Raw genomic sequence first — 115,343 nt, forward strand, 5'->3', positions numbered from 1 at the left:
GATGATGACGAGGCTCCCGATCCAGCGCAGCGTCACCTCGTGGAAATGGCGCCAATCTCTACCGGCAGGCTGCTCGATCGTGCAGGCCTTCTGATCAGGTATGGTACAGCGACCAGAGATACGATTCTGCTCTTGAAATAGTTGACCTTCCTTCACTGCGTTCGCCTGAGGGTTGACCGACGTTGGTTGCTGTGCGCTCGCGGACTGCGCGCCGAAAGCCATTAGGAGGATTGCCAGCGCTCCAACGATGACGCGGAATTTGGTGGCAACAACCATCATCTCATATCCTCCTGTGAGGCTCGTCTCGAACGCAACCAAGTCGTGACCGCCGCCCTAGGATCAAGATGCGACGGTCTCGCGATACGCGGTCTTCCAGCCCCAGGCGCCAGAGCCGTAACCGCGTTTCATCACGCGTTCCTTGTAGATCTGCGCGATGATCTCGCCATCACCGGCGAGCAGCGATTTTGTCGAGCACATCTCCGCGCACAGCGGCAGTTTGCCTTCGGCCAGCCGATTGGCGCCGTACTTCGCATACTCTTCCTTCGAGCCATCCGCTTCAGGGCCTCCGGCGCAGTAGGTGCACTTGTCCATCTTTCCGCGCGAACCGAAGTTGCCGACGCGAGGATATTGCGGCGCGCCGAACGGACAGGCGTAGAAGCAATAGCCACAGCCGATGCAGAGGTCCTTGGAATGCAAGACGACGCCATCTGCAGTGGTGACAAAGCAGTTCACCGGGCATACCGCCTGGCATGGCGCATCCGTGCAATGCATGCAGGCCATCGAGACGGACCTCTCGCCCGGTTTGCCGTCGTTGATGGTTACGACGCGCCGGCGGTTAATGCCCCACGGAACATCGTGCTCGTTCTTGCAAGCGGTCACGCAGGCGTTGCACTCGATGCAACGGTCGGCGTCGCAGAGGAATTTCATACGAGCCATGGCATCGCCTCCTTAGGCCGCACTGATCTGACACAAACTGACCTTGGGCTCCTGCATGCCGGTTGCGGGGTCATAGCCGTAGGTCATTATCGTGTTGGCGCTTTCGCCGAGCACGATCGGATCGGAGCCCTGCGGGTATCTCGATCGCAGATCCTCGCCGGCGAACCAGCCACCAAAATGGAAGGGCATCCAGGTCACGCCTTTGCCGACACGCTCGGTCACCAGCGCTCTCATCTTCGCCTTGGCGCTGTTCTCGGCTCCCGTGACCCAGACCCAACCCCCATCCTTGATTCCCCGTTCGGCCGCATCCGCGGGACTGATCTCGATAAACATGTCCTGCTGCAACTCGGCGAGCCACCTGTTGGAGCGGGTCTCCTCGCCGCCGCCTTCGTACTCGACCAGGCGACCTGACGAAACGATCAACGGGAACGCCTTGGCAATGCCTCTGTCGACCGCGCTCTTTTGTACCGAGAAGCCGATATTCGGCAGTCTGAACTGCTTCGCGTCAGGCAACGTCGGATATTGCGCGATCAAATCGACGCGCGGCGAATAAATCGGCTCGCGGTGCACCGGGATCGGATCCGGCAAATTCCAGGCGACCGTCCGTGCCTTGGCGTTGCCGTAAGGCGAGCAACCGTGCTTGATCGCGACGCGCTGGATGCCGCCAGAAAGATCAGTCGACCATGACACCGAGTCAATATTGCCGGGGTTGCCTGCGACTTTTTCGATGGTCGCCAGTTCCGCGGCCGTAAGATCCTTGTCCCAGCCCAATTTCCTGAAAACACCCATCGTGAATTCCGGATAGCCGTCCTTAATCTCCGAACCCGGCAGATATGAACCTTCGGCAAGCAGCGTCTGGCCGTTGCGCTCCACTCCAAAACGCGCACGGAATCCATTTCCGCCGTCCATGACGGCAGCGTCGCTGTTGTAGAGGATGGGGGAGCCGGGATGCCTGAGCTCCGGCGTGCCCCAACATGGCCAGGGCAGACCGTAGAAGTCGCCGCCGACCTCCGGATCGTCCTTGGGCGCGCGCAGCGTCACCAGATCGAACTTGTGCTGGTTCCTCATGTGCGCCTTCAGCCGCTCCGGCGATTGGCCGGTGTAGCCCGTGCTCCAGCTTCCCCGATTCATTTCGCGCAGGACGTCCTCGGGGACCGGACGGTCGCCTTCGACCTTGATGTTCTTGAACATTTGGTCGGCGAAGCCGAGCTTCTTCGCTGTTAGATACAGAACCTGGTAATCGTCCTTGGACTCGAAGCTGGGTTTGACGATCGGTTCACCCCACTGCAGCGAGCGATTGGACGCAACGCGCGAGCCGGAGGTTTCGAACTGGGTGCAAATCGGCAGCAGGTACATGTTATCCTTGCGCCCCGCCCCCACGGCGAGCGAAGCCCAGGTGGTGGGGTGCGGATCGGCGACGACCAGTAGATCGAGCTGCGGCAACGCCTTCATTGATTCTGGGATACGCGTGATGCTGTTGCTCGCGTGTCCTTGCACGAACATGCCTCGCACGTTGTCCTTCTGATCAACCTGATCCCTGGGCAGAAGGACGGCATCAAACCAGCGCGTCAGGGGAATGCCCGCAGTCTCCATCATCTTTTTTGAATCGAAGCGGGATACCAAATAGTCGTAGTCGACCTCCCAGACACGGCTCCAATGTTTCCATGCGCCTTCGCTGAGACCGTAATAAAACGGCGTCGTTACGGTATCGACACCAATGTCGGTCGCGCCCTGCACATTGTCATGGCCGCGGATAATGTTGGCGCCGGTCCCCGGCTTGCCGACGTTACCGGTGGCCAACAATAACATGCAGCTGGCGCGAACGTTCGCGGTACCGACTGTGTGATGAGTCTGGCCCATGGACCAGAGCAGGGTCGACGGCTTTTCGGTCGCAAACAATTTTGCAACGCGCTCGAGCTGCGCGCCGGGCACCCCGCTGACGCGTTCGACTTCTTCCGGATTCCACTTTTCAATTTCCTTGCGTGCATCTTCGAAACCGTGGACACGCTGTTTGATGAATTCCTTGTCTTCCCAGCCGTTCTTGAAGATGTGCCACATCATTCCCATCAAAACGGGAATATCGGTGCCGGGACGAATGCGGACATACTCGTTCGCATGAGCGGCGGTGCGCGTCAGCCGAGGATCGATGACGATGAAGTTCGCCCTGTTGAGCTCCTTGCCTTCAAGCATGTGCTGCAGCGAGACCGGGTGTGCCTCCGCTGGATTGCAGCCCATGAAAATCATGGTCTTGGTGTTGCGGATGTCATTGAAGCTGTTGGTCATCGCTCCGTAGCCCCAGGTGTTGGCTACACCGGTGACGGTGGTCGAATGACAGATACGCGCTTGATGGTCGTTGTTGTTGGTGCCCCAGAACGCGGCGATCTTTCGGAAGAGATACGCGCCTTCGTTGGAGAATTTCGCCGAGCCCATCCAGTAGAGTGATTCCGGCCCGGATTTTCGACGAATTTCCAGCATCTTGTTGCCGATCTCATCAATGGCCTGATCCCATTTGATGCGAGTCCACTCACCATTGACGAGTTTCATCGGGTACTTCAGCCGGCGCTCGCTGTGCACCAACTCACGGACCGAAGCGCCTTTGGCGCAATGCGAACCTCTGTTGATCGGGCTGTCCCAACTCGGCTCCTGGCCGATCCATACGCCGTTGGATACTTCCGCAGTAACCGTGCAGCCAACGGCGCAATGCGTACAGATGTTCTTGTGGATGGTGACCGCAGCGCCCGGTGCGGCCGGCGGACCGGCTTTCGCTTCGCGCACGCTCGTGAGCGGCAAGGCGCCCAAGGCAGCGAGACCAGTAGCGGCTAGGCCCGAGCGGCGCAAGAATGTGCGACGATCCAGATGCTTGTTCGAGCCACGGGCGAAGCCGGCGAGCGAGGCGCGGCGCTTTTCGCGTTCGGTTCTCTTGATCAGCACGGTCGCCTCCCTTAGCCCGGATATCGGTTGACGCGGTAATAGGCCTTCACGTGATCGCTGTTCTTGTAGCGCGACTTCCGTTTCTCATCGTTGCTCTCGCTATCGGCCTTCGCCTCTAGAGCAAGTGGCGGCGCGGCGGCGACCGCAACTCCGGCGCCAAGCGCACGAAGGAATCGACGACGTCCGAGCGAAATTTTGTCAATCGTCCGCATCACCACGTCCTCCTTATTCGCACTTCCGATCACGCGAGCAGCGTGAACGCTTCTGCCTCAGTCTCCATGAAGAGCCGACCGAGCGCACCCAAATGACGGTAGAACTCAGCTGCCTCGGCGCGCTCCAAATCAGCGAAAAAGCGACCGATCCAGGGGCCGAGATGCTTCTCGAAGAATTGCTGTTGCATTCTATCGGTTACCGGGAATTGATAGCTGACCATCCCGGCCATGATCTCGCAAAGCGTGGCAGCGTGGTCTTCCGGCTCCGTCTGTCCTTCGGCGCGTTCGACACCGTACGCACGGAGATCCTCGCGCAGCCGAGCCAGCGGACGCTCGTTGAGAAAACCTGTGAGATAGTATGAGCCATAGGGGAGCAGTTCACCGCGTCCAACGCCGATGAAGAGAGCGAAGTATTCGCGCGCGATCCGCTCCGCACTTGCGTTGCTCGCCGCCTGCGCAAGCGCGAGATGCGCGAGGCCAAGCGAGGTGGTATCACCGCTGAGGCTGGAAATCCGGGCGAGCATGGGTTCGTCCGGCGGATGGCTCAGCAACGTGGCGAGGAGTAGATATTCTTGAGCGCGGCTCGCATCGACGTCGTCGATCTTGGCGGGTTGTTCGCTACCCGTTTCGGGCCACAATATCTCGCCTGCTAGATCCATCACGGACTCAACCGACAACGGACGCTTCCGAGCATGAGATGAATTCGGTGTGGGAGAATGAGGCGCCACGATCAGCTCTGAGGGTGCGAGAGCACCACCAACGGCTCCCACACCTCCCCGACGCCTCGGATCATCGCTTTCATTTTCCTTCGTCGGTGCGCCGGAGTGGGCATGTACGACCATCTCGTTAGCCTCTCATCAAATGCGCAGTGCGCCTGTCCTGCAGCTGGCTCTGCAAAGCATCTTGCATGCTTGGCATGCGTAGCAATTCGACGCCGACGAGCGTCTCATCAAGAAACACATCGGACAATCGAATTTTATTGAGAATTGAGTACAGTTTCCTTGTTGTTAGAGAAGAACCGAGCTCCAATGCTAGAGCCTGCGGCTGTTCACGCGCGTTGCCCGGCAGGGGAGTGCCGGCGAACTATCGAAGACGCTGAAGATGCTCGTGAGCTCTTGATCCGGATCCGCTGAAGCTCTCAGATGCGCGGCTTGCGATCGCGGCCTGGCGACTATTGCCGCTCGCTCGGGGAGTGCGGGTTCACTCGCTGTCGAGTGTGTCCGTCCGCTTCTTCCGCAGCTGCGGCAAAGCGCCGCCATGACCTCGGCGCGAGATTTGCGAAAGACCTTCTGATGGTGGCAGCTCCGCTTGGGGAGCAACGTCTCTGCCGGGACGAGCCGATTCGTTCGAGACATCGATCTTTTCGAAGTCCGACACCCGAGCTTTGGGCGAAACGGATGCCAACGCTTCCGCATTGGTTGCGTGACGCCCGGCCGGACTGGATACGTCTGCCGACTCCGGCAAATCATCCGTCGACGCCGAGGTGACAGGTGGATGCACCGAAACGATATCGGTATCGGGTTCTTTCAAGAGCCGAGACAAAAGCCGTCGCGCGTCCTTCCCGTCGATTGGTCCGAAGCCAGCCATCGCGCCAGGTGCGTTGAAGTCCTCCGAGTTCTCCGACAGGCCCACGAAGTCGCGGATCGTAGGTTCTAATGTCCACACGCGACGAAGCGCCGCACGTGCCATGTCGTCAGGCACCTTCGCTTCGAGAAACGGACGGATATCGGATTCGACACCAATGGATTGAATTGCGGGCACACTCGCAGGATCGAATGGCAATCTGTTTTCGCCCGACGCAACAGAGGCGGACGCGGCTTCGGACGTCACATCATCAGAGATATCGATCTGTTTTGATTGCTTGCCCTGGTCCGTAGCCACGCCCCGCTTGCGACGCGACCACCGCGCCAGAAAATTCTGATCGTTACTCATCGCCGCTCCCGGGTTGCGGCCCGGGTCGTGCCAGCGCTTCCGGATCCGGACGATTGCGCTTGCGTTTCACGAAGACCCGCTCCACATGATGCTCGGCGACAAACGAAGCAATGGCATCTCGCACCGAGCCGGGCATCGGTACGGCTTCCACGATCCCCTGGCCCGGCTCTGTCAAAGCCTCCCCCTCAGCGGGATCCGCCGTGACGACGGCAATCTCATACGGGGGGGCCCCGGCGGTTGAGAGCAGCGCAACCCATACTGAGGGAGACGAGGAGGCAAGATTATTGCGGTAGTTTTCCGTTTCAGTGCGGTAAAGCTCCATCTCGGCCGCACCGGCGTAGAGGGTGACGGTCTCCTCCGCGCTCCCAAGCTGCGTCCACGGATCTACGTCCGGGATGCCGCCAAGCACGGCAATCGGGCCCCAGATATATTCGCTCCACTGCGAATTTGCCTTGGATCGTTCGACAACGATGCCGACGGGGATCCGCAGGAGCGGCGGCAGCCCGTTGACGCGGCAGCTTCCAGATTCGGGAGCGGAGGCTCGACCAGGATACTGAGATTCCATATCGCCACCTTTCCAAGCGTGACCACCAAGACGAGAACGACATCGTCGATTTCTCGGTTACAACGTTCGCATCCTTGGAATGTCAATCAATGGGATCTTGCTGGAATCTCGTTGCGAGCAGAGCGGCGGTCGATCGGTGACATTCCGACGATCCAACTCCGCGCGCCACCTCAAACACCCGCTGCCGTCCCAGGTTTCTTGACCCGGCCCTCTTCATCTTTCATTTCCTCGATTGCCAGAACCGAGTGGGCGTAAGCCGCTCCCGCTCGCATTTCAGCGGCGACCCAGATTGCCTCCATCAATTCTTCTTGCGAGGCGCCGTGCCGTAGTGCCGCCTTCGTATGGCCCTTGATACAGTAGGGGCACTGCGTGACATGGGCCACTGCGACGGCGATGATCTGCTTGACCTTGGCAGACAGTGCGCCGTCCGCGAAAACGGTTTGGCTGAAATTTTGGAACGCCACTTCAGCGCTCGGTGATAAGTCCCTGCGTCTTTGTGCGAGTTCCCGCGTGCTCGACTGAGATGCGATGTCCGGCATGTTTGTCTCCTGTTCCGGAGCGAACTATCCCCAAATGGGGTGGGACAAGCAAATTTGCAAAGGTGGGCTAGAGACTCGCATCCGAACAGCTAACGGACGCCCGGCGTGTCACGGTCGAGCCCCTTCGCCGCAAGGTCATCCAGATACGCCTGGAATAGCCGACTGGCATCTCGCCCTAGTTCATGCAAGAATGTCCAAGCAAATATTCCCGTCGTGTGCATGTCGTCGAAGCCAAGGCGTATCGCATAGTTGCCGACCGGATCGACTGAAAGAATTCCAACGTTTCGCTTGCCGCCGATCGTCTTGCGCTCGGACTCTGAATGACCCTGGACTTCGGCAGAGGGACTTGTCACGCGCAACAATTCGGCGGAAAGCTCGAACGATGCACCATCGTCAAACACAACAATTAACGTTCGCCGATCCTTCGCAAGGCGTATTTCAACGGGTCTAGGCGGATCAGTAATCGTCTGGCTCATATCGCAGCTCCGGCAACAGTCAGGACGGGCGAGCTTTTCGTAGCAGGCAAGGATGACAATTAACCTCTCTTGCGTTGCATCCTGCTCGCACTACCTTGTTGAAGTATCATCTCTGGAGGTAGCGTCATGAAGGCTTTTATTGCGGCAGTGATTTGCACGGCAGCGATCGGAGTTGGAGCGTTCTATGTCCTCCATGCGGAGCAGAAGACGGTCGATGTCGCGTTCTCGACGAGCGGCGCACGGGTCGGCGACCCCGGATACAATCTCGTCGGGATGAACTAGTTCAAGGCAAGTATGGCGCCGGCGCGAGCGGTTCGATTGTTTGACGTGATGTTCACCGAGAACCCTCGGGAGCGTGAAAACGCTTGAGGTGTTTTACACCGTTGAAATCGGTGGCGCTTCTCACGTCCGATGGGTTTTCATCAAACCGACAAGATCAACTTGGTCGGCGGATACCTCTTCGTCTTCGATCTCCAGGAAAGTGAAGGGGCGCGTATACGCATGCAGCCGATCGGCTCCCGGCGCTGACTGCCGCGGCTTTAATGTGCGGAACCGCTCCCGCAGTTCGCCATTCTCGATGCTTCGCTGGACAGCGAGCAGCGTCTGCGGCGAATGATCGCAGAGCGACGCTGCAAACGCGACCTCCTCTTCGGCCGCAATGAGAGCTGCCGAAAGATCTGGCGCGCCGAATTGGACCAGGAGGTGCGTGGCGAGTCGGTCAACAGCATCTTGCATTTCCGCTTCGGTGGCCTCGGTTACGACGGCGAGCGTCGACCAGCCGAGGCTTTCGATACCAAGGAAGCCCGAGCGCAGAGCTACCCTTTGTTTCTGGCCGAGAGCGGTTGGATCGTCGCAGTCCCCGAATACGAAGGCGCCTGACACCGCCCACTCACCTGGGCCAGCTGCGCGTTCAAACACAAAGTCATCCGAAGGGTCGAGCCTGATGGTGCGCGGAAGCTTCAGCATTCTATTCTCAAGCAGCTTTGGGGCTGCGAAGGCCGGGATCATACCACGCTACGCGCGCGAGCCCGTCAAGAAGGCTGACCCGATCCGCGGCGCCCATATCGAGCGGTGCGTTAACGAGAAGGTCGCCATTGCGATCGATGCTTCGCCGCTCGCCGGGTTTGCTCTTGGATAGACGGGCAAGATAGGCCCTGGCGACAGAATCAAAGCCAGTTTCGGTCCATTGATCGAAGCCAATCAGTAAATGTCGCGCAAAACTTCCTACGATTGCATCGGTGTGAAGCATCTCGAAACCTTCTCCCATCAGCGACACTGTGCTTGGCATCGCTCCGGACTCGATACTGAGATCAACCACGCGCAGCATGACGCCTAGCACCAGCCAGGCCGGCACGTCGGTTTCGGCGCAGTCTTTGGGCCAACCGAGACGCAGTCCCCCCAACAGTCCCTCAGAGAAGAAAATTGAATCGGGCCAGGTAAAAGTGACCTCCCGCTGGGGCGGACAATACGCCGCGATGGCGTCCGCGATCGCATTCATTCCGACAAACAGCGCACGCCGCGCCGATAGGAGTGGTTCGGAAGGTTCCAGCACGACGCCAAGTTCAACGAGATCGTAGCGCCCGACCGAGATCAGCGTTCCAGCGCCGGCTTGGGCCGCAATCGCGAGGCCATGAGCAAAGGCGTCACCACTCTCACGCAACAAGACGGAATTAAAACCGGGAGGCAGGTCGAGCACCCGCTCGGCCTCGTTGACTCGCAACATCATGCGATCCATCCTACTTGGTGCAAATTGATCGATAGTCGCAAACGTCGCGGCTCCATTGCAAAACGTCCTGTGGAGGTTATCTGGGCAGGTAAGATACCGCCGTCAAGCGCGAGGAAATGATGAGTGATACCACACCTCATCTGATGATCTGCACCTGCGAGAAGTCCATGCCGCTCGACGCTCAGGCAATTGGCCGCGGCTGTGCGGGCCAGATTGCTCAGGCGAACCAACTCTGCGGCCTCGAGATCGACCGGTTCAAGGCGGCGATCATTGATGGTGCATCTGTTACCGTCGCCTGCACCCAGGAAGCATCGTTGTTCCGCGAGATTGCCGAACATCTAGCTCCCTCATCAGCGCTTACCTTCGTCAATATTCGAGAAACCGCGGGGTGGTCGAAGGATGCGGCCGCGGCTGGTCCGAAGACCGCAGCGTTGATTGCGGCGGCAGCCGAAGACTGGTCACCGGTCGCGGCGGTGACGCTCGAGAGCAACGGCATCGCCCTGATCTACGGACGCGACGAAGTGGCGATCGAGGTGGCGCGCCGGCTCGCCGACCGCCTCGACATCACAGTGGTCCTTATTGAGCCTGCGGACGCGCCCCCTCCCCCCTCAAACGAGTTTCCGATCGTGAGGGGAAGGGTGCGCAATGGGCGTGGGCATCTTGGTCGATTCGAGCTCACGATCGACGACTATGCATTCCCTGCGCCTTCGTCGCGCCGCCGGCTGAAGTTCGGAGTTCCGCGAGATGGCGCAGTTTCGACCTGCGACCTCGTGCTGGATCTGAGCGGCGACCCGCCGATGTTTCCCGCCCACGAATTGCGGCCGGGCTATTTGCGAGCCGATCCCCGTGATCGCGCCGCGGTCGAAAAAGTGATCGCGGACGCCGGCCATCTAGTCGGCAGTTTCGACAAGCCGCGCTTCATCGAGTTTGACGACTCGCTCTGTGCCCATTCTCGCTCCGGAATTACAGGTTGTACCCGCTGCCTCGACCTGTGCCCCACTGGCGCGATCACTGCAAACGGCAACGCGGTGGCAATCGACCCCGCCATCTGCGCAGGCTGTGGGTCCTGCGCCGCGGCGTGCCCAACCGGAGCGGCATCCTATGCACTGCCGGCCGCAGATGCGCTGATCCGACGATTACGCACGCTGGTGCAAGTCTACCGCAAGGCTGGCGGCGTCAATGCCGTCGTGCTGCTTCACGATGCTGATCACGGCGCGCCGCTCATCGACGCGCTGGCACGTTTTGGCGACGGCCTGCCGGCGAACGTGCTTCCACTCCGGGTCAACGAAGTCACGCAGGTCGGGCCCGAGACGATCGCGGCGTCGTTCGCTTACGGCGCAGCCGGCGTCGCGTTGCTGACACGTGCACGGCCTCGTCACGATTCTGTTGGCCTGCGGCGGGTTGTCGAGACGTCGGAGACTATCGTCGCAGCGCTCGGCTTCGGTGATGGTCTGGTGCGCGTCATCGAGACCGATGACCCCGATCAACTCCGATCGACGCTGGATGCAGCGCCGGTTGGTGTTGCAAGCCAAAAGCCTGCAAGCTTTATTCCGCGTGGCGCCAAGCGTAGCCTGATCGAGACGGTCTTTCGCGAGCTGTATCTCGCGGCACCAGTGCCGGTCGATACCGTGGCCCTTGCGCCCCTTGCCCCGTTCGGGAGCGTGCTGCTAAATGATGAGAGCTGCACACTCTGTCACTCCTGTGTGGCCGCTTGCCCGACCAGCGCACTGTCGGACAATCCAGACCGGGCAATGCTCCTTTTCACCGAGAGCATCTGCATTCAATGTGGGCTGTGTGAGGCGACATGTCCAGAGGACGCCATAACACTGCAACCGCAACTGGATTTCCGTGCCTGGAACGCTCCGAAGCGGGTGTTGAAGGAAGAGGATCCGTTCCAATGCATCGCTTGTGGCAAGCCCTTCGGCACGAAAAGCACAATCGAACGCGTGGTCGCCAAACTTGAGCAAACACATTGGATGTTTGCCGGCGTCAATGCACGGCGGATTGATGTCGTGAAGATGTGCGAGCACTGCCGCGTCGAAGCCGTCGTCAACGAAAGTTTCGACCCTCACGCGGCGCCGCGCCCGCCGACCGTGACCACCGATGATTATTTGTGTCCCGAGGCGGGGAAGGACAATCCGACCAACAAGGCCTTCAAATAGGCTGCCGGTCCGTCAGGAGATTGGTATGTCCGTTACCGAGACCCAAGCAAGGGGACGCGCGACTCCGAAGCCAATCGGTATTCCAGGTATCAAACATATTGTTGCAGTCGCTTCCGGTAAGGGCGGTGTCGGAAAGTCTACGACGTCGTGCAACCTCGCGCTTGGATTCGCCGCGCAGGGGCTGAAGGTCGGCATACTCGATGCGGACATCTACGGACCTTCGCAACCAAAACTATTCGGATTGCGTGGCAAGCCGCGGCTGATCGGGGCGCGCACACTGGAGCCGATGGAGAGGTTCGGCGTGAAAGTCATGTCGGTCGGCTTTCTCGTCGAGGAAGCCCTCGCAATGATCTGGCGTGGGCCGATGGTCATATCGGCCATCACCCAGATGCTGGGCGAAGTCGCATGGGGAGATCTAGATGTGCTCGTCATCGATCTGCCGCCCGGCACCGGCGATGCGTCACTCACGATCGCACAACAGACGCCGCTCGCAGGCGCGGTGATCGTTTCGACGCCGCAGGACATTGCGTTAATCGATACAAGGCGCAGCATCGCAATGTTTCGGAAGGTCAATGTGCCATTGCTCGGCACTATCGAGAACATGTCGAGCTTTTGCTGTCCCGATTGTGGCCACGTATCGCCGATCTTTGGCCATGGCGGCGCACGGATCGAGGCCGAACGGATCGGTGTGCCCTTCCTGGGAGAGATACCCCTGGACATTCGAATTCGTATGACGTCGGATGAGGGGCGCCCGATCGTTGCAACGGAACCCGAGAGCGTCCACGCCAAGCTCTACATCGGGATCGCCCGTCACGTCTGGCTGGCGCTGTCGACAGGACGGGCCAATAAGCCCGCACCGCGTATCGTCATCGAATGAATATTGCGTGAGTCCACCGCTGGTGCCTGGCCGACCGGGCTGGCAACGGCCCGAACCTCGTGGCCGGAAACCTCAAATCGGTTCAACTTGTCGGTTCTGGATGTCGGATCGGCAGGCCGACCAGCAGGTTCTGCGGTTTCATATAGAGCATTTTATCAGGTGTCATCGCCAGGATCAGATAAACGGGCTCCGACCCGATGTTTTCGACTAACATCGTGCGGTCGTGGAACGTCAGCCGGTAGAGGCCGACGATGCTCGCTTCGCTCCTCGGGTCAAGCGAACCGGCATTCCACAAGGTGTCGCCAACTTGCGTCCCCACCGCGTCAAGACCAATATACCAACTAAATCTGACGTCGTGCAGTTCCGTCAGCGGCTCGATATCGACGTCGATCGCGAGCATATGCTTGATCCAGCTCACCATCACCTCACCGAGTTTTGCCAATCCGGACCGACCAGCGGTAAGGTCGAGCGCCATGTCAAAAGCATCGCTACGCTCCCAGTAAGTATGCGCAGACTCCTCAACCATGACGTCGATCGACGATTCCGCAGCGGACTCGAGCATGGCTATCAGCGGCGACAACGGTGCGCTTTCGGTACTGGCGATGGTCTCCTCATCGGCGGCGATCAACGCACCTTCACGTACCGTCAGCCGTTGCCGACGAAACAACAATTCAGCGGCTCGAAGCACAAATGGATCATTGCAACCGTCGAGCGCGTTGCGGAGGATCAGCTGAACCAGCTGGTTTAAAAACAGGGGTGGCGTCTTGCCGACGTCGCGACGGACAAGATCCAAGTAGGCAGCTTCCAGCGTTCTCTGCTGCAGAAGACGATCGCGAAAGCCGATGATGAGGCTCCAGTTCTCACGCGCGTCGGCGTCGAGCAGCGCTGCAATTTCTTCGTCTCTGACGCGGCGGCGCGGATCGGAAAGTACCGCGGCATACAAGGTCTGTTCAGCCAGACATGCCTCGGGCGGCGGAATCAGTTCCGGTCGCGCCAGATAAGCCTTCAAAAGGTCATCAGTTATGAGCAAGGCGCCACCGGCGTCTCTATCCGTCAAGTGGTGACCGCAAGAAAGCCAAAAGTCTTTCATTCACCCTCACGCGAAGATTGCGAGATCTGATCTCAATCATCGCGCCTTTGAACCTCAAATGCAATAATCTGGCTCGATGCACGCGTGCTGCGAAATCTCTAAGGATAACGCAGCAACTTACGCTCGATAACAATGCACTGAACTGGCAGCAAAATTCGTTTGTCTAACGTCATTGTTTGTCTAACGTCATTGGAAGATTGATCGTCGTCGTTCGCGATCGAGGCGGACGCTGATCGGTCGACATCGGCTCAATGAAATGAAGGTGGGTCTTGCGGCGACGTCAAATTGGGCCAGGGAGAGGATCGTGGCGAATGTCTCTTGTGTGCTCGCTGCCGCCCTCACCGGTCCGTTCCGGATCTCCTTCATGTCACATCTCGCTGCCGAAGCAGGTGACGGGCGCGCTCTGCTATCGAACGACGATGGCTTGCCAGCGTACCGCCGAACCGGAGAAGGGCCATCCTTGGTTCAGGCGGCGCTCGCTGAGCTTCCAGATCACGCCCGATCCGACGCCGCGTGAATGCGAGATCAACTCACCATGTCCGGCCAAGAGAGTACGCCGCTTTCGATGGCGCTCCGCAACCATTGCGTCACTTCGATTGTCGTCGGTGTCGCAATCGAAATCGAGAATGAACCCACGCCAAGGCTCGCCACTGACCTCGCCACCATTCTGGTCGCCGGCGAGGATGTCTGCGGCGGCGAAAAACAGGGCGGAGCGGTGCAGTCCTTCGTCGAACCGCAACGATCCGCGGGAGATGCCGCATTTACCGGCGCAGACACGTTCTGCCAAGCATTGAAGCGCGAGGGATGAACGACTTCGCACGATCGATCCGCGCCGCCGCCTCGCTGATCGGCGAGACCGATCCTGAGCTTCTCGACATTGTCGCTCTGTCGGTGCGCGTCAGCCTAACGGCCAGCATCGTCGCGCTCGCGATCGGCGCTCCCGTCGGCGCCTGGCTTGCAATCGCCCGCTTCCCGGGCCGGCAGGTGCTCATCGTCTTTGCCAACGCGCTACTCGGTTTGCCTCCCGTCGTGGTGGGTCTCGGGCTCTACCTATTTCTTTCGCGCTCGGGGCCCTTGGGAACTGCGGGGCTACTATTCACGCCTACTGCCATGGTGATCGCCCAAACGCTGCTTGGCGCGCCGATCGTGGTCGCGCTCGTGCACCGATCGTCCACATTGCTCTGGGCGGAGTACCGCGACCTCGCGCGTACCGACGGCTTGTCGGTCCTGCGCAGCGTCGCCTTGCTATTCGCACTCGGAAGACCATCGCTGCTGACAGCCTTCCTAGCCGCATTTGGGCGTGCCATCGCCGAGGTCGGCGCCATCATCATCGTGGGCGGCAACATACACGGTTTCACTCGCACGATGACGACCGCGATAGTGCTCGAAACCAGCAAGGGCGACCTTCCGCTGGCGCTTGGGCTGGGGTTGATCCTGCTGATGCTGAGCGTGGCTGTCTCGACCGTCGCGCTTCTGGTGGTCGGTTGCGCCGAAGAAAAGTAGCTGCTCGCCGCCGACCTTGCACGCGGCGGTGAACCGCTGCTCCTTCGGCACGATGATCCCGCGCTAGGCACTTTCGCCAGCTTCGCCAATGCGAACGGTAACGATGGTCTTTGACATACGCCCATCCATTCAACCGAAAAACTGTATTTAGGTGTCAGCATAATTCATTTGTCTAACGTTCATGCAGAAGAGATCCTATAGCCCACCAAGGTGACGCGGGATGGCGATAAGCAGCGACCAGCGAGAATTGATCACCCGCGCAAACCTCAACGCTGACGGAGCCCGGTACCAAATGTTGTTCCAGAAGACCAAGCGACCCCCACTCGACCGATACGAGCGTCTAGAACTCAACGTCAAGCCATCGGAACAGATGTTGTGAACGGGCCGCGCGACATCCGTCTGCTGTTGGCCGACGTAGACGGGACACTGGTTACCCGCGACAAGAAGCTCACCGAAGCGACAAAAACAGCAGCTGCGGAGCTGCATGATGCCGGCCTTGTGCTTGCCATCACCAGCGGGCGCCCCCCACGCGGAATGAGCATGCTTGTCGAACCGCTCAATCTGCAGGGACCGATTGCGGACTTCAACGGTGGCGTGTTCGTTAACCCCGATCTCTCCCTCATCGAGAGCCACACGATCGGTGGCGCGACAGCGAGGCAGACTCTCCAATTGATGCTCGACCATCATCTCGATGCTTGGATTTTCACTGCTGATGGCTGGTTCATCCGCGACAAGAACGCTCCTCATGTTGCACGGGAGACATCGACGATACAATTTGATGCGACAGTCGTGGCATCCTTTAGCAACGAACATTTGGCTCGGGCTGTGAAGATAGTTGGCGTCTCCGATGATCTTAAACTGGTGGCCGATTGCGAAGAATTGGCTCAACGAGCTCTGAGCAAGACTGCAAGTGCCGCTCGTTCTCAGCCCTACTATCTTGATGTGACTCACCCGAAGGCCAACAAGGGAATGGTCGTGATTACCTTGTCAAAATTCTTCGATATTGAGCCTCGCCAGATTGCCGCGATCGGGGACATGCCGAATGATGTATTCATGTTTCGCGAGAGCGGATTTTCCATTGCGATGGGGAATTCCAGCGATGAGGTGAACTCTCAAGCAAACGCGGTTACGGATAGCAATGAGAATGATGGTTTCGCCAAGGCGGTGCGGAAGCTCATTTTGCGGCGGGGGGTCTTTTGAAATGGCGGTTGACATTGGCGCACAGCTATCAACGGCGATGCCGCAAAGCAGGCTTCGAGCTAACGGAAGGAATAGGCGGGGATGGGTGTGGTTGGGCTGCCTCGCAACGGCAAATGGCCGAGAGTGATGTGCGCAGGAAACGCCGTCCAGAATGTCTTCGCCTCGGAGGCCGACATCGCATGCCGAGCACTCGCGCAACCGTCGCCGTGGACTGGACGTAAAAGCCTCGGCCAACCGGCCCGTAGGCTTTTACGACTAGTTCAGCCTGACCGAGAGGCGGCTGCCGCCGCCATTACCCAACCGACTTGTGCGCTCTAGGCTCGCGCTGGCTTTGCGTACAAAGAAACGCGATTGATCCTGGTCCGTATTTCCCCCAGGTCGACAAACGAAGTCGCCTGCCGCCGCAGCTCGTCGGCGACAATGGACGGCTGAGTGCTAATAGTGGATGCTACCGTCACACGGATACCGCGACGCTGCATCGCTTGCACCAAGTAGCGAAAGTCGCCGTCGCCAGAGAAGAGGACCATCTCATCGATATGGGCAGAAAGCTCCATAGCGTCGACCGTCAACTCGACCGCCATGCTGCCCTTGACCCTGCGGCGGCCGGACGCGTCCACGAAATCCTTGGTCGGTTTGGTGACGACAGTGTAGCCATTATAGTCCAGCCAATCGATCAACTGGCGGATTGGAGAGGATTCATCCTGAGTAACCACTGTATAATAAAAAGCCCTAAGCAGCGTTCCGCGGCTCTGGAATTCACTGAGTAGACGCTTGTAGTCGATGTCGAACCCTAACGTTTTCGAGGTTAGGTGAAGGCTGGCACCATCAATGAAGAGTGCGATCGTGTCACGGGAAATGGACATCGAAAACTACCTCACGTTAGTATTCCAGCTTTCAACAAGAGTGCTCATTCGCCGAAATTGAACGGTGGCAAGCGCGGTTCATGTAACATCATCGGAGCGGCAGATCGGCCCAAATGCCGCAGGGTGCTTTCATCTGTTTGTACGAAAACGTACACTTGGGCGCACACAGATGAATCATGGCCATTAACGTACGCTCGATGCCAGACAAGATTCGCAACAGATTGCTGCGTTTACTTCCAGGTGACGAACTCGACCACGTTCTATCGCTGTCAGAAGAGGTGCCTCTCACGAAACGCCAAGTGCTCCACCGATACGGCGTTCGCATGCAGCACATCTATTTTGTGGAGACTGGGCTTGTCGCGGTCGGGGCCAAGGTGGGCCCTCAAAAATTCGTCGAGGTATGGCTGACCGGCTCAGAAGGATTCGTCGGAGCTCCCCTCGCATTGACGCGTAACGCGCAGCCGTTGCACCGCCGTAGTGTGCTTGTTTCAGGTGCAGCATATCGGTTGGGGGTGGACCAGTTCCGGCGTGCCCTTGCTGACTTGCCACACTTTCGCATTGTGGTGCACACCTATGTCGGGTCCGTGTTCGTTCAGACGGTTCAATCGGGCGCATGCAATAGCGCTCATCAGCTGAAACAGCGCCTCTCGCGATGGCTTCTGCTTGCACGTGATGCTCTTCAATCTGAGGACGTCCCGCTCACCCACCAGGTGTTGTCGCAGCTTCTCGGAGTTCGTCGTGCGGGAGTGACGGATTGCTTGGTTCTACTCAGGAGGGAGGGACTCATCGAAATGAAGCGGGCTCACATCCTCATTCGGGATGCACCCAGACTGGCACAGATCTCTTGTTCTTGCTGGCGCCTGATCAAACGGGAGTACGAGCGCCAACTTGGCGGCGGCGTCTTCTGTGCATAGATCCGATAGGTGTGCATAGATCCGATAGGAGGGCTTCGTTTAATATTCGGGAAGACCATCTCGATCGGCTCGCTATGGGAGACACGGTGAGCATGATGCGGAGCGACATCGACGGCACGATTAAGGGCGTCATCACCGAGCTGCGACCGCTTGGCGCCTTTGCCACCTGGTAGGCCCAGCGCGTAGTTGGTGACCATGTCGAATACCCTTCGGCTGTGTCTGGACATGGAGCAGCCGGCGGCAGACTTCGAGCCGGGCAAGATCGTGTGGATCATGGCCGCTTCGCGGCCGATCGTCGAGCTCGAGGAAGTGCCCTCTTCGCCAACGGAGCCAGCTCCCCTGGAGCATGAATCGCGCGAAGCGAAACGCGCGGAAATACCGAGTGGGGAAGCTGAAGCAACAACCAGCGAAAGCGAAACGCCGCCGGATCCGGCGAGCGACGACCGCCAAGAGACAGAGCCCGCTAAAGTTTACGCGCGTGGTCCATCCGGTGCGCAGCAAAGGATGCGGAGCCGAGGCCTTTGACGAGCAACGCAAAGGCCGACCCAAGCGCGGTGGGCTACCCCCGCTCGAGACCGATCCTACGATGTCGGCTACCGCGGAACCTTACGGAGCATGGTCGATCAGTCGTGGCGATCGAAGGTCCGATCTATCTTGACGTTCTCGTCGATCGGATCGCGCGGGCGCACGGTTTCATGAGATCGGGCGAGGTCCAGAAGATCGTGATGGCATCGCTAGGCCGGCGAACGGTTCCGACGAACGAAGGAGCCTGCCAGATCGTCTGGCCGCACGATGCCGTCGTCGGCGACAAAGCGCCCTACAGAGGACCGGAGGGACGCGACCATAGTGACATCCGCTCCCCGAACTGGCCGGCCTGGCCGCAGCGCTCCGAAACGGCGGATTGGATGATATCGAAGACGTCATCCGCGGAATGCAGGAGCCCTTCCGCCTCGGTCGCCTTGCCGCATCCACTCGGGATCGTTTCGAGGCAGCTGCGTCGGCGTGGACGTGTCCTGGCTGCGGGCGACAGCCGGGTCTCTGACATCGGCCTACCGCCGTCGGCCTTAGCGGCGATCTGCGAGGCGCGGATGCCGGGGGCGTCCCCCACCGACACTATCGGCCTTAGATAGGTCTGGAGACAGCCTTTTCTCCGACGGGATGGCCATCCGTTGGCTCGACGGGTACTGACTGTATAAGCGCCGAACTTTGACCCCCGTCGGCTTCCAACGTTGACCCCACACCTGATTAACATTCCGGTGATGGTTCAAGCGTTTCGGCAGTGTTGGCTGGGGTCAACCTTCGGCGCCGATCGGGGGTCAAACCGTGCGCCGAATAACACGCAAGCTCTTGATTTTAGGAACAATACCTTGATGGCGCGCTTGCCCGCGTGGAGGATTGCACTGGAATGGCGCGTTCGAGCCCAGTCATATTGATCGTCGAAGACGAATTCCTACTGCGGATGGATTCCGTCGAGGTGCTCGAACACGCAGGCTTTGAGGTCATTTCGGCGAATATTGCCGAGGACGCCATCGCCATTCTCTCGGCCCGCTCCGACATCCACGTTGTCTTCACCGATATTCAAATGCCGGGTTCGATGGACGGGTTGAAGCTTGCCCAGTTCGTCCGCGACCGTTGGCCGCCGATCAAGATCGTCGCGACCTCCGGTCACGTCCACATCCAAGATACCGATTTGCCGGCCGGCAGCGTGTTTCTGCATAAGCCGTACCGTGGCGCCCAAGTCGTCGCGGTTCTGCGGGAACTGACCGGAACTACCTGATCGATCACTCGTCAGGTAATCCGGCTCTTAATCGGGAAGAGCGTAGATTCGCCTTCACCCGTGAGGCAAGCCAGCTAAACGGCGCAAGGGAATACAAGGTGGTTCATGTCGAAAGTGCTTCAACGAAACAACGTGCATATTCAAGGTGCCGGCGCAAAAGCGATGATGTTTGCTCATGGCTTCGGCTGCGACCAGAACATGTGGCGCTTCGTGGCTCCGGCCTTCGAAGCCGACTTTCGGACAGTCCTGTTCGACCACGTCGGTGCCGGGGGTTCGGATCTAAGCGCGTACGACAGAGCCAAATATTCCAGCCTCGAAGGCTACGCGACCGACGTTGTGGAGATCGCCCGCGAGCTGGAGTTTTCGGACGCCGTGTTCGTCGGCCATTCCGTGAGCAGCATGATCGGCGTGATCGCCGCCGAAAAGGCGCCCGGAATGTTCGGGCCCCTCGCCCCGCTATATTGATGATGCAGGATACACCGGTGGTTTCAGCGCAAAGCAGATCGAAGAGCTGCTGGAATTTCTGGAGTCCAACCACATGGGCTGGTCCGCGCAGATGGCGCCAATGATCATGGGCAATCCGGACCGCCCCGAGCTGGGCAAGGAGCTGACCAACAGCTTCTGCCGAACCGATCCTGACATCGCCAAGGCATTCGCTCGCGTGACCTTCACTTCGGACAACCGCGAAGACCTTGCCCGTGTTGCCGTGCCAACCCTCGTTCTTCAGTGCAGCGAGGACATTATCGCCAGCCAGAATGTTGGCGACTTCGTCAACGCACCATCCCGAACAGCCGGATGATCGTTCTCAGGGCCACGGGGCATTGTCCGAACCTCAGCGCACCGGAAGAAGTGGTGTCCGCCATGCGAACCTTTGTGTGACCGGCATGGTCTCCCTCGACTTCACCGACATGGTCGAGAACGCCCCTTGCGGTTACGTTTCGCTGTCGCCTGACGGCCGGATGGAGTACGTGAATCGAACTTTGACCGGCTGGAGCGGTCATACCGCCGACCAAATGATCGGAAAGCGCTTCAGCGACTTTCTGACGATGGCTGGGCGCATCTACTATGAAACTCACATCGCGCCGCTCCTACGAATGCAGGGTTCGTTCGATGAATTTGCCGTCGACGTCATCAAGGCGGACGGGCAGCGGCTCCAGATGATCGCTAACGCAACTGAGCGTCGGGACACGGACGGCAAGCCTCTTTCGATCCGCCTAGCGCTCAGCAGAGCAACTGATCGTCGCCGCTATGAACAGGAGCTTCTTCGAGCCCGCGAGGCAGCCAGAACAGGCGAAAGATCTGCCGAGGTCAATTTGCAGCGAGAGCACGAAACGTCAGAGCTCCGAGAGCAGTTCATCGCGGTTCTCGGCCATGACCTGCGTAATCCCCTCGCTTCGATCAGTGCCGGGGTACGTATCCTCGACAGGACCGTCCAGACCGAGAAAGAGCGGCAGGTTATTGCCATGATGCAGACCACTGTCATGCGAATGGCAGGACTGATCGATGACGTGCTTGATTTGGCTCGTGGACGGCTTGGCGGTGGAATTCGGTTGAACCTCGATTTCGGAAAGCCGCTGGAGCCGGTGCTCATGGGCGTCGTGGACGAACTAAGACTGGCCTCGCCAGGTCGGATCATTCAGGCCGAATTCAATATCGAGCGGCCCGTGAACTGTGATGGCCAACGGCTTGGACAGATGCTGTCCAACCTCGTCGGGAACGCCCTCACGCACGGATCTTCGAGCAAGCCCGTGATTGTTCACGCAGAAACAAGGGAGCGCGTATTCGAGCTCTGGGTCTCCAACGCCGGCCAGCCGATCCCACAAGCCGCGATGGACAAGCTGTTCGAGCCCTTTTTCCGCGGGAATGCTCATGCCAGCCGCCAGGGGCTCGGACTGGGTCTCTACATCGCTTCGCAGATTGCAAAAGCTCACGGCGGCGAATTGACCGTCAGCTCGACGAGTGAAGAAACCAAGTTCACGTTCACTATGCCGCTTTCGGCGGAGGCGTGAACTACTTCTCTCGGGGAAGATAGCCGTTGGTGGGTAACTACCTATTTTGTGGAGGACGAGGTTCCTTTTCCGCTAGGTTTCCTGCATGGTCCGGCATGGCAAAAATAAAAGTGAACTTCAAACCGGTTCGCAAATCTGAGGGCGATTGGACTATCATCGCCGAGTATCCAGGCGCAGAGCCTCGAGAAATCACCGGCTTCACGAGCAAAGCCGATATTGATGGCTGGCTGAATGGAGAGCGTCGGATTGCCTGGCTCCGATCACAAGGCTACGCGAAGTAACTTGATGGCGCCTTCCTCAACGATCATGCCCGTGGCAGGATGCTGGCGCGCGTCGAATATCCAGCTAGTCAGCGTCGCGGTCATGCCGAGCGCGACCTTGTCGTCGGCCTCAGGCAGCGAGAATTTCGCAAGATAAGTGCGCGTGGCCGGATCGGCGGTCGGCGCGATCTCGCGCAGCTTCGCGACATACTTCTTGTCCGGCTCCGACCAAAGGGTGACGCTGGCGACGCCCGGCTTGGCACGTCCAACCAGCGTCTCAGGGATCGCGACGACCGCTTCCTTCTCGGCAAAGCGGGCGACACGGATCGAAGCCTGGCCCGCGGCGACCACCTGGCCGGGCTCGATCAGCGTTGCGGTGACGACGCCCCGGGCGTCGGCAACAAGCGTCGCGTAGGAAAGCGAATTCTTGGTCAGCTCGACCGAGCGCTCGGCCCGGTTCAGACGCGCCCTCGCCTCGTCGGCGGTGGCACGGCTCGAATCCGTCTCGGCATCGGTGGTCCACCCCTTGGCCTTCAGATCCTTGGCGCGCTGCTCGGCGGCGGCAGCCTGGGCCAGCACGCCGGTCGCAGCGGTCAGCTCGGCGACGGATTCTTCGGCCTGCAGCTTCAGATCGACCTCGTCGATGGTGGCGAGCGGCTGGCCGATTTCGACGGTCTGCCCGACCTCAACGAGGCGTTTTGCAACCTTGCCGGCAACGCGAAAGCCGAGGTCACTCTCGATCCGGGGCCTGATGGTGCCGAGGAAGCTACGCTCCGGCGTCTCGGCATCATAATGCGCGGTTGCGACCAGAACCGGCCGCGGTGGCTCGGCCTTCTCAGCGACGATGTCATTGCACCCGGCCAGCGAAGCCGCCATCAGGGCCAGCGACACGCCTGCCAACAGCCTGGAATAGGGAGCGGCCTCGATAAGCCGGTGACTCATATCAGCATCCATCTCTTCTGCGTACCCTAACCGACTGGCCAACTAACTAACTCTATGGCTAATCTTTGCCGCGTTTGTCCGACGGTATAAGCCGCACTTCGAAAAGCTGACGAGCGACTGAAAAGAAACGCGCGCGGAGTCATGCGCAATCAAGATCCTGGGCCCCGCGCGTACACGCCAAGAGCCAGCAGGGAAAACGCGCTCATCACGACGCCCAGCGCCAACATTGCTTCATGTGACACTGCGGCAGCAAGCCATACGCCGATCGCGGCGATCATCATCTGCAAGAAACCCAGCAGCGCCGAGGCGGCGCCGGCCTTCTCCCCGAATGGAGAAAGCGCCCGCGCAGTGGCCAGTGGAATGACAACACCCGCGCCGAGAAGAAAAACGCACATCGCACCCAGAAAAGGCAGGAAAGTCGCGCTGATTATCGAGATGAGCAGGATCGCAAGGTTGCTGGCGGCCGTCGCGCACAAACCGGCCCGGATCGGGCCATCGAGCCCGTAGCGTGGTGCCAATCTTGTTGCAAGCATACCCCCGGCGGACACGATGAAGACGGTGCCGACGAAAAAGAGGCCTAGCTGGATCGGCGTGAAGTGCAGCGCTTCGATGAATAGGCGCGGTGCCGCCGAAAACATTGAGAACATGCACCCTATGATGAGGCTCGAGGTGGTCGCGGGGATAGCGAAGCGACCGTCGCCAATCAGGCCGGCATAGGTCCTGCCGATGGCAACTGGGTTGAGCGGGGTGCGGATCGAATTGTGGGTTTCGCCGAGAACGATGCCGTAGGCAACGGCGCTGACGGCAGCAAAGGCCGCGACCAGCGCGAATTCTGCGCGCCAGCCCAGACTCTGGTCGAGTGCGCCGCCAAGCAGTGGCGAGAACCCGGCAGCAGCGGACATCACGATCATGATGAGCGCCATCGCGCGTGCCAGCGCTGCGCCGCTGAATATGTCGCGGGCGATGGCGCGAGACAGCACTGCCGTCGCGCAAGCACCTGTTGCCTGCACGACGCGGCCGACAAGGAGATTAGGCAGGTCGGTTGCCAGACCGCACCAGACGCTGCCCGCGAAGAACACGGCAAATCCGATCAGGACCGGCCAACGTCTTCCGTAGCGATCCGAAAGCGGTCCGACCAGGAGCTGGCCCAATCCGAACACCGCAAGATAGACGGTGATGGCGGACGTGACCGCCGCACTCGTGACATTCAATGAGATCGCAATGTGCGGCAGAGACGGCAGCAAGATGTTGGTCGCCAGCGTTCCCATCGCGGTTAGGACGGAAAGGACGGCGATGGGCAGGGGGCTGGAGGTGGGAATGTCCCGCGGCGCGGTGTTGATCAGGTCAGCCATGGGACCCTTCGCGTGTTAGGTTGATAGGTAGATCAAGGATTACGGTGACAGTGCACTTAACTGTCGTTGTGACTATCGTTCGACCCGTGAAGCGGGTGGCTGATCGATTGAGTGCACTGTCACCCGCCCCCTCGGGCAGCTCGGCGCTGCTGGCGTCGGCCACCCGGAACAGGACCGGCGTATCCTGTGGCGCAAGCGCGCGCGCTCGGGCGATCAGCGGTTCGGATATGTCCACGCCCAGCAGTTGGCCTCCCGCGCCGAAGCGGGCGGCCAGAGCGAGACTCGACGCGCCCGCGCCGCAGCCGACGTCCAGCACGCGCTCGTCCGTCGCGGGCGCCGAACACCGCCAGCCTGGCGTCGAGCCGGGCCTGGTGGGCTGGCCAGCGCTCCGCGCTTTGGCCATTCCAGTTGGTGACCTGATCCGCATTTCGCTCTGCCATGCCATATCCTTGTTCTGATACGTTCTTAACCAAGCGATCCGATGCCAAAGCGCGCATCGTCTCCAGCGATCCCGTCTCCACCAGCGAAAAGGCGCCAGACCTGCGTGTGATCGTCTCATGCGTTGAGATCGGTGCCGCCTGGCGCCGGACTTCGAAGGACAACCGCGCCCGCGGCAACCGGAGAAGGGAATCTGTGCTCCGATGGCGGCATCACACGAATGATCCGCGTTAACTCACGATTGGTCCCGCCGCAGCTTCATCCAAACCGGCACGAGCTTGGATAGCGAGGCTTCGTTCTGCAGCCTGCGAGTCGAAGTATTCCTCAATCGAATAAACCTTGCCCCATCGCAACTTGAAGACGTGGACGCCCCTGTTCACATACGAGCTTTGGCCGTCAAGTAGCCTCGCGTTGGCCCGCCACTTGACGAACACTGTGGTATTCCATGGCCAACCCGTCACCTCGACCTGCTCAATATCTATGTGAAGCTTCGGGAAAACACGGCCCATGCGCTCGAACCACTGCTTCACCGATCGCTTTCCATGTCGCTCACCCCCCAACGCATGATCTCCGGCAACCCAGTGATACGCGTTTGGTGTTAGGCCCTTTGCAGCATCATCCCAACGCTGGTTGTTGACATGATCGAAGCTCCTGCGGATCTCCTTTTTGACAATTAGACTGTAGACCATTGATGCACCCTGTTGTTGGATAGCCGACGGCTCTGCAAGACGGATGGATACTTTCCAGATACTGAAAGCTGCTCCGGGTAACGACGCGATCTGTTGGGAAAGCTGGCTGACGGGCGACCACGCAGACGGCAGCGGCGCAATAGTCAGAGCCGTCGGCCAACCTCGGCCTTGTGGCGGCGGTAGTCGTCGCCGAACTTCGCTTCGAGATAGCGCTCCTCGCGGGCGATCACCTGCGTCTGGATCGCGATCAGCACCAATGGGAGCAAGGCGAAGGCGATCGGCCGGTCGAAGCCAATCGCAAGGCCGGCATAGATAAGCGCCATTCCTAGATACATGGGATTGCGGGTCCACCGATAAGGACCGGTCGTTGCGATGAGGGTCGTTGGCTGCGACGGCGGGACGTTTGTGCCCAGCCGCCGGAACAGCCCCGCCGCAAAAGCCGGGGACGGCGACCTTTTGGAACAGGTGCGGGCTGGCTACGACCGATGACGGATATGCCGGAAGTTTCGCGAGGAACTCGGGATCAGTGAAGGCGGCGCGGACCGTCTCGGTGGATTCCCACACCACATAGTTCAGGTAAGTCGGGCTATCGCCGATCGCTCGGTGCAGTTGCATGGAAATGAAGCCCGGTTGCTTCGTTATGATCTCGGCAGCCGCCTTGAAAGCGTCCAGGAAGCCCGCTTCGTCGGCGGAATCGAGTGTGAAGAAGTTGATGAGCACGACAGGCGCGGCCGCGATACCGAGTACGGAAATTTCTCGTCTAGAGGTTTGAATGGTTTTATGGCGGCCAGCGATGGCGCCGGAGACACTTTCGGCCCGGGCATTGACCAGCTTGATCGTGGGATAGCGCGCCAGCTGCTGCCGCGCCTCGGCCAGGATGTCCAGCGGTGGTTTGTGATCGTGGCCGAGCAGGCCATGCGAGTGGCCGGCGAAGCGGATGCGTGGCAGGCCGGTATCGAGAACGGTGACCTTGCGGCGGGCACGGCCGAGCTGCAGGGCGCCGGCGAGACCGGCAAAGCTGCCGCCAATGATGATGACGTCATCCATGGGGATAAGCTCCGTGTTGGGGATGGAGGGGGACGCGTTAGGCTTGGCGGTGGCCTGAGCGCGCGCGAGGCCGATGGTGGAAAGCGCAGCCAACTTCAGTAGGGCTCGTCGTTGCATGGAAGTCACCGTGGGCTTGCACATTTCAGATACTCCATGGTATCGTAATGCAAGAATTAGGATACTGTCAAGGACTGTAATTGTCGTGCCCGAAAATATCCAGCGCCGGCGCGGCCGGCCCGCCAACGAGGCGCTTGGCCAAACGATCCTCGATGCCGCGAGCGAACTCTTTGTGGAATTGGGTTTTCAAGCGACGACCTTGGACAAGCTCACCCAGCGGGCGAAGATATCCAAGCTCAGCATCTACAGGCATTTCGAGAACAAGGAGGCGCTGTTCAGCGCGGCCATCGCGGCCGGCTGCCATCAATTGTTTGCACCACAGATCCTTCTTGAAGGCGTCGACGGTTCGGCCGAAGACCAGCTCATGGCGGTGGGATCATCCCTGCTTCGCACGCTGTTGAAGCCGGAGGTCCGCAATGTCGAAGCCATGATCATGGCCGACACGACAAATCAAAAGTCGTTAAGCAAGCTCCATTACGAAGCCCGCCCCGCCCATATCACCGCCCAAATCGAGGCCCTGTTGCGTCAGTTGCACGTAAAGGCGGTTCTGAACGTGCCCGATCCTCGCCGGTCCGCCCACTTTTTTGCCGCGCTTTTCAAAGGATCCGATCTCCTGATGATCGCACGCTTCGATCAGGCGAGAGCAGAGGACGACAACGAAATCGAATCCTATTGCCGGTCGGCCGTCGCCATGTTCATCGCTGCGCACCGTGGCAACGACCAATTGGCGGACATTCGCGTGGCCCAAGGTCAAAAGACAAAATTTGAATCGTGCGTGACCGATGTGGTCAACCGCGACCGGTTTGAAAATCATGGAGGCTGAAGAGCTTTCGATTGGTAGCAAGATCGCGGAAAAATACGCCGTTGAACTATCGGTTGCGATACCCGTCCGCACGATGATCCCCGCGCGCCGACCCGCTCGGGAAAATGGCTCCGCAAAATAATGTGTATGTGTGTGTGTCGCCGGCACACTCGGTCTGTCTTGATGCGCGGGACCGGTTTTCGGCATCGCACCGCCAAGCTGAACAGCCACCGGCTCGAGACGAAGCTTACGGAGGACGACGAGTAGGCGAGGAAGGGCCGGCCGCTCGGACTTGTACTCCGGGCAGGCCTCGCCCGGTCCGGAGAAGATCGAGGCCGGTGGCGTGGTGCGCGGCACCGGCAGCCGACGCTCGATCGAGCCCGCGGGACGCGAGCCGCCTCATTTCGCGTCGTACCGCTCGGCAAGCAGCAGCCGACGCCGTGTGAAGGGGTCTGCTTTCTCGGCAATGACCCGAACCCGCCGTGCGAGACTTGGTAGAATTCGAGCTCCATGACGCACCCCCGCAACATCACTGCGGCCCAGCGCTGTGACACTGCGGAAATAGTCATGGATCGCGGGCGTGTTCTTCAAGGTGCCCACTGCGAAATCCGTCTCGATCGCGCCGGGCGCGACAAGGGTCTCGTGTCAGGGAGCGTCGATTGACCGCAGCTGGAAGGTCGGCGTCTGGCCCTTCTTGGAAGGATCCATGAGATAGCCAATTTGGCCTTCCGCTACCCAAAGCTTGTCGCCGACGCGCGCGACGCCTGTTGGCCCAGCGAATTCCTTGATCGTTTCGATTTGGGCCCGATCCCCGACGATCGTGACCTTGGAAAGCGGACCGGCGCCTTCAACCATCACGAATCCGGTCTTGTCTGCCCTAAGACCGTCCGGGAACTTGATTGGGCGTGACGTCTCAAGCTTCGTGACTGCACCAGCGACTCCCGATTTGGATTCGATGCGGAAGAGCTCGCCGCTTTGGAAAGTGTTGACGTACAAAGCTCCATCTGGTCCGAACGCAATCCCATCAAGGCCGCCCTTCAGCTTGTCGTCCTGAACCCAGAGGTCCAGCTCGGAAGATTCCTTCTTCAAGCGGAGGATCTGTGGCTGCAGGGTATTCGTGACGTAGAGCGCGCCGTCCGGCCCAATCGCGAGATCGTTACAGATCGAGGGCCTCGCCGGCAGTTGGGCGCTGATTTTTCCCTCTCGGTTTTGAGGTCAAACCCCTTAACGAACGAGCCTTCGATCGTGTTTGGACCTTTGACGCCGAGTGGGGTGGCATCGTTCGAACATACCCAAAGAAGCCCTGACGTCTCGTCGGCGAGAACGCCGAACGTCGATCGCGTATCGAATGTCCCCGGCTTGATCCAGGCTTCGGCCTCGGAGGCGCCCGGCTTGACGCGCGCGATTCCGCCGTTCGTCAAGCTGCTGGCAAAGAGCGTTCCATCCGTTGTCGCTGCCAGACTTTCCGGGAACGGCGATCCCGATAGGATCACGGTCTGCGATCGGGCCTCACTCGCAACCGAGGCCGCGACTAGGCCTACCACCGCTGCGATGACCAGGTAGGACAGGTTTTGAAACAGGTCTGATTTGTTAGCGCACATGCGTTCCTCCAAGCTGATTATGTGGTCGACGTCACTTCTGAGGGATGTTGAGTCACTCAACCCAAGATTTTCGGCTTGCGTGAAGGGAAGACGGTGGTGCTCGGGCAAGCACCGCAAGTGGGCGATGGAGCTCAACCCATCAAGCGAAATTGATGCTCTTGTTGAGAGGCAATTCGCGTACCCGCTTCCCGGTGAGAGCAAAGATCGCATTGGCGAGAGCCGGGGCCGCCGGCGGGACGGGGGGTTCACCAATTCCTCGAACGTCCCCACCAAGCTCCAATCCTTTGACGATGATTTCGGGTGCCTGATGGAATCTCATGGCCTCGAACAGATGAAAATTGGTCTGGACCGGCGCAAAGTTTTCGTAGGTCAGCTCGCAGTTCATGGCATGGCCCAAGGCCCAGATGATGCCACCCCGCACCTGCGCTTCGAAATTGACGGGGTCTAGAATGCGCCCGACATCGCAAACGGCATAGACCTTGTCGATCTTGATACCTTGCGGCGCGTAGCTCACCTCGACGACTTGAGCCATTGGCACGCCGAAGGACAAAGTCAGTGCCACGCCGCGAGCTCGTCGATCATCGATTCGCGGGCCTTTCCAGGCGGAAATATCACGCAAAGTATGCAGCACCTTCTTGGACGGCTCATGATTGCAGAGACGAATGAGCTCTGTCATCGGATCCGCGCCCGCGGCATTGATCAACTCGTCCAGGAAGGAAGCATGGTGGAAGCCATTGGCGGACGCTCCAACCGATCGCCACGGGCTGACTGGCACCATTTCCTTCGCCTTGTAACCCGTCACGCGAAAGTTCGGTATGGCGAAAGGTTGGTCCCAAATACCGTTGACGCTTGAAACATCGGGGCCGGGAGGAACGGGCGCCTGCAACCGATTGAACCAGGAGGCGCCCATCGATTGTCCAGCCACATCGATGCTCATGCTCTCGACCATGCCATCGCGAACCGTTCCCTTGGCGCGTGAGAGCTGGATCGGGCGCGGATAGTCGTGCCCCATGTTCTCTTCACGGCTCCAGGTCATCTTGACCGGGACGCCTTCCATGGCCATTGCGAGTTCGATCGCCTGCAACGCATAGGTGTCGTCGAGTCGTGCCCCGAAGCTGCCGCCCATCGGTTGGGCGTGCACGTGGATCTTCTCCTCCGGTAGTTTAGTCAGCCTTGCCGCATGCCCCTGGAGGAAGACCGGGATCTGCGTTCCCGTCCAGATGTCGAGCCGCTCTTTCGTGTAGAGTACAACCGCATTCATAGGCTCCAGCGGCGCGTGGGCCAGATATGGAGTCCGATACTCCGCCTCGATCGGTTTGGATGAGCCGGCTAAAGCCTTCTCGACGTCTCCGTCATTGCGAAGCCGGCTGTCCTGCAGGTCTTTGGAGAATGAATTCTCCAGCACCTTCCACATTCCAGCCGAGTCGGCCGGATAGGGAGGATCGTTCCATTCGATCTTGACAGCAGCCGCAGCCTGAAAGGCTCTCCAGGTGTTATCGGCAATGACGCCCACACCGTCCCTGATCGGGACGATCTTTTTGACGCCTCTCATCTTCTCCGCGCCGGAGGCATCATATCGTTTGATTGTGCCTCCCATGCCGGGGTTGGCGCGGACGGTAGCGTACACGACCCGGTCCGGACGAATATCGATCCCATACTGTTGCGTACCGGTAGACTTGGCGACGATATCGATCCGGCGCATCTTCTTGCCGATGTAGCGCCACTCCTGTTCCGGCCGGAGCGTGACATCGGTCACCGGCGCAAGCTGCGCTGCCTCAGCCGCCAGCTCCGCATAAGTGAGGGACTTGCCATCGGGCAAGATGACCTGACCGTCCCTGGTCTTCAGTTGCGATCGGGGCACTCCGGACCTTCGCGCCGCCGCTTCCTTCAAAGTCTCGCGCGCGACGGCGCCGGCCATGCGAAGTTTTTGGTAGCCGTCGGGTACGGTGGACGAACCTCCCGTGATCTGCATGCCGAGAACGCGGCTCAACACTTCGCCGCCTCCCCGCGCCCCACGCGCCATCATGCCATCGTCGATCGTAGAGAACGGCAGGCTATCGTCCATCACCCGGCTGTTGAAATAGGCCGTATCTGGTGGACCGGGATCAATGCGAACCTTGTGTGGATCCACGTCAAGCTCTTCGGCAATCAGATGAGCTTGGATGGAATATGAGCCTTGGCCCTTGTCGGCGCGCGGAGTGATGAGCGTGACGCCCTTTGCGTCGACGCGGACATAAGGTGTGATCGCGGCTTCCCCCGCCTTGAGGCCCTTGAGCAGGGGATTGGGAGGATCCTGGTGCAATCGGTAATAGCCGAAGGCGACGCCACCGGCGATCGCAGCGGAGCCGATCAGGAACGTGCGTCTTGCAATCGTCTTGAGCCGGGCCACGCTATTTCCCCTTCATCATCTGGGCTGCAGTTTTGACGGCGCTGTGGATGCGCGTGTAAGTCCCGCATCGACAAAGATTTCCGTCCATGGCTTCGGCGATTTCGGCGTCCGAGGGATCGGGGGTTTTGGACAGCAGGGCCGCTGCAGTCATCATTTGACCGGACTGACAATAACCGCACTGCGCGACCTGGTGCTCGATCCAGGCCTGCTGAACCACATGCAGGTTTGCCGGAGTCCCCAGGCCCTCGATTGTCCTGATGTTGCCGCGGACCTCGCCAGCGTTGATCGAGCAGGAGCGAACCGCGGCACCGTCGATATGAACGGTGCACGCACCGCAAAGGCCCGCACCGCAACCATACTTCGGTCCCGAGATACCCAGCTCGTCTCGCAGCACCCAAAGGAGCGGCATTTCTGGTTCGACATCCAGATCGTAGCGCTTACTGTTGACGGTCAACTGCATTGCGAATGCTCCTGTAGTTGCGAACAACGACACCTGCCCGCCTGTCGAAGCAGAAGGCCCCGCAGGCGGCAGCTGCGGAATAGTCAGAGCCAGCGCCGAACCTCGGCCTTGTAGCGGCGGTAGTCGTCGCCGAACTTCGCTTCGAGATAGCGCTCCTCGCGCGCGATCACCTGCGTCTGGATCGCGATCAGCACCAACGGGAGCAAGGCGAGAGCGATCGGCCCGTCGAAGCCGATCGCAAGGCCGGCATAGACGAGCGCCATGCCGAGATACATGGGATTGCGGGTCCACCGATAAGGGCCGGTCGTTGCGATGAGGGTCGTTGGCTGCGACGGCGGCACGTTGGTGCCCAGCCGCCGGAACAGCCCCGCCGCCGCAAGCATCATCGCCGCGCCGGCAACGAACAGCAGCGCGCCCGTCCCGGCCAGCAACCGCCAGTCGATGCCGAAAGAGCGCAAGGTGACGAACCGCTCCGCCGCCAGCCCCAACAGCAGCGCGCCCAGATAGACGAAGGGCGGCGGGAAGCGCACACCCGCGCTGTCCGGTTCGACGGCCATGCTCATCTCAACCTATGCGCTCAAGCCAGCATCGACTGCTGGGCGAAGATGCCCGCCATCGCGCCCTGCCATGTTGCCTGGGTGACCGAGGGCAAGAACGGCGCGGTGAGGTCGCCGGCGGCGTAGATGCCGGGCATGCTGGTTTGGCGGCGCTCGTCGACCTTGAGGGCGATGCCGACGGGCGTATCCACCGTGGCGAGGCCCAGTGATTTATGCAGGCTTGCGGACGGCTTGTTGCACGGATGGGCGAACAGGATGTCGACCGCGACAGTGCGACCGGTATCGAGATTGACGGTGGCGATATGACCCTTGTGATGGGCGATCTCGACGATCCGGCCACCGACGACAGGTATGTTGCGGCGCGCCAGATCGGCCCGGATATCAGGCGGAATGTCGTGACCATCGGCGAAGAGCGTCAACCTGTCGGTCCAATCGTGGAACAGCCTGACCTGATTGTGCGACTGCGGGCCGGACCAGACGAGGCCCCAATGCTGGCCGGCGACTTCAAAGCCGTCGCAATAGGGGCAGGGCACGATGGACGTGCCCCAGCCTTCGGCAAAGCCCGGAACATCAGGAATCTGGTCGACGACGCCATAGCTCAAAATCAGGCGCCGCGCCGCAAAGCTTTCGCCATCGGACGTGAGAACCTTGAAATCGTCGATGGCGCCGGAGACGCTTTCGGCCCGGGCACTGACCAGCTTGATCGTGGGATAACGCGCCAGCTGCTGCCGCGCCTCGACCAGGATGTCCAGTGGCGGCTTGTGATCGTGGCCGAGCAGGCCATGCGAGTGGCCGGCGAAGCGGTTGCGCGGCAGGCCGGTATCGAAAACGGTGATCTTGCGGCGGGCACGGCCGAGCTGCAGCGCGCCGGCGAGACCGGCAAAGCTGCCGCCGATGATGATGACGTCATCCATGGTGACGGGCTCCATTTGGAGGACAGGTTGAAACCTGCCCATTGGCTTGCACATTTCAGACACTAGATGGTATCGTAATGCAACAATTAGGATACTGTCAAGTACTGGAATTGTCGTGACCGAAAACAGCCAGGGCCGACGCGGCCGGCCCGCCAACGAGGCGCTTGGCCAAACGATACTCGACGCCGCGCGCGAGCTCTTTGTGGAATTGGGTTTTCAAGCGACGACATTGGACAAGGTCGCCCAGCGGGCGAAGATATCCAAGCTCAGCATCTATCGGCACTTCGAGAATAAGGAGGCGCTGTTCAGCGCGGCCATCGCGGCCGGCTGCCATCAGTTGTTTGCACCACAGGCGCTTCTTGAAGGCGTCGACGGTTCGGTCGAAGATCAGCTCATGGCGGTGGGATCATCACTGCTTCGCACGCTGTTGAGTCCGGACGTTCGCAGTGTCGAAGCCATGGTCATGGCCGACAAGACGAATCAAAACGCGCTGAGCAAGCTCCATTACGAAGCCGGCCCCGCCCATGTCATCGCCCAAATCGAGGCGCTGTTGCGTCAGTTGCACGCGAAGGCGGTTCTGAACGTGCCCGATCCTCTCCGGTCCGCCCGCTTGTTTGCCGCGCTTTTCAAAGGATCCGATCTCCTGATGATCGCACGCTTCGATCAGGCGAGAGCAGAGGACGACAGCGAAATCGAATCCTATTGCCGGTCGGCCGTCGCCATGTTCATCGCCGCGCACGGTGGCAACGACCGCCCTTCGGCATCGGCTTTCGGCCCGTCGGGACGAAGATAGATACGGGCGCTCAGGACGAGGCAGCGCCCGCGCCCGCCGCGCCCGTCGGTACGGCCAGACATGTCCACGATGTCGTAAAGGCCGCCTGCGCCGCCGACCATGGCCAGTCCACTTCCTTCAAAGATGTGCGCCACCTTGATGACCACGGAACGGCCGAGCCTTGTCGTGAGGGTGACGTAGGCATACTTCGCCAACTGTTTCTCTCCAAACGACAAAGAGCTAAAGACCACTGCAATGCTCATTTTTGCAAGCACTGCCGGAGCGCATCGTGATGAAGTTCGATAATCAAGTTCAAAATCATGTGTGCCTGCCGAAGGCACTGGGCCGCCATTGGTGGAGACGGACACTCCGGTGCGTCGCCGTCTTTGAGGCAGCTCTCGAGCAATCCGCTCGATCAAGAAAACGGTACGCCCCTTTTTGTTCGAGCACCCAGTGAATAACTTCCGTTCGGGGAAACTTATCGTGATGCTCACGGAGGCCTTATCGAAATGGCAGGAGCAACAATCTTCGCGTGCAACACTGGTGGTCGTTCTCCGAGGAACTACTGCGCAAGGCTTTCGTTGTGCAGGTTCTTGCTGACAGAAAAGGAACACGATCATGGACCGCGAACACGTGAAGGGCGCTGCCGATAAGGCAAAAGGCGCCATCAAAGAAGGTGCCGGCAAGCTCAGTGGTGACAAGGACATGGAAGCCGAAGGCAAGATTGATAAGGCCAAGGGATCAGCCCACAACACTGCGGGAGACGTGAAGGACGCAGCGCGGGACGCTGCTGACGCCCTGAAGAAATAATCAGAAGAGGGAAGACTAAAATACTAGCCGCCTCTGGGCGGCTTTTTTTCTTTCCGACTGACCGGTCTGGCGCGGTGTAGGCGGCGCTTTAGCTGACGGGCTTCTGAAACAAACGCCGCTTGAAAGAGCGGCCCGTCCTCGCCGCGCACTCCAATTGCTAGGGGGCAGCACCGCAAGACACCAACTTCGTCATGTGTGAAACAAATCATTATGGAAGCAGCGAGGAAAGCGGATCGTGAAAGCTGAGCTTGTGGCGCGTGGCCTTCGTTTTGCTCGATCATTCAACCACACAGAAGCGAGGGCCGATTAGGGGCTGACAGTCCGCTCAGGGTCAGCATCGGGCCTCTCATCCGTCCATCCGTCGAATTGGACGCAAGTACGTCTCCAATCGTCCGAAAGCGGACGCAGGATCGGAAGCGCTCCGGGCTGAAAATGACCAGCCTCACGAGTTGAGGAGGTCAACATGACCGATATCCTGAGCACTACTCCTGCCGTCTCGAGACACACTCCGTGGAATAAGGGAAAGATCGTCGGGGCGAAGCCGCCGCTCCGTCCGGAGCACGTCTGGTCAATTCGAACCAAGCTCCAAGTCGATGGCCGCTTGCGCGATCTGGCGCTGTTGAACGTCGCCATCGATAGTAAGCTGCGCGGCTGCGACGTCGTAGCTTTGAAAGTCGATGACGTTGCGCCGGGCGTTTGCGGCCGACCGGGCGACCGTCCGACAGAAGAAGACCGGCCGACCAGTCAAATTTGAATTAACGGAATCCACCCGTCAGGCGATCGATGACTACCTGCGGACGACCGGCAAGAAGTCAGGCGAATACCTGTTCACTGGCCAGCGGCGGACCGGACACATGACGACCCGCCAGTATGCCCGCCTCCTATCTCACTGGATCGCTGACATTGGACTGACCCGAACCTGTTCGTGACGCATTCCATTCGCCGGACCAAGGCAACTTTGATTTACCGTCGAACCGGTAATCTGCGAGCCGTGCAGCTCCTTCTGGGGCACACCAAGATCGAGAGTACCGTCCGATATCTCGGCATCGAGGTCGACGACGCCCTCGCGATAGCAGAACAAGTTGACGTCTGACTTCGGGGGCAGAGCAGACGCGCTCTGCTCTGCCCTCACAGACGGCTCCGGGCCCAAATCCGGACATTCCTGGGAGCCGCAGCCGTGTGGGTTGTGGCGGCGGACTTACTGACGCGGGGCCGGTCAGTGACGCTGACTCATCACGTTGCCGCCACCAGGCGTCGTAACCAAGCTGAGACATTGTGGCTGTTTCTCGGGCGCGTCAGGTCACATAGAATGCAGTTGCCGTTGAGGCGGAGCGGTGCCGAATCGTCGTTCAAGGCGAACGGTCATCGCTAGTGCCATCGGCAGGCTCGCGCTCTAGAGACCGACCCCTTTTTCGGGTTCGCACGAAGATTCACTCTCCGCGAAAAGCGCGCATCGCTTCTGCGGCGGCTCGTTGCTGTAACCACAGGAGAAAAGCGATGGATAAGATCGATCGAAGGTCAGCATTGGGAATCGGGTTGGCAGTGGCTTCGGCGGCCATGATGAAGCCAGCCACCGCTCAAACCGCAGGCTACAAGGATTCGACGCCGTGGCCGGGTGTCGTCGTGCGTGCTTATGAAGGCGAGACACCATCCATCATCCCCGGTTTTAAGACCGTCTCAATGCGCGATGTCATTATGCAGCCGGGATCGAAGACTATGGGTCCCCCGATGGAAAATGCCATGATCTGCCATATCACTGAAGGTGAGATGCGGCTCGAGCAGGATGGAAAGACCTTTACGGCCAAGAAGAACTTTGTCTGGACCTGCAACAAGGACACAAAAGAGCAGGCGTTCAACGATGGGAACGTGGTCGCAATCATGCGGATCACGGACCTGAAGGCTTAAGCCTCGTCTCTTCCTAAGAGACCCATTGCGGGTGCGGATGGCGTACTCGACGAGGCGCCATCCGCGCGCAATATAGACGGCCAATGGGTTGCCATTGAGCACACAGGCTGCCCTGAAAGATGCGAGAAGGCGCCGCCGCCGAGAATCTTATTTAAGGTCAAGCTGACGGCCGCGCCTTGAGCCACCTGTTACAACGGCAGCTTCGGGTCAAAATGCGAAGAACTCAACCTGAGCAGATCTTGTTCGCCATGCCTCAATAAGCGGACCTCGTGGAGCAACGCCGCCACTTCGCCGAAGGGCCAACAGCAGACTCACGCATCGCAGAAACTCCCATTGCTATTCAATCACCTCGTCGGCGCGCGCAAGTAGCGTTGGAGGAACGGTGAGGTCGAGTGCCTTGGCCGTCCTGACGTTGATCACTAATTCGAATTTGGTCGGCTGCTCAACTGGCAGATCGGAAGGCTTAGTGCCTTTAAGAATCTTATCGACGTATCCGCCTGCACGACGCCAAAGTCTGGGAAATCAGGACTGTATGAAATTAATCCGCCGCCAGTAGCGTACTGTCGGCCGAGGTACATCGGTGGGATGCGATGCTTGGCTGCCAGTTCAGTAGTTCGCATGCTGTTGCGACTGATCAAGGCATCGCCGAAAACGATCATTGCATCCACGTGCTGAGACGCAGCCGAGGCAAAGGCGATGTCTAACTCCTCCGCAGTTGTCGCCTCTACTACGGGCGGAGCAATTCCGAGTTTTCGGGTAGTTTGAGGCAGCTCTTCAGCTATTACTCTCTTGTGGATTGGATTGCTTTGGATTAGCCAGGACCCGGCGCAGGCCGCAGCGAGTCTCAATCGCTGCGGCCCTTTTCGTCTAGCCCGCCGGCGGGAACCGGCGGGCCATAGAGCTTCACAATAGTCCCGTGCCTGATCGCCGCGCCATCGAGGGATCGACGCTGCCAAGGATGGTTCGTCGTCGTACTCGTTGTCCACGGTATAGCCGGCGCTCCAGCTGGTTTGATGGTCGGCCGGTCGCACTGCAGCACCGAACTTCAGCACCGAACTTCGGTCGGCAGTTCATGTTTCGGCTCAGTCACACCGGCGCCTACTCAGCTGTAAAAGATCAATGGCAAGCAGATGTAGGTCCAGCAGAACAGGATGGCCAAGCCGCCCAGGACTATGATGTCTTCAGTCATGTCGAATGCCGCCATTTTCCTGATATTGTCCGACGGAATTTGCGAAGACAACCTGAGGACGTGCACAACAGCAGCGCGCCGGAGCACGTAGGCCGCGAGCCGCCCCTCCCTGCATAATGCGGTGTCGCACGAAAAAACCGGCCTACCGAGCTTAGGCGCCCCACCCTTCACGACTTATTTTGACCACTTGGCAGCTGACAGTCAGTGTGATTGCGGCCGAGCGCTCGTAGCCATAGCAGGAGCAGACGTTGTTTTGGACAAGCTAGAGCCCAAATCGGCGCCCCGCTCAATCCTCAAGCATACGCCCACATTGGTCCTGGCCCAACGGGGCCCAGTCCTGGTGGGGAGCGAGGGTGAACTGGAAGACGGCCCCCCGAGGCTTATTCCTCGTCACCCACAACCGTCCGCCATGAGCTGCGATGATCGACCGACAAATGGCCAAGCCCATCCCTAAGCCGTGCGATTTGGTCGTGTAGAACGCTTCGAAAACGCGTTCTTCACTCGTCGGGTCGAGCCCCGGGCCCGAGTCTCTCACGGAGACGCGTACATCGCCCGCAACATCCCTTTCCGTGCTGATCTGCAGCTCCCGCGAGCCGTCCTCAACGCTGTTCACGGCGTCGATGGCATTGAGGATCAGATTCAGGAGCACCTGCTGCAGCTGAATGCGCTCACCTTCGATCTGCGGCAGGTCCTCCGCCAGTTGCATCCGCAGCGAAATCTTATGCCTCACCGCCTCGCTTCGGACCATGGCGACGACGTCCAGCACGGCTTCGTTGAGGTCGAGGCGGCTTCTGGGTACCGGCGCTTTCCTGACCATAGCACGGATACGGTGGACGATCTCGCCAGCTCGTCGGCTATCTGCGACAATGTGCTCGAGGGACTCGCGGGCCTTGTTCAGATTGGGCGGGTTAGCGCGCAGCCAGTTCAAGGCGGCGTCCGCATTGGTGAGCACAGCCGAGATCGGCTGATTGACCTCATGGGCAATCGAGGCCGTCAGCTGCCCAATCGTCGCGACACGACTGACATGAGCGAGTTCGACCTGGGTCTTTTGCCGTTCAATGACAGCCTTCTTGAAAATTTCGATCGCACCCGCCATCGCGCCGATTTCGTCACGCCGATCAATCCCGGGCACGTCGATGCTAGTGTCGCCCTTGGCGAGTGCGGTCATGGCGCCGGTCATTCGGGTGATCGGCGTCGCGATAGCGCGCGTGAGTAAAATGCCCATCAACACCGCGATCAGGAGCGAGGCTGCGGCGCCCAGCGCGGTCGCCGTGTATGCAGTGGCGTACGCCTGCTTCTGCACGGCGTCGCGCCTTGCCAACAGATCGCGCTCAGCCTTCTCGATTTCGTTCGCCTTGGCGCGGATGGCGTCCATCGCAGCCTTGCCGGTCGACCCCTCCAGCGTGCGTGCGTCCTCGCGCGTCTCGGGGGTCGCCATCAGCGCGATCTCGCGCTCGGCGGTCTCGATGCGCCACGTGGACGCCAGCTCGTTCAACTCATCGAGCCGGTTTTGCTGGTCTTGGTTATCCGAAGTCTGTGCTTTTAATTTCCGGATCGCCGCACTGAAGTTGTCGCCACCCCTGCGATACGGCTCCAAGAATTTCTCGTCGCCACTGAGCAAATAGCCGCGCAGACTCGTTTCTTGATCAAGCGCTGCGGCCACCGCCATCTCTAGCGTGTCCAACACGTCAGTGGTATGGACACGCCAGTTTTTGGCCTCTTCGATCACGCCAAGTCTGTCATATACGATTGCGCCACTCACAAATATGACGGCTATCACGGCTGCAAACGCGGCCATCAATTTGTGCAAGATCAGCAAATTCGCGAAAGGGGACACAGTGACCCTCAAGGCCGAAATCAGCGGCCGAACAGCTGGCTAACTCAAGATTGCTCCCAAGCGGTGGCATTCGCAAGAATTTGGCATGGGACGTGATAGGGGCAAAGCAGCGCAGCCTTCCCCTGAGTGGAGCATACAGCATCTCGTCGGACAACTGGGAAACTAGGCATGCGGTGCCGTCGGACACAACAGGCCCTCATATCGATGCGACCTTCATGATCTCCAATGTTCCGCGCCAGATCATCTCAACTGCCACATAGAGAATGACGGCCAGTCCGACGTAAGCGAGCCATCGATGCGTTTGCAGAAGGCCGGCAATGAAAGAAGCGGCCAGGCCCATCATCGCGATGGAAAGCCCCAAGCCGAAAATCAAGACCACGGGATGGTCGCGTGCCGCCCCTGCGACCGCAAGGACATTGTCGAGAGACATGGAAGCGTCGGCCACGATAATCTGCCAACTCGCTTGGAAGAGCGTTTTGCGGGGTTTGCTTTCTGCAATGGCCCCTATGTTCCCTTTCCAAACAGTGGACCCTGCGGGAGACGTGCGCAACTCTCGCAACATTTTCCAACATACCCATAGCAACAGGATCCCGCCAGCGAGCAGAAGGCCGACGATCTGCAGGATTTGCGTGGCTATCCCCGCTAAGAGAAGACGCAATATCGTCGCGGCGACGATCCCGATCAAAATGGCCTTGGCTCGTTGCGCTTGAGGAAGTCCCGCTGCAGCAAGGCCGATGACGATGGCGTTATCACCAGCGAGCACAAGATCAATCAGAACGACCTGCACGAGTGCGCTAAGAACATCCGTATGAAGATGGTCTATCAAGGGTTATGGTCCCAGGTTCGGCTCCGAGCGAGGCGCGTATTTATCTGCCAGCTCGACCCATACAAGTTACCTCCAAAGCCCTTATACAGATCCAGTTCTAGTCCATCGCGGCTCGATCGCTAAGGTAACTATCTCCGGCAGCGGCGTCCGAATGTGGTCCGGAGTCTGCCCGAAAAGCAGTGCTACTTGATCTGGCTCGCCAAAAATCGCTGCGGCGCAACCGATCATTGTGAACGCACCTGCGATATCCCAGAGAGAAATTTTGCTCACCGTTGCAGTCCCTGACTTTGCCAGGGCCAAGAGCGCGGTGATCATCGCGTCCGAGAAAAACAGAAGACTCAGCGCTGGTAAGACGAGTTGCGAGTCCAGCAAGAATATTATCAAAAGGGCCGGAGCCGCGACCAGCATGCTCAACAGCACGAAGATGCAGAATGTTTCTCGCCAAGGAGCATTCCAACTTGCATGAGAAGCGATCATTGCCTCCTGCATACGAGCATCTTATAAGGGCCACTTACTTTGCGGAACGACCTTGTTCCAGTTGGCTGTTCTTTTGAGTCTTGCAGCTAATGTTTTTTGGTCCTACTGCGCCGCCCCTCAATCAGCGTAAGAACGCCAGCGATCATTACGGCAACGACGACGATGGCTGCCAGCCCCTCCACCGAGGCCAGGGACTCAAACCACTTGATCCAAAGCTCAATCATGTGCTGGCCCCTCTGAAGAGCGCACCCACGATCGATAAAATCCTCTCTAAAGACGACCACCGCAATCAGAAAGACAATGCTACGCATTGTCGCGCGCGTTTTAACCGCGCGGCAAGATGACCGCGAGCCGTTTAGCACGCACACACCCCTCCTTCTATTGGAACGTGCCCTGACGGCGCGAGTGCAGGTGGGTGGTTCGACGCCCTCAAAACGGAGAAATTCGGTAGCGTTGCGGCCTGATCACCCACAGGACGCGCGCCCGTCAAAGCATCGCCGGCGACGGCTCGGCCCGGTTGTCCAGGTGGCCGCTGCATCGCTGTTCGCTACGCTAATGTCCTTACCTGATGCCGACCACCGAAGAGAAAGCCGCCGGGCACGTCGGACACCTCCAAGCTCGGAGATCGCGCATGCCGCCGCCGGAACCTCGCTCTAAAGCCGGGTCTGCTCGCCACCCCTTGTGCGGTATCGCCTTTTCGCAAATACGGCTGATGAGCGAGGAAACTTTTGCGGGCCGGTGCGTTCGTTGTCGTGCAAAGTGCGCGCTGCGATGGGGAGGACTGCTATGCGAACCACGATCGTTGCGATGCTTGTAGCTGTTGGAATTACGTTAGCCTTGCCGGGGCTGGCCCAGCAGCCGACGGCACCGAACCCGCAGATGCAGGAGGAGGCGGACAAGGGCATCAAGACCCGCCAGTCCGGCGAGTCAGGCTATGTCGGCGAGCAGGAAAAGCCAGGTGCTTCTGCTCATCCTCCTGGAAAGAGTGACACTGCTGCGCCGACAACCGGCCCAACCAGTGGCACCTCCATGCGGACCCCCAAGTAGCGGCGAAAAGCAGCGGTGAGCTGAGCCTCGCCGAGGCGCGCGCGACCCGCGCCTGGCGTGTAGTCCCTTGCTCTTGCGTCTCGCTCGAGAAGCCACACGTGCCTGACTTCGAGGCTCTACAGTGGGGATAGAGACGGACCAATGCGAAGTCCGAAGCAAACGCGACGGTCGCTTTTTTCGCCATGCTCGGAGCGTTTCTAACGGCGAGGAGGTTCGCTGCGGCGCAGAAAGACCAGCCCGGCAGCAGCGATCGGCCGAGGAAAGGCGACCTTCTTGTGGTCTCAGAGCGTGACCGCGCCGGCGGCATCATCGTGCCCGACGACATGAGGCTCGGTGAGGCGCCGCTGCATGCCTGGCCAAAGGACCCAAAGACTTCGGTTGTCCGCAACGGCTCGCGGCTCAACGAAATCCTCCTCATAAGGCTTGATCCCGGGGACATGGATGAGGAGACCCGCTCGCGCTCCGCGGAGGGCATTGTAGCCTATTCGGCGATCTGTACTCATGCCGGATGTTCTGTCACCGGCTGGCTGAAGTCGGACGTAGGCGACAACGACGTTCTCAAGTGTTTTTGTCACAATTCCGAGTTCAATCCCCGGGAAAGCGCGCAGGTCGTGTTCGGGCCCGCGCCTCGACGTCTGGCGGCATTGCCGCTGGCAATAGCCGACGGCTCGCTCACCATCGCTGCAACATTCGTTGGAAAGGTAGGTGCTCAACAAGCAGGGTGACGAGTAGTCGCATCGGATTCCCGTGCCACAGCTGTTCGCATTATTTATGGTCGGCAAGAGAAAGAGCTTAGGGAGATGGCGTCCATGACCAAAAGGCAATGGCTAGTCAGGTTGTGTTGCGTGCACGACCTTTTTCTCGACCGCCTCATTCGGTGGTCCGATCGAAAATTACAGTCCAGTGACACAAGCCAGGCTGGAAAATCCGGAACCTAGTAACTGGATGCTGTACCGACGCACCTACGACGGGCAGGGCTACAGTCCGCTCGAGCAGATCAACACTTCAAACGTCAAGAATCTCAAGCCGGTGTGGACTTTCTCCACTGGCGTGATCGAGGGCCACGAGGCGCCACCGATCGTTAACAACGGGGTGATGTTCGTCACCACCCCTATGGGACAGGTAATCGCCCTGAACGCCAAGACCGGCGAAGAGTATTGGCGCTACAAGCGCCAGCTACCGGATGATTTGTTCCAGCTGCATCCGACCAATCGCGGCGTCGGTCTGTGGCAGGACAAGCTCTATCTGGCCACAACCGATGATCACGTGGTTGCCCTCGATGCGAAGACCGGCAAGGTGGTCTGGGACACCAAAGTCCAGGACTATAAGAAAGGTCAGTATCTCACCCTGATGCCTCTCGTCATCGACGGTAAAGTCATCGTCGGCGGCTCTGGCGGTGAGCTCGGCGTCCGTGGTTACGTCGTGGCCTTTAACGCAGATAACGGCAAGGAGCTGTGGCGCACCTTCACCATTCCAGCGCCCGGTGAACCCGGCAGCGAAACGTGGACGGGCGACGACTGGAAGACCGGCGGCGGATCGGCTTGGATGACCGGCAATTACGACAAGGACACCAGGACCATCTACTGGGGCATTGGCAATGCTGCGCCGTGGCCGGGGGACGCACACCCGGGTGACAATCTCTATACGAGCTCCGTGCTCGGCCTCGATCCCGATACCGGTAGGATCAAGACACATTTCCAGTACCATCAGAACGACTCCTGGGACTGGGACGAAGTAGAGGCGCCGATACTGGTCGACCTGCAAAGAGATGGCCGCACGGTCAAGAGCCTGATCCATCCGGGCCGCAACGCCATCTTCTGGATCTTGGAGCGTAAGCCGGACAAGATCAGCTACGTAGCCGGCTGGCCCTATGTTCATACAGACGTCTGGAAAGGCATCGAGCCCGAGACCGGCAAGCCGATTGTCGACCCTGCGCACAAGCCGGTGATCGGCAAGCGGGTCGAGTTCTGCCCGTCACTGTGGGGCGGCAAGGACTGGCCTTGGGCGGCCTACAGCCAGAGGACCAAGTACGTCTATGTGCCGGCCAACGAGAACACCTGCGGCGGCTTCACCGGCGAGAAGGTTGCGCCGAAGCCTGGCGAACTATGGCTTGCCACCAAGCCTGAGGACATCGGTCTGACGCTCCGTCCCGGCGCCACACACATTGGCGAATTGCAGGCTTGGGATCCCGCAACCGGCAAGAAAGTCTGGTCTCACAACTTCCCGAAATCGCAACTGTTCGGTTCGGTACTGGCGACCGCGGGCGATCTCGTCTTTGTCGGCGGGACCAACGATCGCAACTTCCGCGCTTTCGATGCGAAGAGCGGCGAACTCTTGTGGGAGCTGAAGACCAACTCAGGCATCATGGGTATGCCGGTATCCTATGAGGTGGATGGCACCCAGTATATCGCGATCCAGTCCGGCTGGGGCGTCGACGCGCAACGCATCCAGGATGCGCTCGCCACCCAGAACGTCGGGGTTGAAAACAACGTGCCGCAAGGCGGGGTGGTCTGGGTATTCGCTGTGCAGAAATAGCCGCGCCACGACGCGATGAGCGGCGGACAGAAGCGTCCGTCGCTTCCGTGGCGCGCAGCCACTTTGCGGAGCCGGAATGGGCAAGCGGTATGATGGAAGCTTGATTGCATGGCCCACAGGCGAGCGAAGCGCATTCTTTAGCTCGACCGTTTGCGTTTACGAGGTCCAAACGGCGCGCGTGACGAGTTCATCCTCGTAGCCACCGCCCAAAACCTTCGAAAGATGGCCAAGCTGATCCCGATGCCCAGGCCGAGGCTCGCATAGGGGTCAGTAAGAGCAGTTCCGGCCACGTCGCGAGGAGCTATTACAACGAAATACTGCCGGCCTTCTTCAACGGAATCGGCCACGAGCGGAAGCACACCGTTGAGTAATAGGATCTTCGCCTTTCGGTTCTGAAGCGATCAGATCAAAGAGAATGGTGCGACGTTGGGACAGCGTGAACGTCAGATTACATCGCTTGCGCTGCTACCAGTTTAAGCGTTGAATTCTTGCAATAATACCCGCCGCAGGCCATGCAACGGCGGCGGAGTTGTTCGAGCAATCATTCGGTTCTGCAAAGCCTGCGCGCTCTTTCGAGCGCAGCGCTGATTTGGGCCCGCGGCACAAAAACTAAGCCAGCAAACCGGCTCAACACCATGGAACCCTTTCTCGACGAGAATTTGTGACCGCGACCGCGATGTCGTCCGCAGCGTTCGTCGCCGCCCCGTATGTACGCGGCGCGCACGCTGCCGGTAACCTGTCGATTGGTTTCTGGGATCATTGGGTGCCAGGCGCAAACAAGGCTTCGACTGATCTCGTTAATGAATGGGCTGAAAGGGAAAGGGTCCAGGTTCAGATCGACTACATCACGAGCCAAGGCAATAAGCTCTCCTGACCATCTCGGCCGAGGCGCAAGCCAAATCCGGGCACGACATCCTGGCCATGCCAGCTTGGAACCCGCACGCAAATAGCCATCTGCTTGAGCCTGCAAACGATATCATGAAGGGGAGTATCGAGCAGAATGGCAAGGTCAACGAGGCTGTCCACTATCTCGGCCAAGCTGGCGGCAAGTGGCTCGGGGTTCCTGCCTGTGTCGGCAGCCAGATCCAGGCGCCCTGCTCCCGGATCGACCTGATGAGGAAGTACGCTAACATTGACGTACAGGAAATGTATCCGCCCGGAAGTCCGCCAAAAGCCGACAACTGGACGATGGACACGTTCCTGAAGGCGGCGGAAGCTTGCCACAAGGGCGGATTTCCCTTTGGCATCGGACTAGGCCAGACCACCGACAGCATGGTTGCAGCCGGCACAATCTTCCAGTCGTTCGGCGCGCAGCTCGTCGACGCAAAGGGTAACCTCACCGTCAAGACCGACGAGGTTCGGCAAACGCTCGAATATTACAAGAAGCTGATCGCTTTCCTGCCGCCGGACGTAGGGGCGTGGGACGACGCCTCCAACAACAAATGGCTGATTGCCGGCAGGGGCGCGCTGATCATGAACCCGCCCAGCGCCTGGGCTGTTGCCAGGCGCGACGCACCGCAGATTGCCGAACAATGCTGGACACACGGCTTCCCGGCGGGACCAAAGGGCCGCTTCGCTTCCTACCTGCCTTTTTTCTGGACCATTTGGGCATTCTCGAAGCGCAAGGAAGCCGCCAAGAGCCTGCTCGCGCATCTCTCGCAGCCATCATCGATTGAGAAGCTGGTGGTCGCGAGCGGCGGCTATGATCTGCCGGCCTATGAGAAGTTCACGACCCTAAAGGTTTGGGCGGAAGCGGAGCCACCGAAGGGCACGCTCTATCATTACCCCAATCCCTATAACCATCAGACGCTGTCGATCGCGGCCTCGCCGGCCCCGCCAAGAGTCGCACACCAAATCAACGTGCAGGCGACGCTGACGAAGATGTGCCTACGCTACGCGGGGGGCGAGGCGATGGAGAAGACCCTCGCCTGGGCGGAAGGTGAGTGCGAAGGCTTCCTGCGAACCTGACGATGGGAGGCGGCGGCGAGTCGGTCCACTTAGCGACTCGAAAGTGGCCAAACGCGCACCTCATGTGCGCAACCGTCCGCACGTCGATCAAAATCCGACTCGGCTTCGGGTCCAACAACGGACGTAGACGTTTCACCCGATTACCGTGTCGGCGAACGAGAAGCGCCGCGCGGGATCGTATGCTCAGCGCCCTTCTGTGAGGGGCCCCACGGGCTCGCTCCGGCGTTGGTCCTTGGATACCAGCGCTTTGCGAGACAAAAAACGTGGTTCTCGCTATGGGGTGGAGTAAACTGAGTTTCTCATTCTGGTGGGGCGGCTTGACCGCCGGCGCAGGCTGGCGCGGTGGCTGCTATACCCGGTGAGTGCGGCCTAGTGTGCGTGTGAACGCCATGGATATCTCTGCCTGGCTGCGCGGCCTCGGCCTGGAACGCTATCGGCAGGCATTCCGGGAAAACGCGATCGATGAGGCAAGCCTCCCCAAGCTGACCGCCGAGGACCTCAGAGACCTCGGCGTGACGGCGGTCGGCCATCGCCGCATTCTCCTCGATGCGATCGCCGCATTGCGAACCGAAAAGTTTCGCGACATGACCGAACATTCGGTCGAGCCTGACCGCCCGGGCGGCAAGGCTTCCGAAGCCGAGCGCCGTCAGCTCACGGTGATGTTCGCCGACCTCGTCGGTTCCACCGCATTGTCGGCGCGGCTCGATCCGGAGGAGTTGCGCGACATCATCGGCCGCTATCACCGATGTTGCGCCGAGGTAATCACCAGCTCCGGTGGCTTTGTTGCGAAGTATCTCGGTGACGGCGTGCTGGCCTATTTCGGTTACCCGCAGGCGCATGAGGAGGACGCCGAACGAGCGGTGCGTGCGGGCCTCACCTTGATCGAAGGCGTGGCCAAACTCGATGCGGGCCAGGCGAACTCGTTGCAGGTGCGCGTCGGTATCGCCACGGGCCTCGTCGTCGTCGGTGATCCGCTTGGTGAGGGCGCCGCCCAGGAACAGGCGGTCATTGGTGAGACCCCTAATCTCGCGGCACGGCTTCAGGGGCTTGCCGAACCGAACACGGTTGTCATCGCCGACAACACGCGCCGCCTGCTTGGCGGCCTGTTTGACTATCGCGATCTCGGCACATTGCCGGTCGCGGGAATTGACCATCCTGTTCATGTCTGGCGGGTCTTGGGCGCGAGCCTGGTCGCCAGTCGTTTCGAGGCCCTACGCGCCGTCAGCACGCCGTTGATCGGTCGCGAGGAAGAGATCGCATTGTTGACTCGCCGCTGGGAGCAGGCAAAGGCCGGCGACGGGTCCGTCGTCCTGATCGTCGGCGAGCCGGGCATCGGCAAGTCGCGCATCGCACAAACCCTGCTGGCGCAGTTGGGCGAAGAGCCGCACGTACGGTTGCGTTTCTTCTGCTCGCCACATCACCAGCACAGTGCGCTTTATCCCAGCATCGCCCAGCTCGAGCAGGCGGCCGGATTTCGACGGGAGGATACAGCCGAGACCCGCTTGGATAAGCTTGTGACTGTGCTGGCTCTGGCAAACAGGGAGCTGAGCGAAGCCGTCCCTCTATTGGCGGACCTACTGTCGATTCCGACCGGTCACCGCTACCCACCGCTCAATCTTACGCCGCAAAAGCGCAAAGCAAAAACGCTTCAGGTGCAGGTAGCGCAGGTCGAAGGACTCGCGGCGCGGCAGCCGTTACTGATGCTATGGGAAGACGTCCATTGGAGCGATCCCACCACGCTGGAGTCGCTGGATCTACTGATCGACCGGGCCGCGACGCTGCGCGTCCTGATGATTCTCACATTTCGACCCGAGTTCACGCCGCCCTGGGCCGGCCGTCCGCATGTGACATTGCTCAGTCTCAACCGCTTGCCCCCTCGCCACCGCGCCCAGATGATCGCGCACGTAAGCGGCGGCAACACACTGCCCAAGGAGATCGCCGATCAGATCACTGATCGTACGGATGGCGTGCCGTTGTTTATCGAGGAGCTGACCAAGTCTGTCGTCGAAAGCGGATGGATGACCGATGGCGGAGACCAAGTGGCCATCCCAACGACGCTCCAGGCCTCGCTTCTGGCGCGGCTCGATCGATTGGCGCCAACTCGAGAAGTGGCACAGATCGCAGCGACGCTGGGGCGGCAGTTTTCCCACGAACTTATCAGTGCCGTGGCCGACATGTCGCCAGCGCGGCTGGAGGGCGCCTTGGAGCAGCTCATACGCGCGGAGCTGGTTTTCCGGCGCGGGATACCGCCTGACGCCACATACACCTTCAAGCACGCACTGGTGCAGGACGCCGCCTATAGCACCCTGCTACGCAGCCGACGACAGGAGTTGCATGGCCGTATCGCCACCACGCTGGAACGCCGGTTTCCGGAGGTTGTAGCGGCTCAGCCTGAGCTTTTGGCTCAGCATTGTGCCGTAGCCGGCCTCGTGGAAAAAGCAATCGAGTATTGGGACATGGCTGGGCGTTTGGCGGTCCAACGTTCGACGATGGCCGAGGCCGCGGCGCACTTTGGCAAGGCGCTGAACTTGCTGACCAGCCTGCCGAAAAATCCGCAGCGACGGTCCAGCGAACTTTCTCTTCAGCTCGCGCTCGCGGGGGCCCTAACCGCGGCCAAGGGATGGGCATCGCCTCAGGCCGGCGAGGCGTATGCCCGAGCCCGCGAGCTATGCCGTGAAGCCCCGGAGGGGCCGCAGCTTGCGAGAGCCTGGGCCGGCGCCCACTCGTTCTTGCACAATCGCGCGGAGATCTGCGCCGCCCATCAGTTGGCGGACGAGTTGGCGGTGCTTTCAGAACACCGAAATGATCGCGATGCCAAGCTGATCGCACACCGGTGTCTGGGCGTCAGCCATTTCTTTCGCGCCGAATTCGATCGTGCGCTCCACCATCTGAGGCAATGGCCCCACTTCTATAGTGAGGCTGAGCACCGACCTCCAAAACTGACACCCCACGACGTCCGCGTTACCTGCGAGAGCTTCGTCGCCTGGACACTTCTGGTGCTGGGACAACCGGATCAGGCGCTGGCGCAAAGCCGACGCGCGCTGGCTTGGGCGCGCGAGCTGTCGCAGCCCTATACGTTGGCGTTCGCTCTGCACGTCAATTGTACCTTCCACCAACTTCGCGGCGACGGGCCGATCCTTGAGGAACGAGCCGAGGAACTCGTGACCCTTGCCACCGAGCATGGTTTTCCTCACTTCGTGGGATCAGGAACCTGCTTCCGAGGATGGGCCATGCTCGAGCTAGGAGGATCTATCGAGGCTGCCATCAGCAGGATGCAGTGGGGTCTGGCAACGAAGCGGACGACGGGTGCCGAGATCAAGGTGCCCTACTATCTTGGTCTTCTGGCGGAAGCGCACAGGCGAGCGAACCGAAGCGCCGACGCGGTGAGCTTATTAGATGAAGCTCTTGAGCTGGTGAAGCGGACCGACGAGCGATGGTATCAGGCGGAGCTGTATCGCCTCATGGCGGATGCGCTGATTGCCAGGTCCGATCGACACGATGCCGAACGCTGGCTGTACCACGCGCTTGAAACGGCGCAGAAACAGGGCGCGAGGTTCTGGGAATTGCGCGCCGCCACCAGCGCGGCCCGCCTCTGGCGCGATCAAAGCATGCACACCGAAGCCCGTAACCTACTGGCGCCGGTCTACGGCTGTTTCACCGAGGGGTTCGATACCACGGACGTCAAAGAGGCCGCCGCCCTGCTTGCCGAGTTGGCCTAGAAAAGTACGGAGGTCTGCGACTTCTGCTCCGGGGCCAACAGCGCCGGTTTGTTAGGCGCCGTGTCACTTCCGGTCTCCCCCATCAGCAGATCATATCTGGGCCAAACCGAACTTCGCCACCGGGCCGATTCTGTTGAAAAAGGCGGCTGTTGCGACGCAGAGATATCAGTGATTCAGTCTGTCTAATTGGCAGGACTGAAGATCATGATGGGCATCGGTGCGCGTTCCAGCCGATCGTGATCACCGATTCCAGACCATCGTGATCACCCATTCCAGAGCATCGTGATCACCATTTCCAGCCGATCGTGATCGCTATTTCCAGCGACCGCGATCGGGGGCAACCAGGAGGCGCGCACCGCTGACAGTCTGCAACCCGGGTAGCTTGGTCTTTTGCCTAACCGCAGAGGATCGAGATGCCGACCGAGAGACTGTCCATGCGCCACATTCGTGAAGTTCTACGCCTGCACTACAGCGTCGGCATGTCGCAACGCGCCGTTGCCCGCAGCCTGGGCTTGGCCCAGGGCACGGTCGGCAAGTACCTCAACCGAACCCGCCGCGCCGGCCTGACCTGGCCGTTGCCGCCGGAGCTGGATGACGATGTCCGGCTCGAGAACCGCCTGTATCCGCCACCATCCGATCGGCCCAGCGACGAGCGCCCGCATCCGGATTGGGCGCTCGTGCATCGCGAGCTGCGGCGGAGGAACGTTACGCTGATGCTGTTGTGGGAGGAGTATTGCGACGCAAGCTCCGACAGCTTCAGCTATGCGTGGTTCTGCGAACGCTACAAGGAATGGGCTGGCCGCCTCAAGCCGACGCTGCGCCAGGTCCATGTCGCCGGCGAGAAGCTGTTCGTCGACTATTCCGGCCACACCATGGAGGTGGTTGACGGGCTCAGCGGCGAGGTGCGCAGCATGCAGATCTTCGTCGCCGTGCTCGGCGCCGCGAACTACACCTATGCCGAAGCCAGCTTCAGCCAGAGCCTGCCGGACTGGATCGCCTCGCACGTTCGGGCATTCTCCTATTTCGGTGGCGTGGCCCGGCAGACGGTGAGCGACAATCTGAAGGCCGGCATCACCCGGGCTTGCTTTGATAGGAGCCGGGCAGACTGGCGGGTAGTCATGTGCCCAGTTCGCCGCCTGCCAATGAACAGGTATTCGCCTGGTTTTCTGCCGGTCGCCCGCAAGTAGTCGTCGATCGCCTGACGGGTCGATTCCGTCAGTTCAAATTTGACCGGTCGGCCGATCTTCTTCTGTCGGACGCTCGCGCGGTCGGCTGCATATCCGCCCGGGCAACGTCATCCACTTTCAACGCTACCACGTCGCAGCCGCGAAGCTTACTATCTATGGCAACGTTGAACAGCGCCAGATCTCGCATCCGGCCTTCGACCTGGAGCTTGGTTCGGATCGACCAGACATGCTTGGGACGGAGGGGTGGCTTCGCGCCGACGATCTTTCCTTTATTCCACGGGGTGCGTTTCGAAGCGGCAGGGATAGCGCTCAGAGCATCGGTCATGGTGACCTCCTCAATCGTGAGGCTGGTCATTTTCCGCCTGGAACCCTTCCGATCCTGCGTCCGCCTTCAGACGATTGGAAACGTACTTGCGTGCAATTCGAGCGATGGAAGGGCCGAAACCCAAGGCGGACATTCCGAGCGCTGTTGCGAGCGTCGAAGCGCGCTTAGCGCATCGATGTCGGCTTATGCTGTTCGGCTAGTAGTACTTGCCGCGGCTCCACTGAGAGCCTCAACGGAACCAGGAACAATGTCCAGGCGATCTGATTGGAACGTCGTACGTCCAAACCAGGATAGCTTCCGGGGAGGCGTCTTTTTCAGGAAGGAGCCAGCAATGGATGACGAACGGAAATCATCAAAAGCGGGGGAACGGGCCGCTGAAGGCTTGCGCGACGCGACTGCTAAGGAAGAAGCGAAAAACGAGAGCAAGACGGGACACGACCTGGCCAAGGGCGCTGATCGCTTCGAAGAACGCTCTAAAAGCTCCGATGGAAGAAGCGCAAAAGAGAAACAAAAGGGGTGAATGAATACAGCAGACCTCGCGCTTTCCGTTGAGGACCCAACCGGGACCGGTACTTGGCTGAGATGGCCATCTGCCCAGCTGCCGTTGGCGAGGCTCTCTGAGATCCGCCACCGGCCCATCAGCGAAGTTGCGGTCCAGGTCATTGAGGTCTGCTTGGCAAGGCATGGCGGACCAGATTTGCTCACGTCGAGTTCTTCGCATTTTGGCCCATCGCAACCGTTCGGGCGGTGCCTAGTCATGTCCGAAGTTAAGGGGAGACCGGACCTGACTGCCCGCGGTCGAAGCCGGCGCTGTTGACCCTGAGCGGTCATTGTCGAGGGTCACACTACTGGACTCGGTTAGCTTTAAGGAGTTCTAATATGTGTCTTGCTCCACATTAGCGTGGGAGGAACTCACATGAAGAAGCTCTTGTTCATAGCGGGCTTAGTGGTGTTCTCACTCCCGGCGGCAGCGCAAAACACGCCGATGCGGGTCACCCCTGATGCACTTGCGTGGAAGGAGAACCCGGCCTTCCCCAAAGGTGTCCAGCTCGCAACACTGGTGGGCGACCCAACAAAAGCGGGGGAGGTGGTTGTCATGCGTATCAAATTCCCCCGAATTTTCAGATGCCGCCGCACACTCATCCCTATTCCGAGGTCGTGACCATCATAAGTGGCGATATCGGGACCAGTCACGGCGATACCTTTGAGAAGAAAGGCGAGTTGTTAAAGCCGGGCTCATTGTGGGTATATCCGGCAAAGCACTCTCACTACGCCTGGACCGGAAATGAAGAGGCCGTTCTCCAAGTCCAGTTTGTCGGTCCTGGAGGCATCGATTACATCAACCCGGCCGACGATCCGCGCAAGAAGTAATGTAGCCACTCAGCTCGCTGGCTGCTTTGACCCGAATGTACGTCTCGCGGTAGAGCAGCCGATCAAATTCGAGCTGGAAATCAGAACGAAGACGGCCAAGGCGGCCCCACCTTGCCGCCCTCGTTACTCGTTCGTGCGGACAAGGTGATCCAATGATGTGGGCGAATGTCTGTTCTTGGCCCCTTCGGCGACCTCGGGAGACGTCCGCTTTCCCGCCGCTGTTAGGGGTTGAGCGGACATCAGGGGGCAGCTGCTTAATGAGTACACAGCCTTCTGTAATGGGGCCCGATGATGTCAAGTCTCCCGAGTGAACGTCACGCCGCCGAGCTCATGCTTCTGTCCGTGGTCAACGCCTGGCCGCCACATCATGCTGTCAGAGGGAGCGGTGAGCCCATCTAGATACGCGTGGTTCGTCAGATGACGACCACTGGCCGTGTAACGGCTTCACCGGATCCACCGTCCCGGCGACGGGACTTCGGGCACCGTGCGCACCGTCTCGTCGCCGGCCAACGTGATTCTGCCTGTGATGTCCTTTTCCCCCGATTGATATTTCTTGGCGTAAGCCCGAACAGCGCGCCTGCTGCCTTCGATTTTACGATGCGATGAGGGTCATCAATCGCCGATTTGTAGGTAACGGCCACCAGCGGGCGAACGCCCGGTACCGTCATAAGCCGGCGACCTCGGCGAGGACGTGACGCGGACGCTGGAGGTGGTGCCGCGCCAATGGAAGGTGCTCGAGACGGTCCGGGAGAAGTTCTCCTGCCGCGACTGCGAGAAGATCAGCCAGGCGCCGGCGCCGTTCCATGCTATCGCCCGGGGATGGTCTGGTCCGAGCCTCTTGGCCATGATCATGTTTGAGAAGTTCGGCCAGCATCAGCCGCTGAACCACCAGGCGGAGCGCTACGCTCTGGAAGGCGTGCCGATCGCACTGTCAACCATAGCGGACGCCGTGGGATCAGTCTGTGCGTCGCTGGATCCCCTGCTGCGCCTGGTCGAAGCCCATGTCATGGCGGCCGAGCGCCTTCATGCCGATGATACGACAGTGCCAGTGCTGCCCAGGGGCAAGACCGATACGGCACGATGCTGGATCTACGTCCGGGACGACCGGCCGTTTAGCGGTGCGGGTCCGCTGGCGGCGATGTTCTACTACTCGCGTGATCGCAAGGGCGAGCATCCCCAGGCGCATCTGGCCCGATATGCCGGCATCCTGCGGGCCGACGCCTATGACGGGTACAACCAGCTCTATCTGGGGGGACGCCACCCTGGACCGATCCGCGAAGCGGCGTGTTGGGTCCATGCGCGGCGCCCGTTCTTCGCCATGGCCGATGTCGAAGAGAATGCGCGTCGCAAGGCCACCGCCAAGAAGGAGATCCCGCTCTCGCCCATCGCGGTCGAGGTCGTGCGGCGGATCGATGCGCTGTTCGAGATCGAACGCTCCATCAATGGCAGGAGTGCCGAGGAACGCGTTCAGGTTCGGCAGACGCTGAGCCGACCTCTGGTCGAGGACCTTCAGGTCTATATGCGGGAGCAGCTCGCCAAGCTGTCCCATGGGCACGACCTGGCTAAGGCGTTCAACTATATCCTGAAGCGCTGGGCGAGCTTCACCCTATTCCTCGAGGACGGCCGCGTGTGCCTCTCCAACAATGCCGCCGAGCGAGGATTAAGAGGTATAGCTCTCGGACGAAAATCCTGGTTGTTCTGCGGTTCTGATCGTGGCGGACGGCGCGCAGCTTCCATGTACAGCTTGATCGTCACGGCCAACATGAACGGCGTCGATCCGCAGGCCTGGCTCACCGATATCCTTGCCCGCATCGCCGACCACCCAGCTCATCGGCTCGAAGAGCTTCTGCCCTGGAATTGGACGCCGGGACAGCGATTGCTGCGCAGGCGGCGTGATCTGCGAGCTGATGACGCTGCTGAGTGACGACTAACCCGCCTGTGGCCTACGCCGGATGCTTACTTTCCAATGCTCCGCATTGGGAACGATTGACGGCGAGTGCTGCTCTAGGTCGCGGAGCCGGGCGATGCGGCTCTTTAGGCGCGCTGGCAATTCCGGCTCTGGTCTCAGATACGCGTGCAGTCTGTCGCCGATTTCTCGAACGATGGCGCGGCTGTGTACACGGTCAATGTCGATGTTGCTTCGCATAACGGGAACTTCCGCTGATAAAACCCTCCCCGGCAGGCCGTATCGCCCGGCGCTACCCTGAACCTCAATCAAGGCTGGGCAGACGATTTCTGAAAAAAAGCCGGAGACCGCCGCTTTTGGCTATCTTGCGCGAGCGCTTGTATTGAGAACAGCGGGTCGTTGAGGACCTTTGGCTATCCGCGACATGCGCCGGCGGCGGTCTCACCTATTCAATGCCCGGCAGGAGCATTCGTTCCCGTTCCAGCGCGACGCCCACTAGCGTTCCTACAGAACGATCTCAGGTCGTGACGTCTATCCGGAGGAAGGAGATAAGCAGCGACTTTTATAGCTGAGCGAGCGTTGTGCTACGTCCGCAAAGGATCACGACGATCTTTCCGACTCGAACCGCAGAGTTCGACGTTTTGCGCTGCCGTGCCCGAACAACCTGCAGTTCAGTTTGCTGAAATTATGAGGCTCAGCGGGCCCGGCCTAGTCCCGCACAGGTGCCGAGACGATCCGCTGACATGGAAGGCACTTGTACAGCCTGCCGATCGCCAATTGCGCGCAAAGCTCCCACCGGCATCATTTCGCGGGTGCAATTCTCGCAGGCGGGAGGTGGCAGGAGGTTGCTGTCGGTAGGACGTGTACCCGTAAACCAAGCGCGTGATGCGACAAAGGTAGTATGCGCTGCGATAGAGACCCATGCGTCAAGTGGCAGGAGAGTAGACCACGGCAGCTAGTGGGACATATTTTCAAAGGTTTTCATCGCGGCAACAACATTCTTTCCGAGGTAAGGTTTTGCGATGAAAAGCGCGTTTGCCGGAATTTCAAGTGGCCTCAACTTCCCGGAAGTTATGATGATATGCACCGGAGGCCATCTGTCCCGGACAGCAGCGGCGAGCTTCAGCCCGTTGATGGAACCCGGCATTTCGATGTCTGTAAATAGCAAATGGATGTCTTTGAGGGCTTCCAGAATGGCGATGGCATGATCAGCGTTTTGTGCGACGACCACGGTAAACCCAGCCTCTTGGAGGTCTCCCGCCACAAGATCCCTGATTAGAACTTCATCCTCAACGACTAAAACTGTGGCCATTTGACCTCTTCGGTGGTCTTTGGGGCCACGAATGCTAAGTAAAGCGGCGCACAATGGTTCCTGAGTTCGTTTCCAAAAAGCCATTTGGATAGCCCCATAAAGGCGTAGGGGTCCCGCCCCGTCAGTGAAACAGCCCGCGCTATGTCCATCGCACTACAGACGTGCCGCCTGAATGAGCGTAAGAAGGAGACATTGCTGGCCACGATACTAGGCGTCAGTGACTGAGAGTTGAAATGCTCCCGCCTTACTGCGCGAGAGCTTTCAATGATCGAATCAAACCGTATCCTCGGCGCCTTGTCTGCTGCCGACCTCGAAGTCCTCAAGCCGCACCTCCGGCCTGTCAAACTTGAGCACCAGCGCATTTTGTTTGATACCGGCGATCCGGTACCTGTCGTATACTTCCCGCTGACCTGCGTGGTGTCATTAGTCGTGCCCCTGTCAACGGGACAGTCAGTCGAGGCCGCAATGGTCGGCCGAGATGGCGTTGTCGGAGCGGGAGCCGCGCTCGACGGGAAAATATCCCTGAACCGCGCAATCATTCAGCTGCCTGGCAACGCTTTGGAGTGTAACGCCAAGGCATTAGAGACCGCGGCATTTCAAAGCCGCGCTTTGATCGCCATGCTCGTTCGGCATGAACAGACCGTATTCGCACAAGCTCAGCAGTCGACGGCATGTATGGCCGCACATGACACTCAAGCCCGGCTTTGCCGCTGGATGCTCCGGGCTCGTGATCTAGCTGAAAGCGACACCCTGCCATTCACCCAAGAATTTCTGGCGGAAATGCTGGGCAGGAACAGAACCAGCGTCAGCCCGGTCGCGCATACGCTGCAACAAGCCGGGATGATCAGGTACACGCGAGGGCGCATCGAAATCCTCAACGTTGAGGGGCTGAGGGAAAGCGCCTGCGAATGCTACGAAGCGGTTCGATTGAATTACGATAAGCTACTTTAATGAGGGTCCGAGCCATACCTCGGCTCAAGCCTGATTACGAACCGAGCGAGACTCCAAAGCTCGCGGGGGCTCCGTCAATCAACTGCTTTGCCCATACAATCGAGTCGTCGTCATTTTCGCACGAAAAGACCCGGCATGCCACGAATTGCCCGTCGTTGCCGACTGTGTAAAGCCGACGATCAGTCATTTATCGCGGTGGGCGCAAACCTGGTGACGTGAGCCATTCGTTGATATGAACTGCGACGTCGGTCTGGCGCGCTCGTTTCATAAGAGCGTCCTTCTCCCGACCAGGCGGCATCCCCCGGGCTTGCTCTTTAAGTTGCGCAGCCGACTTGGCCAGTCGCTCATCGAAGGTCATGGTATGCTTGATCCGTCTTCGCTTCTGCAGCATGGCTATGTCCTCCTCGCAGCAAAAGTTAACGGCGTTTCACCTGCTGCGTCTGTCTCAGGGGCTACATAAGAGAAACGGGCTTCGTCGGTCAGTTGATATAAGCTCCGCAGCGCCCTGGCGTGATCTCCCTGTCGCGCGCCATGGAAAACTGCCCCCTCAGCGTCACGAGGAATTGCCCCCTCCTCGGATAGCTGGGGAGAGAGTGAATGAAGCAGGAACGAATCACTGAAGGCTCGTCGTGGATTGATCCACGGGGGCAGGTGATGAAGACGCCGGATGACGGGCGGAGATGTTGCCCCTGAGGGCGTGCGGGTGGGGTCTGAAGCGGATTGCGCGACAGCTGGGCTGCGGCCATCACACGGTGAAGGGCTACGTGGTGGCGGGCGGGGTGAAGGCGTTCAAGTCGCCTGAGCGGCCGAAGCGTCTCGACGGCCTTGAGGGTTGGCTGCGCGAGAGGCTCGTTCGGCATCGCGGCAATGCCGACGTGGTGCGCCAGGACCTGTTGGCCGAGAAAGGCGTGACAGTCAGCCGGCGGACGCTGCAACGCGCCGTGCAGCCCTATCGCCAGGCGCTGAAGGCGGAGGGCCGCCTGAGCAGGACGCCAGGCTTCGCCGTCGTCGCGGCGACGATTTCGGGATCGTCGTTTCCTTCGCCAAACCCTGGTAGAACAGGTTGCTGTCGGCGCCCCACGCCTCCAGAGCCGCCTTCATCGATGGCGCTGCGATGGCCTGGTCGAAGAAGCCCAGCGAGGTTTGGTATGTCTTCAGTTTTCTCGGCATCGCGCCCGGGAGGTAGCTGCAACCACCTTAGTTATAACCGAGCCCGTGCACCGACGTCTTGCCCCAGGTTGCGGCTTCCAAGATCCGGTAGATCTGTTCGTGAACCAACGATCGCACTTTCCGTTGTGCTGCATCCGAGTGGCCACGATTGAGCGCATAAGGCAACCATGAGGACCAGCTCGCGCCAGCATCCCGATTCAATCAGCGAGAGGGACCTGACCCACCTCGAGTCGCTGATCCGCGAGGATTTCGAGCGATGCCATCCTGGCGAGACTCTGGAGGATCTCAAGCGGCGCGCGTTCTTTTCGAAGGAGGACAGAGGCCTGCTGCGGGACTGGATGGCGGTGGCGGCGGCTCGCGCCGCGGCCGCATGCGCGGCAAAGGAAGTCCCCAGACTAGGCCGTGACCCATAAATCGGCCGGGCGGCCGGCTCGCCAGAGTCCGCTTTACCCCGAACAGCGGTTGAAATCCGCAACTCAGTGAAATGACGCGATGGGCCAGTCTCGGACCTTGGCACTTCGCATTTGCGACGGCTCTACGCCAGTGAAGCCGACGTGTTCAGCTTGCCGACCGAAGGCCGAAAAGCGCCACCTGAAGAGGTGAGCCTGACAGCATCGTCAAGTTTGGACCCTCGCTTGTTGTGCGCCGCGATCCCATGGCAGTGTTGGCATGCGAACAGCATAGGCCCCATCGCCCAGCAACGCCTGCACGACGAGCATGACGGACCAGACGAGCGGAAGTTCCCAGCCAGCGTCGGTGAAGTAGAATCCTTTGCGAACGGCCCAGAACTGCGTCGCCCCGATCATCAAAGGCAGCGCATATAGGCTGACGTATCGGGTGTAGATGCCGAGGAGAAGCAGAACGGCACCAGCAAACTCGGCACTAAGGGTATAGTACAGGGCCCAGTCGGAGTATCCCGCGGTTTGCAGCGCGGTCCACCAAACTGATAGGCCTCTTGTCGCGACCTTCCAGTAAAGATGAGCAATGAAAAGCCCCGCGAGACAAAGCCGGAGCAACAGCGCGGCATAGGGTGCAGTGCGGATATCGATCATGAATCCCTCCCTTGCACGTGTTCGAAAATGATAGTCTCGGTTTGACGCCTCCTTTGAACCTAAATTCAGCACCCATGCGCACGCGGCTAAGCCACTGCCTTTGCCTCGACCGCTTGGGCGCCCGCTCAAGATGACAATCCACCACGAAGGCGAGGTTAGCGCACGGATCTGTAGCTTGCTACCGAATGTCCTCAACGGGGTCATGTGCAGACTTCAATGCACCCAGTTTGGATGTTCGATCTGCTTGCAACAACGGAAGTCGCCCCTATTTGGATCATCTCGTCCCAACGGGCGAGCATCTTTCTGCGAGGGTCATTCGGGCAACCCGGCTCGCCGCAAACCTTCTTCGTATCGCGAAAAGTCTTCGGCACGCCAAGGTGCCAGCAGCTCTTTGAGATTGGAAATACGTAGCGCGGGATTGAGTTGCCGCAGCCGAGCCATTAGCTTGCGTGCTTGCTCCGACCGTCCGGCCATTGCATTGCTCGCGGCGGCGATGCGTAATCCAGGTTGATAGCCCGGACTGTCCTGCAATGCCATTGCCGCCCACGATGCCGCTTCGTCATAGCGGCCGAGGAAGAAATGTGCATGCGCGGTCCCGCTTCGCATTCTTAACAGCGACGGATCAAGTGGGCTCAGGCGCATGGCACGCGCGAAGCGCTCGATCCCCGCTTCCGGCTCGCCGAGCCAATTTTTTACCCAGCCGCCGAAACTCCATGCCTCGGCCAGGTTGGAATTGAGCACAAGCGCACGATCGATTAAGCCGGCCCCTGCCTCGAGATCGCGAACGACATACGCTAATGCATACCCGCTGGCGGCGAGCGCGATCGCGTCATCCTTGCCCAACTCAACCGCCCGTTGGGCGAGCCTCGTCACTTCGGCAATCTCGTTCGCAGTGACTGAAATCCAGCCATTGACTTTGGCAATAGCATAGCAATGGGCGGCACGACCGTAGGCGGACGCAAAATCCGAGTCGAGCTCGATCGCGCTGTTGAACAGGCGCAATGCCTCGTCGTTCGCCTGCGGACTTGCAAACTGATAAAGCCTATCCAAACCGCGTAAATAGAGGGCATAGGCGTCGAGACTCTCGGTCGGCTTGCGCTTGGCACGCTCGATTTCGGCTTTTTCCACCGCTGGCGCGATCGCCCCGACCACACTCTCGGTCACCTGGTCCTGCAGATCGAAGATGTCGCCGATCCCGCCATCAAACCGGTCTGCCCAAAGATGTGCCCCGGTGGAGGTATCGACGAGCTGTCGCACCCGGTTTGCCGCTTTGCGAACGCTGCCTTCCAGCACGTAGCGCACCCCAAGCTCGCGCCCGACTTGCTTCACATCGACGAGGCGCCCCTTGTATGTGAAACTCGAGTTGCGGGCGATGACGAACAGCGCCTTGAAATGAGACAGCGCCGTGATGATGTCCTCGGCCATTCCATCGGCAAAGTAGTCCTGTTCCGGATCGGAGCTCAGGTTGGTGAAGGGGAGAACGGCGATCGAGGGTTTATTCGGCAGAGCAAGGGTTTCAGAAACAGGCCAGCGGTTCGGCACGGCTGGCACGGCGCGACCGTATGGGACGCGCCAGACCCGTATCGGTTCGGCGATATTCTTCAAGGACTGCGAACCCAAATCCTCAAACGTTACATCTACCTTGCCACGAATTTGCCGGCGAGCGTCGTCCGAGATACTGATGCCGCCCGGCTCTGCAATCCCTTCGAGACGCACTGCAATATTGACCCCGTCACCAAAGATATCGTTCTCTTCGATAATGATATCACCGACGTGAATGCCGATGCGGAGCTCGATCCGCTTGTCCTGCGGCACGTCAATATTTTGTTCGGCCATGCCGCGCTGAATTTCGTCGGCACATCGGACCGCGTCGACTACGCTGGCGAACTCGGCGATAGCGCCGTCCCCGGTATTCTTGACGACACGACCGTGATGCTGCGCGATCTTGGGATCGAAAAGCGTCCTTCTAAGCGCTTTCAGTCGCGCCAGCGTGCCTTCTTCGTCTATCCCTATCAAGCGGCAAGAGCCTGCGACATCCGCCGCCAGAATAGCTGCTAGTCGTCTCTCTACGTGCTCGCTGCTCAAGATGCTCCCCCGTAACTGGGGAAATCGAATGGTTATATAGCACGATTGTGGGTCGATGTCCGGCTACGCCCAAGTCCGAAATGGGTCAAAGGCTACCCCAGTCACCGTTCATGCCGTCGTCGGGTTTCTTCGGACCTCAGTGCGCTTGGCTCACGTATTGAATGTTAGTTAGGCAGGAATTCCGGCCAACCGCAGCCCCTCACGCAAGCGCATTTCGTCCTCAGGACGCCGCAGATTAGAGGCATCCGCGAGCCAGTTCACATAGACCTCCGGACCCGCCGCAGGATCACCACGCCAGAGCCCACGAACTGATTGGAGAAACCGTCCCGCACACTGACTCGCCTGCTCGGTTCGCCCCAGGTGGCCGCAACCCGCCGCGCACCACGCAAGATCCTGGGGATGCTGCAAAGGATTCGCTCTGGTACTCTCTTCGAGGATTGCCGCAGCCTCCTCATAGCGCCCGAGAAGAAAGAGGATCCGCGATCGGTAATAGCTGTACCACCCGGGGTGGAGTGGGTTGATACGTCTGGCGAACTCGGCGGCTTCGAGGCCACGCCCAGGATGGCCCAGACACGCCTGGACCGATGCCCAAGTAATTTGAACCATAGCGTCGTTCGGGTTGAGGGTCCGCGCCAAATCGAGATGGCGCGCAGCGCGGTCAAACTCGCGCCAGGTCAGGTCAATCTCGTCGTTCAGCACCTTTGGGAGCAATTGCACTTGGCGCTCCGACTGAAGAACAGCGAGGCACATCCACCAAATGCCCAAGATATTGGTTTTGATCCTGCCTCTGTAAGAACTGTATTGCTAACTGCGTTACGTTCGGCGGGTGTAACGATCCTCCATGAGGCAGCCGGGGGGACCGAAGAGCCGCCGTGGTCCTAAACGCGAAACGTAGGGCAGAAGCTTCCAATGTCTTAGTTGGGTCAAACCGCGAAGAACTCAGGCTGGGCAAATCCGGTCCACTCTGCCGCGATCAGCGGACCTCCCTCAGACCCGGCGCAACTTCGCAGACGGGCCAAAATCGGAAGTTCGACCTTTAAAGTGTGGCCAGCAACGATCCATTAATCGTGACCACTCGCCTCACGTTCCCTGTGGGACTGTCGTCTAAGTTGTGATTGGCGTGCCGTGGCTGGACGCTTCTGGTAGAATGAAGAGGCCGCCAACTGAGGCCGCATATGGAGGGCTTGAACGTGCCGCACTGGCTCCCCGCTCTCATCTGTTTTGCTGTGCTCGCGGCGTTCATCGGCTATGCGTTCCGTCAAGGAATGAAGGTGTCTCCAGATGGGAACAATACCAATACCGGGCCAAGCCCAAATGACTACCCACCCGGTCCTTTTTGAAATTCAGTTTCATCCGCGCGAACAGCAGGGCGGAGTGCAGGTCAGTGCCGCAAACGCGCATCATGTACATCGAGAATAAATCCGCATCGCTGAATGGACCGGCGCGGATCGGCCGCGTCACCTTCTCAAAAACGGGTAAATCCATCAGCTATGGGGGGCGCACTTTCCAAAGCCTGAAAGGTAGTGGGTTCAAGGCAAACTTCTTCGAAGTTGACACTAGAGACAGATTTTGGATTTCAGGCCCGCGAAGATGGCAAAGACCGCCTCTACGCTGAAAGCTCCGCACCTGTCGAAATCGACCCTGACGTCGCGGAGGAATACTGGCGTGTCATTAGGGGAAAGCACTCCGAGTGATTTCCACGAACATCGCCGTTACTTCTGCTGTGGGTCACAACGCGAAGAACTCAAGCTGAGCAAATCTAGTCCGCTGGAGCGGTGCGTTCCTCAAGGACTCGGAGATGGCTTTGTACACGAATTATTCCGACATTCGTAGCCGCATAAGCGAAGAGCCTTCATGGTTCGATGAGTCCGCAGTCCCTCGCTATGGACCTTTCAAGCCAGACGCGGTCGCAAATTTTTATGCCCGTGAGGCCGCTCTGGTTCTCGCTGCATGTCAACGCTGTGGTCATCATTTTCGATTGGCGATTTCACAGCCCTATTTCGAGAAGGATCCGGATGTGGCAACTGCCATCTGTCACCGGAGTTTGCACTATGGCGATCCCCCTAACATCGGTTGCTGTGAGGCGGGGCCATCGACGACAGTCGTAGAACTCGAGGTCTTGGAGTACTGGTGGCGCAGATTGGGCTATGACTGGAAACGAGAGGCTTCATTCGAGGTCGGCGTTGTTTCCGAAGTAATGAGCGACGACTACCGGTACGAGGCCTACTACGATGTGGATCGCAACCCCGAATTTCCCTTGTCGTTTGGCTCCATACCGAAGGAGCCAAAGGGGGCGCAATTTGAGGAGCTTGTGACGGAATTGTTGACGCGATATCCAGCGGCGCCCCGCGAAGCGGTCGAAGTTGCCCTGCGTTCCGTCTGGACGGAGCGCATGTTTTCACGACGATGTTCTCAACTTGCTGAAGACGCGCTTGCTGGATTTCAGTGGCCTGCTGCTACGCCAGACCGGGACGGCGCTTGAAGTCCGCTTCGCGTCAATCGCGTCGGTTTAGTCACCCCGCGTTGGCTTCTGGTCGGACCTGATGAGCGGACATCTTTAGTGCTCATCGCAAGGTCCCAAACGGGCCGCAACCCGACTCTCACGCACCGCAGCAAGCGAGACCATATTCTTTGAGGAATCCGCCCGTGCTAACCTCGAAGTGCGGACAAGGAGAGACACATGGCTCGTTCAGTAACGCGTCGTGCCTTGCTTACGACAGCCTCTTTGGTTGCCTTTGACGCCGTGGTGCACGCCGAGCGATCGCAGCCATGGCGGGTTGGGCTGGTTACCTCCGGACAAGGCGACAGGATCATCGGCTGGTTCAGAGAAGCTTTGGAAGCCAAGGGATATCGGGAGGGAAAGGACCTCGTATTCGAGCTGCGCGAAGCCAAGGGACACTACGCGCTGTTACCGCATTTAGTTGAGGAACTCGTTGCACTAAAGCCGGACATCATAATTGCCGAAGCGACGCCTGCGATTGCAGCTGCACAACGAGCGACCTCGACAATTCCGATCATCATGGCGCCATCCACCGATCCGATCGGCTCTGGCTTCGTCAGAAGTTTTGCCAAGCCCGGCGGTAACATCACTGGCGTTGCGAATATGTTCGGTGATCTCACAGCGAAGACCCTCGACATCATTCGCCTTCTGTTTCCCAAGGTGCGGAAAATCGGTGTACTCACTTCAAACAACCCGACGCATCCGGCGTTGGCTGACGTAGCGGTCAGGTCGGCGGACGTCATCGGCATTTCAGCCCAACGGTTCGTTGCGCCAAACCCCGAGGACGTCGAAAAGGCGTTCGCCGACATGCAGGCTGCGGAGTGCGAGATCGTCTACGTACTTGCGGACCCGCCGCGGCGGTCATTGCCATCAATCGCACTTAAGTACCGCCTGCCGACAGTATATCAGGTCACCAATTACCCAGACTTGGGTGGGTTGATGGCTTATGGGCCGGATATCAAGGCTCTATTTGTTCTAGCGGCCGATTACGTGGACCGCATCCTAAAAGGTGCGAATGCAGCGGACTTGCCAGTTGAGCAACCGACGAAGTTTCAGTTCGTGATCAATCTCCAAACGGCCAAAGCGTTGCATTTGGCCGTCCCGGAGCAAGTGCTCCTATTGGCAGACAGAGTGATCGAGTAGATTGAAACCGAAAGTCCGCTTCGGTCAAAACGCGAAGAACTCAGGTTGAGCAAATCTGGCCCGCTCTGGACTCAACAAGCGGACTTCCGGCCGCCGAGGCGCAGCTTCGCAAGTGGGCCAGGAGCCGACTATTGCACCGCAAGTGCGGTGGATGCCGTGGTGTTAGTTCTCTTGGCACGCCTTTATTCAGGTATGTTGATTCGATTGATAAAAGCTTGCGCGATCGCTTGATGCTCGGGTTTTCGATACCGAAGATACATTTCCCTCAACAAGGTTTTGCGCAAACTCGGGTACAGCTCGACAATTCGTCCGCAAGTCCTATTCGCGCCGTCCACGTCGCCGTTCAGCAACGCTACGTCATATAGCCTCAGCAAGCCATGAACGTCGGTCGGATTGAGCGACAAGAGCTTTCCCGCCCAATCAGCTTGCTCGGTTGGCGATCCGCTGATCAAAGCAGCAGTGAGGTGGCCTCGCAAGGCTCCAACGATGTTCACCTTGTCCAATGGACTTAGCCGGATAGCCTGGTCCAACGCATCACGAGCACCGAGCAGGTCACCCAACAAAGCGCTGAGGTAGCCATTGATGGCCCAGGCTTGGAGATGATTGGGATTGAGCTGCAGGGACCGATCGGCCAGCGCGACTCCTCGCTCCACCTCATCGTTCATGTTCCCGACGATGTAAGCGGCTAGACCCAGAACCGCGTCATCACTCGGCGCGAGCTCAAGCGCGCGATTGGTAAGCTGAATCGCTTGCGCGCGCTCTTGCTCGGAGTAGCGCTGCAAATAATTCCAATATCGATTGTGCACACAAAACGCGGCCTGAACATATGGCGCAGCAAAGATTGCATCGAGTTTAAAAGCCGTTTCGAACTCGACCTGTGCCAGTTTGTTCGTTTCGAGAGTTCGTCGATGGTTCAAGGCCAAGCCGCGCAAGAAGTGGTCGTAGCTATCCCAGCTGTCCAAGGGCTTTCGAACCACCTGGTCGGCATCCGCGAGGATTAATTGGGGCGCAATCTGGCTCACGACCCGAGCAGCGACCGTATCTTGCAGTTCAAAGACATCCTCAATGGATCCGTCGAATTTGTCAGCCCAAAGATGCGATCCTGTGGCAGCCTCGACGAGTTGGCCTGTGATGCGTACCGGTTCGCGGCCTTTCTCACGCTACCTTCCAGAACGTATCTGATCCCTAGTTCGCGACCGACCTTGCGGACGTCGATTGCCTCGCCCTTGTAGGTGAACGACGAGTTGCGGGCGATAACGAATAGCGACCTGAATCGCGACAGTGCAGTAATGATGTCCTCGACGATACCGTCAGCAAGGTATTCTTGTTCGGGATCGCCCGACATGTTCTGAAATGGCAAAACTGCAATGGAAGGCTTGTCAGGAAGCGGCAGCGACTGAGGTTTGCTTGCAGTCGCTGCGGCCGCCGGAGCGGCTCCACTAGTAAGCTGAGCCCGCCAAGCGGGCATGGGCTCGCTGATGTTTTTTAGGGACTGCAACCCAAGATCACTCCACGTGACCTCGATCTTGCCCCGGATCTGGCGATAGGTATCGCCAGAAATGCAAACGCCCCCCGGATCGGCAATTCCTTCTAGCCGAGCGGCAATGTTTACACCGTCGCCATAGATGTCGTTGTCGTCGACGATAACGTCACCGACATGGATACCAATGCGAAAATCGATACGTTGGTCCTGTGGGACAGAAGCATCCCGCTCAGCCATGCCGCGCTGGACTTCAACGGCACTGCGAACCGCATCCAGAGCGCTGGCAAACTCGACCAGTATGCCATCGCCGGTGGTTTTAACGATCCGACCGCGATGTTTGGCAATGGTTAGGTCAACCAGTTCCCGTCGGATTGCCTTGAGCCGGGCGAGCGTGCCTTCCTCATCTGCACCCATGAGGCGGCTATACCCCGCGACATCCGCCGCCAGCACCGCCGCCAATCGCCGCTCTACCCTGTCGCCCGCTAAAATTGCCCCCCGGGGAACCAACCCTAGATAGCCTCATCAAAGCATGGCACGTGGTCTCGGGGCTAGAGCCAATGTCCGGGATGGGTCAATTGCGAAGAAATTACGTTGAGCAAATCTGGTTCGCTCTAGCACAATGAGCGGACCTCCGTAGACGAGGCGCAACGTGCGCTGATGGGCCATTGGACTAAACCGCTCGCGCTCTGGGCTAACGTTAGACACGGGCCACAAACGGACTCATGCAGTGCAGCGGCAACCACCCATTTGATCAACCTTGTCGGCCAATGATCAGCACACATCGCGGACTGCGATGGTGAAGTCGCGCTGGTTCACGTTGTCCAATCAGCGTGGTTGAGCAGTCCCCGCGCTTGGGATGCCCCAGCTCGATCACAGGCCGAGAGGGGTTGCCCCCAAGAGGTTGGATCTTCAAGTCTTGAAGAAAGTCGCAACATAGAACAGGCCAGCCAAAACGATGGTGGTACCGATGACTGTTAAGGCGGCCTGTCTGGTTGAAACGTCGCGCATGTCAACGCCTCCTTCAGTTGGACACGCCTAGCACCGTCAACGACCGCTTGTTGTGCCCCGGGGTTTGAAACTCAATGGTTTGGCCAACCGACAGGCCGATCAACGCAGCTCCGACCGGCGTAAGAACCGAGACGCGCTTTAGCGTTATGTCCGCTTCGTGGGGATAAACCAAGACTACGTCCCGGACCTCACCGGACTTGTCATCGCAGTACCGGACCTTCGAGCCCATGCGGACTACGCCGGGAAGATCGGAATTGTCCGCCACCACGTTTGCACGCTCTATCTCCTGTGCAAGGAAATGGGCCACGCGCGGGAAGAGCACCGCGCTCGAACTGGCCAGAGCGTTGAGACGCCGCGCCTCATCCTCCATCACTGTGATGGGCGGCAGTATCATCTCAGGTCTGCCTTTGCGATTGGTCTTGCTCATCACCTTCTCTCCTTTCCTAAGCGGCTGATGGTCCTGGATCATTGTCATCAAAGAGCTTCTTGCCCTTGACCCCTGGATTGCTAGACAGAACCCTGACAACATCGTTCGGATCACCTCGGCTGACACGTTCGACCTTGACGACGTTGGTGCGCCCAGCGGTGAGGAAGGGGATTTCGCTTCCGACCTTCAGCCCGACCAACGCTGCGCCCAACGGCGACATCACGGGGATTTGGGTTCGTTCGGACGTGTAGTCTTCGGGGTACACCAGTTGCCTTGTCTCGCGGGGGAAGCCCCAGGTGATCCAGAACGTCACCCACGAACCCATGGTGACGATGCTGTCCAATCTGGCTGCGCGATCAGGGACGACTTCCGCACGGTTGAGCTCACCCAACAAAAAACGTGCGTCCACGTTGCCCTGATCCGCGCCCGTCTGCGCGAGCCGTTGCAAGCGACGATGGTCGGACGCCGGAAGAGTGACGTTTGGGAAAAAGGGGTTGTTCACGACATGCCTCCTTGTTCGGGGCTACTCCTCGCGGGAGCGCCACACACCAAATCTGTTTGATGAAGGAAGGGGGTAATCCGGACGGCAGCAACTACCGTCCGGCTAAGCTCCTGCTTGGAGCCGTCCGGCGTGCAAGCAATGCCGCGCAATGCGCGGATCGATGTCGAGGACGTGGATCATGTCGCGGCCATCATAGGATCTTCCGCTGTCCCCGTAACGCGACTAAAGAGCACACACGTAGCAAGAGAGTTATAAGGATTGTCAACGTCCGTATGGGTCAAACTCCGCCTTCGCGGCTCGCATCATGCTGTTCGGCTCACTTCCGGACAAAATTGGCCGGTTGGACTGCTGCGATCTGCTTCCGCTCTACACTCGACAGCCGACACCAAGGCTTAGATCCCGTTGGACAGCAATGGGCCCACAAGCGGACCTCATAGGAGTGTCAACCTGATGGCAACCATAGGCGAGAGAGACGCGAATACGAACACGTTAACAAGCATAGATTGCTACCCCGTCTCGCGATAAGCTTGCCTATGGATGGGTTCTCAATGAGCAGCAGTTGCATCGCTGCGCTACTTTTGATGACGATCGCTTTGCTGGTGGTCGCAATGATGCTCGAGTCCTATTGGGATTGTCGCCTCCAGAAACGGGATCCATGACAGAATGCATGCCCGGCCGTCCAGGACCGACAGGACTTTATTGAATAGACGGATTAGAGCAGCGTGGATGCATTGACGGATGGCAGTCTACACACCCGCACGTCTCACGCGAAGTCTAGTCGTCGCAGATGATCGCCTGCAATGGATGATGACATCGACGATAGTGGCGATTAGCCGGTTCTGGCTTCCTCAGGGAAGAGTGACGCCTCTCGGGCCGGTGCAGCGCAACCCCGCTTTGGGTCAATAGCGCCGATTGAGTCGCGCCGTGTCGCTCCGGTGTGCCCCGATCAGCAAACGTGCCTGAGCCAAATCGAACTTCGCCACGGGGCCAAGAGCAGAAGGTGTGCGCTAACGACTAAAGCCGCCTCGCGGGCCAAACACAGGTTGCGTTTCCATCTTCTTTATTGTTGGCAAGGTACTCAGCCATTTTTGCGCTGAGCGAAACCAGAACTGATCGGCCGGAATCAATTGGTCGCGCTGTTTGATGGCGCCGACGCGCATGCTTAGGACTTTTGCGCCTTCGCCGATGGGCGCCGAATAGATTGGTGTACCGCAATCAGGACAGAACGTCTGCTCTCGCTTATTTCCGCTCTCCCCGGTTTTGACGTGTCAATCGGCGTTCGACTGGGACCCCCTATCGGCATCCAAAAAAAGGGGCTCTGACGCAAATTCGATGACGGCGACGCGGATCATGCTACACCGAGCAATCGTGCTTCGAGAAGTCAATTTTCGGCGCGCCCATACGGTCCTGATCCCTGGTGAGCGGATAACCCGGAACGGTTGGCGTCGTTGTTCGGAGTTAGAAACCCCTTCTACATACACACTTTCCAACTCCGCACGATATCTTAGCTTGGCAGCACGACGGGGTGTTCGTGAGGCCTCTCACTCTCTTTCAGTCTGTCCTACTGCTCTACAAAAGGGGCGCCCGATGCGGCGGCCCTCCTTCTCAATGCAATGCGGTGACAGTGCACTTTAATGATCACCGCCAATCAGCAAGATCACCAAGGCCGCCACCAACCAAAGACGGCCTCGGATGTTGTATGGCCAGGCCGTTAGTACCAACGGCGATGGTGGCCTCTGCCCCCGCCATAGTGATGACCGCGGCCGCCAGGCCCCATGTGACCGTTGCCATTCCATGACCTCCACGCACGAGCATGAGCGGACTGTCGGAGCCGGCAACCAGCGTGTCCGCCACCACTCGGGGCATGGCGGAAGCAGGTAGCGTTGACATCGCCGCGACTGCGCAGGCGGCCACACCGATCAACACCAGACGTTTCATGTTGGGGCTTCTCCAGGAGCCGCGTGATCGCGGCTACAATTGTGAATGCTTCCGCAGACCATTTAAGTTCCTGCCCCGGAAGATAGCAACTCGCTATCGCCCTTCGGGACGCTCCGCTCGATATCAAGTCACTATCTTCCGCGGCTGGCGTTGACGATGGCGCTGACGGTGCCGCTCCCGAGATGCACGCCGAGCTGAGGAAACAACCAGCTGCCGACAAACGCGCCCAGGATTCCGACAATGATGTCACCGACGATCCCAAAGCCGGTCCCGCGGACGATCTGGCCCGCCAACCAGCCGGCGACGAGACCTACGAATAGGATGATCAAAAGGCTTTCGCTCGACATGTTCATTTTGTTACCTCAATCGCTTGGTTCGAATGGCTGCTGATCTGCGCAATCTGGTCCGATGAAGTCGTAAGATGTTGCGGTGCTTGTACCCGCGGACAGTGCCATTGTTGACGCCGCAGCGATCCAGACGGGCTACGAAAGTTCTGTCCGCTCGGAGCTCCCTAATCGAACAGGCGCCATGACCTAGAGTTCCCTCGATACAACTTATATTTGAATCGACCCGATCTCTTCCGGACCGGCGCAGGCCGTTGAAACCTCTGTCATCGACAAACAACGGTATACTCGCAGACCTTTCGACGAGCTTGGCACTTGATCGCCATTAAACCAGAAATTGAAACGGAACCATCGCCGGTCGGAGCCGTTCACTCCCCATGGCTGACGTTCGTCGGCATCATATTCAAATGAATTGGACAAGATCAGATGAGACATACTTTGAGGACTTCTGTCGCCGTTGTGGCTCTGTTTGCTGCGACCGGTCTTGCGATGGCTCAAGGCGCCAATCAGGGCGCAGCAAAGGGTTCGGAGTCCCCCGCTGCCGTTTCGCCGAAAGCTGAAACCGTAGCACCGATGAATGCACCCGCAGCAAAGGGCCCCCCCACCGCTGCACCCCACGGCTCGCCGGCAGAAGGAATGCCGCAGCATGCACAGGGCGCGCCTGATGCAAAGCACCTCGGCGACGCAAAGGCCGATGGCAAGCCGAAGGCCGCAGAAGGAATGGCCCCGGCTACCGCTTCGAAGGACGTGAAGAATTCGCCTCACGAGACGAAGCCGACCGCGGACAGCAAGACGACTGGCGTGACGAAGGCCGATGGGATGACAAAGGCGCCCGATTCAGCCACCACATCGAAGGACCTGAAGACCCCGACCACCGAGAGCAAGCCTTCGGCGCCCGAAGGCAAGACCACCGGCAATGCCGCGACCACGGCGGTCGCCGCGCCTCCGGCCGAAAAGCGTAGCCAGATCACTTCGGCTATCAAACAGGAGAAGGTCGAGGAAGTCACCAACGTGAACTTCAACCTGTCGATCGGCACCGCCGTTCCGGCAGGCGTCCGTTATCATGCGATACCGAGCCGCATCGTCGAGATTTATCCGGAATGGCGCGGATACGAGTTCATTCTGGTGCACGGCAGGTACGTTATCCTTCGTCCGCACACCCACGAGATCGTCTACATCATCGAAGGTTAAGTCCAGTCCGACCGGTCAGGCGCAAACCCAAAGGGCGGCCCAGCAGCCGCCCTTTTCCGTAGGCGCATGCCATTTGCACTAAACACCGCTCGAGCAAGGCGATGTAGGAGCTTCGGTCTTTTACATTCAAAAAGACAAAGTGAAGCTAACGGTCGTATTCGAGCAGGAGGCGGTCGTCGCAATTCTCGAGCCCGGCCAATTCTTTGGCGAAGGATGCATGAATGGTCAAGGCACTCGCAAGGACCGTTTTAGAGCTCGCTATTCGCGGGACGCAAGCGTAGGGTCGCAGTATCACCGTCCTTCCCACGGCTTCCACCGGTGACTGAGGGTCACGAGCGCTCCCGCCAAACCAGGAGCCACGTGCATGCCTCGATTTCGTCTGGCCGACTGGGTCGTGCCGCCGGTGATCGTCCCGTTGTTTCTACTGCTCCTGGTGGCAGCTGCGGTTCTTCTACGTGGATAGAGCGCCGCAACTGCAATTTCTGATTAGCGGGCGTGATCAAAGTGGCCACATCAGCTTGGGCCGCGCCACGACGGCGGCTGCTTTGAAGAAGGCGCGGGAGCTGCTGCAGGAAGGCTATTTCGACGTCCGGATATGCACGCCGCAAGGCCGGATTCTGCTCTCGGAAGAGTTCGACCAGTTCGAAGCATGAGGAGAGGCTGGTGCGTCGTCAAACGGCGCGCCCAGAACCCCGTTGCACGAGAATGCCTCGCGGAGGGCGGGCGGGGCGGCAACCGGGCCGGCACGAGGAGAGATCACGGGGCGTTCGGTGTGAACGCCGCCGGGAGAGGTAGCTTGATGAAACTGCTCTCTGTTGTATTGGCGCTCGGCACATTCACGCAGGCCGCGATCGCTGGCGAAACCGACTGCCGGGAGATCGAAAGCACGAGCGGGCGATTGGCCTGTTACGATGCCGCGTTTCCGCCGCAAACGAAGAAGCCAAGTCCTGAGCAAAAGGACGCATCACGTGCTGCTTACACAGACCCGTTCATTGCGGAAGAAGCCCGAACCGCTGCGAAACTGAAGAATATTTGTCGCGGTTGCTGAGCTGTATGACAGGGAGTGCGCGCGAGCCTGAGGACGGTCGAACAAGACCTCGCGATGCACAGCTATGCAGGCGAGGCGTTCGTTTGCAGCCACGTGTTGTCGCGATCGATATTGAGGAACCGCCATGGTCCGCGAAACAACGTACGTCGTGCAGGCGTTCAACGCCGGCAAAGGTGGAAATCTGAAAGCCGACGCTCCCATCGTCTGCAAGTCGCAAAGCGGCGCACTGCGGACGGCAGAGAGACTGGCATTGAGCAAACTCGCCGTCGTTGCTTTTTCGTCCACCGGCGATCCCGAGATGGGTGACTACGATGATGAGCCCACGGTCTTCTTCCGGAAGGGCGAGCTTCCGGCCGGCTTCGACTGAGTCTTTGGGTTGCGCTCGAGCAGATATTGGCACAGGAGCACAGATGAACGAGCGACTTGAAACATTGAAGAAGGCGCGTGATCGCATGCTCGAGGACAGGGACACGCATGCGAAGGTGCTGGCTGCTCCCTTTGATCGTGAAAAGGCGGAGCGAGCCCGGAACAAATTCGTAGAGCTTCAAATGCTGATCGATGCCCTGGATCGCGCAATCAGCGCAGAAAATCCTGCCTCGGCATAAGGCGGAAGCTCCTGAAGGCGGGGCTGGCGGACATTTTTCCCGGAACCGTAGTCGCATGCCGACGGCCGCAGGACGTCGAGGCTGAGCAGCGTGATCTCGTCCACGCGAGTGCCTGAGACGGCTCGATTTTTCGGTCAGCTGGCGCGGCCAGCATCGGCTCCCTGAAGGGGGCGACGGTCCGCTTAGCGAACAGGGATGTCAGCGTGCGGCGCTGCACCTCCGGCTTCGTCCAACGCTCAATGCCCCTGATGCGAACCTTTCTGGCGCGTGCTCAGACCAATGGATAACCGAGATTTTGCTAGTGCCCTCTCGGGGCTGGAGAAGCGCCGTCCGTCGTTATTTCAAACGGGCGGCGTACTTTTTTGAGGGCCTAATCTGCCGCCGCACCTGAGCGCTAGATTAGGATGAACGGTCATCGCGCTTTAGGTTGTTGTTTGAGCATGATCTTTTCGGAAAGCCGCTACGCACCTTCAGGATCATGCTCAAACCTTTGGATCCGAAGCGGACTTGGCCCGGAGCCGCATTATACGTCGGCTGTCGCCAATTGGACCATGGATGTGCCCCTGCGATGCCGGCTCAAGCCGCCTCCGGTACGAAATGGTTTGCCCGCTCCATCAGGACATTGCTTGCAGCAGGGCCGCGATCTTGATCGTGGCAAAGTTGGAATAAGTGTCGGAGACGGCGTAGGGCAGAATAATTTGATCACGGTGCCGCATCGCCCCACAGGTGTAGACCACATTGGGAACGTAGCCCTCTCGGTCGGAGGCCTCCGGATGCAGCAAAGGTTCGCAGGCACGGCCTAGCACCCTGGAGGGGTCCTTCTTGTCGAGCAAGGCAGCGCCGATCGAATACTTTCGAACCGGGCCAACGCCGTGCGTGAGCAACAGCCAGCCTTCATCGAGTTCGATCGGTGATCCGCAGTTTCCGATCTGCACAAATTCCCAGGGAAACTGCGGCTTCAGGATGGCTTGACCGCCGTCCCATTGGTGCAGATCGTCTGAATAGATCAAATAGAGGTTCTCGTTGTCCTGGCGGGCGATCATGGCGTATTTGCCGTCAACCTTGCGGGGGAACAACGCCATCCCCTTGTTGCGCGCCGCGGCCCCTTGCAACGGGGACATCCGAAATGACAAGAAGTCGCGCGTTTCGATCAACTCCGACCGTATCGCTCTGCCCGTATAAGCGGTGAACGTCGCGTAATATGTCTTGCGATCACCATCGATGAATTCGACGAAACGGGCGTCTTCGATGCCTTTAGATTGTGAATCCGTGACAGGAAATATCACGCGTTCACTGATGTCTTGTTCTTCTTTGAATGTGATTTCAACCGTTTCGCCTGAGGATCCGGGTATGCGAGGTCCGACTCGGGGGCTGGAGGCCAGTCGCGCGGTTGGATCGACCGCCAGGCTGCCGTCGGCTGCGATGGTGCCGGTGCGAAATGTCAGTGAAGATACGTGCCCTTCGCCAACGGCCCGGAGACTGAGAACAAAGCGCAGGCCGTCTTTCGGCGCACCCGACTGGTCGGGATGCGGTACGATGCTGGGATTGAACAGGGCAGACGCCTCGAACGAATATTCGTTCAGGAAATAAGCCCCAATCAACTGGCGCTGAATGGTCGAAAAAGTGCCGTGAGCCGCCAACGCCCGTTCCATCTCATCGGCGCGGAACTCGAACGTTTCTAGCAGGTTGCGATGCCTGCCCTGAAAGTTCACCAATACGTCTGCCAACAGGCTGGCGGTGACTCCCGGGTCAAGGGCCAAAACGCGTTCGACGATATGGTTGGCGCGCGTCTTGTCGGTCGGGTTGAGATCGCGCGGCTCTGTTGCCGGCTTGAACGGGCGAACGATCACACGCGTAGGGTCGGGGCGCAGATGGAGCGCTTGCCGATGCAGGAAACTGGCTTGCGACAAGATGTCCTCGGGTCGTTGGAGAGGTCAGTGAACTCAGACGCCGATGACGCGAAGCGTCGCCGGCGGCGTCACGCTGACATTGACGCGCGCGAGCTGACGAATATCGGCAAGACCGAGCAGATAGGATACGACGGATTCGCCGCCGCGGTTTTCGTTGGCGCGGTCGGGGTGCAATCCATCCCGGCAACTGCCGGTCTCGGGGTCGACGAGCGCGATCGACAAATCGTTATGACCAAGAAACCAGGCGAAAACGTTGCTCGCGATCGCTTTCCACTCGGCATCACCTTCCGCACGCCAGGCAGTCAGGCAAGCTGCGATCGTTGCCGTTGCCTCTACCGGCTGCTGGTCGAACGCGCGAGGCGCTTGGCGCGGCTCACCGAAGCCGGCAGTGCCAATGGGGCGGAAATGTCCGGTCGAAGCCGTTTGCTGCGTCATCAGCCAACGCAAGGATCGCAATCCGGCAGCGAGGTATTCGGGGGCTTGCGTGGCCATGCCCGTAAGAATCAGGGCTTGCGACAGGCGCGCATTGTCATATGCCAAGCTCTCCTCGAACCACGTCCAGTCCGGCGTCTCGACGGAAGCGAACGCCGCCATCAACCTATCGGCCAGAGCATGCCGGATCTCCCGGGCGCGCGCATCATCGCGAATAGCGGCGCAATAGCCGTCCAGACCCAGCAGGGTGAACGCCAACGCGCGAGGCGAACCAAAGGCCTCGACGACGGGGAGTGCCTCGGCAAACAAGCCGGCAGCCCATCGGCGTCGCGACGGGCTTGCATCCCTGCGTGCGCACTCACCCAGCGCCCATAGTGTTCGCCCATGACTGTCCTCGGAGCCCCGGTCTTCGAGCCAGCTTCGATTGAAGCCCATGAAATTGCGAAACCGTCTTGTGTCGGGATTCCACGCATGCTGAACGAACGCGGCAAAACGGGCCGTCAACCCTTCGGACAGACGCGTCTCGCCGGGATTGTTGAGGGCGCACGCCAGCAGCAAGGCACGGGCATTGTCATCCACGCAATAGCCGTGAGCCCGATCTGGCACCGAATGGACAGCGTGCTGGAACAGGCCGGTATCGTCGCACATCGAGAGAAAGTGATCCAGTTGCATATCAGATGCCGCCGGGCTGTGCGCGACCGCGACCGGCCCGGTACGTGCCGCTACCTTGAGCCAGTCACCATGACGCGCATTCTCGAATGTAGCTATATAACGCTCGGCCGTGCGCTCCCATGTCATCGATCGGCTGATGGCGTAGGCGCGCTCGCGCATCGCCTGCCGGCGAGGGGCATCGGTGAGCAATTGCGCGATTTCCTTGCCGACTGCGACCGCGTTGCCGAAGGGAACAATCACGCCGCGGCCGTCGCCCAGCAACTCAAGCGCATGCCAATACGGAGTCGAAACGACCGGCTTGCCCAAACCAAAGCTGTAGGCCAGCGTCCCCGACGTCATCTGCGCTTCATTGAGATAGGGCGTAACGTAGACGTCGCTCATGGAAATGAATTCCAGCAACGTCGCCTGATCGACGAATTGGTCGAGGAACACGACGTGGTCGTCGATGCCAAGCTCGCGCACGCGCGTCATCAGACTCTCGCGATACGCTTCGCCCTGGTCGCGCACGAGATTGGGATGCGTCGCCCCGAGCACGACATAGACCGCGTCCGCGCGACGTTCCAGGATCAGAGGCATCGCGTCAATCATGACCTCAATGCCCTTGCTGGGGGACAGCAGCCCAAACGTCAGAATGACGGACCGACCGCTGAATCCGAGCTTTGCCTTGGCTGCGTCAGGTTCGGCGAACGGAAAATCGGGGATGCCGTGGGCAATAACCTCGATCTTGTCGTCCGGCACGCGATAGACGCTACGCAACATCTCGCGTCCCTTGTTCGCCATCACGACGATCTTCGAAGACGCCTCGACAAGGCGCTCCATCACCGCACGCTGGGCGGCGGTTGGCTTGGCCAGAACCGTGTGCAGCGTCGTGATGACGGGCATGCTGAGGCCCGAAAGCAGTTCAAGGATGTGAGCGCCGGCTTCACCGCCGAAGATCCCGAATTCATGTTGCAAGCAAACGACGTCGAACCGGCCCGCGTTCAGGAAGGCCGCGGCACGGACATAATCTTCAACGGTGTCATCCTTGATCTGCAAGGCGACGGAGGCGGGATAATCATAGGCCTGTCCGTGGTCGTTCATTGCAATGATGCTGACCTCCATGTCCGGGCGCGAATCCGAAATCGCCCTTTCCAGATCGGTCGTAAACGTCGCGATGCCGCAACGGCGAGGCAGCGAATTGCCGATGACGGCGATGCGGCGAAGCGGTGTCAAGTTCGCGCCTCGACGCTGCCCGCAAATTGCCGAACTGAATGCGTGGCTGGATGAGTAGGCTTGACCGGCTGCTCACCGAGACTCTGCAACAGAGAATCGATCGGGCGGCTGGCGGGATACGCAATCAGCGCGCTCAGACCATTGTGGCCAACCTCGATGCTGTTGCGGCCGCCACCAATGAAGATGGCTTCCCCGATCGATGCCGCGGTCAAACCAACTGCAGCGTGTCCGTCGAGTATGAGCATCCAGGTCTCCGGTTCAGCAAGCAGCGCCCAGCTTGAACCTTCGGGAAGTTCAACGCGCTCAAGCACGAAATGCTTGCTCGCGAGGAGAAGGGTCCGATTAGCGGTAACGGCCGTCGGTTTGCCTTGCGTTGGAAGCGGCCATGGATGGGCAACGGCGACGCCATTGTCTTCGTGCAACTCACGCTGCCGACCATAGTCGAACAGGCGGAATGTTGCGTCGCTGCGTTGCTGAATTTCTGCGAGCACGATGCCGGCGCCGATGGCGTGGATGGTGCCGGCCGGGATATAGATGACATCACCTGCGGCAACCGATCGCCAGTGAAGGAGTTCGGCGATCGAACCGTCCTGGATCGTTGTGCGCAATTGCTGCGCCGTTACCTGATGTTTTAATCCAGCGCCGATCTGCGCGTCGGGCTGAGCCGAGAGGATGTACCATGCCTCGCTCTTGCCGTTCGGCATACCCATCGCGCGCGCGAACGTGTCGTCTGGATGAACCTGGATGGATAAGGGTTCGCTGGTGAACAACAACTTGAGCAGCAAGGTGGGCGTGGGCGCGTTCTCGTCGGCGCGCTCGAACCACAACTCGCCGACGGCACCACGAGACCCGTCAATATTGCTCCAGGGTCTGAGATCGCCGACGCCCCAGGGCTTGTGGACGATCCGCACGGCGGCATGTTCGATGGGCATAGGTGATCCTGACCCCTGACGCACACGTGCTGGCGACGTGCCGTTGATCGATTTCGTCGATAGGATTTGGCGTGGCTAAGGCGTCGCGCATCCGGATAGGCGCTCAAGGCGCTCGGATACTGAGTTCCTAAGTGGCTACTCCACCGCTCGATTACAACCTCCCGCAGGGCGCTTTGCTCCAGTAGCGTCGGTCTCGTTAGCTGCACACCGTTCTCACAGCCCATTCAAGGGCCAAAAAATGCCTGGCTTCCAGAATAGAAAGCCGCACGCGGACCGCAAGGTTCGAGTCGGGCCGCAACAGTAATGAGCACTTCGTGAATTGAAGTCTCTCCCGGTCCACGCAGCGGGCACATGGTGCATTACGCCGCGGACGCTGAGATGCAGATCATTTCCGTTTGGCGGCCGACGGAGGATTGATTTCCGCGATCCGCCGCAGGCAATCGGCCTCCGACTCGTGAGGACCGGACACAAATGTTCCACTGACTTTGATCGAATACCATCCAGACACCACGCCCAGCCGAACGGATTCTTCCAACTTGACGTGCCGCGGTGAGAGATTTTGCATAAGCTGCTTTCTGTTGAGAACCCGACATAGGCTCCTATTCTTCGTCACCGGCTCGTGCCAGCTCGGCTCTCGCCGTCGAGCGGCGAGAGTGCCGAGGCGACCAGAGTCGGGGCGCGCATATCGGTCGGCGCCAGATTCGCGCAAAGGTCGGGCACGTAGTGCGCGTTTGTCGCCGTCTCGGGCTTATGATGACGAGAACCGCGAGATCGACCAGAGTCTCGCGACGAGACCCGCTCGCATCGTCGCATTGCGCATCCGCGAGCGACAGCGCGGACGCACAAGAGTAAGTCGTTGTTCGGCCTCTAACGCACCGTGCGCGCTTTCCCGACAAATAGCTATCGGTTTCTCACGCAGACACGCTCGCTGCCGAATATCGCTCCGGCAATGCCTTGTATGTCGCTCGCGCGGACATAGTTGCAGAAGGTTGGCAGTCTCGAGATTCGACTGCGAGGGCTGAAAATAGAACAGAGGGCACTATGAAATTTCGTCCGCTCCATGACCGAGTGGTGGTCAAGCGCATCGACGCCGAAGCAAAGAGCAAGGGCGGCATCATCATTCCGGACAATGCAAAGGAAAAACCCTCTCAGGGCGAGATCATGGCCGTGGGTGCGGGAGGCCGCGACGAAGCGGGGAAGCTCATCCCCATCGACATCAAGGTCGGCGACCGCGTGCTGTTCGGCAAATGGTCCGGCACCGAAGTCGTGCTCAATGGCGAAGACCTCCTGATCATGAAGGAGAGCGATATCATGGGCGTGCTCGAAGTCAGCGAGTCCAAGAAGAAGGCGGCGTAATCTGCCGTTGTCCGATCCCGTCCTGAGTAGCCGGCGCAGTCGGCCTCTCGCAGGACGAGGTTCAAGCCTACCTGATGATCTCATTGCCCAGACGTCCTTCGGGACAGTCGCATGAGCATCCGTTCCCAAGGGGATCATAATGTCCGCCAAAGAAGTGAAATTCGGCGTCGACGCGCGCGACCGCATGCTGCGCGGCGTCGACATTCTCGCCAACGCCGTCAGGGTGACGCTCGGCCCGAAGGGCCGCAACGTCGTGCTCGACAAGTCGTTCGGCGCTCCCCGTATCACCAAGGACGGCGTCACCGTCGCCAAGGAGATCGAACTTGAGGACAAGTTCGAGAACATGGGTGCACAGATGGTGCGCGAAGTCGCCTCCAAGTCCGCTGACGCGGCCGGCGACGGTACCACGACCGCCACTGTTCTGGCGGCCGCGATTGTCCGCGAGGGCGCAAAGTCGGTTGCGGCTGGCATGAATCCAATGGACCTCAAGCGCGGCATCGACCTCGCGGTGGAAGCCGTGGTCGCCGACCTCGTCAAGAACTCCAAGAAGGTGACGTCGAACGAGGAAATCGCCCAGGTCGGCACCATCTCCTCGAATGGGGACTCCGAGATCGGAAAGTTCCTGGCCGATGCCATGAAGAAGGTCGGCAACGAGGGCGTGATCACCGTCGAGGAAGCCAAGTCGTTGGAGACCGAACTTGAGGTGGTCGAAGGCATGCAGTTCGATCACGGCTACATCTCGCCTTACTTCATCACCAACGCCGACAAGATGCGCGTGGAAATGGATGATGCCTACGTCCTCATCAACGAAAAGAAGCTGTCGCAGCTCAACGAGCTGCTCCCGCTGCTCGAAGCGGTCGTACAGAGCGGGAAGCCATTGGTTATAATCGCTGAGGATGTGGAGGGCGAAGCGCTTGCCACCCTGGTCGTGAACCGTCTGCGCGGCGGCCTCAAGGTCGCGGCCGTCAAGGCTCCCGGCTTCGGCGATCGCCGCAAGGCCATGCTGCAGGATATCGCGGTCCTGACCGGCGGCCAGGCGATCTCGGAAGATCTCGGTATCAAGATGGAGAACGTGACGCTTGCAATGCTGGGTCGCGCCAAGAAGGTGATGATCGACAAGGAGAACACCACGATCGTCAGTGGCGCCGGCAAGAAGGCGGACATCGAGGCGCGCGTCAATCAAATCAAGGCGCAAATCGAGGAGACCACCTCGGTCGCGAGAAGCTGCAGGAGCGTCTCGCCAAGCTCGCGGGCGGCGTCGCGGTCATCCGCGTTGGCGGCGCGACCGAGGTCGAGGTGAAGGAGCGCAAGGATCGCGTTGATGACGCGATGCATGCGACCCGTGCGGCCGTCGAAGAGGGCATCGTACCCGGTGGCGGCGTCGCCCTGCTCCGTGCTTCCGAGCAGCTCAAGGGCCTGCGGGCCAAGAACGACGACCAGAAGACCGGCGTCGAGATCGTGCGCAAGGCACTGTCCTACCCCGCTCGCCAGATCGCGATCAACGCCGGCGAAGACGGCTCGGTGATCGTCGGCAAGATCCTGCAGAGCAAGACATACGCCTACGGGTTCGACTCTCAGACAGGCGAGTACGTCAATTTAATCTCGAAGGGTATCATCGATCCGACAAAGGTGGTGCGTGTGGCCATCCAGAACGCCGCGTCTGTTGCGGCGCTCCTGATCACCACCGAAGCGATGGTTGCCGAAATCCCAAAGAACACCGCGGCTGGCGGCATGCCTCCTGGCGGGGGCGGCATGGACTTCTAAGTTCACCCTCAGCCTTATAACGGAGGCCCGGCAGCAATGCCCGGGCCTTTGCTGCATTGATTGGTCGACTTTCATTCGCCTCGGGGACGCCCGGACGCCATAAGAGCGAGGTGCCGAAAGCTTCAACGTGACTTCGGCAAGGTCTACCCGTGCAGAAGTTCGTGCGAGATTACTTCTTCTTCGCTTTGGGTTGTTTCTTTGGCACCGGGCCCGCCGCGGCTTCCCGTGCCAGCCGCTCTGCCTTCAGCCGCTCTCGATTCGCGAGCGCGTGCTCGGACATCGCCTTCTCCGCCTCGACGTGGCGGAAGGCCTTGCGTGCTTCACGCTCCGCTTTACTGATTGGTTTGGTCGGTTCGTATTCACCAACTGATTTTGTCATCTTTTCCGATCTGATGCTTCGCTCGAATGGGTCAATTCTTGCTTTTGAGCTCGGCATCTCTCGCCAGGCGCTCGGCCCTGAGACGTTTATGGTTTTCCTGAAACTCTGGATCGGCGTGGCTGTCGGCTATCGTTTGCCGCGCCCCAACGGGGTTTCGCGCCTTTCGGTCCGCTTCGTCAGCGACCTGTTGCTCGGCGGAGCGCTTCCGTTGGGTCATTGCCAGATCCTTGCACCCAAGATTGATACAGGGGTACCCAAATCATTGGCTACCCAAATCATTCGTGGGGCCTGTGATAGGTCGCCCACGCCGCGATTTAAAGGCTGCAGTGCCTGGACGCCATTGTGGCACAGCATGCTCCACGCTAGAGCAGCGGATACCGTATCAAGAGCAAGTCGGAGAATATCGAGCGAATCGTAACGGAAGATCAACTGTCGTACTCTCAGTGATCTAGCTAGCACTACTTTGGCAGAATCTATTTGCGCCAGTGTTTTTCAAGGATTTGTTTTCGGCAGTATGGACACCGTTGAGACGGCGGCCGAAGGATGAGATCGACGATGGCGTGACGTACGGCGGGCATGGTTGGCTGAGGCGGAGGCCCGTTGATTCTTTTTTTCCGCCCCGCGTGTGCGAGGCGACGATGCTGCGAGCGCGCTTCAAACGAGACACGTCGCTTGTCCAACTGTCAGGCAGAAAGAGACGTAACGCGACCATCACTGGCACTTCGCCGCGCGCAAGCGTCAAAGACACCAGCGTTTGGCAATTTGCCGTTTTGCCAAGAGCCGACGCGTATTGAGCCGCAACACCAACCGAGCGTTCGCCCTTCTTCGGCAGTGACGTGTCATCAATAACGAGCACCGCATCGCTACCGCCGACAAGTCGGTCCGCCTGGTTGAGCAGCTCCGTCTCCAGCGGCGTCGCGTCCCAGACACCGTCCGCAATGAAATGGTGCAGCTGGTCGTACTTGCCCGCGGCAAGGCGCTCCGCCATCGGCTGAACGCTCTTGCGGTCGCCAGGACCGATCAGTCCCGCAACATACAGAGGACACATCCGCTGCCGAGTCTTATGACCCAGCCGGTCCAAAAACGGCATCAGCCAGCGTTCAAGTTCGTCTTCCCATCCCGCCATGGTCAGCCCTCCAAGAGCCGACCACCCATGAATCATTCAAAATTGATTCGGGAATCCTATAAAGCACGGCAAAACCAACAATCTGCCAAAGTAGTGCTAGCACTACTTTGGCAGAATTGGTTTGTGCTGCAGTTTTGCACGGATACGTCTTCTGCAGTAGGGGCATCGCTGCGATCGCTGCCGTAGGATGAGATCGACGATGGCGTGACGTACTGCGGGCATGGTTGGCTGAGGCGGAGGCCCGTTGATTCTTTTTTTTCCGCCCCCGTTGTGCGAGGCGACGGTATTGCAAGAAGGCGTAGGCGATCATGGTCATTAGTCCGTGACGATGAAGACCTTGCCATGATCGCCCTTCGAAGTGATCAAGTCCAAGCTCCTCTTTCAACTGCTGATGCGCCTGCTCGCAGATCCATCGTGCTTTTATGGTGGCGGCCAGTGTGCGCAGATCCGTCGACGCAGGCAGGTTGGCCAGATAGTATTTTTTCTCCCCTGAGGCACGTTGCTCGCCAATGAGCCAGGCTTCGTCGCCCGGGAGATGCTGTTGACCCTTATCCCATATCCGCTGCGGAGGTCCGTCGGCGGTGCGGACACGGACAGCAGCAAATCGGGCTTTCAGTCGACCTTTCGTCCGGCTGCGCCCCTCACGTTTTTCCACCTGGCGCTCGCCAGCATTTGTTCTGCCGCAATCGACAAAATATCTGGTACGTGGTGCTTCCGGGGTTTCCCGCGGACTTTGGTAATCGGCCAAATGAGCTTCACATTGACCGGATACACCTTGAGATGCCGAGGGATGCCGACGGCCCAAGCCAGCCCGCGCTCTGTCAACCCTTGTCGAAACGGTGCGCTGAGCCCGTATCCCGCATCCGCCAGTACACATCCAAAGCGCACGTTAGCTGCCATCGCGCGGTCAATCTCGGCCAAAGCAATTTCCGGCTTGGACCGTGCCGTTCGATGTTCGACCGGCACACGAGCGCGCTTTAGACGAGACAGGTCGCTAGTCCAGCTGTCAGGCAGAAAGAGACGCAAAGCGATCATCACCGGCACTTCACCTCGCGCAAGCGTCAAAGACACCAGCGTTTGGCAATTTGCCGTTTTGCCGAGAGCCGACGCGTATTGAGCCGCAACACCAACCGACCGTTCACCTTTCTTCGGCAGTGAGGTGTCATCAATGACCAGCACCGCACCTTGCCGCCGACAAGCCCGTCGGCCTGGTTGAGCAACTCAGATTCCAGCGATGACTCGTCCCAGACACCATCGGCGATGAAATGGTGCAGCTGATCGTAGTTGCCGGTTGCGAGGCGTTCTGCCATCGGCTGAACGCTCTTGCGATCGCCAGGACCGATCAATCCCGCAACGTAAAGGGGACACATCCGCTGCCGGGTCTTATGACCCAACCGCTGCAAGAACGGCTTCAGCCAGCCTTCGAGTTCGTCTTCCCATTCCGCCATGGTCAGCCCTCCAAGAGCCGACCACCCATGAATCATTGAAAAATCGATTCGGGAATCCTAAAAATTCAGAGGAATCCGACAATCTGCCAAAGTAGTGCTAGGCTGCGTACTCATAAAATCTGCTGCTAAGAGTAGGCGCGAGTGATGCGGCTAAAGCAATGTCTGCTTTGCCCATATTGGGAGCGACTCCGTGCGGCAGCGCGATAGTCCGCGATGGGTCCCAGTAGCGGAGATGGGCAGGCCACAGAAAGAGGCCGCCACCTGAGCCGGCCTTACTGTAATCGCATAACCTCGAAAGAATACCTCGCTTGCAACACGGGGCCGCTACCATCGCGAACGACGATCATTCACGAGCGGTTGGATTACCCATGGTCGCTCGCACGTCGTCTCTCAGCATGTCAGCGAGCGCATATGCCGCCTCGTTTTGGACGTCGTCCATGGTTGAGAGTTCCATTCCTTCTTCGTCCGGGGCCAGTCCGTCAGTACTAAGCATATCGAAAAAATATAGGGACATCGCTGCGCTCCAGTTGAGGCGGGAGCGCACGAATCTCTCGGCCATCGACGCCTGTTGTTGCTGTGTCGGTGGTAGACGCCCAATAGCTTGGGATTGACGATGTTCCTATTCCGGGGGCCTGAGACCGGAAGATTGCAGTCATTCGCTCAGGTGCGAGCCCGTCTCGGCTTGGCGGGCCTTGCGTAGAAGGGCTTCACGGTCGGCGCCAGGTGGAAGAGATCTCGCCTTCTCTCGTAAGCGCTTTGCTTCTTCAGAAAGGCGTTCTTCAAGGGACAAAATTTGCTTCACGCGGCGACGCTGCATAACAACCTCCCTCGCGCCTGCGGGTCCTAACCCCGCATGGTTCAGCGGCGATCCCAAAACGCGATCAAGTTCTCGTCTGTTCCTGACTGAATACAAATCAAAATTAGACCACTGTGAACTTCGCAGCGGCCGCGGGCCTCGGAAGCATGGCCCCGGGCCAACGGAGCTGCTCTCGTTGGGACAGTCACACGAGAGATTAAGACAGTGACACTTACCGAAGCGAGTCCCTTCGAAGCTGGTATGCATTGGTCGCTATCGGCGGGGACTTTCGTTGTGCTGAATAACTCTCTCACAGACGGTGCCGGCAGTACTGCGTTCTATGGCGTGACTCGAACTTCTACGGACATCCCGGCAAAAGCGCCGGTATTACCGACGAAGCTGCCGGACACCGGAATTGTCTGCCGGATGTCGCGCGCGACCGCGATCGGAATCAAGTTGAAGCCGCCGAGGCTGCGGTTCGTCGGGTCGAAAGTGATCCATCCGGCTCCCGGGACAAAGACCTCTGCCCATGCATGGGTCGATCCTGCGTCGCTAGATCCGAGGCTTCGTTGTTCTGGATTGTAAAGATAGCCGGAGACGATCCTGGCCCCGAACCCGAGCACGCGTGCTGCTTCAGTGAACAGCACCGCGAAATCCCGGCAAGACCCCCAGCCGCGATTTAGCGTTTCCACTGGCGTCTGCGTACCCTCATCATCACGGCTCTGGTACCGGACAGCTTCGGAAACGCCGACGCTCAGGTCCTTTAGCAGCGACAGCGTGTCGGTCTGACTTCCTCGAACGAACCTTTGTGCCCAGTTTCCCAGGATTCCCTCCGAGTCCGTGAACTGGGGGAGAGCCAAGGCGCCGAGATCGGTCCATTCGCCATCAGAATAGCGGAATGGGTACGACATGGCCGAGACGGCGATGTCGAACACAGGCCACGCAACCGCGTCGAGCTGAAGCTCCGCGACGCTGGCGATCACCAGATTGGCGGCTGTCATCTGAAACGTCGCCGTTGCGATCGTATTGCCAAACACGTCGTGTGCCCAGGTCAGGTCCGCATGTGGCGTTATCGTGACGTTGCTCGAAATCAAACGAAGCTCGCGGCTTTCGCGCGGACGAAGCATCAGGCGGTGCGGCATCAGGCGCACCTGTTCGTTGAATCGATAAGTCGTCGTGTGAAGGACCTTCAGCGCAATCAACGAAAGCTCCAATCAAGGGCAGGATTGCACCAGAGTAGAAGGTGCAAATGTCGATCCAGATGGCACCCCTCAGAGGGGTCTGCGTTCCAGGCATTGTGCTTCTGCTGCCGCGCTCCAAGCTCCCGCGGCCGAGGCAGGGCCAACGTTTGCTGACCACCACACTCGCTGGTCCGAAATTCAGCGGGTGTTCGCGTCAGCTGCGCTGTCTATCGAAATGCCTGAGCATTTCGGCGGCATTTCCGAGGATCATTGCCTCTTGCATCTTTCCTGCGCATTCCGCTCCAGGTGGCATGTTGCGGGCCCTGTCGAGGGCAGCCGTTGCTTTGAGGTTCAGCCTCAAAGTTAGCGACGGCTGAGTTAGCTCCGCCGGATCGAGCGACTTGTCGGCCGGAGCCGACGGCGTGGGCCTGGCGAGGTGAACTACCATTGAACGATCATCGCAGAGACGATCAGCAGCACAAAAAAGATCGGTAGCAGCACCGGGGGGACGAGCCACTCATGAATACTGAACGCGGAAGTTCTTGACATATTGACCGGCTCTTGGTCGCGGCGGGAGCGCGATGCTCTCAGTCACCGATGATAGCCGAGGGGCGCGCGGTGATATCAGCAATATGGCGTTTCATCCTCAGAATAGCTAGGCCAGCGCAACAATTGAGGTGATCGGGCTGCGGGGTGTCGCGCGGCCGGAATTTCTGAATGCGCTCAATTCCAGCCGCTTCACGATTGTGTCGTTTGCCATGTCGCTCGAGGATCCGAATCGGGATAGCGGGAGTCTCGCGACTCTCCCCTCCCACACCACCGTACATACGGGTCCGTATACGGCGGTTCACCGGATTGAGCGCGAACGGTTTGTTTTGCGTCCGCGCCAGAGGTTCAAGATGGTGGACTCCGTCGCGTCGGCTTCGGCTCCTTTGAGCGGCGCCGTCCGGGCTTCACCCCTTCCCGCCGCTCCCAAGGCCAGTGACCTGGATTTCCGCCGCTTGGCCGGCTCGAGGTTTCCACATCCAAACGTCTTTCCAGCGTTCGGGCCTTCAGCGAAACTCGTTCCGCCTACTATGCCGTCTGCTGACTTCTCCGTCACGATCACGAACCTTGCGGCCCGCTCAGTCCGGTCTCCCGGACACGCCGGAGATCTCCCGAGGTAAGTTCGACCGCCTTCCCTGCACGCGCGCCGGATTTACCACCCCAGCCCTTGATGACTGTGGACTTTGCGACCCTTGACTCGCTCGTCCGGCTGGGTAGGCCTCGTTATCCGGTTCTTGTCCATCGGGCCGCAGGTTTGCTCCACGCTTCCTTCAGACCCCATCTCGCGATGACGCCCTTGCGCTTCACTAACCCTTCGCCGCCATCAGGCTGGGTAAAGGACTTCCACCTCCAAGCTGTCGAACATGCTCGCACACCAAGCGAAGGCCGCGGATTGCGCCGCGGCCTTTTGCGTTCGTCTCCTTAGTCTCTCAGTACCGGTCGGTACCGATTCCGACGCTTACGCCGGGAGCGCGGAAGCCGATGCCGCCACCGTCGTCATAGTGGCGCCGCTCAATGTAGCGCTCGCGAGGTGCATATCCGTAGGCATCGCTTCTTTCGCGGATGATAACATGTCGTTCGCCACGCTCGCGCCAGCAGCGACCGTCTTCGTTGCAGACCATCCGCACGTTTTGAATATTGCTCTCTGGCGGAATGGAAACCCCGCGGGCAAGCGGGGCAGCTGATGCAGCCGTCACGAGAAGCGTAGTTGCTGCGGCAGCCAAAGCGCCGGTAAAAATCTTCATGTCATATCTCCAAAGGGGAAAGAGAATTGTGTCAGTGAGCCAATAGGCTCGCGGCACGATGGTTCCCCCTGACCAGGAATAGTTGTCAGCGGGGCCGATCTGTTCGCAGACGCCCGAGGCAGGTCGACCTGGCAGAACTTCAGGGACACGATCGCGGGCTGAACGACCGCGCCGATCAAGATGATGTGCTCTGTGTCGCACAGCCAGTGGCCAGAAAGGGCTCGGTTGGCAAGAGCATCGCAGGCACCTTCCGCGAAATCACACGGGCCTGGTCGCCGTCAAAGATCGTCCTGACTAGCGTGCGCCCAAGCCACCGGCGCCGGCATTCAGATCCTCAGCCCCACCGGCCTTCTCGCAGGACACGCTTTTCGCGGGCTCCGGCATCAGCCTCGGCGACAGCCTGGATAAAAGGTTGAAGTCATGGAACAAATTCTCGTTCTGGTTGTTGTCAGAGTAATCCCCGAAAGCAGAGGGATTGAAGACGAAAAAGTCAGCAGTCAAAAATGATCAAGTCATTGTCATCACTGGCAATTTTCATGCTCCTCGGAGCCTTGGTGATCGCTTCGCCGGGTTTTGCTCCCAAAGTGCAAGCGGATGGAAGTCACGGCGCTGGCCAAAGCCGATCGGCTTGAAGGACGAGCCGTTGTCTCGAATTGCTCAACACAGGTCTGGCCGGAATTCGCCACTTCCTGTCTGCGACACGCAGGCTCTGGAGCGAAAATCGAAGAAGCTCGGCTTGTGACTGCCCGTCGATAGCCAGGCCCTGTTTGACCGTTGCCCTGAGCGATGAGCTTCGTTCAGCTTATTCGCCCCAATCAGTTCGAGTCAGAACACGCCTCATAGCGTTGAGATGAGAACTGCTCGGGCGCTGCGAATTAGCTCGCTATCCTTTATCGAAAAGCGCAGCAATGGCCGAACCGTGGCGACCGTCGGTCGCCGGGCAATCGGTCTATCGGCGTTCGCAAGCAGGGAGCTCTATCACCTCCCTCAGAGAAAGTGAGGTCGCCATGTCGAAGGATTCAACTCAGGTGCCGAACGTTCTCATCGTGGAAGACGAGATGATCCTGCGCATGCGTGCAGTCGACATCGTGGAGGATGCCGGATTCTGTCCCGTCGAGGCTGTCAATGCCGACGAGGCAATCTCGATTCTCGAATCCCGCTCGGACATCGCGCTGCTGCTCACCGATATTCAAATGCCCGGCAGCATCGACGGCCTAAAACTCGCTCATGCAGTGCACGAGCGCTGGCCCTCGATAAAGATCATATTGGTTTCCGGCCAAGTGAAGCCGTCAGAGGCGGAACGGCCAGCCAATAGCCGGTTCTTCGGCAAACCGCTCGGTGTCGAGCAAATGATAGCCGAGTTGCAGGCCATGGTCGGCGCAGGTGCGCTGAAGATTGTTCCGGCCGCAAGCGACTGGACGGCGGATGAGGCGTTTCCCGCCAAGGTTGATCCCTCATCACAATCGGCACAGGAAGCATTCCTGTCGGCCGAAAACAACAGCCTGCGCTTGCTGCTCGAACAAGCCGAGATAGATGCGCGGACCCTGATGATCCAAGCTGGGATCGACGCCGAGCAGCGAAGCGCCGCCGACAAACTGCAGAAGCTGATCCTTGGGGAGCTTCATCATCGCGTCAAGAATACACTCGCGATGGTTAGCGCGATCGCATCCCAGAGCTTTCGCGGAGCGCCGAGCATCGAGCACGGACAGAAGGCAATGGAGGGTAGGCTGCTTGCACTGGGGCGGGCGCATGATCTGCTGATGCAGGTAAGTTGGGCTGATGCGAGCCTTACTCACACACTGAGCAGTGCGACCGAGCCTTACGACAGTCCCGGAGACAGACGCTTTCATTTTAATGGACCGGATATCAGGATTACCTCCGTTGCTGTCATCGCCCTTGCAATGACGTTCAATGAGCTGTGCACCAACACGACTAAATTCGGAGCGCTGTCCGTGTCCTCAGGCCGCGTCGAGATTTCATGGGGAATCGACGAGTTGACGCAGAGACTTCGCCTTGTCTGGACAGAACGGGGAGGTCCCACGGTCGAGCCGCCAACGCGGCGAAGCTTCGGTACCCGGATGATGGGGTCTCTCGGCCAGCAATTGTCCGGTCAGGTGGGCCTCGCCTATGAACCGCACGGCTTCATTTACTCGTTGGATGTGCCGCTTAGCTCGGTCGCGGTGTCCGGTTGAAGACTGTCGCTGCAGCTCCGAAAGGCTTCATGGTTTCCGCACACAGCAAGAACTGGCGGTGTGCTCATTTATCCTGCCAACGCTTTGGCATGTCATTTCGACCTGCGCTGACTCACGTCTGATAACTTCTTTGATAAGCTTGTGGTTCTCCAACGGGAATCAACGCCATGCGAGCCGGAATTCGAATTTCGTCGCTTGTGCCGAGTGGGTTCGTTGTTGAGAGTGTAAGTGATTCATCTGGCTTGATTATTTTAGCCGTCCGATCCGAAGTCGAAATGGCCGAGTGCCCCTTGTGCGGCTCGAGATCGCGACGAATCCATAGCCGATACGACAGGCAAGTCGCGGATTTGCCCTGTGCCGGCAAACAAATACGCCTTCGCGTGATTACGCGACGGTTTGTTTGCGAGATACCTCATTGTCGGCGGCGGATTTTCGCTGAACGATTCGGGGACAACGTTCTGCCCACCCGGTCGCGCCGGACGGCACGGCTGGAATGCATCGTTCACCATTTAGGGTTGGCACTCGGCGGCAGACCAGCAGCGAGCCTTGCCAGGCGGCTGATGCTGCCGGTCAGCCACGATACGTTGCTTCGGGTCATACGACGGCGGGCAGCCCGACGAACCGATCCTCTGAGCGTCGTCGGCGTCGACGATTGGGCCTTTCGACGCAATCGCCACTACGGAACGATTGTCTGCGATCTCGAGCGGCGGCGGATTGTAACCCTGCTTCCAGATCGCGAGGTCGCTACAGTTCGAGTATGGCTCGCTGATCATCAGGAGGTCAGGATCGTATCGCGCGACCGTGGCGGCGGTTACGGCAAGGCCTCGGCAAAGGCGCTCCCTGACGCGACAGGTCGCCGACCGTTGGCACCTGATGGAAAACGCCAGTGCGGCCTTCCTCGACGCGGTGCGCAAGTCCATGCGCGCAATCCGGAGCGCCATTGGCTCGACGACAATCACCCCAGAGTTGCTCACTTCGGCGGAAAAACTACGATACGAGAGCTATCTGCGACGCCAGGATACGACTACGGCAATCCTGGCGCTCGCCAGGGACGGCGTTTCGATCAAGCAAATTGCCCGCCGCCTGGGTCATAGTCGCAATCTCGTTCGCCAGACGTTGCGGGGTGGGCGAGCCGACGTGTTCCAAACGCGAGCGTGTTCGCTCGACGCACGTTATCTGCTCCTTGAGAGCCTGTGGAGCAGTGGCTGTCGCAACGGCGCCGAACTCTGGCGTCGTTTGCAGGCGCAAGGGTTCCGGGGATCCCTGCGTTCGGTCGGCGAGTGGACATCACGTCGACGTCGGTCGGAAGCGGTCAGCAAACAACAGCTGCAAAGGGTGCCCTCCGCCAGATCTATCGCTCGTCTTATGACGATTAAGCGAGATTGCATCACCAAGGCTGATGCCGCGGTCGTTGCCGCAATCGAGGCTGGTGTGCCGTCCCTTCTTGAGGCCCGCACGCTCATCGACCAGTTCCACGATATGATCCGGAAAAAGGACGAGGCCAAACTCGATTCCTGGATCGCGAACGCAAAAGCAAGCCTCGTCTCATCCTTCGCGACAGGAGTCCTCAAGGACACCGCTGCTGTGCGCGCGGCAATCACGCACCCTTGGTCAAACGGCCAAGTCGAAGGGCAGATTACGAAACTCAAACTCGTCAAACGGCAAATGTATGGGCGCGCGAAAATTGACCTTCTCGAAGCACGGTTGCTCGGTGCAGCATGATCCGCGTCGCCGTCATCGAATTTGCGTCAGAGCCCCGATTTGGATGCCGATCACCCCGAAAACGGGGTCCTTATTCCATGCCGAAACACAGATCTTCCAAAAGAGGCTATTTTGTTACGTGACGCATGCGACCCTTGCTTCGGTCGCGCGGACTTTGCTCCTCCGTCCCAGCCTGCGTCTCATCCCCCACATTCCGACGTAACCTCACCGAGAAAGACGGGAGACGATCACATGGCTAACGCCCAATGCCTTTGCGGCGCTCTTTCACTGAAGTTGCGAGAAACGTCAAAGTTGATTGTCGCTTGTCACTGTCTCGCCTGCCAGCGACGAACCGGTTCGCCATTCGGCCTCGGCGTTTTCCATCCGATTGACACCGTCGAGATCTCGGGAACAGCTACGGAGTTCATTCACGTCGGCGAGAGCGGCGGTAAGGTGCGATGCTATTTTTGTCCTACATGCGGCTCGACGGTCTATTGGAGGCCCGACGTCTTGCCATCTCTAATCGGCGTCGCAGTTGGCGCGCTCGGCGACCCTGGCTTTCCGGGTCCCACCCTTTCGATATTCGAGCGGTCGAAGCATCACTGGGTCCATGTTGATGAGGCAGTCGAGCATTTCCAAGAAAGCGGGCGGCAGAAATCGTGACGGCCGGCCTTCCTTCAGAAGCGGACGCTCGGTCCGACACGCCGATTCGGCTGCATCGGGTCAAAGTGCGAACAACTCACGTTGAGCACATCTGGACCGTTCTGCTGTGATGAGCGGACCTTCGTCAAACCCGGCGCAACTTCGCAGACGGGCCAAAAGCTGACTTCCATGACCCGCACTAGGTCCAGCGGGTGAGGCCACGACACCTGATCAAGCTAGGTCGCCGAGCAGACGATAGGCCGGCGAGCCGTACACCGCAGCTACGGTTTGGTGTAGAATGCCCGCAGAGGGACCGCCATGGCCAATCCTGAGCAGGGTCGCATCGAGCGCCGATTAGCCGCCATCCTGACCGCCGACATCGCCGGTTACAGCCGGCTGATGGGCGCCGACGAGTCCGGCACCGCGCGGGTGCTCCGTGAACATCGGCAGGCAATCGATCCCATCGTGGCGAGCCATGGAGGTCGCATCGTCAAGAGCATGGGGGACGGTCTCCTCGTGGAGTTTCCTTCCATTGTGGCCGCGGTCGAGTGCGCCGTCGCGGTTCAGAATGTCATGGCGGAACGGAACGTTGACGTTCCGCAGGATCGGCGGATGCTATTCCGAATTGGTATCAACCTTGGCGACGTGCTGATCGATGGCGACGATATCCTTGGTGATGGCGTCAATATCGCCGCCCGTCTCGAAGGCATTGCAGAGCCGGGTGGCATCTACATCTCCCACGCCGCGTATCAGCAGGTGTGCGACAAGTTAGATATGATGTTCGAGGATATAGGCGAGCAACAGCTAAAGAATATCGCACGTCCTGTGAGAGTGTACCGAGTGCAGCGCGTCGGTGCGGCAGCAAGATCACTATCGGCATTGCCGCCTCCAGAGAAGTCGTCCATCGCCGTACTTCCATTCCAGAACATGAGCGGTGATCCCGCGCAGGACTATTTTTCCGATGGGATTACCGAAGACATCATTACCGAGTTGTCGCGGTTCCGATCGTTGTTCGTGGTCGCCCGCAACTCATCGTTCTCGCTGCGCGGCAAGAAAGTCGACGTCATTGAAGTCGGCCGCCGGCTCGGTGTTCGATATGTGGTTGAAGGCAGTGTTCGCAAAGCCGAGAAACAGATACGAGTGACCGTCCAGCTCCTTGATGCAGCGAGTGGCAAACACCTCTGGGGCGAGCGCTATGACCGCAAGCTTGAGGATATCTTCATCGTCCAGGATGAGATCACCCGAACCGTTGTCGCGACCTTGCCGGGCCGGCTCGAGAACGCCGACCGCGATCTCGCCAAGCGCAAGCAAACTTCGAACATCACGGCATACGATCTGGTCTTGCTCGGAAACGAGCGGTGGCGGCGGCTGACGCGGAAAGACCTGGCGGAGGCGCTGGATCATTTCCGCAGCGCTGTCGCGCTCGACCCATATTATGCGCGCGCCCATGCGAACGTGGCCTGGACCCATGTCTGCAACGTGTTTCTGGAGGCGGAGGATGCATCCTCGTTGGACGAGGCGCTGCGACATGTCCAGATAGCGCTTGACATCGACGACAGCGATGCCTGGTCTCATGGTGTCTTCGGACAGTTGCTGTTCCTGCTCAAGAGGGATGACGAGGCTGAAATCCACCTCAAGCGCGCGCTCGCCTTCAATCCTAACGACGCGGATGTCGCCGCCGTCTTCGCCAATATTCTCGTCTACTGGGGAAGGTGGCGAGAGGCGCTAACGTGGATCGACACAGCCAAGCGTCTCAACCCACTACCGCCCAATCTCTACCATTGGTACCACGCGCTTGCTCTCTATTCCGCACGCGAATATACGCAAGCGATTGGAGCGCTTAGGGAGATGCGGTCCCTCGACCGCTGGTCGCATGGGCTCTTGGCCGCCTGCTATGCGCAGATCGAACGGCGCGACGAAGCCCGGTCCGAACTAGATGCGTTTATCGGCGAATGGGAGCGCGAATTGAGTGCGCGGGGCGAAGTGCTGCCGCGGTCCCATCTCGATCTTGCGCTGTCGCGGGCCGATAGATACCGGAATCCTTCGGACCGCGAACACTTTCTTGAGGGTTTGAGGAAGGCGGGTTTGACGGGTTGATTGTTCCTCCTAAACATGGCGAGCCGAAAAGTTCGCCAAGCCGGCCGACGAGGTGATGGCACCACGTCTCTTATAGGTCAAACTGCGAAGAACTCCGGTTGAGCAAATCCCGTCCGCTCGGCCACCATGAGCCGACCTCAGTGCTCGACGAGTTGACTTCGCTAATGGGCCAGGAGCTGCCCCTTCTTGATGGTGAAAGCTCAACATCGTGCCCGTCCTTGATAAGTTCGACTCGGAGCCAGGGCGGTCCGGGCACAACCGGCACGCTAGAGGAGGCGACGTATGGGCATCCCCGTCATAGAACAGGTCAAAATACAGGCTCAGGTCTTAGTTCCTCTCGTCCAGGCCCTTCAGGCGGAATTGGGCAAGGAACGCGCGAACGCACTTGTCCGCAAGGCTCTAGGCGACGTTTATCGCCGCCTCGGCGAACAGTGGTGGCGCGCGAAAGAATCCACGCACGTGGGAGAGAACACGGCGTTGGCGTTTGCCTCGTTCGCCGAAGGCGACGCCGTTGAATACAACGTTCGCGCGCAATCGCAAGATACCTATGAGATCGATGTCACTGGATGCCGGTACGCACAGTTCTACAAGGAGTTGGGTGAGCCTGAGCTTGGATTCTTGCTGGTCTGCAGCTCGGACTTCCCGTTCGCCGAGGGTTTTGGCCCCGACATAAAGCTCACCCGCACACAGACCATCATGCAGGGCGCGAGCCACTGCGATTTTCGCTACAGGCGACAGAAAGACTGATTGTCGCATTCGGGTCAAAGTGCGAACAACTCACGTCGAGCAAATCTGGACCGCTCTGCTGTGATGAGCGGACCTCTGTCAAACCCGGCGCAACTTCGCAGACGGGCCAATTGCAGAAGTGATCAGCTTCATTGTAGGTTTAGATGACTCCCGCTCGGCGCATTCGATCCAGATGGATAAAAGAAAGAAATTTCTATCCGACTTGGCTGATCGCCTACTTCTGACCGCGCCGATCGGACTGCCCGGTCGCCATCGACGGCATCGACGGGGCAGGAAAGACCACATTCGCTGATGAACTCGGAAACCTCGGCGTCTAAGGGGCGGCCTGTCATTCGAGCATCCGTAGACGGTTTTCATAACCCCAAGGCGGTCAGACATAGGCGTGGGCGACACTTTCCGGAAGGCTTTTTCGAGGACTCCTACGATTACTCGGCGTTGAAGCAATATCTGCTGGACCCGCTAGGCCCCGGGAGTTCTCGGATATATCGTCGAGCCTTCTTCGATCATGTGACCGACGACATCGTACCTGCCATCGATCTGGAGGCACTGCCGTCATCCATTTTGCTGATAGACGGCATCTTTCTGCATCGGCCCGAACTGCTCACCTATTGGGATGCTTCAGTCTTCCTCCGAACGGACTTTTCGGTGTCCGCTTCGCGGTGCGCCTCGCGCGATGGCTCGTCGCCTGACCCTGCGGCTCCATCGAACCGACGCTTCGTTGAGGGACAGCGGCTCTATCTTCGGAACTGCCAACCGGAAGCGAAGGCCACCTTGGGGCGGCTTCCAGGGGCGCGCGAACCCAAGGGTGCAGCAGATGAGTGAGGTGACGTATTTCGTCGCTCTGCCCTTCGTTTCTCCGACGAGGGCATCGCCGCCGGCGAGCGGCTGAGTGCCTGAGCGCCAACACCGCGGTCATGCGGGCGGAAGCCCTGTCCTGCAAGCCGGGCCATGCCGGCGCCCTCGCCTTCTCGCGAACCGGCGACCCGTCCAGCGGCGACTTCAGCGACGCCAGGCTGATCCGGAAGTTCGGCGAGGTACCGGATGACCTCAGCTCGCTATGAGCGCGGAGCTGGATCATTCCTCTGTTGAGGTGGCGGCGTCTCCTGGAACGAGGAGGCTGAGCGCGGTTTCGATCTCGCCAGCAGCCGTTCGATTTCCTGGCGTTCGTTCGGGCCCGGATCTCGGCACCTACAAACGAGTTGGTGCGACGACGAACTTGCCAGCCTGGTATTTGACCACAGGCGTTCTAATTCGGAAGCACGCAGGCCCATGCGGGCGCTCGCCCGGCACCGGCCCCACCAATCCCTTACACATGGCGGGGCCGCCTGCGTACCGGGACACCGGGGCTGAAGATGGGCTCGGAGGCCGCCAGATGTTACGACCGCCAACCGAGAATGACGATTGCTCGAAAGAGGCACTCCCTGTGGCAGGTTTTGAGACTTTTTGACCGTTTGAACCCCTCCGGTCTCGCTCACTTCGGGAACGGCGACGCAGTTGAGCCGTTCGACATGCGTTGCGAGCGTCATCCCAAGTGAGCGGCCAGTGAGCGTACTTCTCGTCGAGGACGACCCCCTGATCCGTGAATTCGTGGTCGAAGCGCTCCGCGATGCGGGCTACCACGTGATCCACGCGAGCACTGGGGAAGAGGCGCTGGACTGGTGCAAGCGCCACGTCGCCGACGTGCTGGTCACCGACGTCAGGCTGCCCGGAAACATCGACGGCTGGCAGATCGCGGAGCGCTGCCGCGAAAGCGATCCGGAGCTCCCGGTGGTCTACGCCACGGGCTACTCGCCCGCTGCACCTCGGCCCGTGCCGGGCAGCCGCATCGTGAAGAAGCCGTTCCATCCCGACGAGGTCGTCCGCATTGTGAGGGAGCTCGGCGGACAGAAAGGGATGCCGCCGAACTAGGAGCATTCCCGGATCAACGGCCGGGCTTCCGCATCACTTGCGATCGGGCTCCTTGGCCGGCGGCCCGCTCTTGTTTCCCGGCAGACCTTTGATGTTGGAAGTGTCCTGCTGCTGGACGGTCGGATTCTGCTGGTTCGAGCTCGAGCTGGCGCCGACGGTCTCTCCCGGCTTGACGGCTGGACCACTCTTGTTACCCGGCTGACCGGCGATGCTGGCACCCGAGTTCTGCGCGCTCGGAGCGCCGGAGACGTCCGGCTTCGTGGTCTGGGCAAGTGCGACGGGAGCGGAAAGCGCCAGAGCAAAGACCAGCGCGCTCGCAATGGACCTCATGGTGAATCCTCCTCTTAAAAGAATTCGGAACGCGGGTTGCCGCTGCCTTCACCTCGAACGTCGCATGGGCTCGCGCGTTCCTGCCAATGGCGGCGAGGCCGTTCTTTCTTGCGCTGTGTCAGCCCTCGGCATCGCCCTGGGATCTGGATGGATGCCGCCTGCTTGAGCCTCTTCTCTCTGCTGCGACCGCCTTGGCGCGCGCCTCGCAGCGGGCACGCAGCTCCTCCAATTCGTCGGCGGAGAGATGCTCGATGCCGACAAATGAATTCTGGACACTTCCAGTTCGGATGAGCTCATCCAGCTTGACCTGGATCGCGGCGCTGTCCCGGTTCTGCGAGTTCTGGATCAGGAAGACCATCAGAAAGGTCACGATGGTCGTGCCTGTGTTGATGACGAGCTGCCAAGTGTCCGAGAAGTGGAAAAGCGGTCCAGTGATCGCCCAAATCACAACTACTGCGCAGGCCAGGATGAAGGTCGATGCCCGGCCAGCTGCCTGCGAGGCCTTGTTTGCGATGGACGCGAACCACCGCCGCGGGTGCTGCTCGCTTTGCTGATGGCGCATGCAGTCCTCCTTCTATCGAATCATTGCCAAACGCCTGAACAGCCGCCGCTCACGGCACGAGCGGAGACGCGGGCGTGCCGAGGTGTTCGGAGACGGGGCCTGGCGGCGAGAGGCCGCCGACAGTAGGTCTCGTAGGCTCCCGTCCGAGGTGAAGCGCTCTTCGAACCGCGCCCGGACCTCGCGCCGGTCGATCCGTGCCAGCTCTTTCACCGCGCGGCCCGCCTCCGCTTCGTTCTCGACGATGAAGCCGGTCACTCCTTCGTCGACGACCTCGGGTACCCGATAGGCGATCACGGGCGTCCCACATGCCCTCGCCTCGATCATCACCAGGCCGAACGGCTCGGGCCATTTGATCGGAAACAGCAGTGCCGCAGCGGCCGACAGAAACGGCTGCTTGCCGCGTTCGTCCACCTCGCCGACGAGCTCGACCCGAGCGCCGTCGATCTCCGGCTGGATGTGCTTCGTGAAGTAGGCGGTTTCTCCGCGAGGCACCTTCGCCGCGATCCGCAGCGGCATGCCGGCCGCCCGCGCGATCCGCATGGCGTCCTCGGGCCCCTTGTCCGGCGTGAGCCGCCCGAGGAAGGCGAGGTACGACCCGGGAGCGTAGGACGGCCGATACAGGCCGGCCGGCAAGCCGTGATGCACCGTCCCGCGCCAGTTCGCGTCCTTGAGCGGAGCGCGCTGTTTGTCGGAAATGGAGACGAAGCACGCCTCGCGAAACTGCCGAACCACCTCGCCGATGCCAGGCAGGTCGAGACGCCCGTGCAGGGTGGTGAGGAACGGGGTTCCGGCCCGGCTGAGTGCGGGCATGTGCAGCCAGTCGATATCTGCATGAATAACGTCGAACTCGCGGGCGCGACGCGAGACCGCTTCGATCAGGAGCGTGCAGGTCATGTTCGGGTCGACGCGCGGGCCCCCGAGGCCTACGGTATTGTCCCGGATAGACCGCTGCGGCAGCGCCGGCCAAGATGCCTACATTGCCTACTTAAGCTGTAATTGCGTTCGCCCGGCGGTTCATGACCGCCCGGGCTTTCGCGCGCCCGACGGCCAGTCAGGAGGCTTCGGATTTCCGGAGCCGCTCCAATTGCCGGCGCAGGGCGATCGGCAATTCCGGCTCTTCCTTGATGATCGAACGCAGCCGCTCGCCGATTTCCCGGACGATTGTCAGGCTGTGCCTCCGATCGATGTCGATGGCATTGCGCATCGGTCGACCCTCTTGCCTGATACAACCTCCGCGGAGGTCGGCGGTTTCAGCGACCTCGGCGCCGTCGAGAGCGGATCAGCTATGAGTCCACTTTTATACATTTCGTGAACAAATCCCGCCTTCGGGCATGAATCCGCGGCGCTGGGCGGTAGCCGTGGGGTTCCATAGTTGGTCGACAGGCAATATTTGACGCGTCAGGCGACGACGCTCCTGAAGTTTGCCAAGGCAACGAGAAGTCCGGAAGTTTCGGCGGCCTTGGTCGAAAAGGCGGCCGACCTGAAATCCAAGGCCGATGAATCGGCTGCGGGGCATCAATCTCAATCCTTGCCGCGTTCTGGGCAGCGTTAGCTGCCTGCGGCGAAGGTCCCGCGTGTCAGCCACTCACGTCATTTGCCAGTGCGGCGCACTCTACGAACGGAGCGAGCAGCCGCCAGGTCCGCCCGATGCCGACGCCTTTGCTGTGCGATCTGCGGCCACACGCTGGAGGTCTTCATGGACCTGCCGCGTCCCAACTAACGATTGATGTCCGCGCCATCGCGAAACCCGGCGCCGAGGCGTTAGGCGGTGTACTCATTGTTTTTGAGGATAGGCGTCGTGCCCGTTGGCTCCATGCCCGTGGTCTGGATTATGACCTCACCTCACTGCTTGAGCGAACCTCCGTGCTTGGCATGGGCCTGCGTGATCTCCGCCCCCATGAGTATGATCTGCGAGGTGTAGTAGACCCAGATCAGCACGACGAGATCGAGGCGGCCGCACCATAGGTCGACTCCAGTCCTTGCTTGCCGATGTAGAAGCCGATCGCAGCCTTTCCCACTTCGAAGAACAACGCGGTCAGGAGCGCGCCCAGCCAGACATCGCGCCAGCCGACCGAGACGTCTGGCAGCCACTTGAACATCATCGCGAAGAGCACCGTCACCGCGGCGAACGAGACCACCAGGCTGACGACATGGAGAACGCCCTCCGGCATGTACGGGGCGACGAACTTGCCCGTCGCGGCCAGTGCCGCGGTCACCAGCAGCGAGACGAGCAGAAGAAAGCCCAGCGCGAGGACGGCGGCGAACGACAGCACGAGCTGCGGGCGAAATGCCAGATCCCGCCCTCCTCCGATTCCTCCACCTCCCAGACGACGTTGAGCGCATCCTTGAGCTGCACGACGACGCCGATCGCGGCGAACAGCAGGGCGCCGATGCCGAGGATCGTCGCCAGAGCGCCCTCCGCGGGGCGGCTGGCTCCCGCCAGCATCGACTCGATTGCCTTCGCGCCGGTCTCCGACCATGCCCTTCAAGGAGGAAGTGACCTGGGAGGTGACCGCCTCGTGGCCGAAGAAGAGGCCTGCGACTGCGATCGCGATCACGATGATGGGGCCCAAGGAGAACACCGAGTAGTATGCGAGGGCCGCGCCCTGGCGGGCATCCTTGTGGCTCGACCAGTTGGTCGCCGCCTCTTTCGCCACCGTCCACCACATCGCCGTCCGGACCGCCAAGTCTGCTCCACGGTCTACAAGGACGACCAAGATGCCAGGTTCCTGCGGCCGCGCATGGACGGTAATGATCTCGACCAGGCACTCCCCAAAGTCGATCTGCAGCTGTCGGCCCGGCGGCGTCTCGAACCGCGTCGTCGCCAGAGCCTCCGCCTTCAGCGCCTGGCGATAGGGCTGCACGGCGCGTTGCAGCGTCCGCCGGCTGACTGTTACGCCTTTCTCGGCCAACAGGTCCTGGCGCACCACGTCGGCATTGCCGCGATGCCGAAATGAGCCTCTCGCGCAGCCAACCCTCAAGGCCGTCGAGACGCTTCGGCCGCTCAGGCGACTTGAACGCCTTCACCCCGCCCGCCACCACGTAGCCCTTCACCGTGTGATGGCTGCAGCCCAGCTGTCGCGCAATCCGCTTCAGACCCCACCCGCACGCCCTCAGGCGCAACATCTCCGCCACGTCATCCGGCGTCTTCATCACCTGCCCCCGTGGATCAATCCACGACGAGCCTTCAGTGATTCGTTCCTGCTTCATTCACTCTCTCCCCAGCTATCTGAGGAGGGGGCAATTCCTCGTGACGCTGAGGGGGCAGTTTTCCATGGCGCGCGACACCCCCGCCGGACCTCCTGGATGCGGCCTACCGCAGCGACCTCACGCATCTCATGGTCCCCGCCCCCGACGAAGGCCACGGCCCGCTGCGGCCCGCAGACCTCTGGGTCTACGGCCACACGCACGAGTCTTTTGACGGTCTGATCGGCGACACGCGGGTGGTCAGCAATGCAAAGGGCTACGGCCCGAATCACTGGCAGGCCACCTGGGACAATCCGCGGTTCGATCCGCACTACGTCATCGAAATCTGAGGGAGGGCAGCCATGACCTATGCCCACGACCACTCGAATCACATCGATGCGACGTGCCGCCCTGCCCTGCCTTTGGTTTCGAGTGTCTCGTTAAAAGAAATCCGGCCGCCATGGGGCCTGACCTGTTCGTTTCGGCTAAGGCCACGACGGCCGTCTCTGCGCGACATCAGGCGCTTCGAGACGCACTGGTCCAGTCGTCGCTGGATCCGGCGGTTCGGTCGATCAGCTACGTCGCGTCGGCGGTTGTTGCGTCCGAACCGATAGAACTCGACGCCGTCGTGCTGCAGCGGGACGACGGCCGGTATTGCTTGATTTCGTTCCGGCGCGGAAAATCCGCGATATCGAGGACGAAGGCCTCGCCCTGATCGCCTTCTCGGGCGGGCCGATCCGAGAGAGCAGGACTGACGAAGAGAAAGTAATGTGCAATCTGTACTCCATGATGAAAAATGTCGACGCTATCCGTCGCCTGTTCGGCGCCCTCAACAGCCGCGTTGGCAACTTGCCGTCGATGCCGGGCATCTTTCCGGACTATCCCGCGCCAATCGTACGCAACGCGGCCGACGGACGCGAGATCGCGATGGCGCGATGGGGCATGCCGTCCTCGCAGCAGCGCTGATGGACGCGACGAAGAAGCGCGCGCAGAAGCTCGGAGCCAAAGGTAAGACCGTCGACTTCAAGGCACTGCTCCGGATGGAGCCGGATTCTGGCGCCACCAACATCCGCAACGTGAACAGCGCGCATTGGAAGCGCTGGCTTGGTCCGGAGCACCGCTGCCTGGTGCCCTTCACCTCGTTCAGCGAGTACGACGCCATCGACGGCAAGAAGGTCCCGGTCTGGTTCCCCCCGATGAGGGCCGGCCGCTGCTCGCGTTTGGAAGGCTCTGGACCAATTGGACGTCCGTAAGGAAGGCCAACGAGGGCGAGGTCGCAGCCGATATCTACGCGGACCTCACGACGGAGCCGAACGCCGAGGTGAGGCGCGTGCATCCGAAGGCGATGCCCGTGATCCTGACGATGCGGAGGAGTACGACACCTGGCTGCGTGCCCCGTGGGATGAGGCCAAGGCGCTGCAGCGGCCCCTGCCGGACGGCGCTCTGAAGATCGTTGCCACCGGCGAGAAGGAAGACCCTGCGCTGGCCGCGTAGGCACTTTCCATAATCGAAGGAACAGGTGGACAAGCGCCAGCTACCTCGATTTCGAATCCCAGCCCTGTGCTAACCGCCCGGAACGGACAGGGGATGGAAGGATTCGTCCGGCAGGAGCGGTTTCGATGCTGATGACGAGGGAAAGGCGACCGGCGATCCGGACGCTGCGCGGCTGGGCCGTCTCAGTGCTGCAGGAAGCCGGCGCCATACGGGAGTGCGAGGAGCACGGCTGGATGCAGGACCGCGCCGACCCGCATGCCCGCGAGCGCGCGTTCGACATCGCCCGCCGTGACCCGCCGCCGGGCACCTCGCCGGAGGAAGCCATCACCGATGTTCGCGATGTCCTGGACTCGATCGGCGACACCTGCCCGGAGTGCCCCTCCGAGGCCGCCTAGACCGCCTCTTCCCTCCTCAGCCGCTCGCGACCGATCGGCGCCCGCAGGCGAGCGAGTTCGATCCACGCCACCGCAGCGCTGATCCATCTCTGCCGTTCGGCTCCATTGGCTTCGGCGACAAGCTTCATCGCTGCAAACGCTTCGCGCTCAGGGTCGTACTCGATGTCCATGGGGCAGAAATATAATCGCAGATCGTAAACATCACGAATCGATGCGGCCGTAGGAATCCGGGGCTGGCCAAGAACGCTGGGCCATGGTCCTAAGCCTCAGGAAGCGCCACGCCCGTCAGCTCGGCCAATTTTTCGATGAGCTGCTCCTGAAAATCGGGATCGGCGGCCTCGCTGGCCGGCTGCTCCTGCCGCAGGTGATGCCGGTAGCGGCCGCTGACCTTCGCGGCAGGCTCGTCGCTCACGGCCAGCCAGCTCTGGGTCCGTTGGCCCGTCTCGTGGTCCACCGGCGCGCCGGGGCCGCCCATCTTCGTGCGCACCCAACCGGGATCGACCACATTGCTCAAGACCTGAGGCCACCGTCGCGCAAGCGCGAAGGCCAACGCGACGACCTGCAGCTTGCTTTCCGCATAGGCCTTTCGCGGATCCCAAGTGCGCTTCGTCCAGTCGAGATCGTCCAGCGAGCCCTGTCCACCGCGATGCAGGCCGCTGCTGAGGTAGACCAGCCGACCGGGACGCTGAATCAGCGCCGTCAGCATGTACGGGGCCAGGGTGTTCACCGCCAGCGTGAAGGCATGGCTTTCGGGCGTAGCGCCGCGACTGCGCTCGGTGTAGACGCCAGCGTTGTGGATGATCGCATCCATTCGTCGGATAGCGTTGACCTGATCCGCGATGCGCCTGGTCTCGGCGGCGCTGCGGAGATCGCCAATGACGATCCCGACGGCCCGCGACGCGAGATCGCCGACGGGCGCAGCGCGATCTGCCGATCGAGCGTGCAGCACCACTTGATGACCGTCGTCAAGAAGCGACTGGGCCGCTGCGCGACCGAGCCCGTGGTGCTGCCGGTGATGAAGACACACGCCATTTATCCTCCTCCCACCCTAAGTCACAACTCAACCGGTCAGCGTGACAGGCCAGCCGAGGTCGCTCGGGAACTGGTTCGCGGACACGCTGGGCGGAACGCGGTGACCAGCACGAGACCCATGCCGACCCGTTGCGCTTCGGTGCCTCAGACGCGCAACGCAGGCCTTGAAGCGCCGGCCTTTCCATCCATATACCATCCATAGAGATGGTAATCGGATGGAAGATCCATGACCAGCACGTCCACGAAATACGACCAAAGCCATCTGACACCGAAAAAATCACGATCAACCTTGTTTCGTCGATTTGGGTCAGGTCGATTTGATGGTGCAGGAAGGATTCTACTCCAACCGCACCGATTTCATCCGAACCGCAATCCGCAACCAGCTCGAACGTCACGCCGACGTAGTCAAGCAGTCCGCGGCCCGAAAGAGCCTGGACCTCGGCTTGCGGAATTACAGCCGCGATGATCTCGAGGCGGCGCGGCGGGCGGGCGAGATGCTGCACATCAATGTTTTGGGCCTCGCCAGCATCGCCCAAGACGTCACCCCCGAACTCGCTCGCGCCACGATTGCCTCGGTCTGCGTACTGGGAGCTCTGCACGCCAGTCCCGCCGTCAAATCCGCTCTCGCCGACAGAATGAGGTAGGCCATGCTGAAATTGGACATCGTTCGCGAAGCCACACGCCTCACGCACTCAGGCCATCTCGTCGAGGCCACCGCGCTGCTCCAACGCATGCTTCGGGGTGAGAACGCACCGGACGTCACTGCCCCCACCCCACACCGCTCCACCGCGACAAAAAGAGAGCCGCCGACCATCGACGCCAAGGCACATGCCGCGGAGACGAGCGGTCCGCGTCGCACGGTTCGTCCCCCGGTGGATTTCACCAAGAACCTCCCGGGGCTCGGCCTCGGAGGATCGCTGAGGCACGCCCCGCCGTGCCTGGGAGACATCGTGCCGGACGGCGCCAAGTTCGTCGAAGGCAGCTACGGTAACGCCGCGGGAAGCCGCGCCTACCGGCTCTTCATCCCCAGCGGCTATCATGGACAGGCCCTTCCGCTGGTGATCATGCTGCACGGCTGTACGCAGTCGCCGGAGGACTTCGCCGCCGGCACGCGGATGAACTTCATCGCCGAAGAGCACACCTGCTTCGTGGCCTATCCCGCGCAGCGGGCCGAAGCGAACCAGGCGAAATGCTGGAATTGGTTTCGTCCGGCCGACCAGCAACGCGGCGGCGGCGAACCCTCGCTCATCGCGGGCATCACCCGCCAGATCATGCGCGACCATGCGATCGACCCGCAACGCGTCTATGTCGCCGGACTGTCGGCCGGGGCCGCGGCCGCAGCCGTGATGGGATCGACGTACCGCGATCTGTACGCAGCGATCGGCATACACTCCGGACTAGCCTGCGGGGCCGCCACGGACCTGCCCTCCGCGCTGATCGCGATGAAGCAAGGCGGCGGGTCCGAGGCAATGCCGGGCGACGGACCGTCCATTCCGACGATCGTCTTCCACGGCGACCGCGACACCACGGTGCATTCGAAAAACGGCGGTCGAATTGTCCGGCAGTCCATCGCCGCGACGAGCACGACGGTGAAGGTTCATCGCGGACGGGTACCGGGAGGGCATGCCTACACCCGCACAGTCCATATCGATGCCGGCGGACGCGGAATCCTCGAGCACTGGGAAATCCATGGAGCCGGACACGCATGGTCGGGAGGCAGCCCCGCCGGCTCCTACACCGATCCGGACGGACCGGATGCAACGAGGGAAATGCTGCGTTTCTTCCTTGAGCATTCGCTCCCACAGGGTCGGAGTTAGAGGTGGGCGTTTTCATCCGGTGATGGGAAGCAGACATCATCGGGATGCCGGTGAGAGTGACGCCGCCCCGCTCGATTCTGCATGGGCAAGGCGGCGCCTTCGCTGACGCTCCCGGCGTCGGCGCGACGGCCTGCCTCCGCCAACTCGGCGACGCGCTGGGGGTCTTAGTCTGCATCGAATGAAAAGGTGGGCAGCAGTCATCCCAATCCGGTCTCGAGCCTCGATCAGCGAGCCCGGCTGACGCTAACCGGTGCGGATACGATGTCTACTCCGATCAGGTCTTGTGCTGCTGTTTTGCCGCCGCCTCGCGAGCCAGCCGCTCCGCCTTTAACCGCTCCCGATTGGCATGGAACGCTTGTTGGGCACGTTCATGCTCCGACACTGCTACCTTGGCGTCCGCGTCTCTGAAAACCTTGCGAGCTTCCCGTTCGGCCGCGGTCGGCATCCTCCGGCCCGATGTGCGATTGCTCATTGCTCCCTCCTCTGGGCACAAACGGTCCTTGCGCGATAGAGCGCATCTGGACCGCCAACCTAGGTGTAGGCTTTCCTCCGGCTTGGGCTTTGGGGGATTTGGTGCCAGAGGCAGGGAGTCGACTCCCGACGATGCCGTTGGTTCCGGGGATTGTCCGGTTCGTCAACGTCACTGACGGAAATTCCCGGGATTGTTGTTCCGCGAACAATTGGATCGAGTGGAGCCACAACCGCGAAGGCCGTGGCGGGACACAATGATCCGTCGCAGAACCAACGATGGTTGGCGCTCGGCGCATGTATGACGGCTGCGTTAGCGGCGTCACGGCGCGCGAAATCGGAAGCTCGAGGTCAATGGCGCGCCAAAGCCGCCATCGCCCTGCGGGACATGTAAACTTACCGCGTCATCAAGGACGAACACGGCCAGGTGCAGCACGAGCGACGACGCTATCGTCCTGCTGCTGCATGCGATCATTGATTGTCTAGCGATCGGAAGAGGGAGCCAAAGACGTCGATCCAACAGAGGAGTTATCCTATGAAATTGGCTCAAGCATCAGCATTAGTAATTTGTCTGCTCGCCACCGCTCCGCGCGTATCGCTCGCCGCAGACGCCAAGAGCGATGTCGAGAAAGCGTATGCCGCGTGGGACGCCGCATTCAACAAGCAGGACGCGAAGGCCGTTACAGCAAACTATCGCGACCGCCAAGCTGATGCCGCCGACCCACCAGGTCGCGTCAGGTCCGGCGGAAATCGAGAAGTTCTGGGCCGCGCTCTTTGCGAGCGGCGTGACGGGTCACAAGCTGGAGATGATCGATGCCGGCGGAGACGACAAAATCGTGTTCGGCACGGCCAAGTGGAGCGCTACCGGCAAGGACAAGGACGGCAAGCCGGCGCCCTTCAGCGGTCTCGCAATGCACGTATTCGAGCGACAGGCGGACGGCTCGTTGAAGCTCAGGCTTCAGACCTTCAACTGAGCTGTTGATCTACTGAACTGACTACCGGGAGGCGGATCGCTGTGATCCTCCTCCCCTTCGACGCCGGTGAAACACGTAGTCACGGAGATGATGATGATGCGGAGTTTGGCGCTGGTGATTGCATTCACGATCGCGTCCATGGTCCCTGCGGCGGCGCAGAAGGCCGAAATTGAGGCGACCAACGCGAAATTGATCGAATTCTTCAACAAAGGCGATTTCGCTGGAATCGCGTCACTCTACTCCCCGATGCGACCGCATTGCCGCCTGGTTCTGCAATGGTCCGTGGCGCAACGGCCATCGAGGCAATGTGGAAAGGCATGGCGGAACAGGTTGGCGATCTGAAACTGACGACCGTTGAGGTCAAACCGCTCGGCGCCTCCGCCGCACGCGAGATCGGGACCTATAGCCTGAAGACCAAGGGCTCGACGCCGCAAGAGGCATCGGGGAATATGTGGTGGTCTGGGAAAAAGTCGGAAACGACTGGAAGCTCGGTACTGATATTTGGAACGACGGTAAGTAGGCCATCGATAGCTCGCCTTGGGGCCCGACACCAGACCTACTCAGGCCGACTTACGCTGCGGCTTGGTGGCGGGCTTTTTCGCCGCCGTTTCCTTCGCCGGCTTCTTGCCTTCGATCGGCATCAGCATCTCCTTCTGGCCGGCGGAAACCTTCTTGGTCTTCTTGGCGGGCTTCTTGGGCGCCTTTGCCTCGGCCCCAGCACCGCCGACGCTCCGCCGCAGCGCTTCCATAAGATCGACGACATTGGTTGAGGCGGGCCGCTCCTTCGGCGTGATCGGCTTGCCCGCCCGCTTCTGGTTGATGAGTTCGATCAGGGCGTCTCGTACTGGTCCTCGAACTTCTCCGGCTCGAACCGTCCGGATTTCTTTTCGACGATGTGCCTAGCCAGATCCAGCATGTCTTTCGTTGACGTCCTGAATGTCGTCGAAATACTCCTGCGGATCCCGGACTTCGTAAGGATAGCGGAGCAGCGTCCCGACCAGACCCTTGTCCATCGGCTCGAGCGCGATGATGTGCTCGCGGTTGGTCAGCACGACCCTGCCGATCGCAACCTTGTCCATCTCGCGGATGGTCTCGCGGATCACCGCGAAGGCGTCGTGCCCGACCTTGCCGTCGGGCCTGAGATAATAGGGGCGGATCAGGTAGCGCGGGTCGATCTCGGACCTGTCGACGAACTCGTCGATCTCGATGGTGCGCGTGGATTCCAGCGCGACGTTCTCCAGCTCCTCCTTGGAGACCTCGATGAAGGTCTCCTTGTCCAAGGCGTAGCCCTTGACGATGTCCTCGTTCGGCACCTCTTCGCCGGTGTCGGCGTCGACCTTGAGGTATCTGATGCGGTGACCGGTCGCCCGGTTGAGCTGGTTGAACGAGATCTTCTCGGACTCGGAGGTGGCGGGATAGAGCGCCACCGGACAGGTGACCAGGGACAGACGCAGGAAACCTTTCCAGTTGGCGCGCGGGGCCATGTACGCGGTACTCCGAACGAGGGCGGCTCGGATTCAAGACGAATGGCAGGCTCCGGTTCCGACATCACCGCCTCTCGCAAGGACGATTTCAGGGAGAGCATTGGCCGCTGCGGGCGGGGGCGAATTCGCGATCCGTTCCTGCAGGCTTGTTTTCCTTGATTTGCCGCAAGCGGCCGCAGCCGGCCTGTCCGCCGCCGAGCGAATTCGATCGACGGCGTGGGGGCTTGCCTTCCGGCCGGCCCTTGACTCCAAACGAACAAACAGAGAACATTCGGTATGCCCGTCGCACCCGAACCTGCCGTGCCCGCCGAGGGCGACCTCGAGCTTGCCGCCGACCAGGCCATCCAGATCTGCGGCGGCGAGGCGCGGGAGGCGGTGAAAGCGCTGATCGTCGCGAACAGCTTTCTCGAGGCGGAGATCGAAGAGCTCCGGACGAAAGTGTCGACAGGCTACGCGCGCGGCCGGCTTGCGCGCAAACGTAAGGACGAGACCGACGTCTGAAGTGACCTACTATGTCGCTTTGCCGGTCGTCCCTTCCGACGACGGCATCGCACCGGGCGAGGCGACGGAAAGCTTCAGCGCCAATGCCGCGTGATGCGGGCCGAGGCGCTTTCGCGCCGGGGTACGTCGGCGCCATCGCGTTCGGCCGCAGCGGAGATCCCTTGCCGGTGGTGGTGCTTGGCGCTATGCCGCAGTATGTGCCACCCGTGCATGCGACCAAAGGGCCCCTAGGTGCAGTTCCTGTTTGCCGATTACGTACTCGACCTTAATCGGCGGGAGCTCACCCGCGGCTCGGCCGTAATTGCAATTGGCCCAAGGGTGTTCGACCTGCTGGTCTACCTGGTGCAAGCCCGCGATCGCGTCGTCACCAGGGATGAACTGCTGGCCACCGTGTGGAGCGGGCGCATCGTCTCTGAATCAACGCTCACCAGCCATATCAACGCGGTGCGCAAAGCTATCGGCGATAGCGGCCAGGAACAGCGCCTGATCCGAACGATCGCCCGCAAGGGCCTCCGGTTCGTGGCCGAGGTCGAGGCAAGAAGCCTCGATAGCGCCATCATCGGAAACGCGGAGCAGGATAACTCGAATGAGCGCCACGAGCCGTCTCTCCCTGACAAGCCCTCGGTTGCCGTCCTGCCGTTTCAGAACCTGAGCGGTGATCCCGAGCAGGAGTACTTCGCCGATGGTGTCGTTGAGGACATCATCCTGGCCTTGTCGCGGATACGCTGGCTGTTCGTTATCGCTCGGAATTCGAGCTTCACATACAAGGGCAGAGCCGTGGATGTCCGACAGGTGGGGCGCGAATTGGGCGTGCGATATGTGCTTGAAGGCAGCGTGCGCAAGGTGGCGACAAGGGTGCGCATCACCGGGCAACTCATTGATGCGACCAATGGCGTGCATCTCTGGGCCGAGCGTTTCGAAGGCACCCTCGACGACATCTTTGAGCTGCAGGACACGGTCGCCGCAGGCGTCGTTAGTGCGATCGCGCCGCAGCTTGAGCTTGCCGAAATCGAGCGTGCGAGCCGAAAGCCGACCGAAAGCCTCCATGCCTATGACTATTACTTGCGTGGATTGACCAAGTTTCACCTTGCGAGCAGGGCCGGCCTCGATGAGGCATTGCCGCTATTCTACAAGGCGATCGAGCTCGATCCGGAGTTCGCCTCCGCGTATGGAATGGCGGCGTGGTGCTACTACTGGCGCAAGATGAATCGTTGGCTCGACGATCGCGAGGCAGACGGCAACGAGGCTGCGCGATTGTGCCGACACGCCGTGACGCTGGGAAAGAATGACGCGGTCGCTCTGACCAGAGGCGGCCACGCATGGCCTCATTTTGGCGGTGACCTCGAAAGTTGCGTCACCTATGTCGATAGGGCCATGGTGCTCAATCCCAATCTCTCGACGATCTGGTACCTCGGCGGGTACCAGCGAATTTCCCTTGGCAGACATGATAGTGCGATCGAATATTTCACGCGTGCCATGCGCCTCAGTCCGCTGGATCCGGAGACATTTCAAATGCAGACCGGAATCGCAATGGGGCATTTGTATTCCGGACGATTTGATGCGGCTGTCGCCTGTTTAGAGATGGCATGGCGGGAGGTACCGAACGTGCTGCGGGTAGCGGCCTTTATGGCCGCAAGCCATGCGCTGGCAGGGCGGGAGGAAGAAGCGCGACAAGCCATGCACCACGTGCGTCGGCTCGATCCCACGCTACGCATTAGCAAGCTCGATGACTGGCTGCTGGTCCAACCGAAGGATTTCGCGGTAGCCGCGGAAGGCCTGCGAAGGGCGGGACTGCCGGAGTAACAGCACCGCTTGCTCCTGCTTCTACCCTCCGAAAGATCAGAAGATCGGAAAGCCGCGGTCCAACCGGGATGCGTCCAAATCGTCTTTGAGCTCTCGCCTGCCGGCGTCGGACAATAATCTTCAAATGAAATTGGCGCTTCCGCGCGCCGCTTGGACAAATTTCCAAGGTAAATCCAACCGTAATCCAACATCGCTGCAAGGCTTTTCGGCCAGCTTGGACGCAATCTCCCCTCGCTTTCACAAGCAAGGCCATTGGTGGCCTGAAAGTCGAGGGAAAGTCATGAAAATTGTCATTATTGGCGGTACCGGGCTCATCGGAACGAAGCTCGCGAGCAAGCTCCGTCAGAAAGGCCACGAGGTGATCGCGGCATCTCCCAGTACGGGTGTCAACACGATCACCGGCGAAGGTCTCGACACGGCGCTTTCGGGCGCCGAGATTGTCGTCGATGTTGCAAATTCGCCCTCCTTCGAGGACCGCGCGGTTCTGAAATTCTTCGAAACGTCAGGCCGCAATCTTCTCGCCGCCGAGGCCGCCGCCTCAATACGCCATCATGTCGCGCTGTCCGTTGTCGGGGTCGACCGCCTTTCGGAAAACGGTTACTTCCGCGCCAAGCTGGTGCAGGAAAGCCTGATCAAGGCCTCGACGATTTCCTACACGATCCTGCGCGCGACCCAGTTCTTCGAGTTCGTCGGCGGGATCATCGATTCTTCTGCTGATGGACAAATCGTCAGGCTGTCGCCTGCCCTGTTTCAGCCCGTGGCTTCGGACGACGTCGCCGCCGCCCTGGCCGACGTCACGCTCGGCGTTCCGGTCAACGGCATCGTTGAGCTGGCCGGACCGGAACCGTTCAGTCTCGATGACTTCGCCCGCCAATATCTGACCGCGACAAAGGACCCGCGCAAGGTCGTCGCCGACATCCATGCTCGCTATTTCGGAGCAGAACTGGACGATCGGTCTCTCACGCCGGGCCAGAATCCCCGGCTCGGCGCCGTGCGTTTCGAGGACTGGCTGGCCGGGCTCCGCCAGTGACGGCCACGACCAAGGCCCACAAATCGATACTCACGACGCTGGCGCATCGCGAGCAAGACAGGGCCCGCGCGTCTGCTTGCCGTTTCGTCGTGGATAGCGACGAAAAGAACCAGACCATTCCGGATCATGACGACTAGCGGGAGCTTGCTCGTCATGCGTGCCCGGCCTCCCTAACACGAGCACAGAACCATGAGTAAGCCGATCTTGCGCGACTCTTCGAACAATCCGCCGGCTGCGCCTGAGGCGCGCCAGATCGACGTGCCGAGCGCCGATGGGCGTGCTGCCGACGTGGAGATGGCACGCGTTCTTCATACCCAACCAGTCCGCATGGCTCTGGACGGGTCCGGCGCCGCGATCGCCCACTGGAAGCATGAACCATTGCACGATGTCGTCGAGCCGATGACCGACCACGTCATCATGGCCTACAACGGCTCGGTGCAGCGCATGGAGCGGCGGACAGGAAGCTCGGTTGCGATCGGGACGTTTCGCCCAGGAGTCATCATCATCATTCCGGAAGGATCAAGCTCCCGATGGGATATTCCGAAACCTGTCGACGTCGTTCAGCTCTATCTTCCGCACACAATGCTTGAGCGCGCTGCCGGCGAAGCCAGCACCGTCACATCGACCGATCTACTGGAGCGAACGGCACATCCCGACCCCTTCACATCCCGATTACTCCTGAGCGCGACCGATGTCCTGGAGAGCAACGAGACCCTGGATCGGCTGTTCAGGCATCAACTGACAGAACTCCTGGCGACGCGCCTGCTGGCTGCACATACCAGCTCGCCGGCCACGATCCAGCCGGCCATGGGCGGGCTGTCGCCGAAGGTGCTGCTGCGCGCCATCGAACGCCTGCGCTCGGACAGCGATGCTGATGTGTCTCTTGCTGCCTTGGCGTCCGATGCCGGGCTGTCGCGCTTCCATTTCTGCCGTGCCTTCAAGGAAAGTACAGGGCTTTCGCCACATGCGTGGCTGCGCCAGCACCGGCTCGAGCAGGCCGTGAACATGCTGCGCGACACGGATGAATCCGTTGTCTCGGTCGCAGCGGCACTTGGCTACGCCTCCCAAACCGCGTTTGCCGCCGCATTCCGCAAGCAGACCGGCAAATCACCCAGCGAATGGCGAGGGCGTCGGCGATAACAGCAACGATCTGTCGGTAACGAAGTGCTCTCAATGGCGAGGACAATTCATGAGCTGCAATCCACTCATACACGATCTTTCACGGGAGAATCAGCCAGACGTTTCCGAGGCGCACCAGCGCGATTTGCCAATGGCCGATGGGCGTCCTGCCGATGTGGAGATGGCGCGCGTACTCAAGACGGCTCCCCTCAGCATTGCTTCCGATCCGTCCAACGGCGCGATCGCCCATTGGAAGCATGATGCCTTGCACGACATCGTCGCGCCCATGACGGATCACGTCATCATGGCCTACCCGACCGGCTTGCAGCGGCTAGAGCGCCGCTCGGGAAGATCTGTCGCGATCGGAACCGCGCGTTCCGGAGTTGTGACGATCATTCCGGCCGGCTCAAGCGCCCGATGGGATATTCCCGGCCCCGTCGACGTCGTTCAGCTCTATCTTCCCCCCACAACTCTGCAACGGATTGCCGACGAAGCCGATATGGCAGCTCCCAGCGATCTGCTGGAAAGGACGGGACATCCCGACCTCACGACGTCCCGATTGCTCATGAGCGCGGCCGATGTGATTGAAGGCAGCGCGGCACTGGACGCTTTGTTCAGGCAGCAACTGACGGATCTTCTCGCCACCCGCATCCTCGCGGCGCACACCGGCTCGCCAGCCACGTTCCAGCCGATCATGGGTGGCCTCTCGCCGGCCGTACTGCGCCGCACGATCGAACGCCTGCGTTCTGACAGTGATGCCGACGTCTCCCTCGCGGCACTGGCTTCGGACGCCGGCCTGTCGCGCTTCCATTTCTGCCGTGCCTTCAAGGAAAGTACAGGGCTTTCGCCACATGCCTGGCTGCGCCAGCACCGGCTCGAGCAGGCCATGATCATGCTGCGCGATACCGACGAGCCAATCGTCTCGATTGCAGCGGCGCTTGGCTACGCCT

Annotated in this window: 99 protein-coding genes and 24 pseudogenes (2 of these 123 cut by a window edge); 57 read left to right on the top strand and 66 right to left on the bottom strand. The window is 60.0% G+C overall.

The features are described 5' to 3' along the window. The 9 genes from IVA98_RS27680 to IVA98_RS27720 form a co-directional block, all read right to left on the bottom strand. Positions 1-279, bottom strand: partial view of a formate dehydrogenase subunit gamma gene (locus IVA98_RS27680; protein ID WP_524536423.1) — the 5' portion only. It extends 735 nt beyond the left edge of the window; only the first 279 of its 1,014 coding nucleotides appear in the window; the start codon lies at positions 277-279; its stop codon lies off the left edge, out of view. 60 nt (positions 280-339) lie between these two features. Beyond that, positions 340-936 (bottom strand): formate dehydrogenase FDH3 subunit beta, encoded by a 597-nt coding sequence (gene fdh3B / locus IVA98_RS27685; protein WP_247355863.1) that lies wholly within the window; start codon positions 934-936, stop codon positions 340-342. Between the two features lie 12 nt (positions 937-948). Further along, positions 949-3,867, bottom strand: coding sequence for a formate dehydrogenase subunit alpha (locus tag IVA98_RS27690; RefSeq protein WP_247355864.1), 2,919 nt, complete (start codon positions 3,865-3,867; stop codon positions 949-951). Positions 3,868-3,878: 11 nt separating this feature from the next. Then, positions 3,879-4,079 (bottom strand): twin-arginine translocation signal domain-containing protein, encoded by a 201-nt coding sequence (locus tag IVA98_RS27695; RefSeq protein WP_247355865.1) that lies wholly within the window; start codon positions 4,077-4,079, stop codon positions 3,879-3,881. 29 nt (positions 4,080-4,108) lie between these two features. Beyond that, positions 4,109-4,738 carry a TorD/DmsD family molecular chaperone gene (locus IVA98_RS27700; protein WP_247355866.1) on the bottom strand — a complete coding sequence of 210 codons (630 nt, stop codon included), beginning with the start codon at positions 4,736-4,738 and terminating at the stop codon, positions 4,109-4,111. 541 nt (positions 4,739-5,279) lie between these two features. Next, complete coding sequence (locus IVA98_RS27705) at positions 5,280-6,011, bottom strand: DUF3306 domain-containing protein (RefSeq protein WP_247355867.1); 732 nt, start codon at positions 6,009-6,011, stop codon at positions 5,280-5,282. Next, entirely contained in the window at positions 6,004-6,576 is a 573-nt protein-coding gene (locus IVA98_RS27710) for a DUF3305 domain-containing protein (protein WP_247355869.1), read from the bottom strand. Before IVA98_RS27710 ends, IVA98_RS27705 begins: the two co-directional genes overlap by 8 nt. A gap of 170 nt (positions 6,577-6,746) precedes the next feature. Continuing rightward, on the bottom strand, positions 6,747-7,115 hold the full coding sequence (locus IVA98_RS27715; RefSeq protein WP_247355870.1) for a carboxymuconolactone decarboxylase family protein: 369 nt from the start codon (positions 7,113-7,115) through the stop codon (positions 6,747-6,749). Positions 7,116-7,204: 89 nt separating this feature from the next. After that, positions 7,205-7,591, bottom strand: coding sequence for a gamma-butyrobetaine hydroxylase family protein (locus IVA98_RS27720; protein WP_247355872.1), 387 nt, complete (start codon positions 7,589-7,591; stop codon positions 7,205-7,207). A gap of 126 nt (positions 7,592-7,717) precedes the next feature. On the opposite strand from IVA98_RS27720, the gene IVA98_RS27725 reads away from it, so the two are divergent. Next, entirely contained in the window at positions 7,718-7,873 is a 156-nt protein-coding gene (locus tag IVA98_RS27725) for a hypothetical protein (RefSeq protein WP_247355874.1), read from the top strand. Positions 7,874-7,993: 120 nt separating this feature from the next. On the opposite strand, the gene IVA98_RS27730 is transcribed toward IVA98_RS27725, so the two are convergent. Together IVA98_RS27730 and IVA98_RS27735 are read right to left on the bottom strand one after the other, a co-directional pair. Beyond that, the gene (locus IVA98_RS27730; protein ID WP_247355875.1) at positions 7,994-8,557 is read right to left on the bottom strand and encodes a DUF6505 family protein; all 564 of its coding nucleotides are present in this window, start codon (positions 8,555-8,557) and stop codon (positions 7,994-7,996) included. Positions 8,558-8,564: 7 nt separating this feature from the next. Next, positions 8,565-9,317 (bottom strand): biotin/lipoate--protein ligase family protein, encoded by a 753-nt coding sequence (locus IVA98_RS27735; protein ID WP_247355876.1) that lies wholly within the window; start codon positions 9,315-9,317, stop codon positions 8,565-8,567. Between the two features lie 119 nt (positions 9,318-9,436). Between IVA98_RS27735 and IVA98_RS27740 the strand changes: the two genes are divergently transcribed. After that, positions 9,437-11,479, top strand: coding sequence for a 4Fe-4S binding protein (locus IVA98_RS27740; protein ID WP_247355877.1), 2,043 nt, complete (start codon positions 9,437-9,439; stop codon positions 11,477-11,479). Continuing rightward, positions 11,445-12,356, top strand: a pseudogene (locus IVA98_RS27745) (Mrp/NBP35 family ATP-binding protein); the annotation flags it as partial. The gene IVA98_RS27740 and the pseudogene IVA98_RS27745, both read left to right, overlap by 35 nt. A gap of 82 nt (positions 12,357-12,438) precedes the next feature. On the opposite strand, the gene IVA98_RS27750 reads toward IVA98_RS27745, so the two are convergent. Continuing rightward, positions 12,439-13,446, bottom strand: a complete 1,008-nt coding sequence (locus IVA98_RS27750) for a DUF6352 family protein (RefSeq protein ID WP_247355879.1) — start codon at positions 13,444-13,446, stop codon at positions 12,439-12,441. Between the two features lie 535 nt (positions 13,447-13,981). Between IVA98_RS27750 and IVA98_RS27755 the strand changes: the two genes are divergently transcribed. From IVA98_RS27755 to IVA98_RS27765, 3 genes are all read left to right on the top strand, one after another. Then, positions 13,982-14,254, top strand: a complete 273-nt coding sequence (locus IVA98_RS27755) for a hypothetical protein (RefSeq protein ID WP_247355880.1) — start codon at positions 13,982-13,984, stop codon at positions 14,252-14,254. Next, the gene (locus tag IVA98_RS27760) at positions 14,251-14,949 is read left to right on the top strand and encodes an ABC transporter permease (RefSeq protein ID WP_247355881.1); all 699 of its coding nucleotides are present in this window, start codon (positions 14,251-14,253) and stop codon (positions 14,947-14,949) included. The genes IVA98_RS27755 and IVA98_RS27760 overlap by 4 nt, the downstream gene beginning before the upstream one ends. Before the next feature lie 375 nt (positions 14,950-15,324). Next, complete coding sequence (locus IVA98_RS27765; RefSeq protein WP_247355883.1) at positions 15,325-16,149, top strand: Cof-type HAD-IIB family hydrolase; 825 nt, start codon at positions 15,325-15,327, stop codon at positions 16,147-16,149. Between the two features lie 314 nt (positions 16,150-16,463). Here IVA98_RS27765 and IVA98_RS27770 read toward each other — a convergent pair whose 3' ends face one another. Further along, a complete protein-coding gene (locus IVA98_RS27770; RefSeq protein ID WP_247355885.1) occupies positions 16,464-17,012 on the bottom strand; it encodes a LabA-like NYN domain-containing protein in 549 nt (182 codons plus the stop codon). A 176-nt stretch (positions 17,013-17,188) separates the two neighbouring features. Between IVA98_RS27770 and IVA98_RS27775 the strand changes: the two genes are divergently transcribed. From IVA98_RS27775 to IVA98_RS27795, 6 genes and pseudogenes are all read left to right on the top strand, one after another. Then, complete coding sequence (locus IVA98_RS27775) at positions 17,189-17,926, top strand: Crp/Fnr family transcriptional regulator (RefSeq protein ID WP_247355887.1); 738 nt, start codon at positions 17,189-17,191, stop codon at positions 17,924-17,926. 195 nt (positions 17,927-18,121) lie between these two features. Continuing rightward, positions 18,122-18,451: a hypothetical protein gene (locus IVA98_RS27780; protein ID WP_247355888.1), complete on the top strand. Its 330-nt coding sequence runs from the start codon at positions 18,122-18,124 to the stop codon at positions 18,449-18,451. 29 nt (positions 18,452-18,480) lie between these two features. After that, positions 18,481-19,056, top strand: a complete 576-nt coding sequence (locus tag IVA98_RS37780) for a DUF3320 domain-containing protein (protein WP_524536432.1) — start codon at positions 18,481-18,483, stop codon at positions 19,054-19,056. Between the two features lie 275 nt (positions 19,057-19,331). After that, complete coding sequence (locus IVA98_RS27785; protein ID WP_247355890.1) at positions 19,332-19,703, top strand: response regulator; 372 nt, start codon at positions 19,332-19,334, stop codon at positions 19,701-19,703. A gap of 105 nt (positions 19,704-19,808) precedes the next feature. Next, positions 19,809-20,582: pseudogene (locus IVA98_RS27790) on the top strand (alpha/beta fold hydrolase). A gap of 5 nt (positions 20,583-20,587) precedes the next feature. Beyond that, the gene (locus IVA98_RS27795) at positions 20,588-21,712 is read left to right on the top strand and encodes a PAS domain-containing sensor histidine kinase (RefSeq protein WP_247356090.1); all 1,125 of its coding nucleotides are present in this window, start codon (positions 20,588-20,590) and stop codon (positions 21,710-21,712) included. A 350-nt stretch (positions 21,713-22,062) separates the two neighbouring features. On the opposite strand, the pseudogene IVA98_RS27800 reads toward IVA98_RS27795, so the two are convergent. The 3 genes and pseudogenes from IVA98_RS27800 to IVA98_RS27810 form a co-directional block, all read right to left on the bottom strand. Then, positions 22,063-22,914: pseudogene (locus IVA98_RS27800) on the bottom strand (efflux RND transporter periplasmic adaptor subunit); the annotation flags it as partial. 149 nt (positions 22,915-23,063) lie between these two features. Then, positions 23,064-24,266: a multidrug effflux MFS transporter gene (locus IVA98_RS27805; RefSeq protein ID WP_247355891.1), complete on the bottom strand. Its 1,203-nt coding sequence runs from the start codon at positions 24,264-24,266 to the stop codon at positions 23,064-23,066. A gap of 88 nt (positions 24,267-24,354) precedes the next feature. Further along, positions 24,355-24,706: pseudogene (locus IVA98_RS27810) on the bottom strand (methyltransferase domain-containing protein); the annotation flags it as partial. Here IVA98_RS27810 and IVA98_RS27815 point away from each other — a divergent pair. Then, positions 24,705-24,938 (top strand): DUF736 family protein, encoded by a 234-nt coding sequence (locus IVA98_RS27815; RefSeq protein WP_247355893.1) that lies wholly within the window; start codon positions 24,705-24,707, stop codon positions 24,936-24,938. The pseudogene IVA98_RS27810 and the gene IVA98_RS27815 sit on opposite strands and share 2 nt — an antisense overlap. Here IVA98_RS27815 and IVA98_RS27820 read toward each other — a convergent pair. The 4 genes and pseudogenes from IVA98_RS27820 to IVA98_RS27835 form a co-directional block, all read right to left on the bottom strand. Then, positions 24,935-25,393 carry a nuclear transport factor 2 family protein gene (locus tag IVA98_RS27820; RefSeq protein WP_247356091.1) on the bottom strand — a complete coding sequence of 153 codons (459 nt, stop codon included), beginning with the start codon at positions 25,391-25,393 and terminating at the stop codon, positions 24,935-24,937. The two genes, IVA98_RS27815 and IVA98_RS27820, sit on opposite strands and share 4 nt — an antisense overlap. A 143-nt stretch (positions 25,394-25,536) precedes the next feature. Next, positions 25,537-25,827: pseudogene (locus tag IVA98_RS27825) on the bottom strand (methyltransferase family protein); the annotation flags it as partial. After that, a pseudogene (locus IVA98_RS27830) lies at positions 25,826-26,217 on the bottom strand (antibiotic biosynthesis monooxygenase family protein); the annotation flags it as partial. The pseudogenes IVA98_RS27830 and IVA98_RS27825, both read right to left, overlap by 2 nt. Next, a pseudogene (locus IVA98_RS27835) lies at positions 26,186-26,440 on the bottom strand (FAD-binding protein); the annotation flags it as partial. The pseudogenes IVA98_RS27835 and IVA98_RS27830, both read right to left, overlap by 32 nt. Before the next feature lie 202 nt (positions 26,441-26,642). Here IVA98_RS27835 and IVA98_RS27840 point away from each other — a divergent pair. Further along, positions 26,643-27,380 (top strand): TetR/AcrR family transcriptional regulator, encoded by a 738-nt coding sequence (locus IVA98_RS27840; RefSeq protein WP_247355895.1) that lies wholly within the window; start codon positions 26,643-26,645, stop codon positions 27,378-27,380. A 285-nt stretch (positions 27,381-27,665) separates the two neighbouring features. On the opposite strand, the pseudogene IVA98_RS27845 reads toward IVA98_RS27840, so the two are convergent. From IVA98_RS27845 to IVA98_RS27870, 6 genes and pseudogenes are all read right to left on the bottom strand, one after another. Further along, positions 27,666-27,871 (bottom strand): annotated as a pseudogene (locus IVA98_RS27845) (hypothetical protein); the annotation flags it as partial. A gap of 133 nt (positions 27,872-28,004) precedes the next feature. Further along, complete coding sequence (locus IVA98_RS27850; protein WP_247355896.1) at positions 28,005-28,448, bottom strand: NHL repeat-containing protein; 444 nt, start codon at positions 28,446-28,448, stop codon at positions 28,005-28,007. Between the two features lie 651 nt (positions 28,449-29,099). Next, positions 29,100-31,349 carry a xanthine dehydrogenase family protein molybdopterin-binding subunit gene (locus tag IVA98_RS27855; RefSeq protein WP_247355902.1) on the bottom strand — a complete coding sequence of 750 codons (2,250 nt, stop codon included), beginning with the start codon at positions 31,347-31,349 and terminating at the stop codon, positions 29,100-29,102. Between the two features lies 1 nt (position 31,350). Continuing rightward, positions 31,351-31,809, bottom strand: coding sequence for a (2Fe-2S)-binding protein (locus IVA98_RS27860; RefSeq protein WP_247355903.1), 459 nt, complete (start codon positions 31,807-31,809; stop codon positions 31,351-31,353). A gap of 83 nt (positions 31,810-31,892) precedes the next feature. Beyond that, positions 31,893-32,366: a methyltransferase family protein gene (locus IVA98_RS27865; RefSeq protein WP_247336775.1), complete on the bottom strand. Its 474-nt coding sequence runs from the start codon at positions 32,364-32,366 to the stop codon at positions 31,893-31,895. 20 nt (positions 32,367-32,386) lie between these two features. Next, positions 32,387-33,280 carry an NAD(P)/FAD-dependent oxidoreductase gene (locus IVA98_RS27870; protein WP_247336772.1) on the bottom strand — a complete coding sequence of 298 codons (894 nt, stop codon included), beginning with the start codon at positions 33,278-33,280 and terminating at the stop codon, positions 32,387-32,389. Positions 33,281-33,395: 115 nt separating this feature from the next. Here IVA98_RS27870 and IVA98_RS27875 point away from each other — a divergent pair, with 115 nt between their 5' ends. The 4 genes and pseudogenes from IVA98_RS27875 to IVA98_RS27890 all read left to right on the top strand — a co-directional run bounded on the left by IVA98_RS27875 (position 33,396) and on the right by IVA98_RS27890 (position 36,767). Beyond that, on the top strand, positions 33,396-34,073 hold the full coding sequence (locus tag IVA98_RS27875; RefSeq protein ID WP_247336769.1) for a TetR/AcrR family transcriptional regulator: 678 nt from the start codon (positions 33,396-33,398) through the stop codon (positions 34,071-34,073). A 597-nt stretch (positions 34,074-34,670) separates the two neighbouring features. Beyond that, positions 34,671-34,862 (top strand): CsbD family protein, encoded by a 192-nt coding sequence (locus IVA98_RS27880; protein ID WP_247336766.1) that lies wholly within the window; start codon positions 34,671-34,673, stop codon positions 34,860-34,862. Positions 34,863-35,325: 463 nt separating this feature from the next. After that, a pseudogene (locus tag IVA98_RS27885) lies at positions 35,326-35,955 on the top strand (tyrosine-type recombinase/integrase). Between the two features lie 404 nt (positions 35,956-36,359). Further along, entirely contained in the window at positions 36,360-36,767 is a 408-nt protein-coding gene (locus IVA98_RS27890; RefSeq protein WP_247355904.1) for a hypothetical protein, read from the top strand. Positions 36,768-37,103: 336 nt separating this feature from the next. Here IVA98_RS27890 and IVA98_RS27895 read toward each other — a convergent pair whose 3' ends face one another. From IVA98_RS27895 to IVA98_RS27915, 5 genes are all read right to left on the bottom strand, one after another. Then, positions 37,104-37,247, bottom strand: coding sequence for an ABC transporter substrate binding protein (locus tag IVA98_RS27895; RefSeq protein ID WP_346657748.1), 144 nt, complete (start codon positions 37,245-37,247; stop codon positions 37,104-37,106). A 995-nt stretch (positions 37,248-38,242) separates the two neighbouring features. Beyond that, positions 38,243-39,754: a CHASE3 domain-containing protein gene (locus IVA98_RS27900; RefSeq protein WP_247336758.1), complete on the bottom strand. Its 1,512-nt coding sequence runs from the start codon at positions 39,752-39,754 to the stop codon at positions 38,243-38,245. A gap of 235 nt (positions 39,755-39,989) precedes the next feature. Next, a complete protein-coding gene (locus IVA98_RS27905) occupies positions 39,990-40,619 on the bottom strand; it encodes a TerC family protein (RefSeq protein WP_247301713.1) in 630 nt (209 codons plus the stop codon). Between the two features lie 81 nt (positions 40,620-40,700). Further along, a complete protein-coding gene (locus tag IVA98_RS27910) occupies positions 40,701-41,108 on the bottom strand; it encodes a hypothetical protein (RefSeq protein WP_247355906.1) in 408 nt (135 codons plus the stop codon). 74 nt (positions 41,109-41,182) lie between these two features. Next, positions 41,183-41,407 (bottom strand): hypothetical protein, encoded by a 225-nt coding sequence (locus IVA98_RS27915; protein WP_247301719.1) that lies wholly within the window; start codon positions 41,405-41,407, stop codon positions 41,183-41,185. 475 nt (positions 41,408-41,882) lie between these two features. Between IVA98_RS27915 and IVA98_RS27920 the strand changes: the two genes are divergently transcribed. From IVA98_RS27920 to istA, 6 genes and pseudogenes are all read left to right on the top strand, one after another. After that, on the top strand, positions 41,883-42,143 hold the full coding sequence (locus tag IVA98_RS27920; protein ID WP_247355907.1) for a hypothetical protein: 261 nt from the start codon (positions 41,883-41,885) through the stop codon (positions 42,141-42,143). 182 nt (positions 42,144-42,325) lie between these two features. Beyond that, positions 42,326-42,868 carry a QcrA and Rieske domain-containing protein gene (locus IVA98_RS27925; protein ID WP_247355909.1) on the top strand — a complete coding sequence of 181 codons (543 nt, stop codon included), beginning with the start codon at positions 42,326-42,328 and terminating at the stop codon, positions 42,866-42,868. A gap of 84 nt (positions 42,869-42,952) precedes the next feature. Further along, a pseudogene (locus tag IVA98_RS27930) lies at positions 42,953-44,678 on the top strand (methanol/ethanol family PQQ-dependent dehydrogenase). A gap of 676 nt (positions 44,679-45,354) precedes the next feature. Beyond that, positions 45,355-46,646: pseudogene (locus IVA98_RS27940) on the top strand (ABC transporter substrate-binding protein). A gap of 389 nt (positions 46,647-47,035) precedes the next feature. Next, on the top strand, positions 47,036-50,365 hold the full coding sequence (locus IVA98_RS27945) for an AAA family ATPase (RefSeq protein WP_247355910.1): 3,330 nt from the start codon (positions 47,036-47,038) through the stop codon (positions 50,363-50,365). 434 nt (positions 50,366-50,799) lie between these two features. Next, a complete protein-coding gene (gene istA, locus IVA98_RS27950; RefSeq protein WP_247355911.1) occupies positions 50,800-51,552 on the top strand; it encodes an IS21 family transposase in 753 nt (250 codons plus the stop codon). Positions 51,553-51,580: 28 nt separating this feature from the next. On the opposite strand, the gene IVA98_RS27955 is transcribed toward istA, so the two are convergent. Continuing rightward, complete coding sequence (locus IVA98_RS27955; RefSeq protein ID WP_247355920.1) at positions 51,581-51,877, bottom strand: site-specific integrase; 297 nt, start codon at positions 51,875-51,877, stop codon at positions 51,581-51,583. A 331-nt stretch (positions 51,878-52,208) separates the two neighbouring features. On the opposite strand from IVA98_RS27955, the gene IVA98_RS27960 reads away from it, so the two are divergent. Together IVA98_RS27960 and IVA98_RS27965 are read left to right on the top strand one after the other, a co-directional pair. Beyond that, positions 52,209-52,397: a hypothetical protein gene (locus IVA98_RS27960; RefSeq protein WP_247355921.1), complete on the top strand. Its 189-nt coding sequence runs from the start codon at positions 52,209-52,211 to the stop codon at positions 52,395-52,397. Positions 52,398-53,002: 605 nt separating this feature from the next. Then, positions 53,003-53,248, top strand: coding sequence for a cupin domain-containing protein (locus IVA98_RS27965; RefSeq protein ID WP_247355923.1), 246 nt, complete (start codon positions 53,003-53,005; stop codon positions 53,246-53,248). Positions 53,249-53,734: 486 nt separating this feature from the next. Here the strand turns inward: IVA98_RS27965 and IVA98_RS27970 are convergent. Continuing rightward, positions 53,735-53,925: pseudogene (locus IVA98_RS27970) on the bottom strand (transposase); the annotation flags it as partial. Between the two features lie 2 nt (positions 53,926-53,927). On the opposite strand from IVA98_RS27970, the pseudogene tnpC reads away from it, so the two are divergent. Continuing rightward, positions 53,928-55,172, top strand: a pseudogene (tnpC, locus tag IVA98_RS27975) (IS66 family transposase); the annotation flags it as partial. Between the two features lie 937 nt (positions 55,173-56,109). Here the strand turns inward: tnpC and IVA98_RS27980 are convergent. Next, positions 56,110-56,466 carry a response regulator gene (locus IVA98_RS27980; protein ID WP_247355925.1) on the bottom strand — a complete coding sequence of 119 codons (357 nt, stop codon included), beginning with the start codon at positions 56,464-56,466 and terminating at the stop codon, positions 56,110-56,112. 264 nt (positions 56,467-56,730) lie between these two features. On the opposite strand from IVA98_RS27980, the gene IVA98_RS27985 reads away from it, so the two are divergent. Continuing rightward, positions 56,731-57,417: a Crp/Fnr family transcriptional regulator gene (locus tag IVA98_RS27985; protein ID WP_247333584.1), complete on the top strand. Its 687-nt coding sequence runs from the start codon at positions 56,731-56,733 to the stop codon at positions 57,415-57,417. 973 nt (positions 57,418-58,390) lie between these two features. On the opposite strand, the pseudogene IVA98_RS27995 reads toward IVA98_RS27985, so the two are convergent. From IVA98_RS27995 to IVA98_RS28010, 4 genes and pseudogenes are all read right to left on the bottom strand, one after another. After that, positions 58,391-58,587 (bottom strand): annotated as a pseudogene (locus tag IVA98_RS27995) (cell envelope biogenesis protein TolA); the annotation flags it as partial. 617 nt (positions 58,588-59,204) lie between these two features. Next, on the bottom strand, positions 59,205-59,639 hold the full coding sequence (locus tag IVA98_RS28000) for a DoxX family protein (RefSeq protein ID WP_247333583.1): 435 nt from the start codon (positions 59,637-59,639) through the stop codon (positions 59,205-59,207). A gap of 312 nt (positions 59,640-59,951) precedes the next feature. Further along, positions 59,952-61,724: an adenylate/guanylate cyclase domain-containing protein gene (locus IVA98_RS28005; protein ID WP_247355932.1), complete on the bottom strand. Its 1,773-nt coding sequence runs from the start codon at positions 61,722-61,724 to the stop codon at positions 59,952-59,954. 168 nt (positions 61,725-61,892) lie between these two features. Beyond that, positions 61,893-62,441: a tetratricopeptide repeat protein gene (locus IVA98_RS28010; RefSeq protein ID WP_247355934.1), complete on the bottom strand. Its 549-nt coding sequence runs from the start codon at positions 62,439-62,441 to the stop codon at positions 61,893-61,895. Positions 62,442-63,522: 1,081 nt separating this feature from the next. On the opposite strand from IVA98_RS28010, the gene IVA98_RS28015 reads away from it, so the two are divergent. Beyond that, on the top strand, positions 63,523-64,206 hold the full coding sequence (locus IVA98_RS28015; protein WP_247333578.1) for a hypothetical protein: 684 nt from the start codon (positions 63,523-63,525) through the stop codon (positions 64,204-64,206). 198 nt (positions 64,207-64,404) lie between these two features. After that, complete coding sequence (locus tag IVA98_RS28020; protein ID WP_247355936.1) at positions 64,405-65,367, top strand: ABC transporter substrate-binding protein; 963 nt, start codon at positions 64,405-64,407, stop codon at positions 65,365-65,367. A 182-nt stretch (positions 65,368-65,549) separates the two neighbouring features. Here IVA98_RS28020 and IVA98_RS28025 read toward each other — a convergent pair whose 3' ends face one another. The 7 genes and pseudogenes from IVA98_RS28025 to IVA98_RS28050 all read right to left on the bottom strand — a co-directional run bounded on the left by IVA98_RS28025 (position 65,550) and on the right by IVA98_RS28050 (position 71,078). Next, positions 65,550-66,389, bottom strand: a complete 840-nt coding sequence (locus tag IVA98_RS28025) for a tetratricopeptide repeat protein (protein ID WP_247355938.1) — start codon at positions 66,387-66,389, stop codon at positions 65,550-65,552. Continuing rightward, positions 66,386-67,300, bottom strand: a complete 915-nt coding sequence (locus IVA98_RS28030) for an adenylate/guanylate cyclase domain-containing protein (protein WP_247356092.1) — start codon at positions 67,298-67,300, stop codon at positions 66,386-66,388. The genes IVA98_RS28025 and IVA98_RS28030 overlap by 4 nt, the downstream gene beginning before the upstream one ends. Positions 67,301-67,871: 571 nt before the next feature. After that, the gene (rnk, locus tag IVA98_RS28035) at positions 67,872-68,285 is read right to left on the bottom strand and encodes a nucleoside diphosphate kinase regulator (RefSeq protein ID WP_247355939.1); all 414 of its coding nucleotides are present in this window, start codon (positions 68,283-68,285) and stop codon (positions 67,872-67,874) included. Between the two features lie 16 nt (positions 68,286-68,301). Continuing rightward, positions 68,302-68,787, bottom strand: coding sequence for a GreA/GreB family elongation factor (locus IVA98_RS37345; RefSeq protein ID WP_247333574.1), 486 nt, complete (start codon positions 68,785-68,787; stop codon positions 68,302-68,304). Between the two features lie 1,007 nt (positions 68,788-69,794). After that, positions 69,795-70,037 (bottom strand): annotated as a pseudogene (locus tag IVA98_RS37785) (GFA family protein); the annotation flags it as partial. A gap of 388 nt (positions 70,038-70,425) precedes the next feature. After that, positions 70,426-70,725: a hypothetical protein gene (locus IVA98_RS28045; protein ID WP_247298031.1), complete on the bottom strand. Its 300-nt coding sequence runs from the start codon at positions 70,723-70,725 to the stop codon at positions 70,426-70,428. 131 nt (positions 70,726-70,856) lie between these two features. After that, positions 70,857-71,078: a GlsB/YeaQ/YmgE family stress response membrane protein gene (locus IVA98_RS28050; protein ID WP_247355941.1), complete on the bottom strand. Its 222-nt coding sequence runs from the start codon at positions 71,076-71,078 to the stop codon at positions 70,857-70,859. Between the two features lie 417 nt (positions 71,079-71,495). On the opposite strand from IVA98_RS28050, the gene IVA98_RS28055 reads away from it, so the two are divergent. The 6 genes and pseudogenes from IVA98_RS28055 to IVA98_RS28075 all read left to right on the top strand — a co-directional run bounded on the left by IVA98_RS28055 (position 71,496) and on the right by IVA98_RS28075 (position 73,913). Further along, the gene (locus IVA98_RS28055; protein ID WP_524536424.1) at positions 71,496-72,260 is read left to right on the top strand and encodes a DUF1236 domain-containing protein; all 765 of its coding nucleotides are present in this window, start codon (positions 71,496-71,498) and stop codon (positions 72,258-72,260) included. Between the two features lie 94 nt (positions 72,261-72,354). Next, a pseudogene (locus IVA98_RS28060) lies at positions 72,355-72,498 on the top strand (Crp/Fnr family transcriptional regulator); the annotation flags it as partial. A 280-nt stretch (positions 72,499-72,778) separates the two neighbouring features. Beyond that, positions 72,779-72,913 carry a hypothetical protein gene (locus tag IVA98_RS37025; protein WP_256467102.1) on the top strand — a complete coding sequence of 45 codons (135 nt, stop codon included), beginning with the start codon at positions 72,779-72,781 and terminating at the stop codon, positions 72,911-72,913. Positions 72,914-73,059: 146 nt separating this feature from the next. Then, positions 73,060-73,308: a type VI secretion system-associated protein TagO gene (locus IVA98_RS28065; RefSeq protein ID WP_247298089.1), complete on the top strand. Its 249-nt coding sequence runs from the start codon at positions 73,060-73,062 to the stop codon at positions 73,306-73,308. A gap of 124 nt (positions 73,309-73,432) precedes the next feature. Beyond that, positions 73,433-73,675 carry a hypothetical protein gene (locus IVA98_RS28070; protein WP_247298042.1) on the top strand — a complete coding sequence of 81 codons (243 nt, stop codon included), beginning with the start codon at positions 73,433-73,435 and terminating at the stop codon, positions 73,673-73,675. A gap of 43 nt (positions 73,676-73,718) precedes the next feature. Continuing rightward, positions 73,719-73,913 (top strand): hypothetical protein, encoded by a 195-nt coding sequence (locus tag IVA98_RS28075; protein ID WP_247333571.1) that lies wholly within the window; start codon positions 73,719-73,721, stop codon positions 73,911-73,913. Between the two features lie 614 nt (positions 73,914-74,527). On the opposite strand, the gene IVA98_RS28080 is transcribed toward IVA98_RS28075, so the two are convergent. The 4 genes from IVA98_RS28080 to IVA98_RS28095 form a co-directional block, all read right to left on the bottom strand. Continuing rightward, positions 74,528-75,823, bottom strand: a complete 1,296-nt coding sequence (locus IVA98_RS28080) for a glycoside hydrolase family 130 protein (protein WP_247355942.1) — start codon at positions 75,821-75,823, stop codon at positions 74,528-74,530. A 33-nt stretch (positions 75,824-75,856) separates the two neighbouring features. Then, positions 75,857-78,139: a glycosyltransferase family 4 protein gene (locus IVA98_RS28085; RefSeq protein ID WP_247355944.1), complete on the bottom strand. Its 2,283-nt coding sequence runs from the start codon at positions 78,137-78,139 to the stop codon at positions 75,857-75,859. After that, positions 78,136-79,071 carry a class I mannose-6-phosphate isomerase gene (locus IVA98_RS28090; RefSeq protein ID WP_247333568.1) on the bottom strand — a complete coding sequence of 312 codons (936 nt, stop codon included), beginning with the start codon at positions 79,069-79,071 and terminating at the stop codon, positions 78,136-78,138. Before IVA98_RS28090 ends, IVA98_RS28085 begins: the two co-directional genes overlap by 4 nt. A 385-nt stretch (positions 79,072-79,456) precedes the next feature. Then, complete coding sequence (locus IVA98_RS28095; protein WP_247333566.1) at positions 79,457-79,636, bottom strand: hypothetical protein; 180 nt, start codon at positions 79,634-79,636, stop codon at positions 79,457-79,459. Positions 79,637-80,112: 476 nt separating this feature from the next. Here IVA98_RS28095 and IVA98_RS28100 point away from each other — a divergent pair, with 476 nt between their 5' ends. Continuing rightward, entirely contained in the window at positions 80,113-80,427 is a 315-nt protein-coding gene (locus tag IVA98_RS28100; protein ID WP_247333563.1) for a co-chaperone GroES, read from the top strand. Between the two features lie 139 nt (positions 80,428-80,566). After that, positions 80,567-82,191 (top strand): annotated as a pseudogene (gene groL, locus IVA98_RS28105) (chaperonin GroEL). 169 nt (positions 82,192-82,360) lie between these two features. Here groL and IVA98_RS28110 read toward each other — a convergent pair. From IVA98_RS28110 to IVA98_RS28135, 7 genes and pseudogenes are all read right to left on the bottom strand, one after another. Then, positions 82,361-82,570 (bottom strand): hypothetical protein, encoded by a 210-nt coding sequence (locus IVA98_RS28110; protein ID WP_247333559.1) that lies wholly within the window; start codon positions 82,568-82,570, stop codon positions 82,361-82,363. A 31-nt stretch (positions 82,571-82,601) separates the two neighbouring features. Further along, positions 82,602-82,787 carry a hypothetical protein gene (locus IVA98_RS28115; protein WP_247333556.1) on the bottom strand — a complete coding sequence of 62 codons (186 nt, stop codon included), beginning with the start codon at positions 82,785-82,787 and terminating at the stop codon, positions 82,602-82,604. Between the two features lie 387 nt (positions 82,788-83,174). Continuing rightward, positions 83,175-83,732, bottom strand: a pseudogene (locus IVA98_RS28120) (IS701 family transposase); the annotation flags it as partial. Positions 83,733-83,835: 103 nt separating this feature from the next. Then, a pseudogene (locus IVA98_RS28125) lies at positions 83,836-85,180 on the bottom strand (IS701 family transposase); the annotation flags it as partial. A 307-nt stretch (positions 85,181-85,487) separates the two neighbouring features. Next, positions 85,488-85,703 (bottom strand): DUF6894 family protein, encoded by a 216-nt coding sequence (locus tag IVA98_RS37790; RefSeq protein ID WP_524536425.1) that lies wholly within the window; start codon positions 85,701-85,703, stop codon positions 85,488-85,490. A gap of 575 nt (positions 85,704-86,278) precedes the next feature. After that, entirely contained in the window at positions 86,279-87,142 is an 864-nt protein-coding gene (locus IVA98_RS28130; protein ID WP_247334578.1) for a transglutaminase family protein, read from the bottom strand. Between the two features lie 1,454 nt (positions 87,143-88,596). Next, positions 88,597-88,911 carry a hypothetical protein gene (locus IVA98_RS28135; protein ID WP_247355946.1) on the bottom strand — a complete coding sequence of 105 codons (315 nt, stop codon included), beginning with the start codon at positions 88,909-88,911 and terminating at the stop codon, positions 88,597-88,599. A 1,007-nt stretch (positions 88,912-89,918) separates the two neighbouring features. Between IVA98_RS28135 and IVA98_RS28145 the strand changes: the two genes are divergently transcribed. From IVA98_RS28145 to IVA98_RS28175, 7 genes and pseudogenes are all read left to right on the top strand, one after another. Beyond that, on the top strand, positions 89,919-91,103 hold the full coding sequence (locus IVA98_RS28145; RefSeq protein WP_247334576.1) for a sensor histidine kinase: 1,185 nt from the start codon (positions 89,919-89,921) through the stop codon (positions 91,101-91,103). 167 nt (positions 91,104-91,270) lie between these two features. Beyond that, positions 91,271-92,825, top strand: a pseudogene (locus IVA98_RS28150) (ISL3 family transposase). 231 nt (positions 92,826-93,056) lie between these two features. Next, the gene (locus IVA98_RS28155; RefSeq protein WP_247355947.1) at positions 93,057-93,467 is read left to right on the top strand and encodes a GFA family protein; all 411 of its coding nucleotides are present in this window, start codon (positions 93,057-93,059) and stop codon (positions 93,465-93,467) included. 297 nt (positions 93,468-93,764) lie between these two features. Continuing rightward, the gene (locus IVA98_RS28160) at positions 93,765-95,543 is read left to right on the top strand and encodes an adenylate/guanylate cyclase domain-containing protein (RefSeq protein WP_247334574.1); all 1,779 of its coding nucleotides are present in this window, start codon (positions 93,765-93,767) and stop codon (positions 95,541-95,543) included. A gap of 282 nt (positions 95,544-95,825) precedes the next feature. Next, a complete protein-coding gene (locus IVA98_RS28165) occupies positions 95,826-96,290 on the top strand; it encodes an L-2-amino-thiazoline-4-carboxylic acid hydrolase (RefSeq protein WP_247334572.1) in 465 nt (154 codons plus the stop codon). Positions 96,291-96,797: 507 nt separating this feature from the next. Next, on the top strand, positions 96,798-97,112 hold the full coding sequence (locus tag IVA98_RS28170; protein WP_247355948.1) for a nucleoside/nucleotide kinase family protein: 315 nt from the start codon (positions 96,798-96,800) through the stop codon (positions 97,110-97,112). Between the two features lie 720 nt (positions 97,113-97,832). Further along, positions 97,833-98,198, top strand: a complete 366-nt coding sequence (locus tag IVA98_RS28175; RefSeq protein ID WP_247355956.1) for a response regulator transcription factor — start codon at positions 97,833-97,835, stop codon at positions 98,196-98,198. Between the two features lie 33 nt (positions 98,199-98,231). On the opposite strand, the gene IVA98_RS28180 is transcribed toward IVA98_RS28175, so the two are convergent. From IVA98_RS28180 to IVA98_RS28195, 4 genes are all read right to left on the bottom strand, one after another. Further along, a complete protein-coding gene (locus tag IVA98_RS28180) occupies positions 98,232-98,528 on the bottom strand; it encodes a hypothetical protein (RefSeq protein ID WP_247355958.1) in 297 nt (98 codons plus the stop codon). A 118-nt stretch (positions 98,529-98,646) separates the two neighbouring features. After that, positions 98,647-99,090 carry a low affinity iron permease family protein gene (locus tag IVA98_RS28185; protein ID WP_247336630.1) on the bottom strand — a complete coding sequence of 148 codons (444 nt, stop codon included), beginning with the start codon at positions 99,088-99,090 and terminating at the stop codon, positions 98,647-98,649. A 12-nt stretch (positions 99,091-99,102) separates the two neighbouring features. Beyond that, positions 99,103-99,984 (bottom strand): glycosyltransferase family 4 protein, encoded by an 882-nt coding sequence (locus IVA98_RS28190; RefSeq protein WP_247336626.1) that lies wholly within the window; start codon positions 99,982-99,984, stop codon positions 99,103-99,105. A gap of 157 nt (positions 99,985-100,141) precedes the next feature. Further along, positions 100,142-100,294, bottom strand: a complete 153-nt coding sequence (locus IVA98_RS28195; RefSeq protein ID WP_247336623.1) for a hypothetical protein — start codon at positions 100,292-100,294, stop codon at positions 100,142-100,144. 168 nt (positions 100,295-100,462) lie between these two features. Here IVA98_RS28195 and IVA98_RS28200 point away from each other — a divergent pair, with 168 nt between their 5' ends. After that, positions 100,463-100,642: a hypothetical protein gene (locus IVA98_RS28200; protein ID WP_247336620.1), complete on the top strand. Its 180-nt coding sequence runs from the start codon at positions 100,463-100,465 to the stop codon at positions 100,640-100,642. 379 nt (positions 100,643-101,021) lie between these two features. Here IVA98_RS28200 and IVA98_RS37350 read toward each other — a convergent pair whose 3' ends face one another. Further along, the gene (locus IVA98_RS37350; protein WP_247355959.1) at positions 101,022-102,020 is read right to left on the bottom strand and encodes a YihY/virulence factor BrkB family protein; all 999 of its coding nucleotides are present in this window, start codon (positions 102,018-102,020) and stop codon (positions 101,022-101,024) included. 408 nt (positions 102,021-102,428) lie between these two features. On the opposite strand from IVA98_RS37350, the gene IVA98_RS28210 reads away from it, so the two are divergent. From IVA98_RS28210 to IVA98_RS28220, 3 genes and pseudogenes are all read left to right on the top strand, one after another. Next, positions 102,429-102,626: a hypothetical protein gene (locus tag IVA98_RS28210; protein WP_247336038.1), complete on the top strand. Its 198-nt coding sequence runs from the start codon at positions 102,429-102,431 to the stop codon at positions 102,624-102,626. A 418-nt stretch (positions 102,627-103,044) separates the two neighbouring features. Next, positions 103,045-103,770 (top strand): annotated as a pseudogene (locus tag IVA98_RS28215) (SOS response-associated peptidase). Between the two features lie 125 nt (positions 103,771-103,895). Beyond that, a complete protein-coding gene (locus tag IVA98_RS28220; RefSeq protein ID WP_247355961.1) occupies positions 103,896-104,165 on the top strand; it encodes a hypothetical protein in 270 nt (89 codons plus the stop codon). On the opposite strand, the gene IVA98_RS28225 is transcribed toward IVA98_RS28220, so the two are convergent. Continuing rightward, positions 104,162-104,335 (bottom strand): hypothetical protein, encoded by a 174-nt coding sequence (locus tag IVA98_RS28225; protein WP_247336042.1) that lies wholly within the window; start codon positions 104,333-104,335, stop codon positions 104,162-104,164. The two genes, IVA98_RS28220 and IVA98_RS28225, sit on opposite strands and share 4 nt — an antisense overlap. An 89-nt stretch (positions 104,336-104,424) precedes the next feature. Beyond that, positions 104,425-105,197 (bottom strand): annotated as a pseudogene (locus IVA98_RS28230) (SDR family NAD(P)-dependent oxidoreductase). A 204-nt stretch (positions 105,198-105,401) separates the two neighbouring features. On the opposite strand from IVA98_RS28230, the pseudogene IVA98_RS28235 reads away from it, so the two are divergent. Continuing rightward, positions 105,402-105,841 (top strand): annotated as a pseudogene (locus IVA98_RS28235) (ribbon-helix-helix domain-containing protein). Positions 105,842-105,844: 3 nt separating this feature from the next. Then, complete coding sequence (locus tag IVA98_RS28240; RefSeq protein WP_247336046.1) at positions 105,845-107,014, top strand: extracellular catalytic domain type 1 short-chain-length polyhydroxyalkanoate depolymerase; 1,170 nt, start codon at positions 105,845-105,847, stop codon at positions 107,012-107,014. Positions 107,015-107,288: 274 nt separating this feature from the next. On the opposite strand, the gene IVA98_RS28245 is transcribed toward IVA98_RS28240, so the two are convergent. Next, positions 107,289-107,486 carry a hypothetical protein gene (locus IVA98_RS28245; RefSeq protein ID WP_247336048.1) on the bottom strand — a complete coding sequence of 66 codons (198 nt, stop codon included), beginning with the start codon at positions 107,484-107,486 and terminating at the stop codon, positions 107,289-107,291. 706 nt (positions 107,487-108,192) lie between these two features. On the opposite strand from IVA98_RS28245, the gene IVA98_RS28250 reads away from it, so the two are divergent. Next, positions 108,193-108,456, top strand: a complete 264-nt coding sequence (locus tag IVA98_RS28250) for a YybH family protein (protein WP_247355962.1) — start codon at positions 108,193-108,195, stop codon at positions 108,454-108,456. On the opposite strand, the gene IVA98_RS28255 is transcribed toward IVA98_RS28250, so the two are convergent. Continuing rightward, complete coding sequence (locus IVA98_RS28255) at positions 108,441-108,662, bottom strand: hypothetical protein (RefSeq protein ID WP_247336119.1); 222 nt, start codon at positions 108,660-108,662, stop codon at positions 108,441-108,443. The genes IVA98_RS28250 and IVA98_RS28255 overlap by 16 nt on opposite strands. 354 nt (positions 108,663-109,016) lie before the next feature. Continuing rightward, positions 109,017-109,940, bottom strand: a pseudogene (ku, locus tag IVA98_RS28260) (non-homologous end joining protein Ku). 276 nt (positions 109,941-110,216) lie between these two features. On the opposite strand from ku, the gene IVA98_RS28265 reads away from it, so the two are divergent. The 5 genes from IVA98_RS28265 to IVA98_RS28290 form a co-directional block, all read left to right on the top strand. After that, complete coding sequence (locus IVA98_RS28265; RefSeq protein ID WP_247336052.1) at positions 110,217-110,441, top strand: hypothetical protein; 225 nt, start codon at positions 110,217-110,219, stop codon at positions 110,439-110,441. A 231-nt stretch (positions 110,442-110,672) separates the two neighbouring features. Further along, the gene (locus tag IVA98_RS28275; protein WP_247336054.1) at positions 110,673-112,244 is read left to right on the top strand and encodes a winged helix-turn-helix domain-containing tetratricopeptide repeat protein; all 1,572 of its coding nucleotides are present in this window, start codon (positions 110,673-110,675) and stop codon (positions 112,242-112,244) included. Between the two features lie 280 nt (positions 112,245-112,524). After that, positions 112,525-113,274, top strand: a complete 750-nt coding sequence (locus tag IVA98_RS28280; protein WP_247336056.1) for an SDR family oxidoreductase — start codon at positions 112,525-112,527, stop codon at positions 113,272-113,274. Positions 113,275-113,463: 189 nt separating this feature from the next. Then, a complete protein-coding gene (locus IVA98_RS28285; RefSeq protein ID WP_247336058.1) occupies positions 113,464-114,414 on the top strand; it encodes a helix-turn-helix domain-containing protein in 951 nt (316 codons plus the stop codon). Positions 114,415-114,463: 49 nt separating this feature from the next. Next, positions 114,464-115,343, top strand: partial view of a helix-turn-helix transcriptional regulator gene (locus IVA98_RS28290; protein ID WP_247336060.1) — the 5' portion only. 77 nt of this gene lie beyond the right edge of the window; the window shows 880 of its 957 coding nt (coding positions 1-880); the start codon lies at positions 114,464-114,466; the stop codon falls past the right edge of the window.

Source organism: Bradyrhizobium sp. 160 (assembly GCF_023073735.1).
In the GTDB taxonomy this organism is placed as follows: Bacteria; Pseudomonadota; Alphaproteobacteria; order Rhizobiales; family Xanthobacteraceae; genus Bradyrhizobium.

Bases quoted from the DNA above. Each gene is read 5' to 3' on its own strand.
- IVA98_RS28155 (WP_247355947.1), top strand. From the start codon at position 93,057: ATGGCTAACGCCCAATGCCTTTGCGGCGCTCTTTCACTGAAGTTGCGA.
- IVA98_RS28135 (WP_247355946.1), bottom strand. From the start codon at position 88,911: ATGAAGATTTTTACCGGCGCTTTGGCTGCCGCAGCAACTACGCTTCTC.
- IVA98_RS28210 (WP_247336038.1), top strand. From the start codon at position 102,429: ATGGTCCCCGCCCCCGACGAAGGCCACGGCCCGCTGCGGCCCGCAGAC.
- IVA98_RS28195 (WP_247336623.1), bottom strand. From the start codon at position 100,294: ATGCGCAATGCCATCGACATCGATCGGAGGCACAGCCTGACAATCGTC.
- IVA98_RS27955 (WP_247355920.1), bottom strand. From the start codon at position 51,877: ATGACCGATGCTCTGAGCGCTATCCCTGCCGCTTCGAAACGCACCCCG.
- IVA98_RS27965 (WP_247355923.1), top strand. From the start codon at position 53,003: ATGCCGCCGCACACTCATCCCTATTCCGAGGTCGTGACCATCATAAGT.
- IVA98_RS28280 (WP_247336056.1), top strand. From the start codon at position 112,525: ATGAAAATTGTCATTATTGGCGGTACCGGGCTCATCGGAACGAAGCTC.
- IVA98_RS28055 (WP_524536424.1), top strand. From the start codon at position 71,496: ATGAGACATACTTTGAGGACTTCTGTCGCCGTTGTGGCTCTGTTTGCT.
- IVA98_RS27985 (WP_247333584.1), top strand. From the start codon at position 56,731: ATGATCGAATCAAACCGTATCCTCGGCGCCTTGTCTGCTGCCGACCTC.
- IVA98_RS27820 (WP_247356091.1), bottom strand. From the start codon at position 25,393: ATGGTCTACAGTCTAATTGTCAAAAAGGAGATCCGCAGGAGCTTCGAT.
- IVA98_RS27705 (WP_247355867.1), bottom strand. From the start codon at position 6,011: ATGAGTAACGATCAGAATTTTCTGGCGCGGTGGTCGCGTCGCAAGCGG.
- IVA98_RS27695 (WP_247355865.1), bottom strand. From the start codon at position 4,079: ATGCGGACGATTGACAAAATTTCGCTCGGACGTCGTCGATTCCTTCGT.
- IVA98_RS27860 (WP_247355903.1), bottom strand. From the start codon at position 31,809: ATGCAGTTGACCGTCAACAGTAAGCGCTACGATCTGGATGTCGAACCA.
- IVA98_RS27785 (WP_247355890.1), top strand. From the start codon at position 19,332: ATGGCGCGTTCGAGCCCAGTCATATTGATCGTCGAAGACGAATTCCTA.
- rnk (WP_247355939.1), bottom strand. From the start codon at position 68,285: ATGAGCAAGACCAATCGCAAAGGCAGACCTGAGATGATACTGCCGCCC.
- IVA98_RS28240 (WP_247336046.1), top strand. From the start codon at position 105,845: ATGCTGAAATTGGACATCGTTCGCGAAGCCACACGCCTCACGCACTCA.
- IVA98_RS28160 (WP_247334574.1), top strand. From the start codon at position 93,765: ATGGCCAATCCTGAGCAGGGTCGCATCGAGCGCCGATTAGCCGCCATC.
- IVA98_RS28090 (WP_247333568.1), bottom strand. From the start codon at position 79,071: ATGCCCATCGAACATGCCGCCGTGCGGATCGTCCACAAGCCCTGGGGC.
- IVA98_RS28220 (WP_247355961.1), top strand. From the start codon at position 103,896: ATGCTGATGACGAGGGAAAGGCGACCGGCGATCCGGACGCTGCGCGGC.
- IVA98_RS28185 (WP_247336630.1), bottom strand. From the start codon at position 99,090: ATGCGCCATCAGCAAAGCGAGCAGCACCCGCGGCGGTGGTTCGCGTCC.
- IVA98_RS27960 (WP_247355921.1), top strand. From the start codon at position 52,209: ATGGATGACGAACGGAAATCATCAAAAGCGGGGGAACGGGCCGCTGAA.
- IVA98_RS28250 (WP_247355962.1), top strand. From the start codon at position 108,193: ATGCCGCCGACCCACCAGGTCGCGTCAGGTCCGGCGGAAATCGAGAAG.
- IVA98_RS27775 (WP_247355887.1), top strand. From the start codon at position 17,189: ATGGCCATTAACGTACGCTCGATGCCAGACAAGATTCGCAACAGATTG.
- IVA98_RS27980 (WP_247355925.1), bottom strand. From the start codon at position 56,466: ATGGCCACAGTTTTAGTCGTTGAGGATGAAGTTCTAATCAGGGATCTT.
- IVA98_RS27710 (WP_247355869.1), bottom strand. From the start codon at position 6,576: ATGGAATCTCAGTATCCTGGTCGAGCCTCCGCTCCCGAATCTGGAAGC.
- IVA98_RS28095 (WP_247333566.1), bottom strand. From the start codon at position 79,636: ATGCAAAATCTCTCACCGCGGCACGTCAAGTTGGAAGAATCCGTTCGG.
- IVA98_RS28190 (WP_247336626.1), bottom strand. From the start codon at position 99,984: ATGACCTGCACGCTCCTGATCGAAGCGGTCTCGCGTCGCGCCCGCGAG.
- IVA98_RS27750 (WP_247355879.1), bottom strand. From the start codon at position 13,446: ATGAAAGACTTTTGGCTTTCTTGCGGTCACCACTTGACGGATAGAGAC.
- IVA98_RS28100 (WP_247333563.1), top strand. From the start codon at position 80,113: ATGAAATTTCGTCCGCTCCATGACCGAGTGGTGGTCAAGCGCATCGAC.
- IVA98_RS27870 (WP_247336772.1), bottom strand. From the start codon at position 33,280: ATGGATGACGTCATCATCATCGGCGGCAGCTTTGCCGGTCTCGCCGGC.
- IVA98_RS28285 (WP_247336058.1), top strand. From the start codon at position 113,464: ATGAGTAAGCCGATCTTGCGCGACTCTTCGAACAATCCGCCGGCTGCG.
- IVA98_RS27740 (WP_247355877.1), top strand. From the start codon at position 9,437: ATGAGTGATACCACACCTCATCTGATGATCTGCACCTGCGAGAAGTCC.
- fdh3B (WP_247355863.1), bottom strand. From the start codon at position 936: ATGGCTCGTATGAAATTCCTCTGCGACGCCGACCGTTGCATCGAGTGC.
- IVA98_RS27900 (WP_247336758.1), bottom strand. From the start codon at position 39,754: ATGGCCGCGTTTGCAGCCGTGATAGCCGTCATATTTGTGAGTGGCGCA.
- IVA98_RS27865 (WP_247336775.1), bottom strand. From the start codon at position 32,366: ATGGCCGTCGAACCGGACAGCGCGGGTGTGCGCTTCCCGCCGCCCTTC.
- IVA98_RS27805 (WP_247355891.1), bottom strand. From the start codon at position 24,266: ATGGCTGACCTGATCAACACCGCGCCGCGGGACATTCCCACCTCCAGC.
- IVA98_RS27880 (WP_247336766.1), top strand. From the start codon at position 34,671: ATGGACCGCGAACACGTGAAGGGCGCTGCCGATAAGGCAAAAGGCGCC.
- IVA98_RS28020 (WP_247355936.1), top strand. From the start codon at position 64,405: ATGGCTCGTTCAGTAACGCGTCGTGCCTTGCTTACGACAGCCTCTTTG.
- IVA98_RS28050 (WP_247355941.1), bottom strand. From the start codon at position 71,078: ATGAACATGTCGAGCGAAAGCCTTTTGATCATCCTATTCGTAGGTCTC.
- IVA98_RS27770 (WP_247355885.1), bottom strand. From the start codon at position 17,012: ATGTCCATTTCCCGTGACACGATCGCACTCTTCATTGATGGTGCCAGC.
- IVA98_RS27730 (WP_247355875.1), bottom strand. From the start codon at position 8,557: ATGCTGAAGCTTCCGCGCACCATCAGGCTCGACCCTTCGGATGACTTT.
- IVA98_RS27945 (WP_247355910.1), top strand. From the start codon at position 47,036: ATGGATATCTCTGCCTGGCTGCGCGGCCTCGGCCTGGAACGCTATCGG.
- IVA98_RS27910 (WP_247355906.1), bottom strand. From the start codon at position 41,108: ATGCAGGAGGCAATGATCGCTTCTCATGCAAGTTGGAATGCTCCTTGG.
- IVA98_RS27925 (WP_247355909.1), top strand. From the start codon at position 42,326: ATGCTCGGAGCGTTTCTAACGGCGAGGAGGTTCGCTGCGGCGCAGAAA.
- IVA98_RS28015 (WP_247333578.1), top strand. From the start codon at position 63,523: ATGGCTTTGTACACGAATTATTCCGACATTCGTAGCCGCATAAGCGAA.
- IVA98_RS37790 (WP_524536425.1), bottom strand. From the start codon at position 85,703: ATGGCCGAGAGATTCGTGCGCTCCCGCCTCAACTGGAGCGCAGCGATG.
- IVA98_RS27760 (WP_247355881.1), top strand. From the start codon at position 14,251: ATGAACGACTTCGCACGATCGATCCGCGCCGCCGCCTCGCTGATCGGC.
- IVA98_RS27715 (WP_247355870.1), bottom strand. From the start codon at position 7,115: ATGCCGGACATCGCATCTCAGTCGAGCACGCGGGAACTCGCACAAAGA.
- IVA98_RS28265 (WP_247336052.1), top strand. From the start codon at position 110,217: ATGCCCGTCGCACCCGAACCTGCCGTGCCCGCCGAGGGCGACCTCGAG.
- IVA98_RS28245 (WP_247336048.1), bottom strand. From the start codon at position 107,486: ATGAGCAATCGCACATCGGGCCGGAGGATGCCGACCGCGGCCGAACGG.
- IVA98_RS27755 (WP_247355880.1), top strand. From the start codon at position 13,982: ATGTCCGGCCAAGAGAGTACGCCGCTTTCGATGGCGCTCCGCAACCAT.
- IVA98_RS27725 (WP_247355874.1), top strand. From the start codon at position 7,718: ATGAAGGCTTTTATTGCGGCAGTGATTTGCACGGCAGCGATCGGAGTT.
- IVA98_RS28115 (WP_247333556.1), bottom strand. From the start codon at position 82,787: ATGACCCAACGGAAGCGCTCCGCCGAGCAACAGGTCGCTGACGAAGCG.
- IVA98_RS28165 (WP_247334572.1), top strand. From the start codon at position 95,826: ATGGGCATCCCCGTCATAGAACAGGTCAAAATACAGGCTCAGGTCTTA.
- IVA98_RS27780 (WP_247355888.1), top strand. From the start codon at position 18,122: ATGTCGAATACCCTTCGGCTGTGTCTGGACATGGAGCAGCCGGCGGCA.
- IVA98_RS28070 (WP_247298042.1), top strand. From the start codon at position 73,433: ATGGTCCGCGAAACAACGTACGTCGTGCAGGCGTTCAACGCCGGCAAA.
- IVA98_RS28225 (WP_247336042.1), bottom strand. From the start codon at position 104,335: ATGGACATCGAGTACGACCCTGAGCGCGAAGCGTTTGCAGCGATGAAG.
- IVA98_RS27890 (WP_247355904.1), top strand. From the start codon at position 36,360: ATGGATAAGATCGATCGAAGGTCAGCATTGGGAATCGGGTTGGCAGTG.
- IVA98_RS27795 (WP_247356090.1), top strand. From the start codon at position 20,588: ATGGTCTCCCTCGACTTCACCGACATGGTCGAGAACGCCCCTTGCGGT.
- IVA98_RS28145 (WP_247334576.1), top strand. From the start codon at position 89,919: ATGTCGAAGGATTCAACTCAGGTGCCGAACGTTCTCATCGTGGAAGAC.
- IVA98_RS28110 (WP_247333559.1), bottom strand. From the start codon at position 82,570: ATGACAAAATCAGTTGGTGAATACGAACCGACCAAACCAATCAGTAAA.
- IVA98_RS28180 (WP_247355958.1), bottom strand. From the start codon at position 98,528: ATGAGGTCCATTGCGAGCGCGCTGGTCTTTGCTCTGGCGCTTTCCGCT.
- IVA98_RS27735 (WP_247355876.1), bottom strand. From the start codon at position 9,317: ATGATGTTGCGAGTCAACGAGGCCGAGCGGGTGCTCGACCTGCCTCCC.
- IVA98_RS27815 (WP_247355893.1), top strand. From the start codon at position 24,705: ATGCCATATCCTTGTTCTGATACGTTCTTAACCAAGCGATCCGATGCC.
- IVA98_RS27920 (WP_247355907.1), top strand. From the start codon at position 41,883: ATGCGAACCACGATCGTTGCGATGCTTGTAGCTGTTGGAATTACGTTA.
- IVA98_RS28000 (WP_247333583.1), bottom strand. From the start codon at position 59,639: ATGATCGATATCCGCACTGCACCCTATGCCGCGCTGTTGCTCCGGCTT.
- IVA98_RS28065 (WP_247298089.1), top strand. From the start codon at position 73,060: ATGAAACTGCTCTCTGTTGTATTGGCGCTCGGCACATTCACGCAGGCC.
- istA (WP_247355911.1), top strand. From the start codon at position 50,800: ATGCGCCACATTCGTGAAGTTCTACGCCTGCACTACAGCGTCGGCATG.
- IVA98_RS28045 (WP_247298031.1), bottom strand. From the start codon at position 70,725: ATGAAACGTCTGGTGTTGATCGGTGTGGCCGCCTGCGCAGTCGCGGCG.
- IVA98_RS27915 (WP_247301719.1), bottom strand. From the start codon at position 41,407: ATGCGTAGCATTGTCTTTCTGATTGCGGTGGTCGTCTTTAGAGAGGAT.
- IVA98_RS27700 (WP_247355866.1), bottom strand. From the start codon at position 4,738: ATGGATCTAGCAGGCGAGATATTGTGGCCCGAAACGGGTAGCGAACAA.
- IVA98_RS28075 (WP_247333571.1), top strand. From the start codon at position 73,719: ATGAACGAGCGACTTGAAACATTGAAGAAGGCGCGTGATCGCATGCTC.
- IVA98_RS27720 (WP_247355872.1), bottom strand. From the start codon at position 7,591: ATGAGCCAGACGATTACTGATCCGCCTAGACCCGTTGAAATACGCCTT.